Source organism: Streptomyces sp. TRM68416 (assembly GCF_014596915.1).
Taxonomy (GTDB): Bacteria; Actinomycetota; Actinomycetes; order Streptomycetales; family Streptomycetaceae; genus Streptomyces.
This window is the reverse complement of record NZ_JACVWU010000017.1, coordinates 55387-167444: the sequence shown is the minus strand read 5'-3', so window position 1 is coordinate 167444 and position 112058 is coordinate 55387. Positions and strand designations below refer to the sequence as shown.

The following is a 112058-nucleotide window of genomic DNA, read 5'->3' as shown; positions in this document are numbered from 1 at the left end:
CTGCGCGGCGCCCTCCTGGGCGAGGACCTCCCCCACACCGGTGCCCTCGGCTCCCCCGGCCCCGGCTTCGTCGTGGCCGCCTTCGAGCACGCCGAGACGGAGAGCGACGTCAGCGAACCCGAGATGGCCCACATCATCGAACTGATCACCGGGTACGCGCAGGTCCAGCACTTCAGGGCGAGCACCGTTCAACTCGACGGGGTGGTCTACACACTGCTGCCCGCCGACCCGTCCACGGCCGGTGCGGTGGGCGGCGCACTGGCGAGCAGCGTCCTGGAGCGCATCCGGGTCATGCTGGGGGTGCGCCTGCGGGCCGGGATCGGCGGCCATGCGGCCACCCTGTCGGCAGTGCAGCGCTCACGCCAGGAGGCGGACACCGCGCTGGGCGTGCTGGCCCACCGCGGCCAGGACCACGCCGTCGCGGACTTCCAGGAAGTGCGCGCGGAGTCCTTCTTCCTGCGGCTGCGTGCGGATCTGGACGCCTTCGACGAGGTGCGGCCGGTGGGGCTGGAGGCGATGCGGGAGCACGACGCGCTCAACGGCACGGAGTACACGAGCACCGTCTACGCCTACCTGCGCTGCCTGGGCGACAGCGCGCGGGCGGCGGCCGAGATGTACGTGCACCCCAACACCCTGCGCTATCGCATCAAGCGCGCGGGTGAGCTGTTCGGCATCGACCTCAAGGACCCCGACGAGGCACTGCTGCTCTGGCTCCGGCTGCGACTGCAGCACTGACTCCGCGGTCCGTGCCGCGCCCGCAGACGGGTTCGATCACGTGCCGATGCGGCAGCGCAGCGTGGCGTGTGCGTGTGGGGGTGCGTGAACGGCAGCTCGACGGTCGGCGCGCTGTCGCCCCGCCGCGACAGGAGCGGTATTCGCCGTGTACGGGCTCGGCGGGCCGGCCGGTGCCTATGCCGCGCCGCGCGTGGTCCGGCGGATCGGCATCGGCCCGGCCGTCGTGACCGGCTTCCTGGGCCTCAGCCTGCCCATGGTGCTGGTCCCCCTGGCCGACGGCCCGGCACCGTTCGTGATCGCGACGCTGGCCGCTGCGCACTTCGGCGCCGGCTGCGGGGGCGCGGTCCTGGACTCTTCCACCAACAGTTATCTGATCGCCGTCATCCCGCCCACGCTGCGCTCCCGCGTGATGGGCGTGGTGCAGACCGCCAACTTCGGAGTGCGCCCGATCGGCGCGGTACTGGCCGGCGCGCTCGGCACGGTCCTCGGCCTGCGGCCCGCCCTGTGGGTCGGCACGGTCAGCGCGGTCCTGAGTGTCCTGTGGGTTCTCGCGTCCGGAGTGCGGCGCGTCCGGGAACTGCCCGAGAGCGCGGCAGCCACTGCGGAGGAGAGCAAGTGAGCGCTGGTGCGGGTGACAGGTACCCCACGCTGTCGTAGGTCGTTTCCCGCCTCGTGGCGGGTCATCGCAGCGCCGCCGCCACCAGTCCACGGATCTCTGTGTCGGACACGCTTCCGCCGCTCACCAGACGGTCGAAGACCAGTCCGTCCATGCACGTCAGCAGTGTGACGGTACGGGTCTCGGCGTCCGCGACGCCTTGCGCGGTCAGGAAGGCGTGTACGACCCGTCGCCCGACGTTCTCCCGCGGCACGAGGATCTCCCGCAGTTCGGGGTGATGGACGCTCTCGATGGCGCACGCGTAGCGCGCGAGGGAACGTCGCCGCCCCTCCCCCGTGAGCCGTTGCGCGAGGAAGGCGGCGATCCCGGCCACCAGTTCTTCGGCGCTCCGCGGTACCGGTGTCCGGCTCCCGACCTCCTCAAGTTCCGCCTGGTCGAGGGCGACCAGGCGTCGGACGAGTGCGGTGAGCAGCGCCTGGCGGGTGCGGTAGTAGGCGGAGGTGGTGCCGGGCGGCAGGCCCGCCGCCCGGTCCACCGCGCGGTGGGTCAGGCCTCGCATTCCGGTCTCGGCGAGCACTGTGATGGCCGTGTCGGCAAGGACGGTACGTCGGTCGTCGGGCACCCCCCATTTCTACACCTGCAGAAGCCGGGGCTACCCTCCTTCTACATCTGTAGAAACCGTGCGGCGGGGCGGCTGGAGAGGGGCTGGGCATGGGCGGCAGTGCGGTGGTGGTCGGAGGCGGCATCGGCGGGCTGGCCGCGGCGATCGGCCTGCGTCGGATCGGCTGGGAGGTGACGGTCGTCGAGCGTGCTCGGGTCCTGGCTGACGTGGGCGCGGGCATCTCCCTGCACGCCAACGGCATCCGCGCCCTGGACGTCCTGGGCGTCGGCGCAGCGGTACGCGCGGCCGCTCGCCCCCAGTACACCGGGGGCACCCGCACGCCCGGCGGTGGATGGCTGGCCCGGATGAACGGGACCGTACTGGAGCGCAGGTTGGGCACGCCGATCGTCGGCATCCCCCGGGCGGTGCTGCACCGCCTGCTGCGCGAGGCGCTCCCTGCCGAGTGTCTGGTCATCGGGGCCGAGGTGATGTCCGTCGACCGCTCGGAGCCCGGCCGGGTGCGAGTGCCGGTCGGGGAGGGTGTCCTCGACGCCCGACCTGGTCGTGGCGGCCGACGGGGTCGACAGTCGACTGCGCGGCCAGTTGTTCCCCGGCCACCCGGGCCCGGTCCACAGCGGATCGACGGTCCTGCGTGCCGTCACCGAGCGTCCGGTGCCGTTGCGCACCGACTTCGAACTGACCTGGGGCAGGGGCGCCGAGTTCGGCCACATCGCCTTCACCGATGGTCGGGCCGAGTGGCACGCGGTGCTCAACTCGCCGCCCGGTACGCGGTATACGGACGCTCTTGCCGCGATGCGCCGTCGGTTCGGCGGCTGGCACGATCCGATCCCCGCGCTGCTGGACGCGACCCGCCCGGACACGGTCCTGCATCACGACATCCGCGAGTTGGCGACGCACCTGCCCGCCTTCACCGACGGCCGGGTCGCGCTGCTCGGGGACGCGGCACACGCCATGACCCCGAACCTCGGCCAGGGCGCCTGCCAGGCCCTGGAGGATGCGGCCACGCCGGCCGCCGCGCTCGCCACCGGGCCCACGGTCGAGTCAGCGCTGACCCGCTACGACGCCGAACGCCGCCTGCGCAGCCAGGCAGTGGCCCGGGCGGCACGCCGGGCCGGCCGGATGGGCCAGCAACTCTCGCACCCTCTTGCCGTGTCCCTGCGCAATACGGCACTCCGGCTGGCCCCGTCCGGCGTGACCGTCCGGGCCGTCCTGCGGCACGCCGACTGGACTCCGCCGAGCCTGGGCTGACGCCACCCCGGACGGCAACGGGCCTGATGGGTCGGGGGAAGGGTGGTGCAGTCGACGGCAGCCTCCCGGCCAGGACTTCGTGGGCTCGATCGTCCGGCGGTGTCGGCCGAGCCGGGTGCAGGACCCGATGCCCTTGCGGGGGATGCGATGCCGGATGCCTCGCTTGCGCAGCCATCCGCGCAGTTGGTCGTAGGCGTGGCCCTCAGCAGACGCGGCGGCTACCCGCAGGGAGCAGCCCTGCGGATCGCGTGCGCCCGCCGCCGGCTCCTGCCGGTGATCGAGGCGCACGACACCTCCTCCGACGCCACGGCCCTGGAACGCCCCTTGCAGGCCAGTCCGCGTCACCGCCCCGCCAGCACCCGCCCTCCCACCAGCACCTCGGCCGGTGAACGGCGGGGCGCCTGCCATGACTCGGTCGTGCGGCCGAGGCGCAGGATCACCTGCGGGAAGCGGTGGGCGGCCAGGTGGGTGCGCAACTCGGTGCGCAGTTCGGGCAGTTCGAGGGGCTGGGTGTGGAAGGCGGCCATGACCTCGCAGGTGGCCGCGTGCAGCAGCATCCGCTGGAGGGCCTGGCCTGCGCGCAGCCAGTCGGCGCGGTCGTCGCGCAGGGTGGTCAGGACGACGGCGGTGCCCGATGCGCGCCACCTGCGCCGGGCCGGCAGGGAGATCCGCCGGGCGAGGCCCAGGTAGTCGCGGCTGGGCAGGAACGTCCGGTCCGGGTGGTGCCGGCAGGCGTCCACGGGGACCCCGTAGGGGCCCACGGACCGGGCCAGTTCGGCGGTGTGCCCGTAGTCCGCGCGGTGCACGTTCTCCGCGGCGCGGACCATTCCGGCGAGGAAGTCGAGCCCTTCGGGTTCGTCGATGATCTGGAGGTCGGCGCCCTCCGCCCGGGCGTGGCCGCGCAGTTCGGCGAGGAGCGTGTCGGGCAGCGGTTCGGTGCCGAACGGGCCGCGGTGGGTGTGGCGCAGGGGTATCGCGCGGGCCAGACGGGCCTCGTCGGCGGTGGCCGCGGCATGGGCGGCGTAGCCCACCTGGGCCAGGAAGCCGGAGTCGCGGGAGTCCGGCAGGAGCGTGACGGCCGGGCGGAAGCCGAGGTGCCGTACGGCGATCCGTACGTTGAACAGGGCGGCGCCGCAGGCGATGACCGCCTCGCGGCCCGCCGGGTCGGTGAGGATCATCCGCCGGCCCCGGTCCAGATGGATCTCGAAGCCCTGGTCGCGGCCCTCCTCGGCGAAGAACCAGGGCTGGCTGTTGTGCGGCGAGGGCGCGAGCACGGCCGCGCGGGTCAGATGGTGAGCCGCGCGGCCGGCGTTCGCGTACGGCAGGGACATCAGGCATCCACCCTTCGTGACGGCGGGGTCAGTCCTGCTTCCCCGCCACTTCCTCGGCGACCTGGGCCGCCCATTCCTCGATCCGGCCGAAGTCCCGGAAGTCGCCGCCCTTTCCGTTGCGCACGATCATCCGGGCGATCCGGCCCTTCGCGCCCTCCTCCAGGCAGCCGCCGAAGGTCGCGTGCCCGCGTGCGTTCAGCCGGTCCATGGCCCGCCGCAGCCCGGGAACGGGCGGGATGTCCCGTTCCGAGGCCGAGGGGTCGAGCGGGCCGCTGCTGAACACGTACAGCGGACGTCCGGCCAGGGCGGTGCCGTGGCGGCGCAGGAAGCGGCGGGCGTCCCGGTGCCAGCGGCCGGCGTACAGGCCGCCGCCCACCACGACGGCGTCGTAGTCCGTGAGCCGGACGACGGCTGCGGCGGGCAGCGCCTCGGCGGTGCAGCCCTCCTTGCGCAGGACCGCGGCCACGGCCTCGGCGATCTGTGCGGTCGATCCGTTGGTGCTCCCGTAGGCGACCAGTACCTTGGCGGTCATGGCGGACGCCTCCTTTCAGGGGCCTGTCACAGCCTGCGCAGCCAGTCGTCGGCCACGCCGTGCAGGGCCTGCTCGTCGGGCTGGAGCCGGGAGTCGTCCAGCCGGTGGGTGAGCCGGTCGACGACGGCGACCACACCGTCGATCTGCCGGGTCATGGAGACGGCGATCTCCGTCTCGCTCTTGCGTTCCATCTGTCCCGTGAGCGTGACGACGCCCTCGGTGACCGAGACGTCCACCGCGCGCGGGGTCAGCCACAGCGCCCGCACCAGCACCTCGTCGACGACCTCGGCGCGGATCTCCGCGTCGGGCCGCAGGAAGACCTGCAGCAGGTCGCGGCGGGTGACGATGCCGACGAGCCGGTTCTCCTCGTCGAGGACGGGCAGGCGTTCGACGCGGTTCTGCGCCATGATCCGGGCGGCCTCGACGATGGTGTCGTCGGCGTGCACGGTGATGGGCGGTTCGGTCATCAGCTGGCCGGCGGTGCGGGCCCTGACCTTGGCGGCCCGGGTCCGGCCAGCCCGGGTCAGGCCGGCGAACCAGGAGCGCTTGCGCGGCTCGTAGGGGTCGGGGGTAGCGGCCTGCCGCAGCAGCAGGTCCGTCTCGGAGATGACGCCGATGACCTGTTCGTCCTCGTCGACCACCGGCAGTCCGCTGATGTGGTGGTCACCGAGCAGCCGGGCCACTTCCTTGAACGGAGTGCCGTACTCGGCGCGGACGACCTCCGTGGTCATCACGGAGCCCACCTTGTTGTGCTTCATGTCTGTCCCTCCTAGCGGAGCCTGCGCAGATACGGGTCCTGGGGCCTGCGGGGCAGCAGGCGTACGCGCGCATCGAGCACAGTGACTCCGCCCGGTGTCGCGAGAACGGGGTTGAAGTCGGCCTCGGCGAGCTGCGGCAGGTCGCTCGCCATGCGGGACAGCCGCAGCAGCAGGCGTTCGAGGCCGGTGAGGTCGACCGGGCCGCCGCCGTGCGCGCCGAACAGCAGGGGGGCGCAGCGCGGGGCCGTGATCAGGTCGTGTACGTCGTGGTCGGTGAGCGGGGCCAGCCGGGCGGCGTGGTCGGAGAGGACCTCGGTGGCGGTGCCGCCGAGGCCGAAGAGCACCAGCGGTCCGAAGACCTCGTCCTGGACGACACCGGCGAACAGTTCCGTGCCGCGCGGGGCGAGCGGCTGGAGGACCACGCCGGTGAGCAGTCCGGCGAACCGGGTCTCCAGGTCGCGGAAGGCGGCGCGGACCTGGTGGTCGCCCCGCAGGTCGAGGTGGACGGCGTGCTGGGCGCTCTTGTGCAGCAGTCCGGGCCAGTGGCCCTTCATGACGACCCGGCCGTCGGCGCCGCGCAGCCGGTCGGCGGCGAGGACGGCGTCGTCCTCGGTGTCGGCCCAGGCCCAGGGCAGTTGCGGGATGCCGTAGCAGTCGAGGAGCTCGGCGCACACGCGCGGGGCGAGCCAGCCGCCGTCCGGGTTCTCCTCGAGGTAGGTGTCGACCACGGCGTGGGCGCGTGCGGTGTCGACGTCGTCCAGGACGGGGACGGTCCCGGCGGGCCGGGCGAGCCAGGCGGCGCGGCGGGCGGCGTGGGCCAGGGCGCGGGCCGCGGCCTGGGGTTCGGCGTACGCCGGGACGGTGCCGCCGCCCTCCGCGGGCAGCAGTTCGACGGGCAGGCCCTGTTCGAGCCGTACCGCGGCGACCGGCTTGGGGCGCGATCCGGGGGCGGCGTGGGTGAGTGCCCGGATCAGGTCGTCGCCGGTCGCCGCGGCGACCGCGGTGGGCACCAGGGCCACGAGGACGGCGTCGATCCCGCCGTACCTCATGATCCGGTCCACGCAGGCTGTGAGCTGTTCCTCCGTCACCGCGGCGGTCGCGTCGACGGGGTTGCCGACGGCGGCGCCCGCGGGGAGTACGGCGAGCAGGTCGTCGACGAGTTCGGGGGTGGGCGCGGGGAGGGTGAGCCCGGCCTCGGCGCAGGCGTCGGCGGCGAGGACGCCGGCGCCGCCCGCGTTGGTGACCACGGCGACCCGGGATCCGGCGGGCAGCGGCTGGGAGTGCATCAGGGCGGCGGTTTCGAGGAGTTCGCCGCAGGAGTGGGTGGCGGTGATGCCGGCCTGGGTGAACAGCGCTCCGCGGGTCATGGTGCGGGTGGCGGCGGCCGCGGTGTGGGAGGCGGCGGCCCGGCGGCCGGCGTCGGTGCGGCCCGCGTCGACGGTCAGCACCGGCATGCGGCGGGTGACGCGGCGGGCGGTACGGGAGAAGGCGCGCGGGTTGCCGAAGGACTCCAGGTGCAGCAGGGCGAGGTCGGTGCGGCCGTCGCTCTCCCACCACTGGAGCATGTCGTTGCCGCTGACGTCGTACTTGTCGCCGAGGGAGGCGAAGGAGGAGACGCCGATGCCGAGCCGGGACAGGCCGTCGAGCAGGGCGATGCCGACGCCGCCGGACTGGACGGCGATGCCCGCGGTGCCGGGGCGCGGATGGCGGGCGGCGAAGGTGGCGTCGAGGCGCAGGGCCGGGTCGGTGTTGCTGATGCCGAGGCAGTTGGGGCCGACCATGCGCATGCCGTGGGCGCGGCAGGCGGTGAGCAGGGCGTCGGACTGGGCGGCGTCCAGGCCGGAGGAGACGACGAGGAGGGCGCGGACGCCGGCCTTGCCGCACTCCTCGGCGGTGTCCGCGAGCGCGGCCGCGGGCACCGCCAGGACGGCGAGGTCGGGGGTGGCGGGCAGGGCGCTGACCGACGGGTAGGACGGCACTCCGAGGATGGCGTGGGCGCCGGGGTTCACCGCGAACAGGCGGCCGGTGTAGTCGCCGGCGTGCAGTTGGTGCAGGATCGCCCGGCCCACGGAGCCCGCCTTGCGTCCGGCGCCGACGACGGCGACCGTGTCGGGCCGCAGCAGCGGGCGGAGGCTGGCGACGTCGGCGGCGCGGCCGCGTTCCTCCACGGCCGTCAGGTAGGTGTCGCTCTCGTCGAGGGCGATGGTGCAGCGCACCTCGGGGCCGTCGAAGCGGCGGGCGGTGCGCAGGCCGAGGTCGGCGAAGAGCCGCAGCACCTCGTGGTTCTCACTGAGCGCGTCGGCGGTGAAGGCCGTGATGCCCTCGGCGCGGGCGGCCGACACCAGGTGCTCGACGAGGAGGGTGCCGACGCCGCGGTGGTGCAGGCCGTCGGCGACCGCGATGGAGATCTCGGCGGTGTGCTCCGCGTCCGTGACGCCGTACTCGGCGGTGTCCTGCGAGTCGGTGACGCCGTACTCGGCTAGGCCGATGATCCGGTCCGCGATCTCGGCCACCAGCGCCCGGTAGCCGGGACGCGCCGGCCCGCAGGCCCGGTCGGCGGCCAGCGCGGCCGACCGGCGGCTGGCGGCGAAGAACCGCAGCCGCAGGTTCTCCGGCGACATCTCCTCGTACAGACCGTGGAGTTGTTCGTGGTCCGAGCGCCGCGCCGGGCGGATGCACACCATGGTGCCGTCCGCGAGCAGGGCGTGGACCGGGGGCCGGGTGAGCACGTCGTCCGTCATCGCGGATCTCCTTCGCGTCTTCTCGTCACTTCGAGGATCCAGCGGAACGGACGGCGGCCCCATGGGCTGTCCGGGCGGGGCTGGTGGGCCGGTCGGCCCTCAGTGCCGGGACGGCCTGCGCGCGGACGGCACGCCGAAGCGGCGCCGCTCGGTTCCTGCGGCGCCGCTCGGTGGAACGCGTAGGTCTGCCTCTAGTACCAGTGCTGGTCCGTGTACGACCTGGTGCACCGGAAGCCGAAGACCTTGCCGTCGCTGTGTGCCGCGACGCACTTGCCGCGGTGCTGCGCGTTCTCGATCAGGTAGGCGCCGCCTCCGACGCCTGTGAAGATCCAGCGCTGGTCCCGGTAGGAGTTGGTGCAGCGGAAGGTGAACACCCGGCCGTCGGCGTGCATCGCGAGGCAGGCCTGGCTCTTGCGGTTGATCAGCATGTTGCCGTCGCGCAGGCCCCAGTGCTGGTCGGTGTAGGAGCTGACGCAGCGGTGGGCGAAGACGGTGGGGTGGTGGTTGGCCAGGCACTTGCTGATTCCGCGGTTGCGCAGCAGGAACCAGTCCTGCGCGGCCGCGTCCGGCCCGGCCGGGCGGACCGTGGCGGACCTGGCCGTGGCCGGCGCCTCCTGCGCCGCGGACGCCGGGGCCGCCACGAAGGCGATGCCCGGCAGCATGGCGAGCCCCAGTGACAGTCCGACGATCTTCCTGTGTGGCATGTCTGTCCCCCTGACGAGGTGGCGGACGCGTGGTCGGCGCGCCCCGTGCCGGCTCACGTGGGTGAGCCGGTGTCGCAGGGAAGAAGCCTGCCGCGCCGTCGTGGCGCTGTCGTTGGCCCTGCGTGCCCGGCCCTTGGCGCTGCGTGCCACACCCGCGTGACCCTCGTCACCGCGGCCGGACCGAGGTTGACGCAATGACCGCTGGCCGCTCAGCCGAGCGCGAGCCGACACTTCTGTGTGTCCGGCACCGCGACCTCGGGACATGTGATGGAAACGGTCTTCGACAGCGCCGTCCTGCCCGCCCACGAGCGCGCCGAGGCGTTTGAGGACGCGGCGGCTCAGACGCTGGTCACGACGAGAATCAAAGTGGTGGATCCTGCCACGTTCGGCGGGCGCATGGAGGCGCTGCTCCTGGGACCCGCGCAACTGACGCGCCTGTCCTACGGAGCACTGCTGTCCCAGCGCACGCCCAGGATGATCCGGCAGTCGGATCCCGAGCAGTACCAGGTGGGCCTCATCCGCCGGGGCGGGCCCCAGGGCATCAACCAGGCACGCAGGACAGCCCGCCTCGCACCCGGAGACCTCATCTTCTACGACAGCTCACGACCGTTCGACTGCTATGCCGAGGCCGGGCCGTGGACGCGGTCCGAATCGATTCTGTTGCAGTTCCCCAAGCAACTGCTCCCGCTGCCCGACAGCAGGCTCGCCGGGCTCCTGGCCCGCCCCCTGCCCGGGACCCGCGGTGCGGGGCGTCTCCTCGCCGGCTTCCTCACGACCCTGGCCGACGAACACGGCTCCTGCTCCCCGCACGACGCGGCCCGGCTCGGCCATGTGCTGCTCGACCTGGCGGCGGCGACGCTCGCCCACCATCTCGACAGCGACCTGCCCTCCGCCGCCCGGACCTCGCAGGACGTCCTGTACCTGCGCATCACGTCTTTCGTCGAACGGCACCTGCGGGACCGCGAGCTGACGCCCGCCGCCGTGGCGGCGGCCCACCAGATCTCCGTGCGCCATCTGCACCGGCTCTTCCAGCGGCACGGCACCTCCGTCTGCGCCTACATCACGAGCCGCCGCATGGACCTGTGCCGGCGGGACCTGGCCGACCCCCGGCTGCGGAGGGTCCCCATCGGTTCGATCGCGAGCCGATGGGGGTTTCCCGATCCGTCCCAGTTCACCCGCGCCTTCCGCAGGTGCACGGGAATGTCACCCAGCCACTACCGCAGGCTCACGGCGGACCGTCCGCGGACGTGGCGCCCCGCTTGAGCCGGCCGGGGCCGGGGGCATGTGGTCCGCCCGGTCCGCTCAGGCGTTCCAGGTCCACTCCGCGATCTCCGGCAGATCGGTGCCGTACTCCCGGATCCACGCCTGGTGCCGGGTCCGTGCGTCGGCCATCTCCTGCCGTACGCCGGCCGCCCGCACCGCGAGCCCGGGGACCCGGTCGATGACGTCCATGACCAGCCGGTACCGGTCGAGGTCGTTGCGCACGACCATGTCGAACGGTGTCGTCGTGGTCCCCGACTCCTTGTAGCCGCGCACATGGAGGTGGTTGTGGCCGGTGCGCCGGTAGGCGAGGCGGTGGATCAGCCAGGGGTAACCGTGGTAGGCGAAGATCACCGGCTTGTCGGCGGTGAACAGGCCGTCGTACTCGAAGTCGGTCATGCCGTGCGGGTGTTCCTCGCGCGGCATCAGGCGGGCGATGTCGACGACGTTGACCACGCGGACGGCCAGCTCGGGCAGGTGGCGGCGGAGCAACTGGGCGGCGGCCAGGACTTCCTGGGTGGGTACGTCGCCGGCGCAGCCGAGGACCACGTCGGGTTCGCCGCCGTTCTCGTTGCCGGCCCACTCCCAGATGCCGGCGCCGCGGGCGCAGTGGGCGCGGGCGGCGTCGATGGACAGCCAGTCGAAGCAGGGCTGCTTGCCGGCGACGACGACGTTGACGTAGTCGCGGCTGTTCAGGGCGTGTTCGGCCACCGACAGCAGGGTGTTGGCGTCCGGCGGCAGGTAGACGCGGACGACCTCGGGGCTCTTGTTGAGGACGTGGTCGACGAAGCCGGGGTCCTGGTGGGAGAAGCCGTTGTGGTCCTGGCGCCACACGTGCGAGGTGAGCAGGTAGTTGAGGGAGGGGATGGGGGCGCGCCAGGGCAGCTCGCGCGAGGTCTTGAGCCATTTGATGTGCTGGTTGACCATCGAGTCGACGATGTGCACGAACGCCTCGTAGCAGGAGAAGAGGCCGTGCCGGCCGGTCAGCAGGTAGCCCTCCAGCCAGCCCTGGCAGGTGTGTTCGGAGAGGATCTCCAGGACCCGGCCGTGCCGGTCGAGGTGTTCGTCGACGGGGAGGATCTCGGCCTGCCAGGCCTTGCCGCTGCCGTCGAAGACGGCCTGGAGGCGGTTGGAGGCGGTCTCGTCGGGGCCGACGACCCGGAAGTCGCGGCGCTCGGCGGTGTCCTTCATGACCTGGGCGAGGAGGTCGCCGAGGATCCTGGTGGGTTCGTGGAGGGTGGTGCCGGGCTTGTCGACGGGCACCGCGAACCGCTCCAGCGGGTCGATCGGCAGCTCGCGCACGAGCAGGCCGCCGTTGGCGTGCGGGGTGGCCCCCAGCCGGCGGGCGCCCTCGGGCAGGCAGGCGAGGACGTCGGCGACGGGCCGGCCGTCGGCGTCGAAGAGTTCCTCGGGCCGGTAGGAGCGCAGCCACTCCTCCAGCTGGCGCAGGTGCTCGGGGTTCTCGCGGACGCCGGCGAGGGGGACCTGGTGGGCGCGCCAGGTCCCCTCGACGGGCACACCGTCGACCTCCGCGGGGCCGGTCCAGCCCTTGGGGGTGCGCAGCACGATGACGGGCCAGCGGGGGCGCTCGTCCGCGCCCTCCTCGCGGGCGGTGCGCTGCGCCTGGGCGATGCGTTCCAGGGCGGTGTCGAAGGCCTGCGCCATGGCCCGGTGGACGGTGGCCGGGTCGTCGCCGGTGACATGCAGGGGTTCATGGCCGTAGCCGCGCAGCAGCTCGTCGAGTTCGGGCTCGGGCAGCCGGGACAGCACGGTCGGGTTGGCGATCTTGTAGCCGTTGAGGTGCAGGATCGGCAGGACGGCGCCGTCGTGCACCGGGTCGAGGAACTTGTTGGAGTGCCAGGAGGCGGCCAGCGGCCCGGTCTCGGCCTCGCCGTCGCCGATCACGCACGCGACGAGCAGGCCGGGGTTGTCGAAGGCGGCGCCGTACGCGTGGGAGAGGGCGTAGCCGAGTTCGCCGCCCTCGTGGATCGAGCCCGGGGTCTCCGGGGCCACATGGCTCGGGACGCCGCCGGGGAAGGAGAACTGCTTGAACAGCCGCCCCATGCCCGCCGCGTCGCGGCCCACGTCGGGGTAGGTCCGGCTGTAGCTTCCCTCCAGCCAGGAATTGGCCAGAACCGACGGGCCGCCGTGGCCGGGTCCCCAGATGCACAGCGCGTCCAGGTCGCGGGCCTTGATGACCCGGTTGAGGTGGGTGTACACGAGGTTCAGACCGGGCGAGGTGCCCCAGTGGCCGAGCAGCCTCGGCTTGATGTGCTCGGCCCGGAGCGGCTCGCGCAGCAGCGGGTTGGCCAGCAGGTAGATCTGTCCGGCGGCGAGGTAGTTGGCCGCGCGCCAGTGGGCGTCCAGGGTGCGCAGCTCGTCGTCGGTCAGTACGGTGCTGTTCTGGTGTTCGACCTTGGACATGGGGTGAGTCTCCCGGGTCGGTGACAGGGTCGACGGGCGGTGGGAGGCGGCATGGCCGGCAACAAGGCGGAGAAACTGCCGCGCAAGACGTACGAGAAGGAACTTCTGCGTCTTCAGACGGAGTTGGTGAAGCTTCAGGAATGGGTGCGTGCCGAGGGCGCCCGTCTCGTCGTCATCTTCGAGGGGCGGGACGCGGCGGGCAAGGGCGGCACCATCAAACGGGTCACCGAGCATCTCAATCCGCGCGTGGCGCGGATCGCGGCCCTGCCCAAACCGACCGAGCGGCAGCGCAGCCAGTGGTACTTCCAGCGGTACGTGGAGCATCTTCCGGCCGCCGGCGAGATCGTGCTGTTCGACCGCAGTTGGTACAACCGGGCCGGCGTCGAGCATGTGATGGGTTTCTGCACCAAGGCGGAGTACCAACTCTTCCTGCGGCAATGCCCCATCTTCGAACGCATGCTGGTGGAGGACGGGATCCTGCTGCGCAAGTACTGGTTCTCGGTCAGCGACGCGGAGCAGCAGGACCGTTTCCGGCGCCGTCTTGAGGATCCGCTGCGGCGCTGGAAGCTGTCGCCGATGGACCTGGAGTCGATCACCCGGTGGGAGGAGTACTCCCGGGCCAAGGACGAGATGCTGGTGCACACCGACATCACGGAGGCGCCCTGGTACGTCGTCGAGAGCGACGACAAGCGGCGCGCCCGGGTGAACATGATCGCCCACCTGCTGGAGTCGGTGCCGTACCAGGACGTGCCGCCACCGGTGCTTGAACTTCCGGAGCGGCCGCCCTCGACCGGGTACGAACGCCCGCCGCGCGATCTCCAGAGGTACGTCAGGGATCACGCGGCGGGCCTGTAAGGCGCTCACGCCGGCTGCGGCACCACGGCGACCGGGCAGGCGGAGTGGTGCAGGGCCGCGTGGGCGACCCGGCCGAGCTGGAGCCCGAAGTGCCCCTCGCGCCGCCTGGCCCCGACCACCAGCAGATCGGCGCGGGTCGAGAGGTCGACGAGCACCCGGCGGGCATGGCCCTCGACGGTGCGCCGGTGGACCTCCAGGTCCGGCGGCAGACCGTGCAGGGCCTCGTCCAGGGCCTTCTGGGCCTGCTCCTCGTGCAGCAGGGCGGGGGCGTCGGCCAGCAGGGGGTGGTCGCTGCTCTCGTGCGCGGGGCACCGCCAGACGCGTACGGCCTCCAGCGGGACCCCGCGGCGGCGGGCCTCGGCGGCGGCGAAGCCCACGGCGGCGGCGTCCTCGCCGACGCCCACGAGCACCCGGCCGTGGACCGGGGGCGTGGCCCGGTTGTCGTGGCTGCCGCGCAGCACGATCACCGGGCAGTCGGCCTGGGCGGCGACGGCCAGACTGACCGAGCCGAGCAGGAGTTCGGCGATGCCGCTGCGGCCCCTGGTGCCCACGATCAGCGCGGATGCCTGGCGGCCCGCGTGCACGAGGGCGTACTCGGGCTCCTCGAACACCACTTCGGAGGACACCTCGAGACCCGGCTGCCGGGTGCGGGCTCGCTCGGTGGCGGCGCCGACGATGTCCTGCGGGGTGGGCTCTCCGCGCCGGCCGAGGTCCCGGGCGAGGGCGGTGCCCTCGTAGCGCGACCACAGGCAGGCGTGGACCAGCCGGAGCGGGACGCCGCGCACCACGGCCTCGTCGGCGGCCCAGTCCACGGCGCGCAGGCTGGGTTCGGAGCCGTCGACGCCCACGACGAGGGGGCGCCGCTCCACGGCGTTCACCGTCCCGCTCCGAGGTCGAAGACGATCCGGGCCTTGATCCGGCCGTGCAGGACGTCGTCGATGGACTCGTTGACGGAGTCCAGCGGGCGGGTCTCGCAGATGACCTCGGTGCGGCCGGCCGCGTGCAGTTGGAAGACCTCGGCGAGGTCCTGCCGGGTGCCGACGATGGAGCCGATGACGGAAGTGCCGTTGAGCACGGTGTCGAAGATCGGAACCTGGATCGAGCCGTGCGCGGGCAGGGCGACCATGACGAGCTTTCCGCCGCGCCGCAGACCGGAGTTGACGGCGGCGAAGGCGTCCTCGTTGACGGCCAGGGCGATGGCCGCGTGGGCGCCGCCGTGGCCCTTGAGGACCTCGGCGACGTCCTCCTTGCGGGCGTCGATGACGAGGTCGGCGCCGAGTTCGGCGGCGAGTTCGAGCTTGTCGTCGGTGACGTCGATCGCGGCGACGGTCGCCCCGGCGATCTTGGCGTACTGCACGGCCAGATGGCCGAGCCCGCCGACGCCGGAGACCGCCACGAGCTGCGTGGGCTTGACGTCGGCGACCTTCAGGGCCTTGTAGGTGGTGACGCCGGCGCAGGTCAGCGGGGCGGCGTCGACGGCGCTGACGCCCTCGGGGACCGGCTGGGCGAAGTCGGCCCAGGCGAGCATCTTCTCGGCGTAGCCGCCGTCGCAGCCGTAGCCGGAGTTGATCTGCTGCTCGCACAGCGTCTCCCAGCCGGACAGGCAGTGCGCGCAGCGGCCGCAGGCCTTGCCGAGCCAGGGCACGGCGACCCGCTGGCCGACGGTCAGGTGGGTGACGCCGTCCCCGAGCTTCTCGACGAGACCGACGCCCTCGTGGCCGGGGACGAACGGCGGGCTGGGCTTGACGGGCCAGTCGCCGTGGGCGGCGTGGATGTCGGTGTGGCACAGTCCGGAGGCCTCGACGCGGACCCGGACCTGTCCGGGTCCCGGCTCCGGGTCGGGTCGCTCCTCGATGACGAGGGGTTCGCCGAAGGCTCGGACGACCGCTGCCTTCATGGGGGTCAACTCCTTGGTGATGTGGATCAGTTGTGGGCGACGACCGCGACGGGGGCGGTGGCGTGGTGCAGCAGGGCGTGGACGACCGGGCCGATGTGGGTGCCCAGGGTGCTCCGGCGGATGCGGCGGCCGACCACCACGAGGGAGGCCTCGGCGGCCGCGTCGATGAGGCGGACGCCGGGGTTGCCGAACGGGGTCTCCTCGGTGACCTCGACGTCCGGGTACTTCTGCCGCCAGGGCCGCAGCGCCTCTGCCAGGGTGGCGGCCTGCTGGCGGGCGATCTCGTCGTGCAGCCGGGCGTCGGCGGTCAGGCCGTAGACGTAGTACTGCGGCAGGTTCCAGCCGTGCACGACGCGCAGGGAGGTGCGGCGCCGGGCGGCCGCCTCGAAGGCGAACTCGATGACGGTGTCGTCGGGGTGGGCGACGTCCAGGCCGAGCAGGACGGGCCGGTAGGGGGTGGCGGCCGACGGGATGCCGGCGGGGTCGCTCTCGTGCTCGTCGGCGGCCTGCTCGCCGGCCCGGACCAGGACGACGGGCCGGGTGGTGTGCGCCACGACGGAGAGGCCGACGGAGCCGATCATGAAGCCGCCGATGCCGCTCAGTCCGCGGGAGCCGAGGACGAGCAGCTCGGCGTCCTCGGCCGCCTCGGCGAGGGCGTCGGCGGGGCTGCCGCTGAGCTGCTGCGTGGTCACCTCGACGCCGGGGTGGCGCAGTCTCAGTCCCTCGGCGGCCTCGCGTGGGACGCGTTCCGTCCAGTGCTGGTGCGTCTCGGCGCCCAGCAGCGGAGCCTGGGCCATGGGTTCCGGCACCGGCTCCCACACGTGGACGATCTTCAGCGGCCGGTCGAGCAGCTTCGCCTCACGGGCCGCCCACTCGGCGGCCGCCCGGCTCTCGGCCGATCCGTCGAGACCTGTGACAACAGTGCGGACCATGGTGATGCCTCCTGATCAGTGGTTCTGTCTTCAGCTTCGGCCGGGAAAGGGGATCTCACGGAGGGGCCGCAGGTCCCCGGCCGGGACCAATGGGCCCTGCACCGCGCGGCGGGGTCGCGCTGCGCCCTGCAACCGTGCGCGGCGGGCTCGCGATGCGCACCGCAACCGTGCGCGACGGGCCTCGATGCGCCCCCGCACCGCGCGCGGCGGGCCCTCGGTGGGGCCCGCCGTGCCTCCCGCGGTCAGCGGTCAGCGCAGCCAGGGGTTCCGGCTGACGAAGGGGAGCCGGGCCCAGACCTTGCCCAGTCCCCAGACGGCGCCGGCGCCGGTGGCCGCGAGGGCGATCAGGACGACGGCGTAGATCAGGTGGTAGTCGGCGAACGGGTTGGTCGACATGCTGGCCGAGCCGTCCGACAGGTGCTTGGCCGGCGGCCACTCGGCGATCCACATCAGCGCCATCATGGCGGTGCCGGCGACGGCGGCCAGGCGCAGGCCGACGCCCGCGACGAGGGCGAGGCCGATGCCGAGCAGGCCCAGCATGAACAGCCAGTCCGCCCAGGCGTCCCCGGCCCACGCGTGGAAGGTGGACTCCATCGGGCCGACGGCCACCCGGCTCAGGAAGCCCTCGGTCGGCGAGCCGCCGTCGATCCAGCCGTTGCCGGACTGGGTGGCGTAGCCGAAGCCGAAGGTCTTGTCGAGGAACGCCCACAGGAAGACGAACCCGGTCAGCAGCCGCAGCGACGCCAGTGCATAGCCGGCCGCGGTGGCGGTGACGGCGGTGTCCTGCGCGGTGGCGGCGGTGGGGGACGCCGTACGGTTCCTGCGGAGCGAGGGCAGGTGGAACCCGTGGCTCCGGTGAGGGTGTTCGTGCACGGCCATGGTCGTGTCCCTTCCAGCGGATGCGGTCGTGTTTACATGGCCCACTCTCGTGGCGCCGGCGGGGTGGCCGCCGGATGCCGAAGGTCGGCCGCCGTTGGGCTGAACGGCCCCTTCCGCGGGTCCGGTCGGACCGCGCCGGTGGCGGGCGCGGGGGTGGAACCTGAAGGCGGCCAGGCAGCCGGCGAAGGGAATACCGATGCACCACGGCTCGGGCGGGCACGTTCCCCGGGGGTGGCGCCGCCTGGCGCCGGGGCTCGCCGCGCTCGGCGGCTACCGCCGCGGCTGGCTGCGCGGCGACGTCCCGGCGGGGTTCACGGTCGCGGCGTACCTCGTGCCGCAGGTGATGGCGTACGCGGGTGTGGCCGGGCTGTCCCCGGTGGCCGGACTGTGGGCGATCCTGCCCGCGCTCGGGCTGTACGCGCTGCTGGGGTCCTCCCGGCTGCTGTCGGTCGGTCCGGAGTCGACGACGGCGCTGATGACGGCGGCGGTCGTGGCCCCGCTGGCCGCCGGGGACCCGGGCCGCTACGCCGTGCTGGCCGCCACCCTCGCGGTGACGGTCGGCCTGCTGTGTCTGGCGGCCCGGGCGCTGCGCCTGGGATTCGTCGCCGATCTGCTGTCCCGGCCGGTGCTCATCGGCTATCTGGCGGGCGTGGCGGCGATCATGATCGTGGACCAGCTGCCGAAGCTGACGGGGGTGGCCGCGTCGGGCTCGGCGTTCTTCCCCCGGCTGTGGTCGTTCGCGGGGAACCTGGCGGACGCGCACCCGGCGACGACGCTGTTCTCGGCGGGAACGCTGGTGCTGCTGTTCGCGGTGGCGCGGCTGCCGCGGGCGGTTCCGGGGCCGTTGCTGGCCGTGGTGCTGGGCACCGGCGCGGTGGCGGCCTTCGGCCTGGACGAGCGGCACGGCATCGCGGTGGTCGGCGAGGTCCCGGCGGGGCTGCCCGCCTTCGGCGCTCCCGACCTGACCGCGGTGCCCTACCTGGTGCTGCCCGCGCTCGGTGTGCTGCTCGTCGCGTACACGGACTGTGTCCTGACCGGGCGGGCCTTCGCCGGTCGCGACGACGGCCGGGGCCTCGACGCCGACCAGGAGTTCCTCGCCCTGGGCGCGGCCAACCTGGGCGCCGGCCTCCTCCACGGCTTCCCCGTGAGCAGCAGCGCCAGCCGTACCGCGCTCGCCTCCTCGGCGGGCGCACGCGGCCAGGTGTACTCCCTGGTGGCGGGCGCGGCGGTGCTGTCCGTCCTGCTGTTCCTCAGCCCGCTGCTGACCCGGATGCCCTGGGCGGTGCTGGGCGCGCTCGTCGTGTACGCGGCCGTCCGCATGGTCGACCTGACCGGCTTCGCCCGGCTGGCCTCCTTCCGGCGGCGCGAACTCCTGCTGGCGCTGGGCTGCCTCGCCGGTGTCCTCACCCTGGGCCTGCTCTACGGGGTGCTGGTCGCCGTGGGCCTGTCGGTGGCGGAGCTGCTCAGCCGGGTGGCCCGCCCGCACGACGCCGTCGAGGGCCTGGTGCCCGGCGTGGCCGGCATGCACGACGTGGACGACTACCCGCAGGCCCGCACGGTGCCGGGCCTCCTCGTCTACCGCTACGACTCCCCGCTGTTCTTCGCCAACGCCCAGGACTTCCGCCGCCGGGCGCTTGCCGCCGTCGACGAGCAGAGCGGCCCGGTGCGGTGGTTCGTGCTGAACACCGAGGCCAACGTCGAGGTCGACATCACCGCGCTGGACGCGGTGGACGACGTCCGCCGCGAGCTGGCGAGGCGCGGGATTGTGTTCGCCCTGGCCCGGGTCAAGCAGGACCTGCTGAACGACCTGGAGGCCTACGGGCTGGCGGAAGCGGTGGGCCGACACCTGATCTTCCCGACCCTGCCGACGGCGGTGGCGGCGTACCGGACGTGGTGCCGGGGGCGGTGACGGCTGCTCGGGTGGGGTCCCGGGTCCGGGCGGACCAGGGTGCCCGTACGACCGTGGACGACCTCATGGGCCGCGTCCAGGGCATCCTCACGGGCCGCGTCCAGGGCACCGATCACGGCCGAGCCACCGGCGTGCACGACAGCCATGGCGGCGCACCGGACCCGATGCCGGACACAGCAACGACCGCTCAGGAGAACGCCAAGTCCGGGCGGACCAACGTGCCCGAGCGGCCGTGGACGATCTCGTGGGCCGCGTCCAGGGCACCGATCGCGGCGAGGCCGCCGGTGTGTTCGACGAAGCGGGCGGCGGCCTCGGCCTTGGGGCCCATGGAGTCCTCCGCGTAGTGGGCCGCGCGCAGTTCCGAGGGGGTGGCGTCGAGGACGGGCCGTTGGTGCGCGGTGCCGTGATCGGCGTAGACGTTGGGCACGTCGGTGAGGATCAGCAGGAAGTCGGCCTTGACGTCCTCGGCGAGCCGGGCCGCGGCGAGGTCCTTGTCCACGACGGCGTCCACGCCGTGCAGCGCCCCGGTGACCGGATCGGCCACGACGGGGATGCCTCCCCCGCCGCCGCACACGACCAGGGTGCCCACGTCGAGCAGGACGCGGACGGTGTCGACCTCCAGGATCAGCTCGGGGTCGGGCGCGGGCAGCCGGCGCCGGGCAGCGGGCCGGGTGAACGCGGGGTCGTCGGGGGCGACTTGGGTGTGGGTGAGCAGGGAGACGACCCGGCGTCCGGGCAGCACGTCCCGCAGCGCGCGGACCAGCTGCGTGCCGTGCACGCCCTGCGCCTGGGCGCAGCACAGGTCCGGCGGGGTGGGCATGGCCGACCGGGGTCCGTTGCCGTGGGTGATCACGAGGTCGTGCTCGTGGGCGAGGGGCGCGAGAGCGGTCGCCACTCTGAGGGAGCTCCCCCGGCGTGGCAGGGCGTTGCCGCCCAGACTGACGATGATGCGCATGGTCTTCCCGCCTTCCTGCGGCCCGACGCTCTCCTGCGCCCATGGAAGCGCGGGACGGTCCCGGCGCACTGTGTGCCGAAGGGCTGCTCCACAGGGCCGGGTGGCCCATGGTCCGGCCCCGGGCCCCCGCCCACCCTGGAGGTGGTAGCTCCGTACGCCTGAGTGGAGGCCCGCCATGAACGCTCCCGTCACGACGAGCATGCCGAAGGCGCTGCCCGCCGAGGACCGGCAGCGGCTGATGGACATCGCCCGTGAGGTGTCGTTCCCCGCCGGGACGCGGCTGTTCGAGGAGGGCGGTCGCGCCGACCGCTTCTGGATCATCCGCACCGGCACGGTCGACCTCGACATGCGCGTGCCCGGCCGCCGGCCCGCCGTCATCGACTCCCTCGGCCACAACGAACTGGTCGGCTGGTCCTGGCTGTTCACCCCGCACGTGTGGCATCTGGGCGCCGAGGCCGCGACACCGCTGCGGGCCTACGAGTTCGACGCCGACCGCGTGCGCGCGCTGTGCCAGGAGGACGCCGAGTTCGGCCGCGCCCTGGCGCGCTGGGTGGGCGAGGTCGTGGCCCACCGGCTCCAGGCGGCCCGTACCCGGCTGCTGGACCTGTACGCGCCCTACGGCAGCGGCACCCGTTGACCGAAACGCCCCGAGGAGTCACCGTGCACGGAACCCCGCACGTCGTGAGCGACGTGATGACCCGCGATGTCGCGGTCGTCGGCCGCGACACCGCCTTCAAGGACGTGGTGCGCATCCTTCAGGAGCGCAAGGTCAGCGCCCTGCCCGTGGTGGACGGCGGCCGTCGGGTCCTCGGAGTGGTCTCCGAGGCCGACCTGCTGCCCAAGGAGGAGTTCCGGGACAGCGACCCCGACCGGTACACCCAGCTGCGCCGCCTGACCGACCTGGCCAAGGCCGGCTCGATCACCGCCGGCGAGCTGATGACCTCCCCCGCCGTCACCGTCCGGGCGGACGCCACACTCGCCCAGGCCGCCCGGATCATGGCCCGCAGCCGGGTCAAGCGGCTGCCGGTCGTCGGTGACACGGACCGGCTGGAGGGCGTGGTCAGCCGCGCCGACCTGCTGAAGGTGTTCCTGCGCAAGGACGAGGAGATCGCCGAGGAGATCCGCCGGGAGGTCGTGGCCTACCTCTTCCCGGCTCCGGAATCCGCCGTCCGGGTCTCGGTCCACGACGGCGTCGTGACGCTGGGCGGCCGCGTCCGGGACACCTCCCTCGTACCGGTCGCGGCGCGACTGGCCCGCGCGGTCGAGGGAGTCGTGGACGTACGGTTCGAACTGGACGGACGCGTCTGACGGCCGGGCCTGGTGCCGGGGACCGCGAGCGCGCGTCCCGCATGCTGCTGCGGCCCGTGAGGGCCGGGCGTGCGTACGCCGTCCTCTGCCGCTTCGGCGGCGCCGGGCGACCGAAGTCGTCCGCGTGGGGTGCGCCTGCGCAGCGTCCGAGCCCGGAGGGGCCGCGCTCATGGGGTCGAGGGCAACGAGGCACGTATGATTTGGCTCCGAACAATACTCATGCCTCATGCCTGCGCAGGCGGCCCGAAGGAGCGTGCTCGTGCCCGGCCATCGTTCTATCGCCGAAGCCGAGAAACTGGCGGCGGCCAGGCTCGGCGGTATCCCCGTCCGGCATGACCAGATGGCCGTTGTCGCCAACATCTATCGCGCCGCCTCGGCTGTACGGCAGCACCTGGAGAACTCCGTGCTGCGCGGCGTCGACCTGACCTGGACCGCCTTCGTGGTGCTCTGGGTCGTCTGGATCTGGGGCGAGTCGGAGACGCGACACGTTGCCGAGGAGGCCGGGATCTCCAAGGGCACGCTCACGGGGGTTGCCCGGACGCTGGAACGCCGAGGACTCGTGCGGCGAGCGGACCATCCCACCGACGGAAGGCTGGTGCTCCTGAGTCTGACCGACGAAGGGGAGGAGCTGATGCAGCGCCTCTTTCCGGCGTTCAACGAGGAGGAAGCCTTCGTCACCGGGCAGCTCAGCGACGCGGACTGCCGGACTGTCGCCGCAGGACTGCGCCAGGTGGTGCTGCAGGTGGAGGAGAACGGCGAGGAGCGCCGCCGCGACCTGTTGGGCGGCGCCGCCCCGGCGCCGCGCCGCAGCGGCCGCCGTAAGGCCTGAGCCGCAGCAGTCCCGGACGAAAGCACCGGGAGCACTACGGCTCGAATTGCTCGCGGCCCGCCGCCTGTGCGCGATGGGCCGCGAGGAGCCGGCGCAGGGCGTCGACGCTCTCCTTGGTGCGGTCCGGCGCGCCGGACGTGACCTGGTGGAAGACCAGGCCGTCCAGGGCCGCGAAGACGATCTCCGTCATCTCCTGTGACACGTCGAAGCAGGCCAGGGCCTCTCGGACGGCGTCGCGGTACGCGTCGTAGAGCACGTCCACGTGGTGGCGCAGCTCCGGCCGCCGACGGGACTCGAGCTTCAGCTCGTACTGGAAGGCCTGGACGTCCGGGTCTGCCGCGATGAAGTCGGCCAGGGTCGCGGCGAAGTCCTCCAGCCTTCCACTGGCGGGCACCAGCGAGGACGTCTCGATGCTGCGGGTGACACACCACCGCAGCGCCTCTTCGAGCAGGGCGTCACGCGATCCGAAGTGGTGGGCGACCAGCCCGTGCGTGACACCGGCTTCGGCGGCGACGGCACGGTAGGTCAGCTTGCGCAGACCGCCCCGGGCCACCACCCTGACGGCCGCCGTCAGGAGCGCCTCCCGCCCTTCCCCGTAACCGGGCCGGGCCTCCTGGTCGGCCTCGCAGTCCGTCTCCGCCATGGCGGTCGCTCGCCCTCCCTCTGCCTGCACGCCCCGCACAGGCCAATCTATCCCATTGACAAGTTATCCAGATGGATAGATTCTCGCTGCAGCGCACGTCACCTCTCTCCCTTGGAGTCCCCATGGCCGTCCCCGAAGGACTGAGCACCACCCCGTTCGCTCCCCGTTACGCGGACCGGGTCGAGGAGTGGATCGACGTCTACGGCAACGCCGTACCGCTGGCCATCGGTGATCCGGCCGAGGAGTACGAGGCGGTCCGCACCGCCGTCGGCGCCTCCGAGTACTCGATGCTCTACAAGTGGCATGTCGAAGGCGTGGCGGCGGTCGCCGCCGTCGACGCCGTCTTCTCGCGCAGCGTCAAGGGGCTGGGCGCCGGACGCATCGCCTACGGGGTCGTGGTCGACGACGACGGGATGATGCTGGACGACGTGACCGTGGCCGTCCTCGCGCCCGACCACGTCGTCGTCACCGGCGGCAACCCGGCCACCCAGCAGTCGCTGGCCGCGCACGCCCCCGCCGGGACCACGGTCACCGAACGCCGCGACGAGTCCGCCGTCCTGACCCTGCAGGGCCCGCACAGCCGCGACGTCCTGCAGCGCCTCACCCACGTGGATGTGTCCAACGCAGCGCTCCCCTACTACACCTTCCTGCGCGACGCCCTCGTCGCGGGCGTTCCCGCACAGGTCAGCCGGCTCGGGTTCACCGCCGAGCTCGGCTACGAGATCCAGGTCCCGCGGGAGCGCGCGCTGGAGCTGTGGGACGCGGTCTTCGAGGCCGGAGCCGACCTCGGGATCAGGGCCTTCGGTGCCCTCGCCCTGCTGACCTGCCGCACCGAGGCCGGGATGATCATGGGTGAGCTGGAGTACGACCACACGGTCACCCCGTTCGAGTGCCGGATGGGCTGGGCGCTCGACTTCGACAAGGGCCCCTTCCAGGGCCGGGACGCACTGCTGGCGAAGAAAGACGCCGTCACCGGCCGGGTCGTCAGCGTCGTCGTGGACGCGGCGCCGGAGGCCGCCGAGGGCGCCCGGCTGGAGCTGGACGGCCGGGACATCGGCTACGTGACGATGGCGGTGCCCTCCCCCGCCCTCGACGGAGTCACCCTCGGCCTGGCCCGGGTGCACCGCGACGCCGTGAAGTCCGGTACCGCGCTGACCGCCGTCGCCGCCGACGGCTCCAAGGCCGACGCCACGGTCCGGCCCACGCCCGTGTACGACCCCGAGCGCGCCCGCGTGCGGGCCTGACCCGACGGAGATCCTGACGTGCAACGCCACATTCTCACGCTCCGCTGCCCCGACCAGCCGGGCATCGTCCACGCTCTCGCCGCGGGCGTCGCGGAGGCCGGGGGCAACATCCTGGAGAGCGCCCAGTTCTCCGATCCCGCCACCGGCATCTTCACCATCCGTGTGAGCCTGGAGACATCCGAGGCCGGCACCGAGAGCCTGCGGGACGCACTCGCGCTGCGGCTGGCCCGCTTCGACCCGGTGCTGACCGTCCGGCCCGAGGAGCAGCGCCGCCGGGTGCTGCTGATGGTGTCGAAGTTCGACCACTGCCTCGTCGACCTGCTCTACCGCTGGGACCTGGGCGAACTGCCCGTCGACATCCCGCTGATCGTCTCCAACCACCCCGACCTGGCACCGGTCGCGAAACGGTACGGCATCCCCTTCGTCCACCTCCCCGTCACCCGCGACACCAAGCCCGAGGCGGAGGCCGAGCTGCTGCGGCTGGTGGCCGAGCACCAGGTCGACTTCGTGGTGCTCGCCCGCTACATGCAGGTCCTCTCCGACGACCTGTGCCGCAAGCTGTCCGGGAGAGTCATCAACATCCACCACTCGTTCCTGCCGGGCTTCAAGGGCGCCAAGCCCTACCACCAGGCCCACGACCGGGGCGTCAAACTCATCGGCGCCACCGCGCACTTCGTCACCGCCGACCTGGACGAGGGCCCGATCATCGAGCAGGACGTCGTCCGCGTCGGACACCGCCACACCGCGCCCGAGCTGGTCGCGATCGGCCGGGACGTCGAGCGGATCGTGCTGGCCCGGGCGGTCCGGCTGCACGCGGAGGACCGCGTCGTCCTCACCGGCTCCCGCACCGTCGTCTTCGCCTGACGACCGCACCGAGAGGACTCGTACGACATGACCACCGCGACGCTGCTGGACGGGAAGGCCGCGGCAGCCGAGACCAAACGTGAACTCGCCGAGCGGGTGAGGCTGCTCAAGAGCCGGGGCATCGCTCCCGGCCTTGCCACCATCCTGGTCGGCGACGACCCCGCCAGCCGCTCCTACGTCGGCGGCAAGCACCGCGACTGCGCCGAGGTCGGCATCGCGTCGATCCGGGTGGAGCTGCCCGGCACGGCGACCCAGGCCGATGTCGAGGCCGCCGTGCTCAAGCTCAACGCCGACCCGGCCTGCACCGGTTTCATCGTCCAGCTGCCGCTGCCGCCCCACATCGACATGCACGCCGTGCTGGAGCTCATCGACCCGGCCAAGGACGCCGACGGGCTCCACCCGGTCAACCTGGGCCGACTCGTGCTGGGCATGCCGGGGCCGCTGCCCTGCACCCCGCGCGGCATCATCGACCTGCTGCGGCGCCATCACGTGCCCATCACCGGACAGCAGTTCTGCGTCATCGGCTGTGGGCTCACCGTGGGCCGCCCGCTCGGCCTGATGCTGACCCGCAGCACCGAGCACGCCACGGTGACCCTGTGCCACGAGGCCACCCAGGACACCGCCTCCCACGCTCGCGTCGCCGACGTGGTGGTGGCCGCGGCCGGCGTGGCCCATCTGGTCGAGCCCGACTGGATCAAGCCGGGCGCCACCGTCCTGTCCGTGGGCATCACCCGGACCGTCGAGGGCATCCTCGGCGACGTCCACCCGGACGTCGGCCAGGTCGCGGGCTCGCTCGCACCGCCGGTCGGCGGAGTCGGGCCGATGACCCGCGCCATGCTGCTGACCAACATCGTCGAGGCCGCGGAGCGCGGCTGACGCGACGGAGTGCTCGGGGGCCGGGCCGCGCAACGGTCCTGCCCCCACTCCGCATGCGTCGCCGGGCGGCTGGAGGGCCGCCCGCGCGCCTACACCCGGCCGGCGTAGGTGGTCCAGCACTCCACCGGGTCGCCCTCGTAGCTCCAGGGCCAAGGCGTCACCAGCCCGCTGGCCGCGGAGAAGACCGGGCCGGCATCACCGCCGCGGCCCGCCCGGATCAGGGCGTAGGCGAGGGTTCCCAGGTCCGCGACGGCGGCCGCGTGACGCAGGTGGCCGGGTTGCGGCCAGTAGGCGGTGGCCTGGTCCAACAGCCGTGCGGTGTGCGGCTGCGACCAGTACCGGCTCACCCCCAGCGCCTGGACTCCTCCGCCGCTCCGTTCGCGGTGGTACTGCCGCACAGCCGCCGTCAGCGGAAGGCATACCGTCGGCGCGTCCCACGGCATGACCGCGACGGCATCGTCGAGGAAGTCCCGCAGCGCGGTCTGGCTGCCCTGCTCCTCCGGGGAGAGGTAGCCCAGGATCTGCAGGTACGCCTCCCGGTGCCATGGATCACGCGCGCGTATCTCCTGCCAGACGGGGGACAGTTCAGAACTAGGCCGCCCCAGGAGCCGCAGCGCCGCCAGCGCACCCACCCACGGGGTCGGATCAGCGGGGCGGGCATCGGCGGCGACCCGGCAGAGCGCCAGGGTCCCCCGCGGATCGGTCGCCAGTTCCGACCATGCGGCCAGCGCCAGGGCGTCCGGGTCGCGGGGCCGGCGCTCGCGCCAGCCCCGGGCCAGCGCGGGCGCGGCATGCGCGAGGACGCCGACACGGTGGCAGCGGCGGTCCCAGTCGTCGCCGGTCTCCCGCAGGAGCCGCTCCATTTGGGCGATGGCGAGGTCCTGCGGCCCGGGGCCGCGGGCGGCGGCGATGCCTCTCAGCACCCGGCCCAGCGGAACGTCGTCGAGTTCGGGGGCGAGGCGGGGTGCCTGTCGCCTGGGGCCGAAGAGAGCCATGTCCTTTTCAATGTCTGTCGTGTTCGGTGTCTGTCGTGTTCAGTGTCTGTCGTGGGCGGCCCGGACCAGTGCGTCGAACAGGCCCTGCTGGGCCGGGTCCCGGTCCGCGGTGTCCTCGGGGTGCCATTGCACCGCCGTGCACCACCCCGGGTGTCCGGGCAGTTCGAGCCCTTCCACCGTGCCGTCGGCGGCCCGCGCGGTGGCCTTGAGCCCGACGCCGATGCGGTCGACGCGCTGGTGGTGGTAGCAGGAGGCCTCCGTCTTCTCTGCACCGACGGCCTGTTCGAGCAGGGTGCCGCGCTGGATCGCGACCGGGTGCACGATGTGCCGGTGTTCGCGGTCCGCGCCGCCCATGTCCTGTTCCAGGGTGCCGCCGAGGGCGACGTTCACCACCTGCAGCCCGCGGCAGATCGCGAGCAGGGGCAGTCCCGAGTCCAGGACCCGCCGGGCCACTTCGAGGTCGAACACGTCCTGGAGGTCGTCGACGTCATAGACGCTGTCATGGGTGTCGGTGGCGCCGTAGCGGTGCGGTGCCAGGTCCCCGCCGCCCGGGAGGAGCACACCGTCGAAGCGGGCGAGCCGCTCGGCCACGTCGGCTCCGGCCGGGTCGGCGGGGTGGATGCTCACCGGCTCGCCCCCGGCCCGCCACACGGCCTCGACCAGCGCGCGGGCGTTGACCTCGGCGGCGTAGCGGAGCGCGGACGTGGTGGCGGCGAACCGGGCCGGAATCGCGATCAGGGGTCGCGGGTGCGTACGGGTCACAGCTGGATCCAGGTGGTCTTCAGTTCGGTGTACTTCTCGATGGCGTGGGCGGACTTGTCGCGGCCGTTGCCCGACTGCTTCATGCCGCCGAAGGGGACGGTCAGGTCGCCCTCCTCGTAGCAGTTGACCCAGACCGTGCCGGCCTTCAGCGCACGCGAGACCTTGTGGGCGGTGGACAGGTCGGAGGTCCACAGGCCGGCGGCGAGGCCGTACTCGGTGGCGTTGGCGAGCCGTACCGCCTCGTCGAGGTCGTCGAAGGCGAGGACGGACAGGACGGGCCCGAAGATCTCTTCGCGGGCCAGCCGCATGCCGGGGTCGACCCGGTCGAACACGGTGGGCCGCAGGTAGCTGCCGCCTGTCTCGGCCAGGGCCCGGCCCCCGCCCACGCGCAGCCGGGCGCCCTCGTCCAGGCCGGAGGCGACATGCTCCAGGACCCTGCCGAGGTGGCTGTCGCCGACCAGCGCGCCCATCTCGGTGCCCGGATCGAGCGGGTCGCCCACCCGCAGTTCGCGCGCCCGCGCCACCACGGCCTCCGTGACCTGGTCGGCTACGGAGGAGTGGACCAGCAGCCGGGAGGGCGCGGTGCACATCTCGCCCTGGTTGAAGAAGATGCCCCAGGCCGCGGTCGCCGCCGCCTTCTCCAGGTCCGGGGCGTCGGGCAGCACGATGTTCGGTGACTTGCCGCCGAGTTCGAGCCAGACCCGCTTGAGGTTGGAGTCGGCGGCGTAGCGCAGGAAGTGGCGGCCGACGGCGGTGGATCCGGTGAAGGCCAGGACGTCGACGTCGGGGTGGAGGCCGAGTGCCCGGCCGGCCACGGGCCCGTCACCGGTCACGACGTTGAGGACACCCGGGGGCAGTCCGGCGTCGGTGGCGACGCGGCCGAGGAGGAGGGCGGACAGCGGAGAGCACTCCGACGGCTTCAGGACGACCGTGCAGCCGGCGGCGAGCGCGGGAGCGACTTTCCAGCTCGCCAACGTGAGCGGGAAGTTCCACGGCACGACGGCGCCGACGACACCGGTCGGCTCCCGGGTGATCAGGGCGAGTGAGTCCGGGGCGGTGTGGGGGGACTCGTCGGTGAGCTTGTCGGCGAGCTGCCCGTACCAGCGGAAGGTGTTGATCGCGGCGCGCAGCTCGATGGCGTACGCGTCCGTGATGGGTTTGCCCATCTCCAGGCTCACGGTCAGGGCCAGTTCCTCGCGCCGCTCCTCCAGCAACTCGGCGATCCTGAGCAGGACCCGGCCCCGCTCGGCGGGCGCCAGGTGCGGCCACGGCCCCGTGTCGAAGGCGCGGCGCGCCGCCGCGACGGCGAGATCGACCTCCGCCTCCCCCGCGTCGGCGACCCGGACCAGGGTCTGGCCGTCGCGCGGGGAGACCACGGCGAACGATCCACCGTCACCGGCCTCGTCCTTGCCGTCGATGTGGTGCTGCGTGGGCAGATCGAGTCCCTTGGCGCGGCGCAGCAGTTCCTCATGGGTGGCGTTCAGCACGCGCTCTCCCTCTCCGTTTCGTTCGGTCACAAACGGCTCACATGGTTCGACAAGGCCCGATACGGCCGGGGCGCGGCTCCGGCCGTATCGGTGAGGGATCGCGGTGCTCAGTCGGTGGTCGCTGCCCTGGACCGCGTCAGCCGGGCGGCGACGACGCCGAGGACCAGCACCACGGGAACGGTGGCCTGGAGCCACAGGGCGGTGGTCCGGTCGCCGCCGATGAGGGTCGTGAAGTTGGCGATGATGAGCCAGATGGCTCCGGCGATGCCGAGCGCGCCCAGGACGGGGGCGATCAGGGTGTTCCAGGGGCGGGTGTCGGCGCCCGAGCGGCGGAAGAAGACGACGACCGAGACCGAGGTCAGGAAGTACAGCAGCATGATGCCGAGGACGGCGACCCCGCTGAACCAGGAGAAGAGGGTCAGCACCGGGTCCTTGCCCAGGACCGCGAAGGGCATCACGAGCAGCACCGCGATCGCGGTCTGGACGGCGCCTGCCACCCAGGGCGAGTGACGCCGGTTGACGGCGGTCAGTCCGTGTGGCAGAAGCCCTTCGCGGCCGAGCGAGAACAGGTAGCGGTTGGCGGAGTTGTGGAAGGCCAGGAGGCCGGCGAACAGGGAGGTGGCCAGCAGGATCGGCAGCACGTCGTTGACCCAGCCGCCGAACAGGCCGGCGATCGGTGCGAAGACGAACGCCGCGCCGTCACCGCCCTCCAGCGCCCTGCCCGCCTCGACCGTGGCCCGGGAGGCGCCGTGCGCGGAGACCAGCATCCACGAGGTGAAGGCGAAGAAGCCGGTGATCACCGCGACGGACAGGTAGGTGGCCCGGGGGACGGTCTTGTGGGGTGCGCGGGCCTCCTCGCCGTAGATGGCGGTGGCCTCGAAGCCGAACATCGACGCCACGGCGAACATCAGCGCCACGCCGGGCGCGCCCTGGAGCGCGGCGGACGGCGAGAAGCTGTCCGTGAGGCCGAGCCCCTCGGGGCCGCCGCCCTTGAAGAGGGTCACGAGGGCGAAGACGATCAGGATGCTGAACTCGGCCAGCACGAAGACGGCGAGGATCCTGGCGCCCATCTCGATGCCGGAGGCGCCGAGCACCTGCACGATCGCCATGGTGACGAGGGCCCAGACCCACCACGCGACGTGGGCCCCGGTGTGGTACTCGACAAGGCCGCTCATGATGCTTCCGTACAGCCCGTACATGCACGCCTGGACGGCGCAGTAGGCGAAGAGTGCGACGGCGGCGCTGCCGGAGCCGGTCGAGCGGCCGAGCCCTTTGCCGATGTACGTGTAGAAGGCGCCGGCGTCCACGACGTGGCGGCCCATGGCGACGAAGCCCACGGAGAACAGCAGGACGATGACGCCGGCCGCGAGATAGGCGGCCGGAGCGCCGGCGCCATTGCCGATGGCGATGGCGATGGGCACGGCACCGGCGATGCCGGTCAGCGGCGCCTGGGCGGAGAGGACGAAGAAGAGGATGCCGAGGACACCGAGGGAGTTGGGCTTGAGTCTGCCTGCCATGGATGCGTCATGAGCGGTCTGCGTGGCGACCGCGGTCCGACTGTCCACTCGAATCACCTGCCGGGGAACGGGGAGGGGCGGAGTTTTGTTTTAGGCCAAACGAGTTGCCTCATCGTGGGCTTGAACTATCCGTTTGGCAAGGGGTTGCAGTGAGATCCTTTGCGGACGCGGAGGTCTTTACAGGACCGTGATTCAGGCGGCGGACGGGGTTCCCGTCTCTACTCGTGCACCGTGATGGCCTGCAGTGGACAGACCTCGGCGGCCTCGTGCAGTTCCTCGGCGCTCTCCTCGTCCACGTCGGCCACGTAGACGTCGGTCGCCCGCGACCGCAGGGACAGGCGCCCCTCGTCGTCCAGGGCGAACAGGTCGGGGGCCGCGTACACGCACTGGCCGTGGTCCTGGCACTTGTTGAGATCGACTTCGACCTTCATGACGGGTCCTGCCTCTCGAAAGGGGTCGGGGGATCAGAGGAAACGGACGGGGAGGCGCGTGATCGTGCGCAGGAACTCGGTATGGGCGTAGGCGGGCTCGCCCGCCAACTCGACACCGGAGAACCGGTTGACGATCGAGCCGAAGACGGTGTCGGCCTCGGCGCGGGCCAGGACCTGGCCGGCGCAGCCGTGCATGCCGGAGCCGAACGCCAGGTGCTGGCCGGCGGCGACCGGGCGGGTGTGGTCGAAGGTGTCGGGGTCGACGAAGACCTCGGGGTCGCGGTTGGCGGAGGCGATGAGCAGGGCCAGCGCCTCACCGGCCGGCACGGTGGTGTCGCCGATGACCGTGTCCTGCGTGGTCAGGCGCACCACCATCGACTCGGGCGTGTCGATGCGCAGGATCTCGTTGATGATGCCCGGCCGCGCCTCCGGCTCGTCGCGATAGGCGGCGAAGATCTCGGGCCGCCGCGCCATCAGCCAGATGCCGTGGTTGATCAGGTGCTTGACGTCGAGGTGGCCCACGGCGAAGAACAGGAAGATCGTGTAGACGACTTCTTCCTCGGTCATCCTGCCCTCGTCCTGCGCGGCGATGAAGGCGTCGATCAGCCCCTCACCGGGGTGGGCGCGCTTGTCGGCCACCAGCCGGCGGATGTGCTCGGCGAACCAGGCGAACGCCTCCGTGGTGGCGCGGGCCTCCTCGTCGTTGCCGCCGGGGCCGAGGCTCAGCCCGATCTCGTAGGTCTTGTGCTGGATGGTGTCCATCTCGGTCGGCTCGATGCCGAAGATGTGGCAGGTCGTCTCGAAGGTGCACTTCAGGGAGAGGCCCTCGGCAGCGTCCAGGGTGCCGTCCCCCTTCTCGACCTCGTCGAGCACGGCCTCCACGGAGGCGCGCATCACCTTGGACCACTCCTCGACGGCCCTGGGCGTGAACCAGCGGTTGGTGATCCGCCGCAGCCGTGTGTGGTCGGGGGCGTCCTTGCCGAGCATGGTGTGGTGGATCGGGGCGGCCGGACCGAAGTCGAGCTGCTGCACGCTCAGGGTGGGGTTGCGGATCAGCCGGGCGACGTCCTCGTAGCGGGAGACGACGTACAGGCCGAGCGGATGCCGGTAGACCGGGTGCTCCTGCCGCAGCCGCGCATAGTACGGGTACGGGTCCGCACGGAAGCCGGGGTCACGGAAGGGCAGCAGGTCCTCGGCGGCGGACGCGGGTCCGGCGGTGGTGACGGTCATGGCGAGGCACTCCTCGTATCGGGCGCGAGGCGGAGGGAAGCCGGGAGTGGCGAAGGGGAGGCGGCCAGTGGGCCTACACCGCGAGAATTATCCACTCGGATAATTTCGTCAATACTTCGCGGGCGGGTAATCAACTCTTTACGCCGCCGGAAACAGGCGAGTCCCCGTCGCCGGGCGACGGGGACTCGTCCTGATCTGCTGTTACGGCAGGGACAACGACATGGGCGGCTACTCGGCCGCTCCGGGCTTCCGGGTCAGCAATGACCGCAGCTCCTTCAGCGCGGCCTCGGTGACGTCCGGCTCGTCGAGGACCAGCTGATGCAGTACGAGGCCTTCCAGGGCGGCGAACACAAGCCGGGTCAGGGCAGGGCTGGTGCCTTCGGGCAGGCTGCGGGACAGCTCCCTTTCCGTGGCCTGGAAGTACTCGTCGTACAGCGCGCGGATCTGCGGCAGCAGCTCGGGCCTGCGCCGGGACTCGAGCATGAGCTCGTACTGGAACGTCTGCAGGGCCGGCTCGCGGGTGACCATGTCCGCCAGCCCCGCCGCGAAGTCGGCGATGTCGCCCGTGCCCGGTTCCAGGGAACTCGTACTCGCGCTGGTGCGCACCGCGTGTTCGAGGGCTGCCTCGATGAGTGCGTCCCGGGAACCGAAGTGGTGCACCACGAGCCCGTGCGTGACACCCGCCTCCTCCGCGACGGCGCGATAGGTGAGCTTGCGCAGCCCGCCCCGGGCCACCACGCGCACGGCCGCGTTGAGCAGGGCCTCACGGCCGGTCCCGTAGTCCACCCGCTTGCGGGGCCTGGCCGGGGGCTTCTCGGAGGAATCGCTCATGAGCGCGACCCTACCCGTACGCCGGGACCGGCAGGCCGCCGCAGGGCGTCACCTCTTCGGCGGGCGGATGCCGCGGAACTCCCAGTCGCCGCCGAGCGCGGTGGACAGCACCTCCTCCGACTCGGTGGGCTGGGCGCCGACGTCGGCACGGACGGGGGTCGGGCCGGTGACGATGTGGTTGGTGAGCCGCCCGAGGCCCTCCACCTCGACCTCGACGACGTCACCGGGCCGGACGGGGCGGGAGTTGGCGGGGGTACCGGACAGGAGTACGTCGCCGGGGTGGAGGGTGATGGTGCGGGCGATGTCGGCGACGAGGTAGTGCATGTCCCACTTCATCTCGTCGGTCGAACCGTCCTGGACGACCTCGCCGTTGACGTAGGTGCGCAGACTCTTGCCGTGGAAGTCCCAGTCGGTGACCAGGCCGGGGCCGAGCGGGCAGAGGGTGTCGGAGCCCTTGACGCGGAGCATGGAGCCGGCGTCGGTGTCGCGGAAGTCGTGCAGTCCGTAGTCGTTGGCGACGGTGTAGCCGGCGATGTACTCGCCCGCTTCGGCCGGGGAGATGTTGCGCGCGGTCCTCCCGATGACGATGGCGACCTCGCCCTCGTAGTTGAGCCACTTGCAGCCCTCGGGGCGGACGACGGCGCCCTGGTGGGAGTTGAGGGCCGAGGTCGGCTTGTGGAAGTAGGTGGGGGTGTCGGGGAGGTCGATCCGGAACTCCTCGACACGGCTGCGGTGGTTGAGGTGGACGGCGATCACCTTGGAGGGGACGACCGGAGGCAGGTGCCGGGCGTCCTCGGTCCTGACGCGGCGCCCGTCCCCGGCGACCAGCTCGTCGCCGTCGACGGTGACCTGGACTGCGGCGCCGTCGAGCAGGATGCGGCGGTACTCAGGCATGGGCGGACTCCTGTACGGGGGTGGGGGATGCGGTCCAGCCGCCCTCGGGGCGGTCGAACCAGAGGTGGACCTGGCCGGTGCCGATCGAGTTCTCGTACTCGCCGTACTGACGGGCCCTGGCGACGCAGGCACGCTCGCCGAGGGCGCCGGCCATCATCAGGTAGTGGAAGAACTTCGCCTCCGGCCTGTACTTCCAGAACTCGTCCATGGTGTCCAGGACCCGATCGTGGCGGCCCTCCTTGAACCAGGCGATCCGCTCGTGGTCGGCCTCGCGCGCCTCGGGTGTGAAGATGTGCACCGGGTCGCTGGCCTCGTGCTCGCGCAGTTCCCTGAGCGGCCAGAACGTGTGCGACAGGGCTCCGGAGGCGATCAGCAGCACGCGCCGCCCCGGGGTGGCGGCGATACCGTCCGCCAGGGCGCGGCCGAGCCGCAGGTGGTCCTCCATGTCGCCGGTCTGGCAGACCCCGATGGTCACCCACCGCTTGTCGGGCAGGCCCTCGCCGAGGAACTTCCAGAGGTTGACGGTGGCGTAGTAGATCGGCAGGTACTCGTCGTCGATCGCGGTGATCCAGGTGGCGTGCTTGTCCGCGAAGTTCTCGATGTTGCGGGCCAGTTCGGGATCTCCGGGGAAGTCGTACGGCATCCGGCACATCCCGCGCGGCAGCTCCTCGGAGGTGAACAGGCCCGCCCGCCGCGTCTGTGCGGTGACCACGAACTCGACCGTGGTCGCCCAGTGCGAGTCGAGGACCACGACGGTGTCGTAGTCGTCCCGCTCGAAGACGTCCTTCCGGAGCTGGTTCAGGCCCGTGACGAGGGTGATCTCCTTGCCCTCGTTGAGTTCCAGCCGGGTCTCCTCGGGCAGCACGATGGTGGGGACGTGGGCGAGGAGGCCCGCCCCGACGATCTCACCCATGGTGGGTCCATCCGTTCGGTGCGGTCACGGTGTTCTTGAGGTCGCAGTAGAAGTCGAAGCTCCAGGTGCCGCCCTCGCGGCCCACCCCGGACTGGCGGGAGCCACCGAAGGGGGCCTGGAGGTCGCGGACGAAGAAGCAGTTGACCCAGACCGTGCCCGCGACGAGCCGTGCGGTGACGCGTTCGGCGCGCTCGGGGTCGCCGGTGGCGACGGTGGCGGCCAGAGCGAAGCGGGTGCCGTTGGCCAGCCGGACGGCCTCGTCCTCGTCGGCGAAGGTCTGCAGCGTCAGGACCGGGCCGAAGACCTCCTCCTGCACGATCTCCGCATCCTGGTCGACATCGGTGAGCAGGGTGGGCGCGTAGTACTGGCCGTCCCCCCGGTGCCCGCCGATCACCGCGCGGGCCCCGGCCGCCACGGCCCGCTGCACGAAGCCGTCGATCTTCTCCAGCTGGCGGGGGTGGATGTTGGGCCCGATGTCGGTGGCCTCGTCGCGCGGGTCGCCCTGCTTCAGCGCGCTCGCCTTCTCGACGAACCGGCGCGTGAACTCCTCGGCAACCGACTCTTCGACCAGCAGCCGGGTGCCCGCCAGGCACACCTGGCCGGCGTTGTCGTACTGCTCCACCGCCAGGTCGACGGCGAGGTCCAGGTCCGCGTCGGCGAACACCAACAGCGGTGAATTGCCGCCCAGTTCGAGACTCAGGGGCGTGAGGTTCGCGGCCGCCGATTCCGCGATGCGCCTGGCCGTGGGCACCGAGCCGGTGAAGCTGATGCGGCGCACGTCCGGGTGCGAGGTCAGCGCGTCGCCGATCTCGGAGCCGTGGCCCTGGACGACGTTGAGGACACCGGCCGGGAGCCCGGCCTCGGCGGCGATGTCGGCCAGCAGGGAGGCGGTCAGCGGCGACCACTCGGCGGGCTTCAGCACCACCGTGTTCCCGGCGGCCAGCGCCGGGGCGACCTTCCAGGTGGCCAGCATCAGCGGGGCGTTCCACGGCGTGATCAGGAGGCAGGGGCCGGCCGGGTCCCAGGTGACGTGGTTGGTGTGGCCGCGCGTCTCGAAGTCCTCGTGCTCCAGCGTCAGCAGCCAGTCGGCGAAGAAGCGGAAGTTGTGGGCGACCCGCGGCATCACGCCGCGGCGGTGGGAGCGCAGCAGGGCGCCGTTGTCGGTGGTCTCGACGATGGCGAGTTCTTCGATCCGCTTCTCGACCCCGTCGGCGATCGCGTGCAGGATGCGGGCGCGTTCCGCGCGGGAGGTGGCCGCCCAGGCGGGGAAGGCGGCCTTCGCGGCGGCCACGGCGGCGGCCGCCTCCATGGCCGTGCCCCGGGAGATGTGGCCGATCGTGTCGCCGTCGATGGGCGAGACGTCCTCGAACGTCTGGGTGGAGGCGACGCGCTCGCCGCCGATCCAGTGCCGGGTGTCGACGGCGACCCCGGCCACGGTGATGGTGTGTTCGCTCATGCTCTGTTCCTCCGGTCTCACGACGTGGTGGGGTCTACTCGGCGCCGGAGGTGCCGGATTCCAGCAGTCGGCCGCCGTCCCAGACGACGCCGACCTGGCGGTAGTAGGCGGCGATCGGCTCACGGATCTCCAGGCGGGCCAGTTCTTCGGTGGGCGCCTCGAACAGCTCCAGCTCGGCGTCGCCGCGCCAGGCCTGTCCCGCCTCGAAGGACGCGGCGCCCGACTCGATCAGCTCGTCCAGGGCGAGGCCCTTGCCCTTCTCGATGGAGGGCAGCCAGCGGTGATGGGCCATCGGGTGGGCGTTGACGAAGCCGTTCGTCTCCGACGGCTCGCGCAGGGTGACCACGGTGTGGGCCAGGCGCCGGTCGGCGGCGGCGAGCGTGGCACCGAAACGGGCCCCCGCCTCGATGCGCGGCGAGGGGCCGTACGGGTGCGGGCGGGTCTGGTGGATCGAGCCGAGCTTCTTCGGGTAGCCCTGGTGCAGGCCGCGCGCGACGGCGAAGTCCTTGTCGACCCAGATGTAGACGCAGCGCGAGTAGGTCTGTCCCCGGTACTTGCAGCGGACGACCGCGAAGGCCTCCTTGTACTGGGAGAGGACCGGGTCGAGCAGCTCGGCGCCGGACGCCGAGCAGGACTGCCAGTCGGCCCAGATCAGCGCGACCGCGCCGGGGTCCTCGTCCGCCAACTCCAGCGGTTCGGGCAGCAGTTCCCGCACCCGTGCCGGGTCGGTGCGGTACTCGACGGTGAGCAGGTCACCGGAGTACCGCCAGGGCGGTGAGGGGACCAGCGACGAGGCTCCGCTCGCCGTCTTGGGGAAGAAGAATCCACGGACGGTGGTCATGTCAGCAAAGTCCTTGGGTGGTGAGGGCGGGCTGCTGGAGCAGTTCGGCGCGGTAGCGGGAGGCGGCGGCCGCCGCGGCCTGACCGCCCAGGGCGACGACACCGGCCAGCCGGCCGCCGGCGTGGTAGCCGACGACGACGTCACCGTCCAGGTCGCCTTCGAGTACGCGCACGTCCTCCTTGCCGAGTACCGGTGCCCCGAAGGACTGCAGACGGAAGTCGTGCTGGTCGCTCCAGAAGGTGGGCAGCGGCGCGAACGGGGACAGGTCGTGGTCGGCGCCGGTCAGGTGGGCTACGAGGGTCTTCGCGGCGTGCTTGGCGGTGTCCGTGGGGATGCACCAGTGCTCCACACGGCGCGGTACGCCGTCGTAGCGGGCGTTGGGGAAGCGGGCGACGTCGCCGACGGCCACCACGTCGGGCCGTCCGCCGGCGCGCAGGTGCTCGTCGGTGAGCACGCCGTCGCTCAGGTCGAGGCCGTTGCCGGCCAGCCATTCGGTGTTGGCGACCGAGCCGACCGACTCGACCACCACGTCGGCGGGCAGGACGGTGCCGTCGGCGAGGGCGACGCCGGTGACGTGGTCGTCGCCGGTGAAGCCGGTCACGCCCGTGCCGAGGGCGAAGCGCACACCGCGCTCTTCGTGGCGCCTCAGCAAGGCCTTGGCGAGGAGTTCGCCGAGGGGGCCGACCATCGGCAGGGGCAGCGGGTCGACGACGGTCACCTCGCGGGCGCCCAGGGCTACGGCGGTGGCCGCGACCTCGCAGCCGATGAAGCCGCCTCCGACGACGACCACCCGGGTTCCGGGCCGGGTCAGGGCCTGCCGCAGGCCCTGCGCGTCGTCGATGGTGCGGACCGTGTGCCGGCCGGCGGGCGGGCCGGGGCAGCGCAGGCGCCGGGGCCGCATTCCGGTGGCGACGACCAGACCGTCGTACGAGAGTGCCTCGCCGTCGTCGAGCTCGACGATGTTCTCCGCGAGCCGCGCGGCGACGACCTTGGTGCCCAGCCGCCACTGCGCGTCGGCCACGCTCGCCCGCGGGCGGAAGGAGAGCGACTCGAAGGCGGCCTTGCCGGCCAGGACCTCCTTGGACAGGGGCGGGCGGTTGTAGGGCATGTGCGGCTCGTCACCGACGAGTGTGATGGCTCCGGTCCAGCCGGCGGCCCGCAGTTGCTCGGCCGCGCGCAGGCCGGCCATGGAGGCTCCGGCCACGACGATGCGTGCGTTCATCGTCAGCCCTCGAGACGGATGGCCTGGAGCGGACACACGTCGGCGGCTTCCTCGACCTCGTCGCGCAGCGCGTCGTCGGGGTCGGGGACGTAGGCCAGGTGGCCGCTGTCGTCCATGGAGAAGACTTCGGGGGTGGCGAAGACGCACTGGCCGTGGTCCTGGCACTTGTTCATGTCGACGACGACCTTCATGGCCGGTCCTCCTGAAGTGAGGGCGTCGGGGCGGGGGTGAGGGGAGGAAGAGGGGCCCGGCCGTGGTCGACCGGGCCCCGGCCAAGGGTCCGGCGGCTGACCGGACCCGTACTCATTTGGCTTCAAACAACATAGGAAGCCGCCTGCCCCTGGTCAATACCTATCCATGCGGATAATTTTTTCTCCTACCCCTCTTGCGGGGCGCCCCCAGCGCTCATACCGTTTGGCCTCAAACAAGCCGCCGTACGCCGCGCCCCCACCCGTACCGGCCCTCTGCCTCCCCTCACGTTCCACACCCCTAGCGCCCGAGGAGACATCGGTGAGCGCAGCCCCAACCCCCAGCCTCCGTCAGCACATGCAGCGGCTCGCCGCCGAGGGCATCGACATGGTGCGCGTGACCTATCCCGACCTCATCGGCACCGACCGTGCACGCGACATCCTGCTGGAGCACCTGCCGTCGGCGTGCGACCACGGCCTGGCCTTCTGCCGGGCCGTCTACCACACCAGCCCGCAGGGCGACGTGGTCCCCGTCTCCGGCGGTCTCGACGCCGGCCTGCCCGACATCACCGTGCGACCGGACCTGGACACCCTGGTCCCCCTCCCCTGGGAACCGGGCGTCGCCTCCTGCCTCGCCGACGTCACCGACCCGGCCACCGGCCTGCCCGCACCGGAGTCACCCCGCGATCTGCTGCGCACCGTCCTCGCCCGGTGTGCCGAACACGGCCTGCGACCGGTGGTCGGCCCCGAGCTCGAATACTTCCTCTGCGACGAGGACCCGGCCTCCCCGAGCGGATGGAAGCGCTACTCGGGCGCCTCCGGCGTCGTCTACACGGCAGGTCTGCGCGCCGACGGCGACAACCACCTGCTGCGCACGCTGCGTCTGCTGCGGGACATGAACATCGGCGTGTCCAGCGGAAACCACGAGTTCGACGGCGGCCAGTTCGAGATCAACCTCACCCACTCCGACGCCCTGTCCGCCGCGGACCGCGCCTTCCGCTTCAAGGCCGCGATCAAGGAGCTGGCCCGGAAGGAGGGGAGACTCGCCAGCTTCATGGCCAAGCCGTTCAACGACGCCGGCGGCTCCGGTTTCCACCTCCACCTGTCATGCGACAGCGCCGACGAGGAAGGCGCCGGCAACGCCTTCGACGATCCCGCCGGGCCGTACGGGCTGTCCGCCACTGCCCGCCACGCCGTCGCCGGCATCCTTGCCCACGCCCCGGCCCTGGCCGCACTGGCCAACCCGACGGTGAACTCCTACAAGCGTTTCGGCCCGGACACCCTCGCGCCCTGGCTGATCGACTGGGGCCTGGACAACCGCAGCGCCATGGTCCGCATCCCGCCCGAGCGCGGCTCCGCAGCCCGGTTCGAACTGCGCCTCGGTGACGCCAGTGCCAACCCGTACCTGCTGATCGCGGGCACGGTCGCCGCCGCGCTGCTCGGGGTTCTGACCGGCGAGGAGCCCCCCGCCCCCTTGGAGGGGTACGGCTACGACACCGCCAGGGCGGCCGTGCTGCCCATGAGCCTGCCGGCCGCGCTGGACGCTCTGGAAGCGGACACGGAACTGACCGACGTCCTCGGCAAGGACTTCACCGACTCCTTCATCTCCTACAAGCGCAACGAGATCGAACGCTTCCAACGGCACGTCACCGACTGGGAGTTCACCGAGTACGCCTACCACCTGTGACGACTGGGAGCCATGCGATGACGACCGAGACCCCGACCGCCGCCGTGCACGAGCCGATGCCGCTGGCGGACGTCAACCTCGCCGACCTGGACAACTTCACAGACGGCATCACCCCGTGGCGGATGTTCCACACCCTGCGCCACCAGGACCCGGTGCACTGGCAGCCCGAGGAGGCCCCCAACTCCGGCTTCTGGGCGGTGACCCGGCATGCCGACATCGCCCGCGTCGACCGCGACGCCGAGACCTTCACCTCGATGAAGTTCGTCAACCTCGAAGAAGTCGACGACGACCAGATCAAGACACGTGCCTCCATCCTCGAACTGGACGGCATACGACACCGCGCCCTGCGCAGTCTGCTCCAGCGCCAGTTCGGCGCGAGCGTCATCGGCAGCTACACCGACTTCCTGCGCGGCCTGACCGCCACCACGCTGGACGCGGCCCTCGCCAAGGGGACCTTCGACTTCGTCAAGGAGGTCTCCGCCGACTTCCCCATCAACGTCCTCGCCCGCCTCCTCGACGTACCGCCGGAGGACAACCAGCAGCTCATCGACTGGGGCAACCGCATCATCGGCAACACCGACCCCGACTACGCCGACGTCCTGCTGCACAGCGCGGAGAGCGAGCAGTACCGCCACCTGCCCTTCCGCTCCCCCGCCTCGCTGGAGGTCTTCGAGTACGGCCGTGAGCTGGCCCGACAGCGGCGCGGCGGCGACGGCACCGACCTGGTCTCCAGGCTGGTGAACACCGTCCCGAAGGACGGCGTGCCGCTCTCGCCGCAGGACTTCGACAACTACTTCCTGCTCCTCGTCGTGGCCGGCAACGAGACCACCCGCCACACCATCACCCACTCCATGCTGGCCCTGCTCCAGCACCCCGAGCAGCTGGCCCGGCTTCAGGAGGACCCGTCCCTGATCCCGGCGGCGGTGGAGGAGTTCCTGCGCTGGGCCTCCCCCGTCTACCACTTCCGCCGCACGGCGACCCGTGACGTCGAACTCGGCGGCAAACGCATCAAGGAGGGCGACAAGGTCGTCATGTGGTACGCCTCCGGCAACCGCGACGAGGAGGTCTTCGGCAACCCGTACGACTTCGACGTCACCCGCACCGACAACGACCACGTGACCTTCGGCAAGGGCAGCCCGCACCTGTGCCTGGGCAACCTGCTCGCCCGCACCGAGATCCGCATCATGTTCGAGGAGCTCATCCCGAGGATCGCCGACATCCGTCTGACCGGCGAAGTCCCGCGCGTACGCTCCAACTTCGTCAACGGCATCAAGAGGCTGCCGGTCGAGGTCACCCCCGCCTGACCGCCTGCCCCGATCTGCCGGCCGTGATCCGCTGGGCCCGGGAGGCCGAGGAGGACGGGGCCATGGCAGAGGCCGCCGTCCCGCAGTGCCGAGCGGGCTGTCCACGGTGAGCAGCCTCTGGCTGCAGCAGTTCCGATGATGTGTCCGCGCGCATCATCGGAACTCGCCCACCAGATGTGCGGCGAGGTGGCGGACGTGCCGGCCTGCGGTGCCTGCTCGGCCTGTTCACGGGTCAGCGAGCCCGAGCAGGCCGGCAGAGCACCGTGGTCAGTGCTTCCCGCAGCAGCCGGGTCGCCTCGGTGGTGTCGGCGGCTCCGCTCGGCCGGCGCCAGGCCACGTACCCGTCGGGGCGGATCAGCAGCACACCCTCCTCCTCGATCTGCGCGCGGCGGCTCCACTCGCCGTACGCGTCGTGCGCGTCGCGGTCGATGACGACGCCGCGCAGGTCCAGGGCCAGTTCCTTGGCCAGGGTGTCGGCGGCGTCGGCCCATGGGGTGCCGGCCAGGCCGGTCAGGACGGAGAACCTGCCTTTGCCGACGAGGTCGAGCGTCGAGATCCGCCTGCCGTTCGGATCGACGAGCCAGGCGTGCGGCAGCTTCGCGCCGGGGCGGGAGGTCGGGTGTCCGAAGAGTTCGCCGTCGCGGGACATCGTCTCCGTGGTGCCGTCGGGGATGACGGCGGCCGACTGATAGCGCTGGTTGTGCTCGACGCCGTGGGCGTTGAACTCGTAGTGCTTCAGCTCGATCGCCTCGCGGATGGCCCGCCGCTTCTGCGCCCCCTCGACGTCCGGTTGCCGTGCCGCGTGCAGGGCCTTGGTGATGCCCTCCTCGTCTCCGCCGACGACGCCGAGCGCCTCGAACAGGGGCAGGAACTGGTCCCGGGAGAGGTTCGCGCGTTCGACGATCTGCTTCGCGACCGGGGCACGCTCGTCGGAGTAGGTGTCCAGCAGCTCGGGCCCGGCATGTCCCTGGAGAACGGCCGCCAGCTTCCATGCCAGGTTGTAGGAGTCCTGGACGGATGTGTTGGAGCCGAGGCCGTTGGACGGCGGGTGCCGGTGGACGGCGTCCCCCGCGCAGAAGACGCGTCCGGCGTGCAGCCGGGTCGCATACGCGTGGTTGACCGTCCACAGGGAGGCGCTGTCGATCTGTACGTCGAGTTCGTCGTCGCCCACGAGGTCACGGACGATCGCTGCCGCCGCTTCGTCGGTGACCTTCGGCGGGGGGTTGTCGATGTCGTAGCCCCAGACGATGAGCCACTCGTTCCAGGGCCGCACCATCCGCAGCAGGCCCATCCCGATCCCGCCGACATCGGCGCCCGGGCGCATGATCCAGTACAGGACGCTGGGCCGGTGCTCGACATACTGCGTGAGGTCGGCCCGGAAGACGATGTTCATGCTGCCGGCCTTGCCCATCTGCCCTTCCATCGGCAGACCGAGCTTGTCCGCGACGATGCTGCGACCGCCGTCGGCGCCGATCATGTAACGGGCGCGGACGGTGTGTTCAGTGCCGCTCGGCCGGTCGCGCAGGCGCGCGGTCACTCCGTCCGCGTCCTGCTCGAAGTCGACGAGCTCGGTGTTGAGCCGGACCACGGCTCCGCGCTTGGCGGCGTTGGCCAGAAGGATGGGCTCCAGGTAGGTCTGCGGGAGGTCGATCATCCCGCAGGGGCTCTGCGAGGCGTACTCGGTGAGGCTTTCGTCGCCGGTGCCCCAGGTGCGGATGCGGCCGATCTCGTCGCCCAGGAGTGAGGTGGCGAAGACGGTGTCGCCCATCAGGCGGCTCGGTGTGCCCTTGTCCAGTGCCTCCTGCTCGATCCCGAGATCACGGAAGACCTCCATGGCACGCTGGTTGGTGATGTGGGCGCGTGGTGTGTCGGCCAGCCATCCGTACTTGGTGACCAGGTGGGTGCGCACACCGTAGGTCGCCAGCAGCAGGGCCGCGGTGCCGCCGGCGGGTCCGCTGCCGATGACCAGGACGTCGGTGTCGTACTTCTCAGGCGTGCTCATGCTGGCTGACTCCGGGAAGCTGTGTGAAACACGTCAGGGGGACTGCGTGCTGTGCGGCGTCCGAGGCGTGCTCAGTCGCCGAGGCGCGCGATGCGGAAGGTGAACTCGAGCAGGCGCCACTCACCGTCGACGGGCCGGCCGTCGGGCGTCGGGCCGGTTCGCCGGACGAAGTCGGTGATCAGGTCGTCCTTGACGCCGAAGACCGCATCCCGCCGCCCGGGGGCTCCGTCGAGGTAGGCCCCGCCCCGGACGAACAACTGGGTGATCAGCGGCTGGTGGCCGGTGGCGTTGATCAGGAAGTGCACGTGCGGGGCGCGGTAGGGGTGGCGGCCCACGGCGGAGAGCATCCTGCCGACCGGTCCGTCGTCCGGGATCGGGTATTCCGAGGGGAGGATCGACCAGAACGTGAACCGTCCGTCGGCATCCGTGGTGAACCGGGCGCGCAGCACCGGCCCGTCCAGGTCGGGCAGTTGGACGTCGTAGAAGCCGTCCTCGTTGGACTGCCACACGTCCACCACGGCACCGGCGACCGGCTGCCCTTCCTGGTCGGTCACCTGGATGTCCGCCCACATCGGTGTGCCCGTGAACTCTCCGGCGATGTCGCTGCCGTGTCCGGCGGAGGGCGGCCCTGCCACGTAGAAGGGGCCGAGGATGGCGGAGGAAGTGGTGTCAGGGTTACGGGAGTTGGCGAGGGCGTCGACCACGCTGGACACACCGAGGGTGTCGGAGAGCAGGATGAACTCCTGCCGGGTGTCGGTGGTGATGTGGCCGGCCGCGGTGAGGAAGTCGATGGCCCGCTGCCACTCCCGCGGGGTGAGGTCGTTGCGGATGGTGTAGGCGTGCAGGGTGCGCGCGAGATCGGTGAGCAGCTGTTTCAGGCGCGGGTTCGTGCAGCCGCCGAAGCTCGCCACGACCTCGTCGGTCAGCGGGCGCAGGTCGGGTGCGGAGGCGGCCGCTGCCTGCGGGCGGTGGCCGTGCCAGGCGTCTCCCAGCAGGTCCGCGAGACCGCCGCGGGTAAGCTCGCGCGGGTTCGGATACGGCTGTGCGGTGGCCAGTTCCGCCGCGCGGTCCAGATCGGCCGCCGCCATGCCGAGATCGCGTAGCGACGTCGGGCCGCCGACCCTGCGGATCAGGTCGAAGACACCGGTGGGCGCATCGGGGGCGCCCAAGGCGCGCGCGATACGGTCCATCGCCTCCGGTACGGCGGGCGCGTTGTACGCCATGGCGTGCGGAAGGACCACGGTGTGGGTCTCGGCGTGCGGCAGACCGAAGGTGCCGCCCAGGGTGTGGCAGAGCTTGTGGTGCAGCCCCATGCCGACGGCACCGAGGCAGGTGCCCGCCAGCCAGGCCGCCTGCAGCAGTTCCGCCCGGGCCTCGATGTCGGAGGGGTCGTCGTGGAGGGCGGGGAGGGCACGGGCTATGGCCGCGACGGCCTCCAGGGCCATGGCGTCGGTGACCGGAGTGGCGTCCGGTGAGTAGAGGGCTTCCACGGCGTGGGCCAGTGCGTTGACGCCGCTGGTCACCGACATCGGGAGCGGCAGCCCGAGGGTGAGCTCCACGTCGTACACGACCGTTTCCGGCAGGATCGCCGGCGAGGACCGGGTGACCTTCCGGCCGTCCGCCGTCTCCCCGAGCACGGGGGTGACCTCGGAGCCGGCGTAGGTGGTCGGCACGATGACCTGGGGCAGGTCAGTGCGTACGGCCAGCGCCTTCGCGAGGCCGGTCGTCGAGCCTCCACCGATGGCCACCAGGCAGTCCACGTCCCGGTCGCGCAGCAGGCGCAGGGCCCGCTCGGTCACCTCGACGGGGGTGTGCATGGCCGCGCCGTCGAACTCGGCCACCGCCACGTCGCCCAGCGCTGCGCGGAGCCGTTCGACGTCCTTGCGCAGGGCCGGGGATCCGCCGGAGAGGAGCAGTACCCGGGTCCCGCCGAGACGCTCGACCTCCTCGCTGACCCGCGGAACCGTGCCCGCGCCGAACACCACCCGGCTGGGGCCGGTGGTGTGCACGAAACTCCTCATGAAGCCGCTCTCCATGCTGCGAGGCCTGTGGGTCTACCGCAGTATTCGGGCCCGTGCGCCCGCCGTTCCTGCATAATCTCGGCATCGCCTTGCACAAAAGCGGCGTCGGGCCGCGGCCCGTGCCGTGCTTGCCCGGCCGTGCCGGAGGGCAGCACGACTGTGCCCCGAAGGAGGGCCTCATGAGCGAGCTGGGCCTCGGTGACACCCACGGCATCCTGACGCGCCCCGGGGTGCGTCCGGTCCGCACCAGCACGGGACTTGGCTGGGAGCAGTTGTACGTATCGACGCAACGGGAACTGCCGTACCGGGACGCTTTTCAGGGCGCCGACAGCCACCTGGTGATCCTGCATCTGGACGGCCCGGTCAGGGTCCGGAGGGGACGCCGGGGGTTGACGGCCGCACGGCAGGTTCCGCCCGGTGGGCTGTTCCTGCATCCGGCCGCCACGGAGCTGGACGTGGAACTCGGCGGTCATCTGAACACGGTGCACGTCTATCTGGCGGACGCGGCCCTCCAGGCGACGGCAGAGACGGCGGAGGACGGTCGGCCGGTGCGGCTGAAGGAGGAGTTCGGCACCACGGATCCGCTGCTGGAGCAGCTCGTTCTGGCGCTCGATGGTGTGGTACGGCGCTGGGAGCCCAGCGCGAGCACCTATGCGGATCAGCTCGCGCTCATGACCGCGGCCCAACTGGCCCGCCGCCACAGCGTTCGGCACTCCGTCGCCGAGCCGAAACAGCGGCAAGCAGGCCTGAGCGACCGGCAGTTCGCGGCCGTTCGGGAACTCATGGACGCCGGGCTCTCCGAGCCGCTGTCGCTGGAGGACCTCGCCTCGGCCGCGGGGCTCGGTGTCAGCCAGTTCGCCCGGCGTTTCAGGGCCCGCACGGGGTGCCCTCCGCACCGGTACCTCGTGCGGCTGCGCGTGGAGCGGGCCGCCCGCCTCCTGCGCGCCGGATCCATGCCCATCGCCCAGGTGGCGGCCGCCTGCGGCTTCTCCCACCAGGAACACCTGACCCGAGTGATCCGCTCCCACCTCGGCACGACACCGGCCGCACTGCGCCGCGAGGGCTGACACAGCTCAGAGCCAGTTCGAGGAGTGCCGGATCGGCGGCAGGCGGAAGTACGGGACGGCTGTTGCCTCGCGCTGCGCGTGGAGGGCGTTTTCGTTCATGGTTCGTTCCAACTTCCGTGTTGCCGATGCTCAGTCCACAGGGGCCCTGAAGTCCCTCCGCTCAGCCGGCGTCGAACGCCTCGGCGACGGCCAGCGTGTCCTCGTACACGTGCAGGCGGGTGATCCGGCCGTCCTCGATCGCCAGGTGCAGGGCCACCGGTGTGGTGAACTCCTTGCCGGTGGGTGCGGCGGTGTGCGTGAAGACCGCCAGCAGCACCACGTCACCACCGTCGACGATGAAGCGCTCCAGCACAACCTTGCTCCGGCCTTCCGCCAAGTGCGACCACATCGTGGTGAAGTACGGCGCGACCTGCTCCCGGCGTGTCCGGCGCCCGGTCCAGGGCAGCGCGGTGCTGTCGGGGACATACCAGTCGATCTCCTCGGAGAACAGTTCCTGGATGCCGTCGCGGTCCTGCCGGCCGAGGCGCTCCACGAACTTCTCGGCCACGGTCCGCGAGATCTGAGTGTCTGTTGCCATCGCCCTTGTCTTCTCCATCTCTTCGTCGTAACGAATTTGGTTACATCAATGGGTGTGGACTGCGGCTCCCCTCGGCCAGGGAAAGCGTGCGGTCCGAGGTCAGGCGGCTTTCAAGATGTCCCGCAGTACGTCCTCCAGCGTGGTCTTGGCCAGCTCCCCGCACAGGGCGGCCTCCACACCGTCGTACACGGCGGTCATCACCGGCCCGATGCCGTGGCCCACCACGCACTCGGGGTCCGGCGTCGCGCGATACAGGGCGAAGACCGGCCCCGCTTCGATCGCCCGATAGACGTCGAGCAGAGTAATCGCCGCCAGGTCCCGCGCGAGCATCCAGCCCGCCCCCGCACCTCGCCGTGAATCGGCCAGGCCGGCCTTGCGCAGCTCACCCAGCAGGCGGCGAATCACCACGGGGTTGGTGTTGACGCTCGTCGCGATCTGCTCGGAGGTGGCGACCTCGTGGCCACGCCGCTGATACAACCCGATCCATGTCAGGGCGTGCGCCGCGATGGTCAGTCTGCTGTTGGCACTCATGCCGGACCCCACCTCCCATGACACTCGACCCCAATCGTAACCACATTTGTTACAACTGCATGCGGCAAGCCCTGCGGGGCCGGCCGGACCCGCCTCGTCGCGGAGGGCAAGCACAACCGCTCCGCCGCATATGGTCCGTGCGCCGGGACGGAGTCTCGCCGTAGCGACCCGGGCCGGTCGGCCCTGGTACCTTCGGCCCCGGCGGGTGACGATCGGCTGTGGGCGGCCCGCAGTCCGTCCACGTCACCGGGGACGAAGGGGTCGAGATGACCGAGTCACGCACATTCACGGCGCAGGATCCGATCCGCGTCTTCCTGCTGGACGATCACGAGGTGGTCCGGCGCGGCCTGTCCGACCTGCTGGACGCCGAGCCGGACATCTCGGTGGTCGGCGACGCCGAGAACGTCGCGCACGCCCTTGTCCGCGCCCCCGCCGTACGGCCGCACGTGGCCGTCCTCGACGTGCGCCTGCCCGACGGGGACGGGATCTCCGTCTGCCGGGAGCTGCGCAGCCGGATGCCGGAGCTGGCGGTGCTGATGCTGACCTCGTTCGACGACGACGATGCCCTGCTGGACGCCATCATGGCCGGGGCGTCGGGGTATGTCCTGAAGCAGATCCGCGGCTCGGACCTGGTCTCGGCGGTGCGCACGGTCGCCTCCGGCCAGTCGATGCTGGACCCCGCGACGACCGCCCGCCTGATGAAGTCCCTGCGCACGGAGCCCGCCGAGCAGCCTGCCGAGGCCCCCGAGCTGGCCGGCCTGTCGCCGCGCGAGCGGGAGATCCTCGCGCTGATCGGCGACGGGCTGACCAACCGGGAGATCGGCAAGCGGCTGTACCTGTCGGAGAAGACGGTCAAGAACCACATCTCCCGGCTGCTGTCCAAGCTCGGTGTGCAACGCCGGGTGCAGGCGGCCGTGCTCGCGACCCATCTGGAACAGCCGGAGCAGCAGCCCGACACCGGCGGCCGCACCGCCCGCTGAGCGGTACGGCACCCGCCGCCGGGCGGGGCCACACCTGCCGCCGGGCGGGGTGGCACCCGCCGGGGTGGGTCCGCCTCGCCACCAGGCAGGGTCCGCAGCCCGACTCCGGTGCCGCACCGCCCGCTGAGCGGTACGGCACCGGCCGCCGGGCGGGTTCGGCCTCACCGCCGGGCCGGGTCGCCCTCACCGGCGCCCCCGGACCGCCCGGACCACCAGCTCCGCCACCAGCACCAGCGAGGCCGTGCCCACGCACAGCGCCCACTGGGCCGCGTCGAGCGGGACCGTGCCGAAGACGCTGCGCGCCCAGGGCAGGTGGACGGCGACGACCTGGATGGCCAGGACGCCGGCCAGGCACAGCCACAGGGTGCGGTTGCGCAGCTGGTGGCGGCCGAGCAGGGGGCCGTCGTCGGCGCGGGCGCACAGCGAGTTGAAGAGCTGGAACAGCACGAACGTGGTGAACGCCATGGTCAGCGCGGTGTCCGTGTCGATGCGCTCGCGGGCCAGGGCCAGCAGACCCACGGTGCCCAGGGCCATGACCGCGCCGGCCCGGGTGATGGCCAGCAGGCGGCGCATGCTCAGGATGCGTTCCCGGGGGTCGCGCGGCGGGTGCCGCATCACGTCGTCGCGGGCGGGGTCGACGGCCAGGGCCATCGCGGGCGGCCCGTCCATGATGATGTTGATCCAGAGGAGCTGGGCCGCCGTCAGGGGGGCGGGCAGGCCGACCAGGGAGGCGCCCAGCAGGGTCAGGATCGCGCCGACGTTGGTGGACAGCTGGAAGCGCACGAACTTGACGATGTTGTCGTAGATGGCCCGTCCCTCGCGGACGGCCCGCACGATCGTGGAGAAGTCGTCGTCGGTGAGCACCACGTCGGCGGCCTCCTTGGCCACGTCCGTGCCGGTGCGTCCCATGGCCACGCCGATGTGGGCGGCCCGCAGCGCGGCGGCGTCGTTCACGCCGTCGCCGGTCATGGCGACGATGTGGCCGCGGCGGTTGAGCGCCTGCACGATGGTGACCTTGTGCTCGGGGGCGACCCGGGCGAAGACGCCGATGCCGTCGATGCGCCCGGCGAGTTCCTCCTCGGTCATCGCCTCCAGTTCGGCGCCCGTCACCACCTCGCCGGTGATGTCCAGCTCGTGCGCGATGGCGGCGGCGGTGGCGGCATGGTCCCCGGTGATCATCTTCACGGCGATGCCGGCGGACCGGCACAGCGCCATCGCGTCCCGGGCCTGCGGACGCGGCGGATCGGCGATCCCGGCCACCGACACGAGGGTGAGCCCGGGCAGCTCGGCCGGGTCGGGCGGCCCGTCGAGTACGGCGGTGGCGGCGCCCAGGACCCGCAGTCCCGCCCCGCCCAGCTGCCCGGTCACGGCGAGGACCTCGTCCCGCAGCCCGGCGTCGAACTCCCGCACACCGTCCTCGGTGAGCACCTCGGTGCAGCGGTCGAGCAGGACGTCGACCGCGCCCTTGACGTGGACGCGGGTGCGGCCGTCGGGCTCGGTGTGGAAGGTGGCCATGTACTTCGTGGTGGCGTCGAAGGGCAGTTCGGCGGTGCGCGGCAGCTCGGCGCGCAGCCCGTCGGCGTCCATGCCTGTCTTCGCGGCCAGCACGACCAGGGCCGCCTCCGTCGGGTCGCCGACGAAGCCGTCGTCGGTCAGGTGCGCGTCGTTGCACAGGGCGAACGGCAGGACGGCGTCGCGCAGTTCGTCGGCGCGGTCGGTGCCCATGGCGTCGCGGACGGCGCCCTGGACGCCGTAGCCCTCGCCGGTGACGTCGTAGCGGCGGCCGGCGGTCCACAGGGAGCGGACGGTCATCTCGTTCAGGGTCAGGGTGCCGGTCTTGTCGCTGCACACGACGGTGGCCGAGCCCAGTGACTCGACGGAGGCCAGGCGCTTGACGATGGCGCCGCGGCGGGCCATTCGGTAGACGCCGAGCGCGAGGGTGAGGGCCAGGACGGCGGGCAGGCCCTCGGGAATGGCGGCGACCGCGAGGGCGACGGCGCGCAGCGCGAGGTCTCCGAGGCCCTCGCCGCGCAGCAGGGCGATCAGCGCGTACGCGACGATGGCGACGCCGCTGAGCAGGGCCAGTCGGCGGCCGAGGCTGTCCAGCTGGACCTGGAGGGGGCTGGGCGGTTCCGCGCCGGTGCGCAACGCCTCGGCGATGGCGCCGAGTTCGGTGCGCATGCCGGTGGCCGTGACGACCATCTCGGCGCGGCCCCGGGTCAGGGCGGTGTTCATGTACAGCATGCCGGTGCGCTCGGCGAGCGGCACCGGGCCGGTGGGCGCGGTGCTCTTGGCGACCGGCTGGGACTCGCCGGTCAGGGCGGCCTCGGCGACCTCCACCGACTCCGCGACGACGAGACGCCCGTCGGCCGGCACCCGGTCGCCCGCCTCCAGCAGCACCACGTCCCCCGGGACCAGGGCGGACGCCTCGACCTCGCGTTCCGTGCCGTCGCGGCGGACCCGGGCGGTGGGCACCAGCATCCGGCGCAGCGCCTCAAGGCTGCGTTCGGCGCGCCGCTCCTGGAGGTAGCCGAGCACGGCGTTGATCTGCAGGACGACGGTGATGACCAGCGCGTCCTTGAGGTCGCCGATCGCCGCTGCGACCACCGCGGCGAGCAGCAGGATGCCGATCAGCCAGTTGCGGAACTGGTCGAGGAACTTCAGCCACTCCGGGCGGCGGGCCGGTTCGGCCAGCCGGTTGGGCCCGTGTTCGGCCGCCCGTTCGACGCTCTCGTGGGTGCTGAGCCCGGCCGCCGGGTCGACGCCGAGCCGGTCCGCCACCTGGGCGGGGGTCAGCTGGTGGACGTCCTCCCCCGCGACTTGTGTGGTCGCCAGTGCGTCCATGGTCACTCGCCTCCGGCGCGTACGACGGCGACCGGGCAGTGCGCGTGGTGCAGGACGGCCTGGCTGACCGAGCCGAGCAGCAGCCCGGTGAAGCCGCCCCGGCCGCGGGCCCCGACCACGACGAGCCCGGCGTCGGCGGTGGCCTCGATCAGCGTGTGCCGGATCCGGCCGCGCGCCAGCTCGCGCCGCACCACGACGTCCGGGTACTTCTCCCGCAGCCCGCCGAGCGCCTCGGCGAGCACCCGCTCCTCCTCGTCGCGCAGCCGGTCCTCGTCGTAGGTGACGAAGGGCGGATCGCCGGGCGCCTGGTAGGCGCGTTCGGTGCGGGTGTTCCAGGCGTGCAGTGCGACCAGGTCGGTGCCGTGCAGGGAGGCCTGCGCGAAGGCGAACTCGACGGCCGGTGCGGCCTGCGGCGATCCGTCCACGGCCAGCAGGACCGGTCCGGCCGGCTCGGGCCTGCCACGCACGACCAGGACCGGACAGCGGGCGTGGGCGGCCAGGTGCGCGGCGGTGGAGCCGAGCAGCAGGCTGCCGAAGCGGCTCAGGCCCCGGCTGCCGACGACGGCCAGGGACGCGGTCCGTGTCTCCAGTTCCAGCACCATCACCGGCTCGCCCACGACGACCTCGCGGGCGATCTCCACATGGGGTGCGACCGTGCGCGCCCGGCGTTCGGCCTCCGTGAGCGTGCCGTCGATCAGCTCGCGCACGCCCGCGCGGGCCGGACTCCAGGGTGGCACCCCGGGCGGCACGTGTACCGACGGCCAGCCGAAGGCGTGCACCAGGCGGAGCCCCACTCCGCGCAGCGCGGCCTCGCGCGCCGCGGTCTCCACGGCGGTCAGGCTGGACTCGGAGCCGTCCACTCCCACGACAACAGGACCGTTCATCGCCGGTCTCCCTTCTGCGGGCTCTGTCGGGCACACGGGTTTCCGCAGGGCCCGGCTTCCACCCTCTCCCCGTCCGGCGAGTCCCGCACAGGGCCGTCCGGCCCGGGGGACGCCCCGTCCGGCCCTCGCCCCCGGGGGTGGCGCGCGCCGAGTCTTGAAGCAGGGGAGCACTCGCGCGGCAGTCCGCCGCGCCGTTACCGGAGGTGTGTCATGACCGGACCCGTCGTCGTCGGGCTCGACGGTTCGCCCGCGAGCGTGACCGCCGCATGGTGGGCCGCCCGCGAGGCCGTGGAGCGGCATCTGCCGCTCCTGATGCTGCACTCCTGGACCACGCAGCCGCTGGACGTGCCGATCGCCCAGGAGGCGCACAACAAGCAGCGCTACGGGCAGGAGGTCCTGACCCGCGTCTCGGCCGAGCTGCTGCACCGGCACGCCGACCTCGACCTGAGCACCGAGCTGGTCTCGGCACCCGCCGGGCAGGCGCTGCTGGACCGGGCCGAGGGCGCCTCGCTGCTCGTCCTGGGCTCGCGCGGACACGGCTCGGTGGCGAGCTTCCTGCTCGGTTCCATCAGTCTGCACGTGCTGGGGCTCGCGCCGTGCCCGGCCGTCGCCGTGCGGGCCGGTGATCCGGCCGTCGAGGCGGGCTGGGAGCACCCCGCGACGGCGGACAAGAACGAGGTCGTCGTCGGCCTGCAGCACACCGGCCCGGACGCCGATCCGTTGCTGGAGTTCGCCTTCACCACGGCCGCGGCCCACGGACACCGGCTGCGGGCGGTGACGGCGGTGCCCCTGTCCACGCTGGTCACGTCGACGGCGGAGGACATCGAGGGCCAGGCCCGCGCCCGGCTCGCCGAGACCCTGGCCCCGTGGCGGGAGAAGTTCCCGGACGTGCCCGTCATCAAGCACACCGCCGCAGGACCCGCCGCGCAGGTCCTGCTGACCGCCTCCGCCCACGCCTGCCTCGCCGTCGTGGGCCGCAGGCGTCAGCCGTCCCGCCTGACCTGGAAGCTCGGCCCGGTCGCCCACGCGGCCCTGCACCACGTGCCGTGCCCGGTCGCCGTCGTCCCGAACGGCTGAGCCCGCCGTGTCCACGGACCGCGTGCGGCCGAGGAGACCGCTGCGGCAGTGCGCCGCGGTGTTCTCCAGGCTGCCGCCGCCGGAGTCGCTGCTGCTGGCCGGCACCGTCGTCGCCCTGGCGGCCGGCGGTGCCTTCCGGCTGGCCGGCGCCCCCGGGGCCGCCGATCTGTGCTGGGCGCTGGGGACCGTCGCCGCCGTAGGGCCCGCCGTGGGCTGGGTGCTGGGCGCGCTGCGGCACGGCCGGGCGGGCGTGGACCTGATCGCGGTCCTGGCGCTCGGCGGCACGCTCGCCGTGGGCGAGTACCTGGCCGGTTCGCTGATCGCGCTCATGCTCGCCACCGGCCGCACCCTGGAGGCGGCCGCACAGCGGCGTGCCTCGCGCGACCTGCGTGCCCTGCTGGAGCACGCGCCCCGTACCGCCCGGCGCCGCGCCGGCGACGACGTGCGCGTGGTGCCCCTGGCCGAGGTGGCCGTCGGCGACCTGCTCGTCGTCGGGCCCGGCGAGGTCGTCCCGGTCGACGGAACCGTGGCCGAGGACCCGGCCGTGCTCGACGAGTCGGTGCTGACCGGGGAGCCGCTGACCGTGCACCGCGCGCCGGGCGAGGGCGTGCGCAGCGGGGTGGTCAACGCGGGCGGCGCGTTCGCCCTGCGCGCCTCGGCGACCGAGCAGGACAGCACGTACGCGGGGATCGTCCGGCTGGCCCGGGAGGCGGGCGCACAGTCCGCGCCGGTGGTGCGGCTGGCCGACCGGTACGCGGCCTGGTTCCTGCCGCTCGCCGTGGCCGCCGCGGGACTCGCCTGGCTGGTCACCGGTTCCGCCGTACGGGCGGTGGCGGTGCTGGTCGTCGCCACGCCCTGTCCGCTGCTGCTGGCGGCCCCGGTGGCCGTCGTCTCCGGTCTGTCGCGGGCCTCGCGGCGCGGTGTGGTGGTCCGGGACGGCGGCGCGCTGGAGAACCTCGGGCGGGCCCGCACGCTGCTGCTGGACAAGACCGGCACGCTCACCGTGGGCCGCCCCCGGGTGCTCGACGTGATCGCGGCCCCCGGCTGGCAGCCGACGCAGGTGCTGCGGCTGGCCGCCTCGCTCGACCGGTACTCGCCGCACGTGCTGGCGCGGGCCCTCCTCGACGCGGCCCGCGAGCGGGGCCTGCGCCTGTCGCTGCCCACGGACGTGTCCGAGGAGCCCGGCCGCGGTGCCGCGGGCACCGTCGCGGGCCGCCGGATGACCGTGGGCCGCCTGGCACCCGGCGTCGAGCTGCCCGCCTGGGCGCGCGCGGCGGACAACCGGGCTGCGCTGGACGGAGCGGCGATCGCCTGGCTCGGCGTGGACGGCCGCCCGGTCGGGGCCGTGCTGCTGCGCGATCCGCTGCGCCACGACGCGCCGCGCACGCTGCGGCGGCTGCGCGCGGCGGGCATCGAGCGGATCGTGATGCTCACCGGCGACCGCGCGGCACCGGCCCGCGAAGCCGGGGCCGTGCTCGGCCTGGACGAGGTACGGGCGGGTCTCTCCCCGGCGGACAAGGTCGCCGCGGTCCGCGCCGAACGCGACCGTGCGGTCACCGTGATGGTGGGCGACGGCGTCAACGACGCGCCCGCGCTGGCCGCCGCCGACGTCGGGGTGGCGATGGGCGCCCGCGGCTCCACCGCCTCCTCCGAGGCCGCCGACATCGTGCTGACCTGCGACCGGGTGGACCGTCTGGCCGACGCCGTCGCCATCGCCGTACGGTCCCGGCGCATCGCGGTGCAGAGCGCGCTGGGCGGCATGCTGATGTCGCTGGCGGCGATGGCGGCCGCCGCGTTCGGTCTGCTGCCGCCGGCCGCCGGCGCCCTGCTCCAGGAGGGCATCGACGTCGTGGTGATCCTCAACGCCCTGCGCGCACTGGGCGGCGACCGGTCCGCACGACCGGTGCTCCCGCAGTCCACCGAGGCCCTCATCCGCCGGTTCGCCGCGGAGCACGACGATCTGCAGGAGGTGCTGGAGGCGGTGCGCTCGGCCGCCGACCGGCTGTCGGCGGACCCCGGGCCCGAGGCGCTGGCGTCGGTGCGCGAGGTGCACCGCCTGCTCGCCGAGCGTCTGCTGCCGCACGAGCACGCCGAGGAGCACCAGCTCTACCCTGCGCTGGCCCCCACGCTCGGCGGCCCCGAGGCCACGGCCACGATGAGCCGCGCCCACGTCGAGATCGACCGCCTCGCCCGCCGCGTCGAGACCCACCTCGCGCTGGCCGGGCCCGACGGGAACCTGGCCCCCGAGCAGCTCGACGACCTGCGGGCCTGCCTCTACGGGCTGCACACCGTGCTGCGCCTGCATTTCACGCAAGAAGAGGAGAGCTACTTCTCCCTGGCACCGTGAGGTGACGCCATGAACGAACCCGTGCTCGCGTGCGACCGTCTGGTCCGGCGGTTCGGCGAGCGCACCGCCGTCGACGAGGTCAGTCTGCGCATCGCGCCGGGAGAGACGTACGGGCTGCTCGGGCCGAACGGCGCGGGGAAGACGACGACGATCCGGATGGTGTGCGGACTGCTGCGCCCCGACGCCGGGACCGTGCGCGTGGCGGGCCGCCCGGTGGGCACCTCCGCCGGGCCGGCCAAGCAGCTGATCGGCTTCGTCCCGCAGGACGTGGCGCTGTATCCGGATCTGAGCGTGCGCGAGAACCTCCGCTTCTTCGGCCGCCTGTACCGGCTGCCGCGCCGCAGGCTGGAGCGCCGCGTCGACGAGGTCCTGGACCTGATCGACCTGGGCTCCCGGGCCGGTGACCGCGTGGAGTCCTTGTCGGGCGGCATGCGCCGGCGGCTGAACATCGGTGCCGGACTCGTCCACGCGCCGACGCTGCTGGTGCTGGACGAGCCGACCGTCGGCGTCGATCCGCAGAGCCGGCACGCGATCCTGGAGAGCGTCACCCGGTTCGGCGAGGAGGGCATGGCCGTCCTCTACACCACGCACTACATGGAGGAGGCCGAGCGGCTGTGCGACCGGGTCGGCATCATCGACCGGGGCCGGCTGGTCGCCGAGGGCACCCCGCGCGAGCTGGTGCGGCTGGTCGCCGAACGCGACCGGATCCGGCTGACCGCCGTCGGCGGCCTCGCCGCCTACACGGAGGCCTGCCGCCGGCTGGCCCGGGTCGAGGGCGCCGCCCGCGGCGGTGACGACGGCGACGTGGTCGAACTGGTCGTCAAGGACGCCCGCAGCCTGCTGCCGGACCTGCTGGACCTCGCCCACGACCTGGACGTCGACATCCGCAGCGTGGAGATCGACGAACCCGACCTGGAGGCGGTGTTCCTGCATCTGACCGGCACCGCGCTGAGGGAGTGAGCGGCCGTGCGTGTCGTACTCGCCATCGCCGCCAAGGACCTGCGGCAGCGGCTGCGCGACCGGTCGGCCTGGGTGATCGTGTTCCTCGCGCCCGTGCTGATCTCCGCCCTGATGGCCCTGGCGTTCAACAACAACGACGAGTTCCGCGCGAACCTCGGCGTCGTCGACCTGGACGGCGGCCCGGCCGCCACCGGGCTCGTCCAGGTCCTCACCGGCCCGGAGCTCGACGACACCGTCCAGGTGCGCTCCTACGACACCGAGGCCGCGGCGCGGCGGGCGGTGGACGCGGGCGACGTGCACGCCGCGATCGTGGTGCCCCAGGGGTTCACCCGGTCGCTGCACGGCGGTGCCGCGAACGCCGTCACCGTCCTGGACAGCGTCGACTACGGCCTCCAGGCGCAGCTGGCCCGCGCGGTCACCGAGTCCTACGTCGCGCAGGTCAACGCCGACCGGCTGTCGGTCGCCACCGCGGTCGCCGCGGGGGCCGCGGAGACGGACGTCCCCGAACTGGCCGCCAGGGCCGCCCTGTTGCGGCTGCCCGAAGAGGTACGGGCCGAGGGGCTGCCGGACGACCCGCTGAAGGTGATCAGCTACTTCGGGCCCAGCATGGGCATGTTCTTCGTGCTGTTCAGCGTCGGATTCGGCGCCCGCAGCTACTTCGTCGAACAGCAGCAGGGCACCCTCGACCGGATCGCCGCGGCGCCGGTCGCACGGAGCGCGCTGCTGATCGGCAAGTCGGTGTCGACGTTCGTCTACAGCCTGGCGGGCCTCGCCACGGTGACGGTCGTGTCGTGGCTGGCCTTCGACGCCGACTGGGCCGACCCGTTCGGGGTGGCGGCGCTCAGCGTGGCGATGGCGGTGTGCGTGGTGTGTCTGACGGCGCTGGTCATCGCGCTGGTACGGACCGAGCAGCAGGCGCAGGGGCTCGCCTCGATCCTGGTCTTCGCGCTCGTCCTGCTCGGCGGGAACTTCGTGTTCGCCTCCGGTACCACGCCGGCGATCCGCACGCTCGCCCTGTTCACCCCCAACGGCTGGGCGCTGCGCGGGTTCACCGATCTGGGCACCGGGGTGCGCGGCTGGGACGCCGTGGGCGCCCCGCTGCTCGGCATCGCCGCGTTCTCGGTCGTCGTGGCCGCGGTGACCGCCCTGCTGATTCGGCTGAGGAGGACGCCATGACCGCGCTCGCCGTGACCCGGGCGACCCTCGCGCGGATGCTGCGCGACCGCACCGCGCTGTTCTTCATGGTGCTGCTGCCGGTCGCCATCATCGTCGTCATCGGGGTGACCGTGAGCGGTTTCGACCAGTTCCGGATCGGCCTCGTGCCAGCCGCCCGATCCGGCCCGGTGGCACAGGAGTTGACGTCGGAGCTGAGGGAGGCGCCCGGGCTGCGGGCCCGTACCTACGCCACGGAGGACGACGCGCGCACCGCGCTGCGCCGCGCCGAACTGGACGCGGTCGTCGTGGTGCCGGACGGTCTCGACACCGACGTACGGGACGGCCGTACGGTGACCGTGCGGGTGCTGGTGGAGCCCTCGGGCAGCGCCGGGCACTCCGCCGTGACCTCGGTGTCGGCCGTCGTGGCCGACCACGCGGCGGGCATCCAGGCCGCCCGCTTCGCCGGTGACGTCACCGGCGGTTCCTTCGACGACAACCTGGCGCTCGCCCGCGGCGCCGAGCGGGCCGCCGCCCCGATCGCCGTGCGCGCCGAGACCGTCAACGGCCAGAGCGACTTCCTGCCGCTCGGCTACAGCTACAGCACGCCCACCATGCTGGTGCTGTTCGTGTTCATCAACGCCCTCGCGGGCGGCGCCGCCATCGTGCAGACCCGCCGGACGGGCGTGTACGCGCGGGCGCTCGCGGCGATGGTCGGCGCGCGCACGCTGGTGTTCGGCGAGACGGTCGCCTATCTGCTGCTGGCCGTGCTGCAGTCCCTGCTGATCGTCGGCATCGGCGCGCTGGCCTTCGACGTGGCGTGGGGCGACCCGCTGGCCGCCGGGGTCCTGGTCGCCGTGTGGGCGCTGGTCGGCACCGGTGCCGGGGTACTGGCCGGGGCCCTGTTCCGTACGCCGGAGCAGGTGCACGCGGCGGGCCCGGCCCTCGGCATCGGGCTCGGCATGCTGGGCGGCTGCATGTGGCCGCTGGCCCTGGTCCCCGACTGGCTGCGCACGGTCGGCCACGCGGTGCCCCAGGCCTGGGCGGTCGACGCCTGGACGACGCTGCTCTCCCGGGACGGGGACGTGACCGCGATCCTGCGCGAGCTGACGGTCCTCGCCGCCTTCGCCGCCGTACTGCTGACCGTGGCGTCCCTGTCGCTGCGGCGCCGGCTGGTCACCGGCTCCCGGGGCTGACGGGGCCGGTCGCACCGCGTCCGGCGAGCACACTCCCGCACACCCCTCGGCCGACTCGCTGCACAGCCATCGCCTCACACGGCAGACGGCCTGCGACGACAACGACAGGAGGCCTGGCAGACCATCGGCACGCCCGCCCGGCGGTGCACCGAGGACGGGCCCCCACCAGGTCCGGTCGGCCGTGCGCAGGACCGATCGGCCCCTGTCGGGGCGGGCGGCCGGGCGGGCAGCCTGGCAGTCACATCGCTGCCGCGCGGGGCCGCAGTCCCCGGCAGGACTTCCGGAGGTGGTCATCATGGGCGCGCTCCCTTCGCGTCGTTCGTCCCGACGTTCCCCGAGCGTGCTGCATCTGCCGTGCGCGGAGCGGACGGTGGGGGTGGAGGCCGCGCTGCGGCTGCCGGACGTGATGGTGCTGGTCGTCGAGGACACGTGCGCGGTGATCGCGCTGCGGAACTGGGCGCGCCGTGAACCGCCGATCTGGCGGCGGCGGGCGCGTCGTTGCTGGCACGCCGAGGGGCGGCGGCTGCGGGCCGAGAAGGCCCGGGTGAAGGATCTGGCCGCCCGCTGCCTGGACGAGCCCGCCTGACGCGCGTCCCGCGGCCGGACGCTTCCCGGACTCCCGTCCCCGTCATGGCGCCGGGCTGTACGGGGTGCTCGCGCCGCTCAGGGCGCTCGTGTGCCGCACTTCCCTGCTGGCGCACGCGATCACGGCCCGGCGCAGCGGCGTGACGGTGGACGGCATCGCGCTGTGGCTGCCCGGCGGCGTCGCCCCGGCGGCACAGCGAGCTGCGGATCGCAGGCGTGGTACCGGTGACCTGCGCGGCGGCCGGGGTGGCGCTCGGAAACCGGCACTTCCGCGTTCGCGGTCGAGGCGCCCCCCTGACCGGCCCTGATCCACCTCGTGCCGGCTGTCCTCACCGCCGTACCCGCCGCCCTGCTGGACGGCGGGCGGCTGCTGCGCGCCGTTCTGTGACAGCGCCCCCGGGGGGGCCGGGCGCCGGCCGCGTGCTCGGGTGGTTCATGGTGGCCGCCGGGTTCTTCCCGGTGCTGTTCGCCGGGGACCTGTCCGGTCTGTGGCCCGCCCTGATCGGCTGGTTCCTGATCGCCACCGCGCCCAGGGAGGCTCGCCAGGCCGAGCTGCGCGGCGCCCTGGCCGATCTGCCGGTGCGCCGGGGGACGGACGGCTTGCTCAGGGAGGGCGCGTGGGACAGTCACCGCCGGACTGCTGACGCTGACCACAGTCAGCCGTGTCCAGGTGCCCGTCTGCGGGAGGACCACCCCGAGGCCAGGACGGGCCCGGCCCCGGCGAACCGATCGCGGACTTGCCGCCCTCCGGGCGAGCCGTGACCGGCGGGCCGACCGGAGTCGTGCCGGGTCAGGAGCGGACGCAGTCGTTCAGCTCCGGGCGGGTGCCGAACATGCATACGATCATGCGGCGGCCCTGGGAGACACCCGTGTGGCCGTCGAGGAGGGGGTCACCTTGTCCAGCATTTCGAGACGTTCCCTGATCGGTTACTCGGGGACGACGGCCGCGGGAGCGGTGCTCGGCAGCGCGGCGTCGGCGCAGCCGGCCCAGGCCGCGGAGGCGCAGACGGAGGCGGAGGCCGCGTCGGCCGTCTTCCCTCCGGACACGCTGTTCAGCGGGATGTCCCGGATCTCGCACACCGACACGGGCACCGAGCTGTACGTCAAGTTCAGTGTCGAGGTAGCCGAGACACCGCCGGCCGGCGCCGGGATCACCCCGCAGGAGATCGCCGAGCTGCTCAGTGATTTCGCGGTGTCCCGGGGCTGGCCGCCGATCACGTTCTACGGCAGGCCCGCCCCCACCGCGCTGAACTGACTCACACGATCTCCAGTACCTCCCGGACGGGGCGGCGGGGTGTCGCCGTCCCCATGGGGCCGTAGCCGAGGCGCAGGACCATCTGGACGAAGCCCATCGACGACCCCGGGTCGCGGACGGTCTCCCGTAGGTCCTGTTCCTCCAGGGCATGGGAGGTGAGGGAGGTGGCCAGGCCGGCGAGGGTGGCCGTGAGCAGGACGCGTTCCATCGCCTGGCCGGCGCGCAGCCAGTCGGCCGGGTGGTCGTGGGCGGTGCCCAGCAGGGCCAGGTTCGGGGTGGTCTCGAACACGGCCGAGGGTCGGCCGGGCATCGGGCGCCGGCCCGCGAAGTCCCGTACGGGGGCGCGGCCGCCGCGCTTGCGGGGGCCGAAGGCGTACTCCGGGATCCCTTCGACGGCCGTGGCGGCCTCGGCCGGTCCGACCAGGGTCCAGCGGTGGATGTCCTGGAGTCGTTCGGGGTCCAGGCTGTCGCGGCCCTCGGCGTCGAGGATGTCGCCGAGCAGGGACTCCAGGTGCCACCGGTCGGGGAACCACAGCTCGGCGCCCTCGGCGCGGGCGGCCTCGCCCAGCTTGTCCTGGAGGCCGGCCGGAAGCTCCCGCTCCTCGAACGGATGGCGGCTGGTGTGCCGTCGGGCGACGGCCGGGAACAGCCGGGCCGGCTCGGTGTCCGCCCGGGCGGCGCCGGTCAGCCGCACGACGGCGAGCAGGCCGGGGTCGGCCGGGTCGGGCAGCAGCGCGGCCTCGGCGTGCAGGCCGTGGTGGGCGGCGGCGACCCGCAGGTTCAGCAGGGCGGCGCCGCAGCCGATGTGGAGCCCGCGGTTGTCGGGGTCGGTGCGGGGCATGGCCCGGCCGAGGTCGGCGCGCAGGGCGAGGGTGTCGCTGCCGGAGCGGTGGCGGAACCGCCAGGGCTGCGCGTTGTGCAGGGACGGGGCGGCCGTGGCCGCGGTCACCAGGTCGACGACGGTGCTGGAGTCGAGCGGTTGCGCCGGCATGGGGCGCACCTCCCCTCGGGGGCAGGACGAGCGCGGTCCCTCGGAACCGTTCCGGAAGGCCAGCTTCGCGCCCCGCCCGGGCTGCCGGGAGGGGCCTTGGGGTCACCGCCGGGGGCCATACGTCCCTGGCTCAGTCCGCGAGCTTCAGGCGCACCGTCTCCCCCGGCTGGACGGAGACGGCGCGGTCCGGCAGCCGTATGTCGATCGGGGAGGCGTCGGAGGAGGGGACCGCGAGCTCCAGCCGGCCGCGCTCCAGGCGCAGCTCCACGCCCCAGTGGCCCTGGTAGCGCACGGCGAAGCCGTAGGAGGAGAGTTCCGGCAGCGGCACCGGGTCGAGCCACAGGGCGCCGTCGCGGGTCTCCAGTCCGGTCAGTCCGCGCTGGACCAGGTCGAGGGTGCCGGCCATGGCGCCGAGGTGGATGCCCTCGCCGGTGGTGCCGCCCTGGACGTCCGCGATGTCGCCCTGGAGGGCCTCCTGGCAGAACTTCCACGCCTCGGCCCGGCGGGCGCGGGCCAGCACCCAGCCGTGGACCAGGCCGCTGAGGGTGGAGCCGTGGCTGGTGCGGTGCAGGTAGTAGTCGACCGTGCGGTGCCAGGTGTCCTCGTCGAGCTTGAGGCCCAGCCGGCGGAAGATGCCTTGGAGTTCGGCCGGGGCGAAGAGGTAGCCGAGCATCAGGACGTCGGCCTGTTTGGAGGCCTGGTAGCGGTTGACGGTGTCGCCCTCGGCCTCCAGGATCCGGTCCAGGCGGCGGATGTCGCCGTAGCGCTGGCGGTACTCCTCCCAGGGGAGTTCGGCGAGTTCTTCGTAGCCCTCGAACTGGCTGATGACGCCGGCGTGGAAGGGCACGTACAGGGTGCGGGAGACGTCCTCCCACTGCTCCAGTTCGCCGCCGTCGAGGCCGGTGCGCTCGACGAGTTCGCGGCGCCGGGGCTCGGGCAGCGCGCGGATCAGGTCCAGGGTGCGGGTGAGCACCCAGGCGGCGGTGACGTTGGTGTAGGCGTTGTCGTCGAGGCCGGGGCTGCTCGCGCCCGGGTAGGCGTCGTGGTACTCGTCGGGGCCGACCACGCCCTTGATGCGGTGCCGTTCGAGGGTGTCGTCGTAGACGGCGGCGTCGGCCCAGAAGCGGGCGATCTGGAGCAGCATCTCGGCGCCCTTGGTGTGCAGGAACTCCGCGTCGCCGCTGGCCTCGTAGTACTGCCACACGTTGTAGGCGATCGCCGAGCCCACGTGGTACTGGAGGTGGGAGTGGTCGGGCAGCCAGCGGCCCGAGTTGGGGTTGAGGTGCAGCTGCTGGGTCTCCTCGCGGCCGTCGCTGCCGCTCTGCCAGGGGTAGAGGGCGCCCTTGCGGCCGGAGGCCAGGGCCGAGGTGCAGGCCTGTTCCAGGCGGCGGTGGCGGTAGCGCAGCAGGGCCCGGGAGACCTCGGGGAAGTGCAGGTTGAGGTAGGGCAGCACGAACAGTTCGTCCCAGAAGACGTGGCCGCGGTAGGCCTCGCCGTGCAGGCCGCGGGCGGGCACGCCGACGTCGAGGTCGGCGGTGTGCGGGGAGAGGGTCTGCAGCACGTGGAACAGGTGCAGGCGCAGGATGCGGCCCGCCTCCCCGGCGACGTCGAGGGCGGCCCGCCGCCAGAGCTGGTCCCAGGCCGTGAGGTGGGATTCGAGCAGCTCCTCGAAGCCGGGGGCGCGGCCGACGCGGTCGATCGCGGCGTACAGCGGGTCGCTGATGGCCGGGTCGCGGGAGGTGTGCAGGGCGACGATCTTGTCGACGGTGCGGGTGCGGCCCTCGGCCAGGGCGAGCACGGTGTGCTGGGTGGTGCGCGGGTTCTTGTTGCGTACGGTGACCGGCGCGTCGGAGGTGAGCCGGGCGGCCATGCCGATCCGGATGTCGGAGGTGCGGGTGCGGCAGCGCAGCCAGACGGTCTCCGGGGTGGCGGTGCCGGCGTGCACGTGGGTCAGGTGGCAGCCGTCCAGGTCGCGGTAGCGGGGGACGCCGGAGTTGGTGACGCCGCCGTCGAGGCAGGCCTCCACCTCCAGGTCGCCGGAGAAGCCCTCGGCGGTGAACTCGGTGCGCAGCGCGGCCAGATGGGGGTCGGCCATGTGCACGATCCGCTGCTGACGTACGGTCAGGGACCGTCCCTCGCCCAGGTCGTAGCGGGTGCGGCGCTCCAGCATGCCGGAGGCCAGGCGCAGTTCCAGGCGGTGGCCGAGCACCGGCACGCCGTCGGGGGTGAGCCAGGGCCCGCCGCGCAGGCGGAAGCGCAGCGGCAGCCAGTTCGGAACGTTGACCATGTCCTCGTTCTCGACCTGCCGCCCCGACACGTCGGAGGTGAGCCGGTTGTAGCAGCCCGCGACGTAGGTGCCCGGGTAGTGGATGTCGTCGGCGGCGCACTCCGGGATCGCCCCGCGGGTGGCGAAGTAGCCGTTGCCCAAGGTGCACAGGGACTCGCGCAGCCGTTCGTCCGCGGGCTCGTAGCCCTCGTACTCCCAGGTCCATCCCGTCACGTCGACTCCCCACTCAGCAGTTCGGCGAGATCTGTCACCACGAGGTCGGCACCGTGCCGGCGCAGCCTGCCGGCCGAGTCCCCCGCGGCGGTGCGGTCCACTCCCACGACGAGGGCGAAGCCGCCGTTGCGGCCCGCTTCCACGCCCGCCACGGCGTCCTCCACGACGGCGGCGCGGTCGGCGGGGACGCCGAGCCGGTCGGCCGCGGTGAGGAACAGGTCGGGCTTCGGTTTGCCCGGCAGCCCGAGCCGGGCCGCCTCGCCGCCGTCCACGAGGACGTCGAACAGGTCGCGCACCCCGGCCCGGGTGAGCAGTTCACCGGCGTGCCGGGAGGCGGAGGCCGCCGCGACGGGGATGCCCGCCCGGCGCAGCGCCCGCACCAGGCGCACCGTGCCGGGGTACGCCTCGATGCCGTGCGCGCGCAGCCGTTCGGTGAACAGCCGCTCCTTGTCGGCGGCGACCTCGCGCACGGTCTCGTCCGGGGCGTCGATGCGGCGCGAGGCGAGGAAGGCGGCGGCGCCGTCGAGGCGGGACTTGCCGTCCACGTGGCGCAGGTAGTCGTCCCTCGCGTCGAACGGCCGGCGCTGCTCGGGATCCGCCGGCGGATGCGCGCGCAGGTAGGCGTCGAACGCCTCCTTCCAGGCCGCCGCGTGCACCTTGGCCGAGTCGGTGATCACTCCGTCCGTGTCGAAGACGACGGCTCGGACGTCGTTCCACTGCGGGGCAAGGGCGGAAGGGTGTTCCATGGTCACTCCGGCTGGGGGACGACGGCGACGGGACATTGCGCGTGGTGCAGCAGGGTGTGGCCCACCCGGCCCAGGTGGAGGCCGAAGTGGCCGGACCGGTGCCGCGCCCCGATGATCACGAGGTCCGCGGCCGCCGACCGGTTCAGCAGCACCCTGCGGGCCGGCCCCTCCACGGTGGCACGGCGCACCCGCACCCCCGGGTGGTCGGCCGCGGGGTCGTGCAGGACGGCGTCGAGCAGGGCGGAGGCCTGCTCCTCGTGGGCGAGCGCGGGGTCCCCGGTCAGCAGGGGGTGCTCGGGGGTCGCGTGCGCGGGACGGCGCCAGGCGCGTACGACGTCCAGGACGCAGTCGCGTGCCTCGGCCTCGCGGAAGGCGAACCGGGTCGCCTCCCCGGCGACGGCCGGGTCGGCGGCGCCGAGCAGGATCCGCTCGTGGGTGCCCGCCAGGCCGGCCTTGTCACCGCGGACGACGATCACCGGTCCGTGGGCGCGGGCGGCGACGGTCAGTCCGACGGAGCCGAGGAGCAGTCCGGCGAGCTCGCCCCGGCCGCGTGATCCCGTGACCACGGCGAAGGCGTGGTGGGCCTCGCCGAGCAGCGCGTGGGTCGCCTCGTCGGGGATCACGTCGACGGAGACCTTGGCCTCGGGGTCGCGGCGGCGGGCACGGTCCGCGGCCGTCGCGACGATCTCCTCCGGCGTCAGCTCGTCGGACGCGCCGTCCGGGGTGGAGGCCTCGTAGCGCTCCCACAGCGACGCGTAGACCAGGCGCAGGGCCACACCGTGCCGGGCTGCCTCGTCCACGGCCCAGTCGACCGCCTGGAGGCTGCCGGGTGATCCGTCGACGCCCACGACCAGGGGCAGCTCCATCCCACCCACCGCCTTCCGTCGGGCTGCGCCGCGGTCGTCGCGGCGCGGTGCTCCCTTCCACCGTCGCACGGCCGGGCGGGCGACCGCAGGGGGTGGATCGGCCGGGGTCGGGGGCCGTTCGGCCCCTACGGGCGCCCGCGCGCGGGCGGGACGCTGGAGGTGAGCCCGGGGATCGGCCGTGGCGGTTGCCACGACCTGCCCGGCTCCCCGTTTCGACAAGGCCCGGCGCGGGGCCGGGCGGACCCTGGAGGTCTGCAATGCCTCCTCTCATCCTCATCGGTGCGGTTGTCGTGGGCGCGAGCCTGGTGTTCGGCTACGACTCGATCATCGTCGGCCTGGTCCTGATGATCGTCGGCATCCTCGGCCTGATGGCCTTCATGTCCACGCCGGGCACCATCCGGCGTCCCGGCGAGCGCGAAGTGGTCATCGAGAAGCGGTACATGGGCGGCCACGACGACCACCGCACCTTCCGCTGAGCGCGCTGGAAGTGCCGCGTCGGGGTGTGGTTCGTCTGCGGCGCCGTCGTGGCCGGTGGCGCAGTTCCCCGCACCCCTTCAGCACCGGAGTCGACTTCACCCGGCCTGCTCAGAGAGCAGCGGCCGGATCCGGAAGGAGCGATCCATGGCTACGGAAGCAATGCACCCGACCCGTCCCGCAGCACGGCCCCCTGCCCATCCCGCGCGGCTGACCGCGCGCCTCGACACGGGGCTGTCGCGCTGGCTGTGGCTGGTGAAGTGGCTGCTCGCCCTGCCCCACTTCGTCGTCCTCGCCTTCCTGTGGGTGGGGTTCGTCGTGGTGAGCGTGGTGGCGTTCTTCGCCATCCTGTTCACCGGCCGGTACCCGCGTGCGCTGTTCGACTACAACGCCGGCGTGATGCGCTGGAGTTGGCGAGTGGCGTACTACGCGTACGGCGCGCTCGGCACCGACCGCTATCCGCCCTTCACTCTGGCGGACGTGCCCGACTACCCGACGCGCTGGGACATCGCGTACCCCGAGGAGCTCTCCCGGGGGCTGGTCCTGGTGAAGTGGTGGCTGCTGGCGATCCCCCACTACCTGGTCCTGGCCTTCCTGCTCGGCGGCGGACGCGTGGCCTGGTTCTCCGGCGGGCTGATCGGGCTGCTCACCCTGTTCGCCGGCATCGCCCTGGCCTTCACCGGGCGCTACCCGCGTGACATCTTCGACCTGGTGATCGGCCTCAACCGGTGGGCGCTGCGCGCGATCGCCTACGCCGCCCTCCTCACCGACGTGTATCCACCATTCCGGCTCGACCAGGGCGGCGCCGAACCGGAGTCCCTGCCATGACCGTCGCCCTGGTCTCCGCCTTCCTGTTCGTGCACGGACTGGTCCATCTCACGGTCTGGCTCCCCCACGACACCACCGAACAGCCCTTCAACCCGCGCCACTCGTGGGCCCTCGCCGCAGCCGGCGTGCCCCGCGCGCGTGTCGTCGACCGCGCCGCCATCGGCATGGCCGCCGTCACCGCCATGCTCTACGTCATCGCCGGCTCGGCCGCCGCCGTGCAGAGCAGCGGCTGGGCGGCCGCGGCACTCATCGCGGCCTCTGCCGGTCTGCTGCTGAAGGCCCTGTGGTTCAACCCGTGGCTCACCCTCGGCGTACTGCTGGACGTGGGTGTCATCACCGCGGTCTGGGCGAGCTGGCCGGGGGCGCTGTTCTGAGGGCGGGGTGGTGTCGGGGGCGCTGCACCGTCCGCGGGGCGGCCTGGTGGGATGCGAGGGGGCGCCGTACCGACCACGCGGCGCGGCGGGGGTGGGGCCGGGCATCCCCCCCCCGGGAGCGCGGCAGACCACCGGGCGGGCCCGGAACCGGGCGATCCCGGCACTCTCGGGCGGGCCCGGCACTCTCGGGCGGGCTCCGTAGCCGGGGCGACGAACCAACCACCACGCGAAGCCGCGGGTCGTGGCCACGAGGTGCCACCGCCGACAGCACCGGCAGCGCCCGCAGCGCCCACAGCGCCCACAGCGCCCACAGCGCCCACAGCGCCCACAGCGCCCAGGACCATCACACACCCCCGGCGACACCATCCACGGGCTCCGCAGCCGAGGCACGACACGCCGCCGAAGGCCTCTCGGGCCGCGAGCGCCACACCGGGGAGCGCGGCAGGACGCGAAGCGGGCCCGGCGGCACAGGCGCGAGCCCCGGGCGAGGCGCCACGTCGGCCACGACGCCATGCCGAAGGCCTCACGCTGCGGGCACCACATGCGGCAGCGCTCCACGGACCACGAAGCCGACCCGAGCAGCACCGGCTACGGGCCCGACAGCCGAGGAACCGAACCCACCGTGACGCGACGCTGAAGGTCCCGGGCGTGAGTGGCGCACAAAGGCGTGCTCCACGGGCCCCCTGGTGCACCGACGGTGTGAGGCGCGCACGTGGCAGCCGGCCGGGCGGGGTGCCGGTGACCGGCCGGAGGCGTCGTCGGCGGGCCGGGGCCGGAGACGGTGGCTCGGTGCCGTAGGGCGGGCCGGAGTGCTGGCGGGCCGGGGTTGCTCGGTGGCTGTCGCGTGGCAGGGGCCGAACGGCACGGGCACGGAGCCGCTCGGCCCACGCCCCGCGCGCCCGGTCCCCGGGAGCCTGGAAGGAGAGGCCGTCAGGGGAGGAAACCATGACCGACCACGCCGACGGGATTGTCGTGGGCGTCGACGGGTCCGAGGCGTCCGTGGCCGCGCTGCGCTGGGCGGCCGGGCAGGCACGCACCTTGGGGACGCCGGTCGTCGCCGTGCACGCATGGCAGCCGTCCGCCGCCGGGCTGGCGCCCTACGCGCCGGCGTCCGGTCGGCCGACGGTCGCCGAGGAGCGGCTGCGGGCCGCGGGGCTCTTGGCGTCCGCCGTCGCGGAGGCCATCGGTCCGCGTACCGGCGCCGACGTGCGCGCGGTCGTGGCGGAGGGGCCGCCCGCGCGCGTGCTGCTCCAGCACGCGCGCGGTGCGCTGCTGCTCGCCCTGGGGCGCACACCCCACGACCAGGGAGTGGTGCCCGCCGTCGGCTCGGTGAGCCGCGCCTGTCTGCGGCACGCCACGGTGCCCGTGGTGACGGTGCCCGCCCCCGAACGCACAACCGCCGGGCACGCGTTGGCGAGGTGAGTGTCATGCAGGTGCTGGTCGGCTACGCGACCGCGCACGGCTCCACCCGGGGCGTCGCCGAACGACTCGCCGCGGCCCTGGAGCGGGCCGGGACAAAGGCCGAGGTACGGCCGTTGGAGGCCGTCGCCGACGCGGGCGCCTACGACGCGTTCGTGCTCGGCAGCGCCGTCCACGGTCAGCGCTGGCTCGACCCGGCGCAGGAGTTCCTGCGGGACAACACGGAGCTGCTGCGCTCCCGGCCCGTATGGATCTTCAGTGTGGGCATGCCCGCCGCCCTGCGCGGACCGTGGAAGCGGATGGGCCCGCTGGAGGCCCCGGTCATCCTCCGCAGCCTGCCGCCCGGACTGTCGTACCGGGACCACCGGCTGTTCTCCGGCGTCATCCGCGCGTCCCACCTGCCGCTCGGCGGCCGCATCAGGTTCCGTCTGCTGGGCGGCCGCTACGGCGACCACCGCGACTGGGACGCCATCGACACCTGGGCGGCCGAGATCGCCGGGGAACTGCGGAGGATGTGAGGACACGGCGGCCCACAACCAACGACATGAAGGCTCCCCCAACGACATGAAGGCCCCCCGCCGCGCCGACGGCGGGGAGCCACGAGGAGGCCGTCCGGGGCGACGTGCGACCCGGCCGGGTGCGGTGCCTCAGCAGTTGACGGACGTACGGTGGTCCACGGTCTCGGGCCGGTGCGGGGCCCGTGCCGGCACGGCCGGAGTCCGCTGCGCGCGACGGACCTGGTGGCGCAGCGCGAGCGCGTCGAACAGTGCGGCGAGGGCGAAGGTCACCCCCATCGCCGCGAACAGCAGGAGCGCGAACCGCTCCCAGAACTCCGGTGTGAGACTCGTACCCACGGTCCTCTCCCCCTCCGGTCGGTGGCTGTTCCTCCTCACCTCCAGCGAACCCCGTCGGGGCTTCGGCCGCATGAGCCGTGCGGCCCGAACGCAGGGCCGGCCCGGCCCTTGCCCGGGCGGGGTGGGCCGGTCGGCCCCCCTCGGCCGGTACGGCCCGGCCCATGATCGGGGGTCGATGGCCTCATGGCACGGCGGCCGGGCGAGGACAAGGCTTGCCGGTACGCGCGGGACGAACCGCGGACGACGTGCCGGGAGGCGACGGTCATGAAGCGCATTCAGGAGACCAGGCAGCCCCGGCCCGTCCGTCGTCCCGAGCCCCAGGACCTGCGCACGCCCTCCGGGCGGCCCATGCCCTACTGAGGTCCTACTGAGGCACTACTGAGGCTCAGCGCACCAGCACCCGCTCCCCGGAGCGCGGCACCACCGCCGTCCAGCCCAGGGTCCGGTCGATGCGGTCGCGCAGTGCCTCGGCCGCTTCGGGCTCGCCGTGCACGAGGTAGGTGGTGTGCGGCGGCGGTGCCCCGCGCAGCCACTCGATGACCTGACCGGCGTCGGCGTGTGCCGAGAAGTGCGGTACGTCGGCGACCCGGGCGCGCACCGGTACGTACTCTCCGAACATCTTGAGCGCCTTGGCGCCGTCGACGAGGTCGCGGGCGCGCGTGCCCTGCGCCGCGAAGCCCACCACGACGACGGCGTTGCGCGGGTCGGGCAGCAGCCGCCGCAGGTGGTGCAGGACGCGGCCGCCGGTGGCCATGCCGGAGGCCGAGACGATGACGGCGGGCCCGCCGGTACGGCTGAGGTCCACGGACTCCTGGATCGACCGGATCAGGCGGAACGGTTCGGGGCTCAGCGCGTCGGTGCCGGCCAGCGCGATCTCGGGCCGCAGCTCGGGCGCCCGGGTGAGCAGGGCGTCCCGGTACACGTCGAGGGCGGCGAGCGCCATCGGGCTGTCCACGTAGACCGGCACCGCCGCCGGGAGCCGGCCGGTACGGCGCAGTTCGGCGAGTTCGTGCAGGACGACCTCGGTGCGGTCGAGGGCGAACGCGGGGATGACGACGGTGCCTCCGCGGGCGAGGGTGCGGGTCACCGCGTCGGCGAAGTGCGCGCGGCCCGCCGCCTCCTCGTGCCGCCGGTTGCCGTAGGTCGACTCCATCAGCAGCACGTCCGCCCCGGAGAACGGCTCCGGAGGGCTCAGCAGGGGGTGCCCGGGGCGGCCGAGGTCCCCGCTGACGGCGAGGGTGTGGCCGTCCTCCAGGGTGAGGTGCACCCAGGAGGAGCCGAGGATGTGTCCGGCGGGGTGCAGGGTGAGCCGGGTGCCGGTGGCGATGTCCACCGGGGTGCCGGTAGGCACGGGCTGCAGGAGCTTCAGGGTGCGGTCCACGTCCGAGTCGTCGTACAGCGGCAGCGCGGGGCGGTGCTTGGACCAGCCGTGCTCGTTGGCGTGCCGGGCCGCCTCCGTCTGGAGCTTGGCGCTGTCCAGCAGCACGATCTCCATCAGCCGTGCGGTGTACTCGGTGGTGACGATCCTGCCGCGGAAGCCGTGGCGGGTGAGCCGCGGCAGATAGCCGCAGTGGTCGAGGTGGGCATGGGTGATGACCACCGTCTCGATGTCCTCGGCGTCGCAGGGCAGTTTGCGCCAGTTGCGCCGGCGCAGGTCGGCCAGGCCCTGGAAGAGGCCGCAGTCGACGAGTACGCGCGCGTGGTCGCTCTCGACGAGGAACTTGCTGCCGGTGACCGTTCCCACGCCGCCGAGGAAGGTCAGCAGTGCGGGACGGGACCGCGTCGGTGTGCCGCCCTCCGGGTCGCTCGCCACGGTGGTCATGACATTGCCCTCCTCCGAGGTCGGGCCGATCGGCCCTGGTGGCCGCGCGGTGGGTGTGGTGTGCTGGAGGTGACGGGAAGGACCCCCACTCCGGACGCGGAGAAGCGGCTTCGGGCCGCGCACCGCGCAATCAGGATCCGCGAGAAGCGGGTGGGTCCTTCCCGCCTTTGCGTGCCGCCTTCCGCCAACGCCCTTTCCGTCCCTCCAGCGTGCGGGGTCGTGGCGTCCCTGCCATGGGCCGAAGGGCCCCGCTCACGGGCCTGAACAGCCCCCCGGAGGGCCCTGCCGCGCCGCCCCGTGAAGCGGTGCAATGGAAGGAGAGACGTTCCGCCGTCACGGCGGTGCGATGCGCGCGCGAGGAGGCGGCCATGCGCTTCGAGAACCGTGCGGACGCGGGGCGCCGGCTGGCCCGGCGCCTGCACCACCTGCGGTCCGGGGACGTGGTGGTGCTGGGCCTGCCGCGGGGCGGGGTGCCCGTGGCGCACGAGGTGGCCCGCGCCCTCGGCGCTCCCCTGGACGTGCTCGTGGTGCGCAAGCTGGGACTGCCCTGGCAGCCGGAGCTGGGCTTCGGCGCCGTCGGGGAGGGCGGGGTACGCGTCCTCAACGACGACGTGCTCGCCGGCGTCCGGCTGGGCGCGGGCGAGCAGGCGGCCGTGGAGGAGGCCCAGCGGGCCGAGCTCGACCGGCGCCTGCGCCGCTACCGCTCCGGTCGCGAGCCGCTGCCGCTGACCGGCCGTACGGCGGTGGTGGTGGACGACGGCCTGGCCACCGGCGCCACCGCGGAGGCCGCCTGCCGGATCGTGCGGGACCGGGGCGCGGCCCGGGTCGTGCTGGCCGTCCCGGTCGGTCCGCACAGCACCGTCGACCGGCTGCGCGCGGTCGCCGACCAGGTGGTCTGTCTGCTGCCGGTGCGTCTTCTGGGCGCGGTCGGCGCCTGGTACGACGACTTCGAGCAGGTCGGCGACGGGGAGGTGACCGCGCTCCTGGCGCGGGCGGCCCGGACCGCGGGAACGTCGGAGTCCGCGACGCGCAACGAGCACACCACGGTGCCCGTCGGCCACGTCCGGCTCGCCGCGCGGCTCGTGCTGCCCGAGGGGGCACCGGCGGTGGTCGCCTTCGCGCACGGCAGCGGCAGCAGCCGGCACAGTCCGCGCAACCGCCGGGTCGCCGACGTCCTCAACCGGGCCGGTCTCGGCACGCTGCTGCTCGATCTGCTCACCGAGGCCGAGGAGAGCGACCGGGCGAACGTCTTCGACATCGGCCTGCTCGCCCGGCGGCTGCACACCGCCGCCCTCTGGCTGGGCCGGGAGACCGGCCTGCCGGTCGCCTACTTCGGGGCCAGCACGGGCGCGGCCGCCGCCCTGGAGGCCGCCGCCTTCCCGGGCGCCGACATCCGCGCCGTAGTCTCCCGCGGCGGTCGCCCCGACCTCGCGGCACCGGCCGCCCTGTCGCAGGTGCGGGCCCCGACCCTGCTCGTCGTCGGCTCGCGCGACACGCAGGTCCTCAGCCTCAACCGGCTGGCGGCCGACCGCCTGCGCTGCCCGCACCGGATCGCCGTCGTCCCCGGCGCGACCCACCTCTTCGAGGAGCCCGGCGCCCTGACCACGGTCGCCGAACTGGCCCGCGACTGGTTCACCGCCCACCTCTCCCGCACGCCGGCGGGCGCCGGGCACTGACCCCTGTGCCCCGTGTCAGGTGCCGTCGATGCGTTCGAGCAGCGTGCGGGCTTCGGCGGTACGGCGGTGGCGGGGGCCGAAGGAGGCCAGGCAGGCGTCGTGAGCGGCCGCGGCCCGGCGACGGGCGTCGGGAGTGCGGCCCAACCCCAACAGGGCGGTGGCAAGGGCCACTTCGACGGCGCCCGTATCCGGACGGCGCTGGTGTTCGGGCAGGGCGCGGTACAGCTCGTCGGCGCCCTGCGCCTCGGTGAGGGCGTCCTCGTGGCGGGCTTGGCCGTTGAGGCTGCGCGCCAGGCCGAGCCGCAGCACGAGGGACGTCCGGTCCTCGGCGCGATGGGCGGCCAGGGCCTCGCGGGCGAGTGCTTCCGCCTCCCGGTGGCGCCCCTGCCCGTTGAGGGCGAAGACCAGCCCATTGCGGGCGGCCGCGGCCAGGAGCGCCATCTCCGGGCCGGTACCGCGGCCCGCGGCCTCGGCGACGGCCGCACACTCCGCCTCGCACTCGGCGTACCGGCCGAGCGAGACCATCTGCTGGGCGCGGTCCGAGCGCAGCTTCAGGGTCAGCCAGTGTCCGGCGCCGAATATCCGCCCGAAGGCGGGCAGCGCTTCGTCGTAGGTGGCGAGCGACTCGGCGTGGCGGCCCTGGGCGCCCGCGGCGAGCGCGGCGATGTTCAGGGCGACGGCCGCGTACTCGTCGTCGCGTGACCGTGACCGGGCCACGGCCCGCGCCTCGGCCTCCGCCTCGGCGTAACGCCCGGCTTCGTAGAGGGCTTTGGCCTCGGCCAGCGGCGTTCCCGCCATCCGTCGGGCGTCGCTTCGGCCGCGGGTCCGGAAGAATCTCATGGCCGGGAGCATACGGATGGCGCTCAGAGGGCCTCGCGGCCCGGTGTGGCCGGGGCTCCGCGCGGTGGAGCGCAGTGGCACGTTCGGACGGGCGCCCCCGGGTCGTCAGTCGTGGGTCCGCGCGGCCCACCGCCTGCGTACGGCGTCCTCGTGCTCGCTCTGTTCCAGGGCGGCGTCCGCGCGGGCCAGGGCCGTCTCCAGGCGCGGTACCCAGTGGCGGCGCAGTGCCCGTACCCGCTGCCGGGTGCGCAGGACCTCGTCGCCCACGGCGTGGGCCGCGGCCCGGGCCGCTGCGTACTCGGCGGCGGCGCACAGGGCGGTGGCGTAGGCGGCCTCGGCGTGGACCAGGGCGGTGTTCGCGGGGGCCGGGTCGCCCGACTCCCGTCCCGGTACCCGGCAGGTGGCGGTGGCGGGGTGGCGTACGCCCATCGTGGCCGTCCACTCGATGTCCAGCTCGGCCGGGCGGCTGGAGTTCGGTGGGTCCAGGGCGTCCTCGCCGCCGAGCAGCAGCCCGCGCCGCAGCCAGGTCTCGGCCTCCCGCAGCCGCTCGTGCCAGTGGTCCCGGGCGACGGCCTCGGCGTGCCGGACTTCCTCGTGGCGCGCGCGCAGGACGGCCAGTTTCTGGTCGAGCAGGTCGGCGCCGCGGCGGGCGACGTCGAGGCTGCGGCGCAGTCGCATCCGTCCGGCCCGGCCGGGCGGTACCCGGAGTTCCGCCATGGGATCACCTGCCGTCCGGTGACGGGCGGGCGTCGAGGAAGCGGGCGGGCAGCATGGACAGTTGGCTGCGCGGCAGGGTGAGCAGCACCTGCCAGGCCCGCTCCAGTGTCTGTTCCAGCGTGCGCGTCTCGTCGCGCCGCTGGTCCACCAGTCCGCGACTGAACGCCTCCTCGAAGTCCAGGTAGGCGCGGTCGGCGGGGCTGAGCGCCGCCCGGCCGACGAGGTCGGCGAGTTCGCCGACCTGGCGGGCGCGGGCCAGGGCGGAGAGCAGCTGGGCCGCGACGTCGAGGTGGTCCTCGCGGGTGCGGCCGGGTCCCGCGCCCTTGCGCATCAGGCGGGACAGCGAGGACAGCGCGTCGACCGGCGGGTAGACGCCCTGGGCGTGCGTCCGGCGGGAGAGCACGATCTGGCCCTCGGTGATGTATCCGGTGAGGTCCGGCACGGGGTGGGTGACGTCACCGGCGGGCATGGTGAGCACCGGCAGCACGGTGACGGACCCCGGCAGGCCGCGGATGCGGCCGCAGCGCTCGTACAGGGACGCCAGGTCGCTGTAGAGGTAGCCGGGGTAGGCGCGGCGGGCCGGGATCTCGCCGCGGGCGGCGGACACCTCGCGCAGCGCCTCGGCGTAGCTGGTCATGTCGGTCATCACCACGAGGACGTGCCGGCCCTCGGCGAAGGCGAGCCGCTCGGCGACGGTCAGGGCGATGCGCGGGGTCAGGATGCGCTCGATCACGGGGTCGTCGGCGGTGTTGAGCAGCAGCACCAGTTCCCCGGCCGCGGAGCGCTCCTCCAGGGCGTCGCGGACGAAGGCCGCGTCGGCGTGGGTCACTCCCATCGCGGCGAAGACCACGCAGAACGGCTCTCCGCCGGCCGTCGACTGGGCGGCGATCTGTGCGGCGAGTTCCAGGTGCGGCAGGCCCGCCGCGGAGAACACGGGCAGTTTCTGGCCGCGTACGAGGGTGGTGAGGGCGTCGACGGCGCTGACGCCGGTGAGGACCGGATCGGCGGGCGGCTCGCGGCGTACCGGGTTGACGGGGTTGCCGCCGACCGCGGAGGTGGTCGTGCCGAAGACGGGCGGGCCTCCGTCGAGGGGCTCGCCGCGCCCGTTGCACACCCGGCCCAGCCAGCCGGACCCCACGGGAATGTGCAGGGGGGTCCCGGTGAAGGCGGCGCGCAGGCGGGCCGGGTCCAGGCCGGCGGTGTCCTCCAGCACCTGTACGACGGCCGTGTCGCGGTCGACCTCCAGGACGAGTCCGTGGCGCGGCTCGCCCTCGTCGGGGGTGAGCCGGACGAACTCGTCCCAGCCGACGCCCTCGACCTTGTCGACGACGGCCAGCGGGCCGCGCAGTTCGCGCACCGAGGTGTACTCCACGCCTGTGTTCATGTCACCTCCCGGAGCCGGGCGAGCAAGGTCTCGCGCAGTGTGTCCACCGTCGCCGCGTCGTGCGGGCCCGCCTCCTCGCGAGCGCGCAGGACGGGTGAGAAGTCCACCTCCTCGATGCGGGCCGCCGGCACGCCCGTACCGGCCAGTTCGCGGCAGCGGTCGACGACCGCCAGCACCGCCTCGGCCAGCGCGGCGGTCTTCTCCGTGCCGCTGTAGGCGTCCCGTGCGGACAGGGCGCTCTGCTGGAGTACTCCTTCGCGTACGAGCCGGCCGCCGAGGACGCTGATGCGTTCCTGGTCGGGCAGCGCGGTGATGCCGAGCAGGTCGACCAGGTCCGCGAGCCGGTCGGCCTCGGCGAGCAGACCGGCCACCCGGGCCCGGCGGGCGGGCAGGCCGGGGTCGTCGGTGGCGGCGAGGTGGGCGCCGAGCGCCTCGGCGTCGCGGGAGAACGACTCGGCCCAGGAGACGGCCGGGTAGTGGCGGGCGTAGGCGAGGTCCCGGTCGAGGGTCCACAGGCAGCGCACGAAGCGCTGGGTGTGGGCGGTGACCGGTTCGGCCATGTCACCGCCGGGTGGCGACACCGCGCCGATGACCGTGACGGAGCCGCTGCGTCCGCCGAGGGTGGTGACCGTGCCGGCGCGTTCGTAGAACGCGGCGACGGCGGAGGCCAGCCCGGCGGGGTAGCCCTCCTCGGCGGGCAGGGCGCCGGTGCGGGAGGCGAACTCCCGCAGCGCCTCGGCCCAGCGGGAGGTGGAGTCGGCGATGACGACGACGTCCAGGCCCATGTCGCGGAAGTACTCGGCGACGGTGATGCCGGTGTAGATGCTGGCCTCGCGGGCCATCATCGGCATGTTGGAGGTGTTGGCGACGATCACGGTCCGCTCGGCGAGGCGGCCGCCGGTGCGCGGGTCGGTCAGGGCGCCGAACTCGTCGATGACGTCGGCCATCTCGTTGCCGCGTTCGCCGCAGCCGACGTAGACGATGACGTCGGCGTCGCACCACTTGGCGATCTGCTGGAGCAGCATCGTCTTGCCGGTGCCGAAGCCGCCGGGTACGGCGACGGTGCTGCCGCGGGCGACGGGGAAGAGCAGGTCGATGGCGCGCTGGCCGGTGTGCAGGGGCCGCACGGTGTCCTGGCGTTCGCGGACCGGGCGGGGGGTGCGTACGGGCCAGTGGGTGGTCATCCGGACCGGGGTGCCGGCCACGGTCGCGAGGACGGCGTCCTCCGGATGGCGGCCGGGCGGGGCGAGGTCCCGCACAGGTCCCGTGCAGCCGGGCGGCACCAGTACCCGCAGCGGGAGCGGTCCCGCGTCGCGGATCTCACCGAGAGCGTCTCCGGGCTGGACGCGGTCTCCTTCCGTGACGTGGGGCGCGAATTCCCGTGCGGGCCGCGGTCCGTGGGCCCGTTCGTCCAGCGCGCCGGGCGACAGCCACTCCCCCGCGGCGTCCAGCGGGCGCAGCAGGCCGTCGTAGATCCCGCCCAGCAGGCCGGGGCCGAGGGCCGCGGACAGGGGCCTGCCCAGGGGGCGGGCCGGCATGCCCGGTGCGAGACCGCCGGTGTATTCGTACGCCTGGACGGTGACGACGCCGTCCCGGATCGCGACGATCTCCCCCGGCAGCCCGGCCGCGCCGAGCGCGACAAGGTCGTACATGGCCGCGCCACGCACCTGCGCGGCCTCGACGAGCGGACCGGCGACCCGCAGAATGCGTCCGGCACCGGGCGGCGTGCGTGTCAGCGTGCCCACAGCTCCCCCACCTCCGAACCAAGGCCCTCCAACCCGCCGAGGGCGAACCCGACCACGCCCCGGCCGCCCGCAGCCCCCACCAGCGGACCGGCGACCCACAGGACACGGCCGGCGCCGGGCGGGGTACGAGTCAGGGTGTCCATAGCTCCTCCGCCTCCGAACCGAGGTCGTCCAGGGCGCCGAGGGCGAGGCTGGTGAGGCTGAGGTCGGCCCTGCGGCCGGGGGCCTCGCCACGTACGCCTCCGCCGGGGGCGGTGGTGATCCGGGCGTCGGGCCCGAGCAGGTGTCGTGCGTGTGTGGTCAGCCGTGCTTCCAGGGCCGGGTAGGCGTCGGTGTCGTGCAGGGCCTCGACGCCGTGCACGACCTGGCGGCGCAGTTCCTGCCAGCACTCCCGGCGGGCGGCGAGCTCCCGGGCGCGGGCGGCCCGGCGGGCGCGGGTGCGCAGGGCACGGCGTACGGCCTCGGCGTCGGCGGCGCCCTGGCTGCGGGCCTCGGCGAAGATGTCGGCGGCCTGGGTCTCGGCGTTCCGGAGCAGGGTGGCGGCGTCCTCGTCGGCAGCGGCCAGCAGGGCGCGGGCGTCGGCCTCGGCGTCCTTCAGCAGCCGGGCCCGTACGGGAGCGAGTTCGGTCGGTGAGGTGGTCATGGCGGCATCACCGCCACCAGGGGTTCCTGTCCGTCGAGCGTGTCCGGGCCGAGCGCGGCGGCGGCCGCCGGGGTGAGGACGACCAGGCCCACGTCCGCCGGGAGCCGGTCGAAGGCCGCACGCACCGCCCCCTCGTCCTCCGCGGGGAACACCCGCACGCCGGCCGAGGCGAGCCCGATGACGCGGGGCCGTTCCCCGATCGCCGCGACGCGGGCCATGGCTAGGCCTCTCCGATCAGGATGATGGCGACGACGAGGCCGTAGATGGCGATGCCCTCGGCGAGGCCGACGATGACCATGGCCCGGCCGAACAGTTCGGGGCGTTCGCTCAGTGCGGCCAGCGCCGCGGCGCCGGTGTAGGCGACGGCGATCGCCGCGCCGAGGGAGGCCCCGGCGACGGCGATGGCGGCGCCGATGAGGGCCGCCCCGTTGGATCCGGAGCTCTCCGCCGCCGCGGTGGCCGCCTGCGCGGACGCCGATCCGCCGCTCAGCGCGACGATCAGGAGGGCGAGGGCGGCCGCGAACAGGGCCGCGTTGGCGGCGCACACCGTCCGCAGCACGGCCCGGCCCCGGCGGCGCAAGAGCCGGTGGGTGGCGGCGAAGCCGGCGATCAGCAGGGGCAGCGCGATCAGCCAAGCGATCATGATGTCACCTCCGTGCTGTGGGGTGTCAGCACACATTCGAGAGGGTTCTGCGTGGGCACGTGCCAGGGGGTGAACGGCCGCCCTTCGGCGTCGAAGACGCGGGAGAACAGCTCGTAGAACTCAAGTCGCAGGGCCTGTACGCCGGCCACCAGCGCCTCCAGGGCGAAGGTGAGGGCGTTGCCGAGGACGAAGACGAGGACGGCGCCGGTCAGTGCCACCGGGCCGCCGCCGCCCAGGGCCGTGGTGCCCTGCCAGACGATGCCGCCCAGCGCGGCGTGGGTGAGCCCGAACGCGGCGAGGCGGGTGAAGGAGATGGCGTTGGAGCCGATGCGGACCAGCACGTCGAAGAGCTGGACCCCGGTCTGGAGGACGCCCGAGGCGCCGCCCCCGGACGCCGTGTACATGCCGGTGCCGGCCAGTGCGAGCCCGGCGGCGGCGATCAGTGCGCCGGTCGCCGCCGCGGCGGGCGTGTGCAGGGCGAGGCCGGCCGCGAGTACGGCGAGGCCGAGGAAGACGGCGGCTCCGGCGACCCCGGAGGCCGCGTACAGCGCCCGTCCCGGGCCGCCCTCGCGCCAGCGGTTGACGATGCCGGCCGTGTAGGCGGCGGCGAGCAGGACCGCGCCGAGGGCGATCGCGCTGCCCAGCAGCCGCATGGGCTGGTCGAGGGGGTCCAGCCAGAGGACGGGGAGCACGCCGGTGGGGCCGAAGAACTCCCCGTAGGCGATCCCGGCGAGCGTGCTCGTTGCGCCCGCTCCGGCCAGGAAGGGCCACAGGGGGCGCAGTGCGGCCAGGCGGGCGGGGCGGCCGGAGCGCAGCAGCAGGGCGGCGAGGAGGAGCAGCAGGCCGTGGCCGGCGTCGCCGAACATCATCCCGAACATGACGACGTAGGCGATGCCCGCGGGCACGCTGGGGTCGAGGTCGGGGTAGGGCACGGTGCCGTAGGTACGGACCAGCGGTACCGCGGAGCGCCGTACGGTGCCGGTGTCGTACAGCTGGGTCGGCGGGTCGGTGCCCCGCGGTTTGCGCAGCGGCACGAGGGCGCCTCCGACGTCCGTCAGGCGGGCGCGGAGCCGGACGACGTCGGTGGCGGGGCACCAGCCGGCGAGCGCGGCCACGGTTCCGTGGCGTACCGCCGCCTCCCGGTAGGTCTCCAGTTGGGCCTCGCCGGCCAGGAGGTCGGCCCGGCCCGCCCGGCACAGGGCGTCGAGGTCGGGTGGCGTGGCGGACAGCAGGGGGTGGTCGGGGGCCGGGCCCAGCGACTGAAGCCGCCGGGCGGCCGGTCCGGGCGTGGCGCGGCCCGTGCCGTCGGGGCGGTCGAGTTCGACGCAGCCCGTGTCGGCGACGCGTACCAGGGTGTCCCTGAGCGCGTCGCGCGGGGCGACGACGGCGACCCGTTGCATGCGTACGGGTGCCAGGGTGTCAGCCCAGGAGTTCATCGAAGGCCTCCCGTGCCCGGCCGCCGTGGGCGGCGCATCCGAGTGCGGCCCGCACCCGCCAGGCGTCGACGCTCAGCGCCGCGACCGCGCCGACGACGGCGGGCAGCGCGAACCGGGCGCCGGACAGCAGGGACTGCGCGTCCCGGTCGACCGCCGGCCACCAGCGGGCCTCCGCGCGCCACAGGTCCTCGGGCCCTTCGACGTCCGCCAGCGCCCAGCGGGCCGCCGGCGCCAGGTGCTCGCGGTACTGCGCGAAGGTCGCCGCCCGCACGGCGGCCCTGCCGAGCAGCCGGGCGGCGTCCCGCGCGGCCGGGGCGGTGAGCCGGCGGCCGGTCAGGTGGACCTCGCGGGCCACCAGCAGCGCGGCCTCCCCGGCCGCCCAGCGGGCCGCGGGCGGCAGGTGCGCGGCGGTGCGGGCCGCGGCCGACAGGCGCATGGCGGTGATCACCTCGCCGCAGGTGTCGCCGCCGGGATCGCCCCACACGGACGTGGCGAGCACGGCCCGTACGTCGGCCGCGCTCCCGGCCGCGGAGAGGCGGGGCCAGACGGTGGCGAGCGCTCCCAGCCGGTACGGCGCGGGCGGCGGCCCGCCGGTCGGGGAACGCAGCAGGTCCCGGGTGTTCTCGATCTCGAACCCGGCCGCGAGGAGCCGTACGGCGCGTGCCCCGCTCTGCGGCTGCCAGCCGGCGAGGACCCGCAGCTGCCACACCAGGGCGTCGGCGACGGACCGCTGGGCCTCGGCCGCCCCGGCCCGTGTGTCGAGTCCGCGCCGGTAGGGGGTGCCCGTCAGGGCGCGCAGCGCCTCGGGCAGGTTCGGTGCGCTCGCCAGGGCTCGCGCCGTGTCCGTCCCGGCGCGGCCGGCGGCCATGGCCTTGGCCCGGGTCACTCCGGCGACCCATCCCGCGCCCATGGTGCCTCCCTGTGCGGTCCGGCCGGTGGCGTGTCCGGGAGCGCGGCCAGTTCGCGGGCCACCCGGTCCACCAGGCGCGCCGCCAGCTCGGGGGTGCGCGCACGGGCCCGCGCGCGCAGATCCCGTACGGCAGCCTCGGCGGCGGCGTCGGTGCGGGCCGTCTCGGCCTCGGCCTCGGCGCGGAGCCGGGCCGCGGTCTCGTGCCTGACCTGCAGGGCGCGCGCCCGCGCGGTGCGCACGGTCTGTTCGGCCCGCTCCGCGGCGGCCCGGCGGCGCTCGGCGGCCTCGTGGGCGGCGGTGCGGCGGATCTCCTCCGCCTGCGCCGCGGTGTCGTCCAGGGCGGTGAGCGGGGGTTCCAGCTCGGCCGCGAGTTCGGCCGAGCGGTCGGCGGGGACGGCTCCGCCGACCGCGGGACCGGGTGAACCGGCCGGCCGGAAGCGCGTGAGGAACTCGCGGAACCCGGGCATGGGGGCCTCCTGGACCGACTGCGGCGTCCCTCGTGGGCGCCCGTCGTGCGTGTCCGTAGCGGTCTCACTTCACGCTATGCGGCGGCCCCCCGGCCCCACAGGGGCCGTTCCGACCTGCGGAAGGGGCCGGGCGGCCCTGTGTCGGTGGGGCGCGTCGGCGCGATGGTGAAGGTAGGACCCCTGTCCGCGCACACCGTGGGAGGTTGCCATGGACGACCGATTCGCGCGGGAAGCCGCCACATCGGCGACGGAGGCACGCCGTGCGGTGCCGGCCTACGCCCAAAAGCCGGCCGAGGAGTTCCGCCAGACCCTGATGGTGCGCTATCTGCAGGCCATGGCCTCCCAGTCGGTACGGGCGGCGGCGGAACAGCCCTCCGGTGCCGAGGCGGTCGGACACACCCATTCAGCGAAGACCCACACCCGCGTCCGGACGGCCGCGTCCGCCGAACTGCGGGTGCGGGACGTCATGAAGCGGTCCGTCGCCGGGCTCTCCGCCGACACGCCGTTCCTGGACATCGCCCGGATGCTGGCCCGCCGGCAGACCGGAGCGGTGCCCGTGGTGGACGACTCGCAGCGGGTCGTCGGTGTCGTCGCGGAGTCCGACCTGCTGGCCCGGGCCGCCTCGCTCGCCGCCCCGGCAGACCGTCCCGGCCTGTTCGCCAAGGTGCACGGCCGTCACCGGCACGCCGCGGACGCGGGCGATACCGCGGCCACCCTGATGTCGGCGCCGGCGCTCACCGTCCACCCGTGGACCGCCGTGGTCGACGCGGCGCGTGCTTCGCGGTCCAGGATCCGGCAGATCTTCGTGACCGACCACCACGACAGGCTCGTGGGCGTCGTCAGCCGCAGCGAGCTGCTGCAGGCGCTCGTCCGGGACGACGAGGCCATCCGGACCGAGATCGTCGAGCACGTGGTGCGGGAGGAGTTGGGTGTCGACCCGGCGCAGGTCCGTGTGGAGGTCCGCAACGGCACCGTGACCCTGGCCGGCTCGCTCGACGCGGAGCTGGTTCCCCGGCTGACCGAGGCGGTGGCCCGGATCCCGGACGTGGTCCAGGTCGAGGACCGGCTGACGACGCTGTGAGCACCATTGGCGGCGGCCCCGTGAAGAGGGGCCGCCGCGGTGCTGTCCGGTCCGGCTAGCCGGACCGGTCGACCAGGAACTCCACGGTGTCGGCAAAGGTGGTGAGCCGGGGGTAGTCGTCCTCGTCGATGGGGATGCCGGTGCGTTCCACCAGCAGCTCCACCAGGCTGAGGAAATCGAGCGAGTCGAGTTCCAGGACGTCGCGGAACTTGTCGTGCGGTCCGACCCGGGTGAAGTCGGCGTCGGGGATGATCTTGAGGATGGACTCCTCGATCGCGGTCCGCGCCTCGGCGCTGGTGAGGGGCTTCATCTGGTTCACAACTCCTCCGGTTTCTGCAGCAGTCGGTCGATCGCCGTGAGGTAGCGCGCCCCGACGGCGCCGTCGGTGGCCCGGTGGTCGGCGGACAGGGTGGCGGTCACCACCGGGCGTACGCCGAGCAAGCCGCCCACGGCCCAGGGCCGTTCGACGACGGCGCCGAAGCCGACGAGGGCCACCTGGGGCGGATGGATGACGCCCAGGACGGATTCCACGCCCTGGTCGCCCAGGTTGGTCACGGTGAGAGTGGCGCCGGCCAGTTCGCTGCCGCGCAGCCGGCCGAGGCGGGCGCGCCGGACCAGGTCCTTGAGGGCGGCCATCAGTTCCACGGGGGCGAGGGTGTCGGCGTCGTGGATCACCGGCATCAGCAGCCCGCCGTCCCGCAGCGACACGGCGACGCCGAGGTGCACGCCGGTGCCGGGCGTGAAGGCGCCCTTCTCCCAGAAGCCGTTGAGCTGCGGCACGTCCCGCGCCGCCGTGGCCGCCGCCTTGAGCAACAGGGCGGCCGGCACGAGCCGTTCGGCGAGCGGCAGACCGCGGTTGCGCCGGTGCAGCGACTCCATGGCCGCGGTGAGGTCGATGGTGGTGGACAGGTAGTAGTGCGGGATCTCCTTCTTGGAGCGGCTCATGAGCTCGGCGATGGCACGGCGCATGGCGGCGGCCCGCGTGTCCTTGCGGGGCTCACGCGACAGGGGTGTCCGTGTCCGGTCCTGCGGTTCCTGCGGTGCCTCGATGCCGTCCGGCAAGGGCGCACGCTCGACCGGCGGGGACGCCTGCTCGACCGGCGGTGGCTCGGGCGCGGAGCGGGCACGCGCCGCGGCCCGCACGTCGGCCGCCCGGACGGCGCCGCCGTCCCCGCTGCCGCGCAAGGCCGCGGTGTCGACGCCGAGTTCACGCGCGAGCCGCCGTGCGTACGGGGTGACCCGCACCCTCGGCCGCCCGGGCGCCGCTACGGCGTGCTCGATGTCGGCGCGGGTGATCCGGCCGCCGCGTCCGGTGCCGTTCACCGACGTCAGGTCGATGCCACGTTCCGCCGCCAGGTGCCGTACCAGCGGACCGGCGCCCGCGACCGGCTTCTCCGCGGCGCTGCGCTTCGCGCGCGGTGCCCTCGCGGGGGTCGCGACGAGCTCGGGGGCCTCCATGCGTGCGGGCTCGGGAACGGGAGCGCCTTCGTGCTCGGGGCGCGGCTCGAACTCCGGTTGTGGTTCGGGGGCGGCTTGCGGTTCGTGTGCGGGCTCGGGCCGGTTCCGGGGCTTGCGTCGCGGTTCGGGTGCGGCTTCGGGTTCGTGCGCGGGCTCGGGCCGGTTCCGGGGCTTGCGCCGCGGTTCGGGTGCGGCTTCAGGTTCGTGCGCGGGCTGGGTGCGGGGCTGGGGCCAGGTACCTGTCCCCGGCTCAGCCACGACCGGCTCAGCCGCCACCGGCGCAGCCGCAATCCGCTCAGCCACGACCGGCTCAGCCGTGACCGGCGCCGTCGCCGTCCCGGAGGCCACGCCCCCGTGCGTCACGGCCACCCCCGCGGCCCCCGCCGCCTCGATCACCGCGAGCGGCGTCCCCACCGGCACCCGTGTCCCGGGCTCGACGAGCAGGTCCCCCACGGTGCCCGACTCGAAGCACTCGACCTCGATGGCCGCCTTGTCGGTCTCCACGACCGCGACCACGTCACCCTTGCTCACCTGGTCGCCGGGGTGGACGAGCCACTCCACCAGGAGCCCTTCGTCCATGTCGGCGCCGAGGGACGGCATCGTGAACTCGGCCATCTCAGCCCGCCTCTCCGACCGCGGGCAGCGCGCCGACCGTGCGCCGGGCGGCCGCGACGATCCCGGCGACCTGCGGCAGCGCGGCCTCCTCCAGCCGCCGCGCGTACGGCATCGGCACCTCGGCGCTGCACACGCGCTCGACGGGGGCGTCGAGGTCGTAGAAGTGCTGCTCGGTCAGGCGGGCGGAGATCTCCGCGGCCAGGCTGCCGCTGCGCCAGCCCTCGTCGACGACGACGGCGCGGTGCGTGCGGGCGACCGAGCCGCCGATGGTGGCGTCGTCGAGGGGGCGCAGGGTGCGCAGGTCGACGACTTCGGCGCTGATGCCGCCGCTGCCCAGTTCGTCGGCGGCGGCCATCGCCTTGGGCAGCGAACCGCCGTAGGCGATCAGCGTGACGTCCGTGCCGGGGCGGCGGATCGCGGCGTGGTCGAGGTCGACCGGGCCCGCGTCGGCTGCCAGGTCGCCGGAGGCGTTGTACAGGCCGCCGTGCTCGAAGATCAGCACCGGGTCGGGGTCGGCGAGCGCCGGGGCCAGCATGTGGCGGGCGTCGGCGATGGTCGCCGGGGCCACCACCCGGACGCCGGGGATGTGCGCGTACCAGCCCTCCAGGCTGTGGGAGTGCTGGGCGGCGAGCTGTCGTCCGGCGCCGGTGGTCATCCGGATGACGATCGGGACCGCCAGCTGTCCGCCCGACATGTGCAGCAGGGTGGCGGCGTTGTTGAGGATCTGGTCGAGGGCGAGCAGGCTGAAGTTGACCGTCATGATCTCGACGATCGGCCGCATGCCCGCCAGGGCGGCGCCGATGCCGGCGCCCACGAACGCGGACTCCGACAGCGGCGCGTCACGGATCCGCTCGGGGCCGAACTCCTCCAGCAGGCCGAGGCTGACGCCGAAGCAGCCGCCGTAGCGGCCCACGTCCTCGCCCATCAGGAAGACCCGCCCGTCGGCGGCGAGCGCCTCGCGCAGGGCGTCGCGCAGGGCTTCCCGGTAGGTCGTCTTGCGTTCTGCGGGATCTCCGGTGGTGGCCATGGTCAGCTCGCCTCCCCCACGGGGCTCGTGACGAATCGCAGCAGGTCGGCGACGGGCTCCTCGGGAGCCTGTTCGGCGGTCTCGACGGCCGCGTCGATCTCGGCGCCGACCCGCTTCTCCAGCTCGGCGAGGGCCTTGTCGGTCAGTGAGGCGTGCTCGCGCAGCCGCTGGGCGAACCGGTCGATCGGGTCGCGTTCCTTCCACCGCTCGATCTCGGCCTTCTCGCGGTAGCGGTCGGAGTCGTACATGGAGTGGGCGCGGAAGCGGTAGGTGCGCATCTCCAGGAAGTGCGGTCCGGTGCCGGCGCGGATGCCCTCGGCGGCGCGCCGGGCGGCGTCCTCGACGGCCAGGACGTCCATGCCGTCGACGGCCCAGGAGACCATGCCGTAGGAGGCGGCGCGCATCGCCAGGTCGGTCTGGGCCTGGTGGCGCTCCAGGGCGGTGCCCATCGCGTACAGGTTGTTCTCGCAGACGAACAGCAGGGGCAGCCTCCACAGGGCGGCCAGGTTGGCCGTCTCGTGGAACTCGCCCTCGGCGAAGGCCCCGTCGCCGAAGAAGCAGCAGGTGACACGGTCTTTGCCGGTCATGCGGTCGGCGAGGGCGAGTCCCGCGGCGAGTGGGAGGCCGCCGCCGACGATGGCGTTGCCGCCGTAGAAGCGTCGGCTCGCGTCGAACAGGTGCATGGAGCCGCCCCGGCCGCGGCTGCAGCCGGTCTCCTTGCCGAACATCTCCGCCATGATCGCGTCGGCGGGGACGCCGCGGGCGAGTGCGTGCCCGTGTTCGCGGTACGTCGAGACGACCGCGTCGTCGTCGGTGAGCGCCTCGTTGACGCCGACGGCGACGGCCTCCTCGCCGATGTAGAGGTGCATGAAGCCGCGGATGCGGGCGGCGCTGTACAGCTCCACGCAGCGCTCCTCGAAGCGGCGGATGCGCAGCATGGCGCCGAACAGGGCGAGTTCGTGCACCGCTTGCCGGCCGGCGGCGGACTTGCGTGCGGCGCGGGTGGCGCTCATGCGGATCCCTCCGTTCCCTCCAGGGTGGAGATGTCGCCCTCGGGCAGGCCGAGTTCGCGGGCCCGCAGCAGGCGGCGCATGACCTTGCCGCTGCGGGTGTGCGGCAGGTGCTGGTCGAACGCGATCTCGCGGGGCGCGACGGCCGGGCCGAGCCGGCGACGGGCGAAGGCCAGCAGCTCCTGCCGGGTGGCGGTGGTCGGCTCGAAGCCGGGCCGCAGGGACACGAACGCCTTGACGATGTTCCCGGCGACGGGGTCGGGCCGTCCGATCACGCCGGCCTCGGCGACGGCCGGGTGTTCCATCAGGGCGCTCTCCACCTCGAAGGGCCCGATGAGGTGTCCGGCGGACTTGATGACGTCGTCCGCGCGTCCGACGAACCAGTACCAGCCGTCCGCGTCGCGCCGCACCAGGTCACCGGTGAGGTACCAGCCCCCGGCGAACGCCGCCCGGGAGCGCTCCTCGTCGTTCAGATAGCCGCGGAACATGGACGGCCAGCCCGGCCGCAGCGCCAGCTCGCCCTCGGCGTCCGGCTCCTGGAGGAGGGTCACCCGGCCGTCGACGACCTCGGCGCGGCCGTCCTCGCCCCGCCGCAGCACGGCGGCCTCCACCCCGGGCAGCGGGCGCCCCATCGAGCCGGGGCGAATGTCGCAGGCCGCGAAGTTGGCGATCATGATGGCGCCGGTCTCGGTCTGCCACCAGTTGTCGTGCACGGGCAGCCCCAGGACGTCACGGCCCCACAGGACGGCTTCCGGGTTGAGCGGCTCGCCGACGGAGGCGATGAAGCGCAGCGCGCTCAGGTCGAAGGAGGCGGGCAGGTCGTACGGTCCGGTCCGCGGTGTGGTCCGCATCAGCATCCGCAGCGCCGTCGGCGCCGTGTACCAGACGCTGACCCGCTGCTCGGCGAGGATCCGGTACCAGCGGCGGGCGTCGTAGTCGCCCTCGTCAACGACGAGCGTGATGCCGTGCATGAGCGGGGCGACGATCCCGTAGGACATGCCGGTGACCCAGCCGGGGTCGGCGGTGCACCAGTACACGTCGTCCGGGTGCAGGTCGAGGGCGTAGTGCGCGGTCGCGTAGTGGGCGACGGCCGCTCCGTGGACGTGGACGGCGCCCTTGGGGGTGCCCGTGGTGCCGCTGGTGAAGTGCAGCAGGGCCATGTCGTCCGGGGAGGTCGGCGGGATGGTGAAGGTGTCGGACGCATACGCCGTGAGCGCGTCGAGGGCGACCGTGCCGGGGAGCTCCTCGGCGCCTTCCCCGACGATCAGCACGTGTTCGAGGTCGTCGAACTCCGCCCGCCGGGCCGCGACCTTCCTGCGGTACAGCTCGGCGGTGGTGACCAGGACCCGGGCGTTGCTGAGCCGCAGCCGCTGGGCGACGGGGTCCGGTCCGAAGGCGGAGAACAGCGGGCACAGGACGCTGGTGTTCTTCAGCGTGCCCAGGACCACGGTGTACAGCTCGGGGCAGCGTCCCAGCAGGGTGACGACGCGATCACCGCGTCCGACCCCGAGGGTGCGCAGCACGTGGGCGAACCGGGCGGTGGAGCGGGCCAGTTCGCGGTACGTCACGGTGGTCACCGAGTCGTCGCGGCCCACGCAGCGCAGGGCGACGGCCTCTCCGTGGCCGGACGCGACGTGCCGGTCGACGGCCTCGTACGCGATGTTCAGTCCCCGTCCGCCGGGCAGCCCGTAGAGCTTGGTGCGGGCCCGGGCCCAGGAGAAGGCCTCGTACGTCTTGTCGTAGTCGTCCAGGTTGGGCGGTACCCGAGGCGGAGTCTGCTTGCGGACGGTCTCGCCGGACATGGCATCCCCTTCCCGTGGGGTCCCGTGGGTCCTGTTCCGACCGTCCGCCCGGGGCGCGCGGCGGGCACTGGGCCGAACGTCCCCGTCGGGGGGGCCGGGGGTCACGAACCGCCGGCGCCGCGGTACCGGACGATCAGGTCCAGCTCGGCGGAGAGGGCCTCGGTCAGTTCGGCGAGCTCGGGGAAGTGGTCGGGGTCGGCCGTGGCGGCGAGAGTGAGGGTGCCGGCGTAGGAGAGGACCTCGAAGTGCACGGGGATGTTGCCGCCGTCGCCGACGGTGACCGGGACGGCGGAGACGACCGGGACGCCGCCGAAGGCGACCTGCTCGGCGGGGCCGTGCACATGGGTGACCAGGGTGTGGAACCGGTGCTGGTGGTTCATGTACCAGCGGTAGCCGCCCAGCCGTGCCAGCGGCCGGAACAGCCAGCCCAGCAGCGCGATGGGGGCCGGCCCGGTGGCGGCCGCCCGGTGCGCGCGGACCTGCGCCGACACCCGGCGCAGCCGGTCGGGGACGGTGCCGACGGCCGGCACGGAGACCAGCATCGGGCTGACCATGTTGCCCAGGGCACTCTCCGCTTCCGGCCGGCGGCCGGACACGGGCACGGTGACGACGAACGCGTCGGGGAACTCGCCCCTGCCCCGGAGCACTCGGCGCAGGGCGGCCGCGACGGCGACCAGGACGGCGTCGTTGACGCTGGCGCCGTGCGAGTGGGCGGCGTTTCGCAGCGCGGCGAGGTCGGTGTGGACCGCGCCGAGGCGGCGGCGCGGTCCCGTGCGCCGGTTCAGGGAGGTCGGGGCGGCCCGTGGGGGGCGCAGTCCTCCGCCGGCGCCCGTCGAGGCGCGCAGCAGACGCCACGCGGCCCGGGCGCGGCGCGGCGCCGTGAGACGGCTGTGCAGCGCGTCGCGGGCCAGTGCGGCCCTGCCGGGTGCCGGGCGGGGGAAGGCGGCCTCGGGTGCCTGCCGCGGCGCGTCGACGAGTCGGGTCAGTACGGCGAGGCCGCCGACTCCGTCGGCGAGGGCGTGGTGCAGGACGAGCACCAGGGCGCCCGCGCTTCCGGCAACGTCCGTGACCAGGGTCGCCGACCACATCGGCGCGGTGCGGGGCATCGGGTGCATGATCACCGACAGGGCCGTGTCCAGCAGTGCCTGTGCGTCGCCCGGCGGGGTGCAGCGCACCGTGCGGACGTGCTGGCGGACGTCGAACGAGGGATCGTCGGCCCAGACCGGCCCGCCGCAGCCGAAGGGCGCGGCCACCAGCCGCCGGCGCAGGCGCGGCACCGCCGGTACGCGCTCGGCGATCAGCTTGAGGACGTGTTCGAGGGTGACCGGGCCGTCCGCGCCCTCGCCGAGCAGCAGCACGACACCGAACTGCTCGGGCACCTCCCCGGTGTCCATCGCCAAGAAGGCCCGGTCCGCCGGGCTCGCGCGCTCGATCATGTCTTCCACCGTCCTGCCGCCGACGGGGCCGCGCCAGGGGCCGAACGGTCCCGTCGTAGCCGGGTGGGCCGGTCCGCCCGGCCCCCCGGGCCCGGGGGGCCGTGGCCGGCCCGCTCACCGCCGCCGAGCCTGGGAGGACGAGGCGTCGTACGGCCTGGGGGTCCCGTGCCAGGCCACCTCGTCGCCGACGCCCCGACGGACTCCGCCCGTGCGGCGGCGGTTGCGCCGGGTGCCCCGTCCGTGCCGGTCCAGCGGCTGCGCCCGGACGAGGTGTTCGGCGCGTTCGGCACCGGAGCGCGCGGACTGTCCGCCCGGGAGGCGGCCTGCCCCCGCGCCCGATCTCGGCCTGCGCGAGGGCGACGAGATCCTCGTCGCCCCCCACGCCGCGCCGGAGTGCGCGATCCATGCCGTCTTCCAGTGAGGGCCCGCGCCGTCGTCCGTGAAAGCGGGCAGAGAGAAACGTGTGCGTGACCGGGAGCCGACCCCGGTCGCGCACACGGCGTGCGGCGCGGCGCGCGACGGCGCTCAGACGGACCGCACGGGGACGGTCCGGGTGCCCGCCTTCTTCTCCGGCACCGGAACCGTGATCGTCAGGACACCGTCCTTGTACTCCGCGGTGGCCTCCTCGCCCGTGGCGCCGGCGGGCAGCCGGACCGAGCGGGCGAAGGTGCCGTAGCGGAACTCGGTGTGGTGCCTCTCCTTGGTCTCCTCGGTGCGCTCGGCGCGCAGTGTGAGCAGACCTTCCGTGATCGTGATCTCGACATCCTTCGCGGGGTCGATGCCGGGCAGCTCGGCCCGCAGCACGTACGCTCCGTCCGCCAGGCGTTCCTCGGTGCGGATGCCGTGTATCCCCGGGGCGGTGTGGGCGGCCGGGAACCCGCCCTCGACCCAGCCGAACAGGTCGGGGAGCATCGGCCAGCCGGGCAACCGCTCGATCATGCCGCTCATGTCACCCTCCTCTTCGTTCTTCCCGCTTCCAGCGTCGCGCCGCGGGGCGGGGGCGCGCCTGGGCCGACCGGTCCCGCGCGGGACCCGACAGGCCCCTGCCGCGCACGCCCCCGGACCCCGACAGACCCCTGCCGCATACCTGGGGCCCGACAGGCGCCTGCCGCATGCCCGTGACCCGACAGGCGCGGCGCCTGCCACACGCCCGGGACCCGACAGGCCCCTGCCGCATGCTCCGGACCTTTTGCCCCGTCAGCCGTACATCCGCTTGCGCCACTGCGGGCCGACCCGGGCCCACTCCGTCTCCCATGCGTGCAGTCGCCGCCGGTCCAGGCCGAACCGTGCGAGCCGGCCGCAGCCGACCAGGGTGCCGGCGGCGGTCAGCCCGGCCAGGGTGCCCGCGAGGACCGACTGGAACTCCGCCTCCATGGCGGTGGGGGGCGGGGCGACCAGAGTGCCCGTGGTGCCGGTCCAGACCGTGACCGAGGTGCCCGCCTCGCTGCCGGGATCGACCTGCGCCCGGCCCGTGTGCGGGGCGCCGTCGGCGTCCGTCCAGCGCACCTTCGCCCAGACCGTGCTGTTGCTGAAGCCCTCCCCCGTCGTGACCGGGACCGTCGGCGCGTCCTCGACGAGCACGGCGGAGACCGGCTGGGCCCGGTCACGTCGCTCGGCGAGGCCGTCGGCCACCCGGTCACCGGTCAGCTGGGCCGTGCCCAGGCCGCCCACCAGGGCCAGGATCCAGGTGGCCAGGACGATCCAGGCCTCAGCGCGGTCGCTGGGGCGGCGCAGGGTGTTGTGCCGCCAGCGCCAGCCGCGCACCGTCGTCCTCCTCATCGCCGGCACCCCCTGTCGGTCCGGATCGGGTCCGGGTCAACGGCCCGCGCCGTCGTCGGCGAGGTCCGGGTCCAGGACGGGACGGCGGCGTGGGCCCAGCAGTTCGCAGTCCACGCCCACCACGCCTTCCACGGCCCGCGTCAGGCGGGCGGCGACGGGGACGAGGGCCGTGCTGGGCACGCGCCCGGTGAGTCGTACGACCCCGTCGCGGACCTGCACCCGGACGGCGTCCGGCGCTTCGGGGAAGAGGAACGCGACGACCTCGTCGCGCACTTCGCGGGCGATGGAGTCGTCGTCGCGCAGGAAGACGTTGAGCAGGTCGGCCCGGCTGACGATGCCGGCCAGGACGCCGTGCTCGTCGACCACGGGCAGCCGCTTGACCCCGTGGCGGGCCATGGCCCGGGCGGCCGCCGCCAGCGTGTCGTGCGGGTGGGCGGTGACGGCCGGTGCCGTCATCAGGTCCGCGGCCCTGCGGGCGGCGGCCTTGGCCACGTCCTCGGGGCGGACGGGCCGGGACGAGCGGTCGGGGCCGGCGTCGTGGACCTCCTCCTTCAGCAGCAGATCGGCCTGGGAGACCACGCCCACCACGCGGTTGTCGTCGTCCACCACGGGGACGCCGCTGACGTGCCACCGCCGCATGGTCTTGACGATGTCCTTGAACGCGGCTGCGCGCCGGACGGCCACGACCCTGCGGGTCATCACGTCGTCCACGGTGCTGGGGGTGCCGTCCATGGTGTCCTCCGGCGGGGTTCCGGTCCGGTCGACGCCCGGGGCGGGGGGTCAGCCCCGCGCCCCGCCGCCGTAGGGGGTGTCCAGGTCCAGGAGGCGGTCGCGGGCGGCCGTCAGGCGCCGGGCCTCGGCCTCGGCGACCCACAGCGCGATCGCGTGGCCCATCGCGGGGTCCTCCGCGCACATCCGGCGTACGGCCGCGGCGTGGAACTCGTGGGCGTGCACCGGTCCCACCGTCTGCGCGCCGAACTGCCACCGGTACGAGGGGGACAGCCAGGACCAGCCGAGCAGTTCACCGCGGCCCAGCGTCTCCAGGGCGACCGGCCGGCGGCCGGGGACGCGCACGTCGAGGGCCACGCCCCCGGACCGGACGATCCAGAAGAGCCCGGCCCGGCCGCCCTCGTCGAACAGGCGGGTGCCCGCCGGGTAGCGCGCCTCGTGCGCCAGGCTCATCAGGCGCCCGCGGTACTCCGCGGACAGCGTCCTGGTGGGCCGGGGGATGGTGGCGGTGGTCATGGTGCGTCTCCTCGCGTGCCGGCGGGCGCGGCCGTCGTGGCGGGCGTACGTCTCCTGTCCTCAGCGTGGGCGACGGGTGCGCGCGAGGCATGAGCCGAGTGGCCCTGTTCCCGGGGCCCACTGGGCATACCGCGGGGGCGGGCTTTCGCATACCGTCCCCGGAACGCTGCGATCCGCCCAGACCGCGATCTGACAACGGTCAGTTTTGAGCAGCATACGGAGAGTAAATGACAATCACTCGCGAAGGCGGCGCGAAGACGCTGATATGACCCCACCACCGTGGGGGGTTGAGCCTATGACCGAGATCGTCGCGACGCAGCCGATGCGGACCGCGGACGCGACCGGCGAGGAACGATTCCGCAGCCTCCTGGAGGCCGCGCCGGACGCCATGGTCATCGTCGACGATGCCGGCATCATCAAACTCGTCAACGCGCAGACCGAGGCCCTGTTCGGCTACCGGCGCGAGGAACTGCTCGACCATCCGGTCGAGTTGCTCGTCCCGCAGCGCTTCCAGGGCCACCACACCCGCCACCGCGCCGGCTACGCCGCCAACCGCCAGGTGCGCCCGATGGGTGCCGGACTGGAGCTGCACGGCCTGCGCAAGGACGGCACCGAGTTCCCCGTCGAGATCAGCCTCAGCCCCCTGCAGACCCCGAACGGCCTGCTCGTCTCGGCCGCCGTCCGGGACGTCAGCGACCGCAAGGCCGCCGAGCGGCGCATCAACGAACTCGCCGCGCTCGTCGAGTCCTCCCAGGACGCGATCCTCGCCAAGACCCTCGACGGACGCATCACCTACTGGAACGCGGCGGCCCAGCGGTTCTACGGCTACACCGCCGAGGAGGCCATCGGCAGACACGTGTCACTCCTCGCCCCCGAGCAGTGCAAGGACGAGATCATGGCGCTGCTGCGCCGACTGCGGCTGGGCGAGAAGGTCGAGCGCTTCGAGACACTGCGCCTGACCAAGTCGGGTGCGCTGCTGGACGTCGACGTCACGCTGTGGCCGACCCGGGACACGGACGGCACGGTCGTCGGGGCGTGCGCCATCGTGCGGGACATCAGCGAGCGCAAGCGGGCGGAGGCCGAACTCACCGCCCTGTACGAGCAGCAGCGGCGCATCGCCCTCACCCTGCAGCGCAGTCTGATGGGTACCCCGCCGGCCATTCCCGGCCTGGCCACCGCCAGCCGGTACCGGCCCGCGACGCAGGGCGCCGGGGTGGGCGGCGACTGGTTCGACCTCGTTCCGCTCGGCGCCGGACGGGTGGGGGTGCTGATCGGTGACGTGATGGGGCGCGGCCTGGAAGCGGCCGCCGTCATGGGCCAGTTGCGCTCGGCGGCGCACGCGCTCGCCAAGACGGGCATCCAGCCGCGCCGGCTCATGCAGGCCCTGGACGCCTGCGTGGCCGACCTCGACGTCCCCGACCAACTGGTCACCTGCTGCTATCTCGTCATAGCGCCGGACGCCGGTACGGTCACCGTCTGCTCCGCCGGGCACCTGCCGACGCTGGTCGCCGTGCCCGGCGAGGGGGTGCGGCAACTGCCCGTCCCGGTCAACGCTCCGCTCGGTGTCGGCGGCATCGTCTACCAGCAGTCCTGCACGTCCGTCCCGCCCGGCGCGAGTCTGGTGCTGTACACCGACGGCCTGATCGAGACGCCGGACAGCGACATCGAGAGCCGACTGCACCAGCTCACCTCACTCCTGGGGGATTTCTTCACCGAGGGGACCTGTCTGGAATCGGCAGCCGACCATCTGCTGGCCGGTCTGGTGCCCGATCCCGAGAGTCACAACGACGACGTCACCCTGCTCCTGGCCCGGCTCCCCGCGCCGCCGCTGGACACCTTCGCCGCCGAGTTCCCCGCCGTTCCGTCGGCCGTGCCCGAGGGCCGGGTGCTGCTCGGCAAGGCCCTCGCCGACTGGGACTGCACCGCGCTGGCCGACGACGCGCTGCTGCTGGTCTCCGAGATCCTGACCAACGCCGTCCAGCACGCGGAGGGCCCCCTCGGTCTGCACGCCCGCCGCACCGCCGACGACCTCACGGTCGAGGTCAGCGACCGCAGTCCGCATCTCCCCCAGCCCCGGCAGGCCACCCAGAACGAGGAGTCCGGCCGCGGCCTGTGCCTCGTCCGCACGCTGGCCCACAGCTGGGGGGTGCAGCCCACGGACGAGGGCAAGACGACGTGGTTCACCCTCAAGCTGGACGCGTGACGTCGGCCCACCGCTGGTCCTTCCGGGGCTCGCCTCTGGTCCTGGCGGGAGCTCACCTCTGCTCCTGCCGGGGCTCATCGCTCGACGTTCAGGGGTACGACGTCCTCGACGACCTTCCGTCCGTCCTCGGGCGAGTCCCACCACGCCGTGAGCGTGCCGGGCCCCGAGCGGGTCGCCTTGTAGGGGATGGTCACGTCGAACGTGCCGCGCGTGCCGGTTCCGGAGGTCGCCGTGGCGTACACGCTCGCGGCCGTGCGCCCGGCGGCGTCGGTGATCTTCAGCCGGAGCGTCGCCTCGAAGGTGTTGGCGCTCCCCCACACCCGCACGGGCGTGCGGATCGTGTCGCCGATCAGCGGCGACTCGACCAGGACGAGGGGTGAGAGATCCTCGAAGTCGGCGCGGCCCACGGGCCGGTCGAGGACGATGCCCTCGCCGCCGAAGGACGTCACCGGCTTGCCGTCCAGCTCGAACCGCACCTTCTCGATGCTGGGGAAGCGGGTCGCGGTGAACACCACCTGGGCGAGCCGGGCCCGCATCGACAGGCTTCCGCCGCCGTCGTCGTAGCGTCCGGACAGGTCCACGGTGGCCACCTTGTTCCGCACGTCGACGGAGTTCAGCGTCGTGCCCGAAGGAATGGCGGTGGTGCGCTTGAAGCCGCGCTCGTAGCTGTTCGGCCCGGCCAGCAGGGCGCGCAGCGCGCCGGCCGCGGTGCCGGGCGCCGTCACCGTGCGCGGAGCGGGTGAGACCTTCTCCCCGCGCAGGAAGTACACCGCCGTACGGACCTGGCGGGGTCCGCCACCGGGTCCGGGCCCGCTCGGCTCGGCCGACGGGGCGGGGGTGCCGGGTGCGGTGGTGCCGCCCTGGCCGGGTGCGGTCGTGTCGCCCTGGCCCGGTGCCGTGGAGCCGCCTCCGGTCGTGCCGCCGTTGGTGCCGTCGGGGCTCGACGGACTCGACGGGCTCGGCCTGCCGGTTCCAGGAGTCGTGCCGGGGGTACCACCCGAGCCGCTGCCGCACGCGGTCGCCACGGACGACACGAGCAGCACGGCGGCGGCCATCGCGACGGGGCGCCGCAGCCGGCGGGACGCAGGCCTGGTGGAGATCTCGGATTGCATGGCAGCCTCCTCCGACCCTTCCAGACAACACCACCGGCCCGCACAACCCAAGTGCCGTACGGCCCTCTAGCATGGGCCGTACGGCATCGGTTCCGCCTGTTCAGGCCCTGGTTCACGCCCCTTCAGGTGCCGGACGGGGACCACCGTGCGGCGGCGCTCGGGGACTTTCGGCCCCTGCACGCACCGTGCCGGTGTGCGACAGCGTCGTAGGAAAGCCGAGACGGGAGTGGCTGATGCACCCGGATTCAGTGCCCGAGGCGCCACCGCGCCGTGCCGGGACCGGCGGCGACGGACCTGCCGCCGTGCTGGTGTCCCAGCTGGTGAAGACCTTCGGCCGCACGCGTGCGCTCGACGGCCTCGACCTGACCGTGGCCCGGGGAGAGGTGCACGGCTTCCTCGGACCCAACGGGGCGGGCAAGACCACGACCGTCCGGGTCCTGCTCGGGCTGCTGCGGCCCGACGCGGGCGAGGTCCGGCTGCTGGGCGGTGATCCCTGGCGGGACGCCGTCGCCCTGCACCGGCGTATCGCCTACGTGCCGGGGGACGTCAGCCTGTGGCCCAAGCTCACCGGCGGCGAGATCATCGACGTCTTCGGGCGGCTGCGCGGCGACCTCGACCCGGTCCGGCGCGACGAGCTGCTCGAGCGGTTCGAGCTGGACCCGACGAAGAAGGCGCGCACCTACTCCAAGGGCAACCGGCAGAAGGTGGGCCTGGTCGCGGCGCTGGCGTCCCGGGCCGACCTGCTGCTCCTGGACGAGCCGACCTCGGGGCTCGACCCGCTGATGGAGAACGTCTTCCAGGACTGCATCGGCGAGGCGAAGGCGCAGGGCCGCACGGTGCTGCTGTCCAGCCACATCCTGGCCGAGGTGGAGGCCCTGTGCGACCGGGTGAGCATCATCCGCGCGGGCCGCACGGTGGAGAGCGGCACGCTCGCCGGGCTACGGCATCTGACGCGCACCTCGATCGACGTGGAGACCGTGCAGACGCCGAGCGGGCTCGGTGACCTCCCCGGCGTGCACGATCTGCGCGTCGAGAACCACCGGGCCCGCTTCGACGTGGACACCGACCGCCTGGACGAGGCCGTCCGCCGACTGAGCGACTTCGGCATCCGCACCCTCACCAGCCAACCCCCCACGCTGGAGGAGCTGTTCCTGCGCCACTACGGCAACGAGGCCGAGGGAGCGCGGCGATGATCCGTTCGGCCGAGCTGACCGGCACCGCCACGCTCGTCCGGCTCATCCTGCGCCGGGACCGGCTCCGCGTGCTGATCTGGACCACCGCCGTCCCGCTGCTGGTGCTGCTGACGGCGGCGAGCGTGAAGGGGCTCTACCCCACCCAGCACGATCTGGACGTGGCGGCCGAGGCCAGTGCGGACAACGCGGCGGCCATCGCCTTCAACGGTCCGGCCCAGGGACTCGACACCCTGGGCGGCCAGGTGGCCTTCCAGGTGGGCACGCTCGGCCTCGTCGTGGTCGCGCTGATGAGCACGTTCATGACCGGCCGGCAGACCCGCGCCGAGGAGGAGGCCGGCCGCGCCGAGCTGATCGGCGCCCTCCCGGTCGGCCGGCACGCGAACGCCTCGGCCACCCTGCTGGTCGTGTCCGGCATGAACGTCCTCGTCGGCGCCGCCGTCTCGCTCGGCCTCCTGGCCCTGGACCTGCCCGTCGAGGGTTCGGTCCTCCTCGGCGTCTCCTTCTGCGCCCTCGGGCTGGTCTTCGCCGCGATCACCCTGGTCGCCGCCCAGATCTCGGAGAACACCCGGGTCGTGCACGGCTGCACCGGTGCCGTGCTGGGCACGGCCTTCGTGCTGCGGGCCGTCGGGGACATCGGAGACGGGACGGCGTCCTGGCTCTCCCCCATCGGCTGGGTCCAGAAGACGCGGCCCTTCGCGGGCGAACGCTGGTGGCCTCTGCTCGTGCCGGCCGTGTTCACCGTCGCTGCCGTCGCCGTCGCCCACGCGCTGTCGGACCGGCGGGACGTCGGCGCGGGCCTGGTGCCGCCCGGGGCGGGCCCGCCCCGGGCGGCACCACGCCTCGGCCGGCCCCTCGGACTGGCCCTGCGCCTGCAGCGCGGCAGCCTGATCGGCTGGAGCTGCGGCGTGTTCCTGACCGGTCTCGCCTACGGCTGGGTCGCCGACGACGTCGAGGACTTCGTCGCCGACAACGAGGCCCTGGAGGACCTCATGACGGGATACGGCGGCGCCGGCCTCACCGACTCCTACCTCGCCCAGTCGCTGCTCGTCGTGGCCCTCATCAGCGCCGGCTACACGGTCCAGTCCGCGCTGCGACTGCGCGGCGAGGAGACCGGCCTGCGCGCCGAACCCCTGCTCGCCACACCGCTCTCCCGAACCCGCTGGGTGGCCTCCCACCTGACCGTGACCCTGGCCGGCAGCGTCGTGGTCCTCACCGCCGCGGGCCTCGGCACAGGACTCGCCTACGGCATCAGCAGCGGCGATCCGACCCAGGTGCCCCGCCTCGTCGGCGCCGCGCTCGTCCACACACCGGCGCTCTGGCTGCTCGCGGGAGTCACGACCACCCTGTTCGGCCTCGTCCCGCGCGGGGCGGCCGCCGCCTGGGCCGCCCTCACCGCCTGCTTCGTCATCGGCCTGCTGGGCCAGGCCCTCGACCTGCCCCACTGGCTACGGAACCTCTCCCCCTACGAACACCTCCCCCACCTACCCGCAGCCGACCTGACCCTCACCGCACCAACCCTGCTCACCCTGCTCGCCGCCACCCTGACAGCAACCGGCCTGGCGAGCTTCCGACACCGGGACGTCGGCTAGAAGGCTGCTACTCGCCTGCACGGTTCCCTCTCACCAGCGCGGCGAGTTCTCTCGATCGGGCGGCCCCGACACGCAGCTCCTTCCGCAGGATCTCGGCTGACGCAGGGCGCTGATGTTGTTCTCGGTGCAGGGCATCGAGCATCCGCGCCCTGCCCTGCAAGGAATCGTCACCGGTTTTCCTGTGCCCCTGACCGGCCAGGTCCTCCGCCTTCGGCTGCCCGTCCCGTCTCCGGCTTTCCGTCGTCTCCCGACTGCCGCGGTTACGCCGGTCCTCCGGACCGGCCAGTGCCCTTGGACGAGCCGCGGCGCCGTCTGCTGCAGGGCAGCTGCCCGCTCGCGACCAGGGACGCCAGATGGGCGACTCTGGTGCGGCGCTCTCGGGAACAGGGGGCCACCTGGACGCTCGCGTGCGCCGGGATGGCACTGCCGACGCTCGCGGGCGTGTGCCGCTGGCTGACGGTGCGCTACCCCGGCGACCCCCTGTGACGTCCACGCCGAAGTGCTGTCCGGTTTCCCGGAAGCGCCGGCCACGGTCGACCTGTCTCGGCCGCGTGTCCTCGTACGGCTCAAATGGGCCACCCAGCGCCGCGGTTTGGCCGCGCTGTCCGAAGCTCTTGACGCGCCCAAGCCGGTCGTACACGAGTTCCGGTCCGCTCCACCGCGGCCTCCCTGGGGTCACCCGGACCTTGTCCTCGCCTGGGCGGTCCGGGCGGGGGTCCTGACGCGGACCGAGGCGGACCTGATCGGCAGAACCCGACTGGACGAAGAGTCCGTGGCGGACTGGGCGGCTGGAGTGACCAGTGCTGGACGCTGGCGAGGATCGCCGAGATCGTGCACCGCCGGTTCGGCGACCGCGACGCAGTCATCGCCGGCCTGACTCTGCCCTGGAACTCGGGCGTCGTGGAAGGGCACGTCAACCGGATCAAGATGCTCAAGCGCCAGATGCTCGGCCGCGCAGGCTTCGCCCTCCTGCGGAAGCGCGTCCTCATGTCCTGATCAACGACGACGGGAGGATCTCGATGGCAGCGGCGTCGGCGGATGTGCAAGCCTTCCCCTTCAAGATGCCGACGGAGAAGACCGTGATGACCAGCGACGACGCCCTCGATCAGTTCAGACACATCGCGCGTGAGAGGGCATTTGGCAGGCATGTCGGGTCGGACAGGCTCATTCAGGCAGGTCTGGACGCGCTGATGGCTGGGGTCGAGAGCCCATCCCTGGCCATGCTGGCTGGACTCCTCCGGAGCGAAGAGCCCGAAGCGCCAGAGCTCTTCGACCAAGTACTTGAGGAGCTGGGACTGCTCTTCCACCCACCTGCGGACCCCCGGGCCTCAAAGTGGGCGATGGCCTACTGGATCGCCGGTCAGATCGCCGACGGATCCCTGGATCCCGCCGCCGGCACTCACCTCATCTGGGCAGACATCGCCTATGACCTCGGCTACCCCGAAGAGCTAGAACCCCTTGTGCACTGCGCGCACAACCTAGACGGCTGGGAGGAGAGCTGGGGAGTCTCCGTCGAGGAACTCAACGGAGAAGCGGTTGAGGCAGCGAAGCAGTTCCTCAGCAAGAGGTCTGTAGCCGAGGCGGGAGACTGACCCGGGGTTCGTTCTCGCCATCGGGAACGGTCAACCGCGAGGTCATCCGCTCACTCAACGTGGCCGCGTCACAGAACCTGAGCCAGAGCCGCTACCCGTGAACAAAGCCAACCACCGCCAAGAACGTCATAGCCAGGGTCTACCAGATGTCCGTGACATGGCGCTGATCGACTGTCACCTGAAGTTGGAAGCGCGCCTACTTGGGCAGCTGCTTCACAACGCTGGTCCGCGCGTGCTCATCCCGCAGTTCGCGCGGCCAACGCTCGTCGATGACGAGCGCGGCTTTCCTGCAGCCACTGCAGGAGCTCGGACGGTCCGGCAGCCAGATGTAGTCGGACGGGGACATGCCTGGGAACTCGATTCCGCACAGCGTCGTCTCGAACGAGCCGAAGGCGTGAACAGAGTCGGGAGCCAACCCCTCTGCGATCGCAGCCTCCCAACGTCTGTCTGGAGGCGCGTACGGCGGGCGGGACAGTTCGAACCACTCCCCGCCCACGTGGGTCGCTGCAAAGCACCAGCAGCAGGACCAGGTCTCCTCCGCCCACCGGTGCGGCTCCAACGGCCACCGCAGCATCGAACGCCCACACACGTCGCACTCCACCGCGCGATTCTCACACGACGCGGCTCCTGCTCCGTGTGCTGCACAAGGCGTCCCTATGACCAATCACCGGAGTCGCAGAACGCCAGGTGCGCGATCGTTGAAAATCTCGATCGGCCAATCGAAGACAGTGGTCCCGCGCTCTTTCCTTGCTGCGGCAAGATCGGTGCTGGCCGAGGGCCGGTTCGTGGGGTGACAGCGTGACAACCGGATCTCAAGCTGGCGAGCTGTCTCCGGATAGCCGAGATGCCGGCGAGACACCTGGTGGTCGCGCCACTCAACCACGTAGTCATCGTCGTCGGGCGCCCCGAAGCCACCGCTGAGGCAATCAGCGAAGGCGTCGTGGTTTCGACCGAAGTAGCCCCCGGACCGTTGATCGCTTCGCCGATGACTCGCCAGAAGTCCCCCAGCATTCTGATCTGTCTGCCGTCCAGCACGTATGTCGGGTGTCACGGCTCGGAAGACACGTGCAGCTCCGCGGCTGTGTCCCCTCGATTCTGGCCGCCTCCGCTTAATCCGGAAAGGAGACCAGAGCCTCAGCCCGTGCCTCAAGTTCTCTCTTGCCCAAGACGGTTCCACGCAGGGGAACCCCCGCCAGGCGAGACATCGCCACCACAGGCCTCCGATATCTGAAGTCTCACCCCCTGCCAAAACGGCGGCGTTTCGCGGCCTTGCTCCAGCCAGGTTTGGGGGTGTTGTTGGCGGGCTTTGTGCTGGGGTTCGGGCGGCGGATGAGGGTCAGGCCCTCGTGGTCGATGGGGTGCCAGCCGTGGTCGTGGGTGCGGAAGGTGAAGCCCTGTTCATTGTTGGTGGTGTGGGCCAGGAGCGCGCGGCCCTGTCCTGCGTATTGCTGGACTTCGTTCCAGAGGGTGTCCCGGATGCGGGCCGAGGGGTTGCCGATGAAGACGCCCGCGGAGATTTCCAGGAGCCAACGGGTGAGAAACCCGCGAAGTCCGGGCGGGCAGTTGGTGAGGACGATCACGGTCACCAGGGCACCGCTTCCTCGTCGTCCGCATCCGCGTAGTTGTGTCCGGAGGCAACCTGCTGGCCGCGGTCGGTGTGGAGCGTTACTCGGTCGACTTCGTCGACTGGGGAGGTGGCCGTGTCCGTAGCGCCGGGGGTGAGGAGGTTCTTGATGTCGTCGACGCAGCGGTCCAGCAAGGATGTTGCGTTGATGTGGTCGCGCAGGGCGCGGCGGGTGCGGGCGCCGACGTCCTCTTCGTCTTCCGCGGCGATGTCGAAGGCCAGGGGGATTCCGACCTCGGTCTTGTAGAGGTCGGCGATGTCCAGAACGAAGGAGAGCTCGTGGCCCGAGTGGACGAAGCCGAGTGCGGGGCTGCAGCCGAGGGAGGCTACGACCGCGTGGGCGATGCCGTACATGCACTGTGCTGCGGCGGTGACGGCCTGGTTGACAGGATCGCCACTGGCGAAGTCGCCTGGGGTGTATTTGCGGCCCCGCCAGGTGATGCCGGTGCGGGCTGCGTGTTCGCGGTAGCAGTCCTTGACACGGCGGCCTTCGCGGCCGAGGAGTTCTTGCCGGGTGAGTCCGGCGGGGTCCTCGTCGGGAAAGCGCAGGCGGTACATGGCGCGTGCGACGGCGAGGCGAGTGCGGGGGTTGGCCCATTTCAGGGCTTGGGCCTCGGCGAGGGCAGAGGAACGGCTCAGGGCGCGGCCGGCAGCGTAATAGCGCACTCCGTGTTCCCCGACCCAGGCGACAGCTGCCCCGCTCTCGCCAAGGACGCTCATCGCCTGGTGGGTGATGCGCGTGCCGGGGCCCAGAAGGAGGGTGCCGATGGTGGCGGAGGGGATATGGGTGGTGCCGTCCGCGTCCTCGGCGGTGATGGCGTTGGCGTCCCGGTGGACGGTGCAGCGTTCGAGGTAGACGAAGGAGAGGCGCTCGCCGGTGCGGGTGAGCTGGCGTGGCGTGAGCGCGGCGCGTCGGCCGAGGGTCGTCACGGGGTGCGCTCACTGCCGCTGGGGAGCGGGGCGAGAGTCATCAGCCCGCAGCCGTAGGCCTTCGCCTTGCCCAGACCCTGGACGAGCGTGCGGCGCAGCAGGTCGGGGTCGGTGATCTGGAGGCGGCCGTCAAAGGTGACGGCGACCAGGGTGACCGGTCGCCGCCGTCCTGGCGCGTTGTCCTGGCGGGGCTTGGCGAAGGACAGGTTGCGCTGATCGCGGACGATGAGTTCGTAGCGGTCGCCGTGGTGGGCGGACTTCTTGTGCGTGGTGCCGCTGGGCAGGAGTCGCTTGCTGTCGGGCTTTTCGCAGACGCGGAATCCGCAGCGTTCCTGCCGTTCGAGGAGCCACGCCATCTGGTGCACCGGGGTGAGGTGCGCGGTCCGTTTGATCGGTTCGTCGTCCTTGCGGCGGATGTGGTGCACCGGGTTGGCGGTGAGCCGGAACGCCCAGGTGCTGCCTTGCTCGAGCCGGTCGAGGAAGGGGGCGTAGGGCCGGGTCTGCCAGCCGGGGTTGTCCGGGTCGGCCGCCGCGGCAGCCGGCCAGCCGGCTTGCTCGACGAGGTGGGTCAGGTCGGGACGGTCGGGGCTGACCACGTACAGGAAGACCTCGGCGGACGCGTTGTGATCCAGGCGCCACAACACCCGTGGGCCCTCGGCCGGTGTGCCGGGACCGGCGGTGGCTGTGGGGAGCAGGCGGGGAAAGGACACCATGACGGCCGCATGCAGGGACTGAGGGGAGGAGAGCAGACGCCGGGCGCCGGGGCGCGCGGTGTTGATACGGAAGCGGGACAGGTACATCAGACGCTCTCCTCCTCCAAGGCTGCGAACGGATCGTGCGTGGGCACGGGCTTGGGCGTCGAGGCGGTCCTGGCACTGGGGTTCGGCACTCCTACGGTGGTGGTGACGACGGTGCGCAGGGCGTGGCGGCGGTGTGCGGCGGCGAAGCTGAGGGGCTGGTCACGCTGCAGGTTGGCAACGGGTTCGTCGGGACGGGCCTCGCGCAGCACGGTCAAGGACACGGTCGTGTCGCCGCGGCCCTGCCTGCGGTACCAGGCGCCGGCCTGCCAGGGCTCCGCCTGGAGCACCTCGGCGAGACCGGCCCCGCGGTGCAGGCCGAGCCGGATGGGGTGGGCCGGCGGGCAGGATCGTCGGCCGAGATAGGGCGCATGGACGGGGTTGCGCAGGGCTGCGTCGAGTTCGTCGAGGAGAGCGTCCTCGCCCTCGACCGCGGCGACGAAGACCGCGTCGGCGAGGTAGTAGCGCTCGGACAAGGGCATCGACTTGCCGGTTTCGGCGTGGTGGGCGGTCTGGAAATCGCGTACCCGGGTGCCGGGTTGGTCGATGCGGACCCCGAAACGGAGCACGGCAAGGCGGGCCAGTGCGTCATCGTCGCCGCGGTCCATGCCCCGGGCCGCGGCGAGCATGCCGATCACGCCGCTCTTGGTCGGAGCGGACTCGGTGGTGCGACGGGCGAACCGGGCCGAGGCCCCCCACGCTTGCAAGGGGCCCGCCAGCCGCAGGGTCAGCACGCTCATGCGGGCTTGTCCATGCGCTCGGCCACGGCCTGGCCGACCGTCTTGACAAGCGCGGACAGGCTGAGCGCCTCCTGGCCGACGCCGGCGAGCTTGTCGGTGGCGGCTCCCACACGCAGTACCCAGGTCAGGGTGGACTGTTCATCGCCGTAGGCGCGTTCGACTTCCGGGATGTACTCGGCCAGGCGGGCGGAGGCCGCGCGCAGATGGCCACCGCCCGACTCGGCGCTCACCGGCTCCTCGAACGCCGCGACAAAGCTGATGGGGCGAGTGGTGCGGAGCTTGACGACGACGACCTCCGGCAGAGTGTGGTGCCCAAACGTGTTGATCTTTCCCTTGGGCAGTGACGCGACGAAGGCATGCACGAATGCCTCGACGGCGCGGCGCACGGGGGTGTTGACGGCCTCGTCCTCACGCAGTCCTTCGCCGAGATTGGCGGCGAGCTGGTGCACGCTGACGGCGGCGTAGCGGTAGAGGGTCGCGGAGTTGAAGTCGACCGTTCCGATCATTCCCGCGCCGCTCTCCGCGTCGGTGTTCTCGTCGTCGACGGCCGTGTAGTAGTCGGACTCGTTGTCCACCCGGTGCACGCTGATGGCGTGGGCGACCTGGGCAGCGGCATCGACGTTGAAGTCGGTGGAGTCGGCAACCATGCGCCCGAACAAGGCGATGTCGACGGAGTGGCGGGTGTCTGCGATCTGCTTGGCGCGCGCCTTGACGTCCTTGTCCTTCAAGTACGCCGTGATGTCGGCGGCCCCTTCGACGGCGAGCGCGGCGAGGCCGTCGAGCTGCCGGGCGCTCAGGAACATCAGGTACTTGGACTGGGGCGCCGCCTCCTCCTCCGTCTCACCCGCATCGGCCTTCGCCTTACGCGTCTTACGCTCCGGAACCTCTATCCTCGAGCCGGTCGCCGTCTCGATCACCTCGGCCGCAAGCCGCAGCGCCTCGGCCTTCCCCACCGACGTATCGAGATCCGTGATGCGGGCAGCGAGGAGTTCGGCAACCTTCTTGGTCCTGACGCCCAGTTCGCTCGGGTCGAGCAACTTCTCTTTGCCGAAGTACTCACGGGTGACGCGCTTCCATGCCTGGCTGGAGACCCGGGCCCGGGGAACCCCGCCGTAGACGGCCGACTTCGGGGCGCCGGTGTCATCGCGGTTGAGGTTGCTGGGCGGCACCGTCTGCAGGGCGTGCACGTCGAGGAAGATGCGGTTCACGAGGCGTCCTTGGTCGTGTCGGAGTCGGAGGACAGGTCGGCGTCGGGGGCGGATCCGGCCCGGTCACCGGCATCGGGGACGGGGTCCTTGGGCGGGCGGTAGGCGTGGAATGAGCGACCCCACGCTCGGCGTACGTCATCGCGGCCGCCGGGCTGCTGCCAGTGGCACAACTGCCGGGCGAGCAGGCCGTAGTCGAGGGCGATGTCCTCGCGGCGCAGCAGCAGCACGATCTCCCGCAGCCGCTGAGCGAGTGCGGGAAGATCCGGCGCATGGCCCGCCCGGACGAGCCGTTTGAGGATCGTCTCGTCGATGTCGCCCCTGGGCATGAGCCGACGGACGGCGGCACCGAGACCGGCGGGTGCGTCCATGTGGTCGGGGCGGTGCATCTCGGTTCCGCGCGACTGCTGGTGCAGGGCCCACAAGGTCAGAGCGACGTGTACGGCATCCTCGGCACGCGTCAGGTCCTCTTCGCGCGGAGGTCGGCCGCCGTCGTGCGACGGGTTGTGCAGCGGGCCGGTGTCGATCAGGCCCCACAGGTCGGGGAGCTGCTGGATCTCCTTGCCAGCGCCGCGGCGCAGCCGGGCCAGTGCCGCCACCGCGCGCGGCTGGTCGGCCAGGTAGCCCCGCTGCAGGTCGTTGATGTTCTCCGCGGTGATCTCCCGGACGCGTTCGGAGAGAGAGACGGCGGTGAAGGTGGTCACGCGTGTGCCCTTTCTGCGGGTACGTCTGCGGTGGCTACGACGCAGGAGTCGGCGGCAAGAGCCGGCTTCGCGTCGGACTCGGTGCCGGAAGAGTCCGGGAGAGCGAGCGCGTCGCCGAGTCGACGCCGGAACCATCCTTCGGCGTAGGCGGAGTTGAACCACACCTTGCCCTTGGCCGTGTCCACGACCCGGCCCTCCCACGCAGCCTCCCCGGCCTCGGCCAGCAATGCGTCACCGAGCCGGTCGATGATGCGGTAGGTCTGGCGTCGCCAGAGCGTGCGCTGCTCGTCGGGGTCCGCGGCGTCGGTCAGCGTGCACAGCCAGATGCGGTACGGGTCGTCCAGTGCGGCGAAGCCGCGTTCTCGGGCCCGGGCACGGGGCCCTTCCGTCGGCATGCCGGCCGCCCGCGCCAGGTCGGTGGCCAGGTCTCCCAGAGCAGTGACGGCGTGCTCCGCGTCCCCCACCGCGTCCATCGCCTGCTGCGCGCACTCACGGTCCTGACGGTGCAGCAGCAGGACGGCCATGGCGAGGTGGTCGTCAACGATCTCGTCGATCACGGACTGCTGGGTGCCGTACACCGCGCCGACCACCCGCGTACGGATCAGGAACCCGCGGGGCAGCCAGCCCTCGGTGACCAGCCGGGCCACCCACTCCAGGATCCCGGGGCGCAGCACAGGCGCGGCCTCGGCGCCCTGGCCGCCCGCCTCCCGTTCGGCGATCAGCGAGGACAGCCCTCGCCACACGGCACGCGAGGGGTCGTGCTCCCGGGGCAGGTAGACCAGGGCCTCGCCGCGCTTCTTCTCCTGTGCCTTGCTGCGCCGCCACGCGGTCATGGGCTCACGTGTGTGCAGGTTGTGCGCGGCGAGCGGATCGCCGTAGCCGAGAACGACACCGTGCGCCCCTGCCGCGTCGCAGTGGAGACGCAGCCGCCGGGTCTGCCAGGTGTAGAGGTCTCGTACGCCCGAGGGGTGCCTGTTCGCGGTGGCTGTGGGCCCGCACGGCTCGCGGCGCCAGGCGGGCCGGTCGTCGCCGTCGATGCGCAGCCCAGTGGTGTCCGCGGCGACAAGATTGAGCAGCAACGTCTCGCGCAGGGTGTCGCCCTCGACGAAGACCCCGCCCAGGGTGCCCGCCCAGCCCACTCCGAGTGGGTACACCTTGTTGTTCTTGGCTCGGCCGTCGCCGACGGCACCGGTTTTGATGCCGGAGGTGTCATAGGCGTGGGCATGCACCACCCAGCGGGCGGCCTCGGCGAAGCCGAGCCGGTCGACGGCAGGCATCCGGGAGGTGAAGAACGGCTCCCCGTTGGGGACGTCGGCGACGATCCGGTTCAGGGAGAACACCTCGTCGCGCGCAGTGTGCAGGTCCGCCACCTGGAAGAACGGTGTACGCGGGTGCAGCAGGTCGAATCGCTCACTGTGCGTATCGAGGTACACCGGCACCGGCGCGAAGCAGTCGTCGTCCGCCCACAGTTCCGCCCAGTCCTCAGTGTTGCGCGGCCCGTCCAGGGCATCGTGCGCCACTGCCAGCAGCAGCCGCAGCAGGGCGAACTCCTGGGTGGGCACGTCGCCGACGATGCGGCGCAGGCTGTCGGCCCGGGCGAACACGTCCCGCAGGGACAGCTCGTCCGGCGTGCCGTCCTGCCGCAGGACCGGGATCCACGGCTGCGCCGTCAGGTCGAACGATAAGGAGCTTGTCGCAGGGCTTTCACCGGCGTCAGACACGCGACACCTCCAGTCCGTCGGAGGGGCTGTACCGGAGTGAGAACCCTGCCAGACGGGTCTGACAATCGGCGTCCAGTGCGAGAATCAGCTGCCCGGCCAGCCAATGACTGTCCTTCACCTGCCAGGCCGGAACGTAGAGTTCCTCCAGCTCGGCGATGGCGCGGTCCATCACGTCCGCGTAGGAGAACTGGCTCGGCAGCCGCAGCCCGCAGGCGGCGGCAGCTCTGGCCGCCGCGGGGGCGGGAGGCCGTTCCTGGGGCAGGTCCAAGCCCGCCTTGTCCGGCGCGATCCAGTCCACGGTGGCCAGCGAACCGTCGGCCCGCCGCTGCACGACCACGACCTCCAAGCTCTCTTCGCTGTCGCGGACCTGGGCCCGGCCCGTGCGGGTGTCGTCCGCGTCCCCCACGCCGGCCGCCACCCAGCCGATGAGCGGGCGCCCCGGCCGGCCCACCTCGTCCAGGCGGAACGCACCGGCCCGTTCGGCCTGGTCCTTGCGGTGCTCCTCATGCCGCTGCAGAGCCGCCTCCATCGCCTCGGCCCAGTCGGCGGGACCGGCCGGCCCCTCCGCGTACGCGCCCTGCACCAGCGGGCTGATGTCCTGCGGCAGCCGCACCGGCCGACGAGGACCGTCGAGGTGCTCCATCAGGACGGCGGCCGAGCGCAGCAGCCCATAGGCGCCGTACACGGCGACCGAACCCCGCACCGGCACTGGCACCCGGCCCGCCCAGTCGACACCGGTCACCAGGCAACGCGCCGTCCGCAGCCGCCGCGGACGATCCGACTGCCCCTCGCCCCGCCGATGCCGGTGCAGACGCCCCATACGCTGCAGCAACAAGTCGACCGGACACAGATCGCTCACCAGCAGATCGAAGTCGACGTCCAAGGACTGCTCCGCCACCTGGCTGGCCACCACGACATGGGGCCCGCGCGGACGCTCCTCCGCGCTCTTGCCCGGCGGTCCGAACCGGGCGAGCAGCCCGGCGTCCTTCGCCGCCCGGTCCACGTCGATGAAGCGGGAATGCGCGACCGTCACGGCAGCGTCGCCGAACCGCTCGCGCAGGACCCGCGCCGTCTCCAGAACCCGGTTGACGGTGTTCCGCACCACCAGCGCGCACCCCCCGCCCTCCAGCTCGGTGACCAGCCGGTCCGCCAGGACACCGAAGTCGTCATCGAGGCGCTCGAGATGAACCGACGTTCCGCGCGCCGACGCCTGCGGGCACTCGATGACGGGCGTACCGCCCGGTGGCACAGCGGTCAGCAGCGGATAGGCATCGGCCCGGGCCACCACCTCGAACTCCCCGGCGCCGTCGCCGCCTCGGGCTCCCGCGTAGGCCTCGGCCAGCTGCTTCCTCCGCCCGGCGGGCAGCGTCGCCGACAGCACCACCACCGGCACCCGGTACGCCCCCAGCCACGACAGCACCCGGTCCAGATAGGCACTCATGTAGGTGTCGTAGGCGTGCGCTTCGTCGATCACCACGACCTTGCCCGCGACCGCCAGGTGCCTCAGCGCAAGATGCCGGCTCTTCAGCCCGGCGAACAGCAACTGGTCGACCGTGCCCGCGACGAACGACGACAGCATCGCCTTCTTACGCCCCCGCAGCCACGCATGTGCCACGAGTTCGGCCGGTGCGATGCGCTGGTCATCCGCAGGCCGCCAAGGGCGTTCTTCCTCATCCACCTCGACGGCGGCAATCCGCTGCGCGCTGTGGCGCATCAGATCCGCGTATTCGTCGTTGAGCGCTGCTTTGGAATGCGCCAGCAGCGCCGACAGCCGCGTGCCCTCCTCGGCAGGAAGTCGCTTCAGCCAGTGCAGCAGCCGCGGAAACATCGCATTGCCCGTGGCCATGGTCGGCAGCGCGAAGAACACCCCGCCGGCGCCCGACCGCGCGGCCAGGACCTCGGCCACCGCCAGCGCGGCCTCCGTCTTCCCCTCGCCCATCGGCGCCTCGATCACCACCAGCCCCGGGGCGGACATCGTGCGCCCCAATCGCACCGCAGCCTCCTGCACCGGCCGTACGACGGCCCCCGGCGGCAGGTCGAACCGCGCACCGAACAACTCCTGCACATCCTCGGACGGCTCCTGTGCCCTCCAAGGCTCGGGCAGACGAAGCCCTTGCCACGCGGCTGCCACTCGTTCGGCACCCGTGCGATGCGCCGCCTGCGGGAAATACGGAAACAGGTCGGGGTTGCTGGCAATCCAGTCGGAGACAATCACCAGCGCCGACAGCAGCACCTGCACCGACTGCGGCAGCTTCACCGCCCGCCACACGGCGAGTCGATCCCGTACGCCGAACTCGGCGGCGCACGCCTCCAACAGCTCCGCCTGCACCTGCCGCCACAGCCCCCGACTCGCCCCGGCAGTGCGCAACAACTGCGGGCGGTCGTCCAGGCTCTTGAGCTGCCCGTGATCCGGCGGCACACCGTGATGCCCGCCCACCACCACCGCGAACTGGGCCGACTGC

At 73.0% G+C, this 112058-nt stretch carries 102 protein-coding genes and 3 pseudogenes (2 of these 105 only partly in view); 36 read left to right on the top strand and 69 right to left on the bottom strand.

The window, feature by feature from the left end:
• Positions 1–735, top strand: partial view of a PucR family transcriptional regulator gene (locus ICC28_RS26125; protein ID WP_188291154.1) — the end only. Its footprint begins 849 nt before the window's first position; 735 of the gene's 1584 nt are visible here — the last part of the coding sequence; its start codon lies beyond the left edge, outside the window; it ends in the stop codon at positions 733–735.
• Positions 736–865: 130 nt separating this feature from the next.
• Positions 866–1354, top strand: a pseudogene (locus ICC28_RS26120) (MFS transporter); the annotation flags it as partial.
• Between the two features lie 61 nt (positions 1355–1415).
• Here the strand turns inward: ICC28_RS26120 and ICC28_RS26115 are convergent.
• Positions 1416–1973 carry a TetR/AcrR family transcriptional regulator gene (locus ICC28_RS26115; RefSeq protein ID WP_188291152.1) on the bottom strand — a complete coding sequence of 186 codons (558 nt, stop codon included), beginning with the start codon at positions 1971–1973 and terminating at the stop codon, positions 1416–1418.
• A gap of 89 nt (positions 1974–2062) precedes the next feature.
• Between ICC28_RS26115 and ICC28_RS26110 the strand changes: the two are divergent.
• Positions 2063–3221 (top strand): annotated as a pseudogene (locus ICC28_RS26110) (FAD-dependent monooxygenase).
• Positions 3222–3562: 341 nt separating this feature from the next.
• On the opposite strand, the gene ICC28_RS26105 reads toward ICC28_RS26110, so the two are convergent.
• The 5 genes from ICC28_RS26105 to ICC28_RS26085 form a co-directional block, all read right to left on the bottom strand.
• Positions 3563–4552 carry an Acg family FMN-binding oxidoreductase gene (locus tag ICC28_RS26105; protein WP_188291151.1) on the bottom strand — a complete coding sequence of 330 codons (990 nt, stop codon included), beginning with the start codon at positions 4550–4552 and terminating at the stop codon, positions 3563–3565.
• A 28-nt stretch (positions 4553–4580) separates the two neighbouring features.
• The gene (locus ICC28_RS26100) at positions 4581–5084 is read right to left on the bottom strand and encodes a flavodoxin domain-containing protein (protein ID WP_188291150.1); all 504 of its coding nucleotides are present in this window, start codon (positions 5082–5084) and stop codon (positions 4581–4583) included.
• A gap of 26 nt (positions 5085–5110) precedes the next feature.
• A complete protein-coding gene (locus ICC28_RS26095; RefSeq protein WP_188291149.1) occupies positions 5111–5842 on the bottom strand; it encodes a CBS domain-containing protein in 732 nt (243 codons plus the stop codon).
• A gap of 11 nt (positions 5843–5853) precedes the next feature.
• Entirely contained in the window at positions 5854–8583 is a 2730-nt protein-coding gene (locus tag ICC28_RS26090; protein ID WP_188291148.1) for a GNAT family N-acetyltransferase, read from the bottom strand.
• 191 nt (positions 8584–8774) lie between these two features.
• Positions 8775–9287 carry an RICIN domain-containing protein gene (locus tag ICC28_RS26085; protein WP_188291147.1) on the bottom strand — a complete coding sequence of 171 codons (513 nt, stop codon included), beginning with the start codon at positions 9285–9287 and terminating at the stop codon, positions 8775–8777.
• Positions 9288–9554: 267 nt separating this feature from the next.
• Between ICC28_RS26085 and ICC28_RS26080 the strand changes: the two genes are divergently transcribed.
• Positions 9555–10550 (top strand): helix-turn-helix domain-containing protein, encoded by a 996-nt coding sequence (locus tag ICC28_RS26080; protein WP_188291146.1) that lies wholly within the window; start codon positions 9555–9557, stop codon positions 10548–10550.
• Positions 10551–10589: 39 nt separating this feature from the next.
• Here ICC28_RS26080 and ICC28_RS26075 read toward each other — a convergent pair whose 3' ends face one another.
• Positions 10590–12971, bottom strand: a complete 2382-nt coding sequence (locus tag ICC28_RS26075; protein ID WP_188291145.1) for a phosphoketolase — start codon at positions 12969–12971, stop codon at positions 10590–10592.
• Between the two features lie 51 nt (positions 12972–13022).
• Between ICC28_RS26075 and ppk2 the strand changes: the two genes are divergently transcribed.
• Complete coding sequence (gene ppk2, locus ICC28_RS26070; protein ID WP_188291144.1) at positions 13023–13826, top strand: polyphosphate kinase 2; 804 nt, start codon at positions 13023–13025, stop codon at positions 13824–13826.
• A 5-nt stretch (positions 13827–13831) separates the two neighbouring features.
• Here ppk2 and ICC28_RS26065 read toward each other — a convergent pair whose 3' ends face one another.
• The 4 genes from ICC28_RS26065 to ICC28_RS26050 all read right to left on the bottom strand — a co-directional run bounded on the left by ICC28_RS26065 (position 13832) and on the right by ICC28_RS26050 (position 17534).
• Positions 13832–14704 carry a universal stress protein gene (locus ICC28_RS26065; RefSeq protein WP_188291143.1) on the bottom strand — a complete coding sequence of 291 codons (873 nt, stop codon included), beginning with the start codon at positions 14702–14704 and terminating at the stop codon, positions 13832–13834.
• Positions 14701–15723 carry an alcohol dehydrogenase AdhP gene (adhP, locus tag ICC28_RS26060; RefSeq protein WP_188291142.1) on the bottom strand — a complete coding sequence of 341 codons (1023 nt, stop codon included), beginning with the start codon at positions 15721–15723 and terminating at the stop codon, positions 14701–14703. Before adhP ends, ICC28_RS26065 begins: the two co-directional genes overlap by 4 nt.
• A gap of 26 nt (positions 15724–15749) precedes the next feature.
• Positions 15750–16655, bottom strand: a complete 906-nt coding sequence (locus tag ICC28_RS26055) for a universal stress protein (protein WP_188291141.1) — start codon at positions 16653–16655, stop codon at positions 15750–15752.
• Positions 16656–16904: 249 nt separating this feature from the next.
• Positions 16905–17534 carry a DoxX family membrane protein gene (locus ICC28_RS26050; RefSeq protein WP_188291140.1) on the bottom strand — a complete coding sequence of 210 codons (630 nt, stop codon included), beginning with the start codon at positions 17532–17534 and terminating at the stop codon, positions 16905–16907.
• A gap of 196 nt (positions 17535–17730) precedes the next feature.
• Here ICC28_RS26050 and ICC28_RS26045 point away from each other — a divergent pair, with 196 nt between their 5' ends.
• Positions 17731–19443 carry a SulP family inorganic anion transporter gene (locus ICC28_RS26045; protein WP_188291139.1) on the top strand — a complete coding sequence of 571 codons (1713 nt, stop codon included), beginning with the start codon at positions 17731–17733 and terminating at the stop codon, positions 19441–19443.
• Positions 19444–19630: 187 nt separating this feature from the next.
• Here the strand turns inward: ICC28_RS26045 and ICC28_RS26040 are convergent, their stop codons facing one another.
• Positions 19631–20398 (bottom strand): carbamate kinase, encoded by a 768-nt coding sequence (locus tag ICC28_RS26040; RefSeq protein WP_188291138.1) that lies wholly within the window; start codon positions 20396–20398, stop codon positions 19631–19633.
• A 175-nt stretch (positions 20399–20573) separates the two neighbouring features.
• On the opposite strand from ICC28_RS26040, the gene ICC28_RS26035 reads away from it, so the two are divergent.
• From ICC28_RS26035 to ICC28_RS26025, 3 genes are all read left to right on the top strand, one after another.
• Positions 20574–21035: a cyclic nucleotide-binding domain-containing protein gene (locus ICC28_RS26035; protein WP_188291137.1), complete on the top strand. Its 462-nt coding sequence runs from the start codon at positions 20574–20576 to the stop codon at positions 21033–21035.
• 23 nt (positions 21036–21058) lie between these two features.
• Entirely contained in the window at positions 21059–21706 is a 648-nt protein-coding gene (locus ICC28_RS26030) for a CBS domain-containing protein (RefSeq protein WP_188291136.1), read from the top strand.
• 259 nt (positions 21707–21965) lie between these two features.
• Positions 21966–22535 carry a MarR family winged helix-turn-helix transcriptional regulator gene (locus tag ICC28_RS26025; protein ID WP_188291135.1) on the top strand — a complete coding sequence of 190 codons (570 nt, stop codon included), beginning with the start codon at positions 21966–21968 and terminating at the stop codon, positions 22533–22535.
• A gap of 34 nt (positions 22536–22569) precedes the next feature.
• Here ICC28_RS26025 and ICC28_RS26020 read toward each other — a convergent pair whose 3' ends face one another.
• Positions 22570–23178: a TetR/AcrR family transcriptional regulator gene (locus tag ICC28_RS26020; protein ID WP_188291134.1), complete on the bottom strand. Its 609-nt coding sequence runs from the start codon at positions 23176–23178 to the stop codon at positions 22570–22572.
• Positions 23179–23300: 122 nt separating this feature from the next.
• Between ICC28_RS26020 and ICC28_RS26015 the strand changes: the two genes are divergently transcribed.
• The 3 genes from ICC28_RS26015 to ICC28_RS26005 are packed head-to-tail and all read left to right on the top strand — an operon-like array spanning position 23301 to position 26162.
• Positions 23301–24422 (top strand): aminomethyltransferase family protein, encoded by a 1122-nt coding sequence (locus ICC28_RS26015; RefSeq protein WP_188291133.1) that lies wholly within the window; start codon positions 23301–23303, stop codon positions 24420–24422.
• Positions 24423–24440: 18 nt separating this feature from the next.
• Entirely contained in the window at positions 24441–25286 is an 846-nt protein-coding gene (gene purU / locus ICC28_RS26010; RefSeq protein WP_188291132.1) for a formyltetrahydrofolate deformylase, read from the top strand.
• Positions 25287–25313: 27 nt separating this feature from the next.
• Positions 25314–26162, top strand: a complete 849-nt coding sequence (locus ICC28_RS26005; RefSeq protein WP_188291131.1) for a bifunctional methylenetetrahydrofolate dehydrogenase/methenyltetrahydrofolate cyclohydrolase — start codon at positions 25314–25316, stop codon at positions 26160–26162.
• Positions 26163–26251: 89 nt separating this feature from the next.
• Here ICC28_RS26005 and ICC28_RS26000 read toward each other — a convergent pair whose 3' ends face one another.
• The 13 genes from ICC28_RS26000 to ICC28_RS25940 form a co-directional block, all read right to left on the bottom strand.
• A complete protein-coding gene (locus ICC28_RS26000; RefSeq protein ID WP_188291130.1) occupies positions 26252–27157 on the bottom strand; it encodes a hypothetical protein in 906 nt (301 codons plus the stop codon).
• A 39-nt stretch (positions 27158–27196) separates the two neighbouring features.
• Positions 27197–27919, bottom strand: a complete 723-nt coding sequence (locus ICC28_RS25995; RefSeq protein WP_317454100.1) for a gamma-glutamyl-gamma-aminobutyrate hydrolase family protein — start codon at positions 27917–27919, stop codon at positions 27197–27199.
• A complete protein-coding gene (locus ICC28_RS25990) occupies positions 27916–29406 on the bottom strand; it encodes an aldehyde dehydrogenase (RefSeq protein WP_188291129.1) in 1491 nt (496 codons plus the stop codon). The genes ICC28_RS25995 and ICC28_RS25990 overlap by 4 nt, the downstream gene beginning before the upstream one ends.
• A 107-nt stretch (positions 29407–29513) precedes the next feature.
• Positions 29514–30971: an APC family permease gene (locus ICC28_RS25985; protein ID WP_188291128.1), complete on the bottom strand. Its 1458-nt coding sequence runs from the start codon at positions 30969–30971 to the stop codon at positions 29514–29516.
• Positions 30972–31141: 170 nt separating this feature from the next.
• Positions 31142–31354: a ferredoxin gene (locus ICC28_RS25980; protein ID WP_188291127.1), complete on the bottom strand. Its 213-nt coding sequence runs from the start codon at positions 31352–31354 to the stop codon at positions 31142–31144.
• A gap of 33 nt (positions 31355–31387) precedes the next feature.
• Positions 31388–32584: a cytochrome P450 gene (locus tag ICC28_RS25975; protein ID WP_188291126.1), complete on the bottom strand. Its 1197-nt coding sequence runs from the start codon at positions 32582–32584 to the stop codon at positions 31388–31390.
• A gap of 228 nt (positions 32585–32812) precedes the next feature.
• Positions 32813–33415 carry a TetR/AcrR family transcriptional regulator gene (locus ICC28_RS25970; RefSeq protein ID WP_188291125.1) on the bottom strand — a complete coding sequence of 201 codons (603 nt, stop codon included), beginning with the start codon at positions 33413–33415 and terminating at the stop codon, positions 32813–32815.
• Positions 33416–33463: 48 nt separating this feature from the next.
• The gene (locus ICC28_RS25965) at positions 33464–34309 is read right to left on the bottom strand and encodes a fumarylacetoacetate hydrolase family protein (protein ID WP_188291124.1); all 846 of its coding nucleotides are present in this window, start codon (positions 34307–34309) and stop codon (positions 33464–33466) included.
• On the bottom strand, positions 34302–35222 hold the full coding sequence (locus tag ICC28_RS25960) for a 3,4-dihydroxyphenylacetate 2,3-dioxygenase (RefSeq protein WP_188291123.1): 921 nt from the start codon (positions 35220–35222) through the stop codon (positions 34302–34304). Before ICC28_RS25960 ends, ICC28_RS25965 begins: the two co-directional genes overlap by 8 nt.
• Positions 35215–36678, bottom strand: coding sequence for an aldehyde dehydrogenase (locus ICC28_RS25955; protein ID WP_188291122.1), 1464 nt, complete (start codon positions 36676–36678; stop codon positions 35215–35217). The genes ICC28_RS25960 and ICC28_RS25955 overlap by 8 nt, the downstream gene beginning before the upstream one ends.
• Before the next feature lie 34 nt (positions 36679–36712).
• Positions 36713–37519, bottom strand: coding sequence for an acetoacetate decarboxylase family protein (locus tag ICC28_RS25950; RefSeq protein WP_188291121.1), 807 nt, complete (start codon positions 37517–37519; stop codon positions 36713–36715).
• 1 nt (position 37520) lies between these two features.
• Positions 37521–38741 (bottom strand): NAD(P)/FAD-dependent oxidoreductase, encoded by a 1221-nt coding sequence (locus tag ICC28_RS25945; protein ID WP_188291120.1) that lies wholly within the window; start codon positions 38739–38741, stop codon positions 37521–37523.
• A 2-nt stretch (positions 38742–38743) separates the two neighbouring features.
• On the bottom strand, positions 38744–38932 hold the full coding sequence (locus tag ICC28_RS25940) for a ferredoxin (protein WP_188291119.1): 189 nt from the start codon (positions 38930–38932) through the stop codon (positions 38744–38746).
• A 355-nt stretch (positions 38933–39287) separates the two neighbouring features.
• Between ICC28_RS25940 and ICC28_RS25935 the strand changes: the two genes are divergently transcribed.
• Positions 39288–40616 carry a glutamine synthetase family protein gene (locus ICC28_RS25935; protein WP_223189503.1) on the top strand — a complete coding sequence of 443 codons (1329 nt, stop codon included), beginning with the start codon at positions 39288–39290 and terminating at the stop codon, positions 40614–40616.
• Positions 40617–40633: 17 nt separating this feature from the next.
• The gene (locus ICC28_RS25930) at positions 40634–41920 is read left to right on the top strand and encodes a cytochrome P450 (RefSeq protein WP_188291117.1); all 1287 of its coding nucleotides are present in this window, start codon (positions 40634–40636) and stop codon (positions 41918–41920) included.
• A 232-nt stretch (positions 41921–42152) separates the two neighbouring features.
• On the opposite strand, the gene ICC28_RS25925 is transcribed toward ICC28_RS25930, so the two are convergent.
• Positions 42153–43922 carry an FAD-dependent oxidoreductase gene (locus ICC28_RS25925; protein WP_188291116.1) on the bottom strand — a complete coding sequence of 590 codons (1770 nt, stop codon included), beginning with the start codon at positions 43920–43922 and terminating at the stop codon, positions 42153–42155.
• A gap of 71 nt (positions 43923–43993) precedes the next feature.
• The gene (locus ICC28_RS25920; RefSeq protein WP_188291115.1) at positions 43994–45943 is read right to left on the bottom strand and encodes a maleylacetate reductase and hydroxyquinol 1,2-dioxygenase domain-containing protein; all 1950 of its coding nucleotides are present in this window, start codon (positions 45941–45943) and stop codon (positions 43994–43996) included.
• A gap of 179 nt (positions 45944–46122) precedes the next feature.
• On the opposite strand from ICC28_RS25920, the gene ICC28_RS25915 reads away from it, so the two are divergent.
• Complete coding sequence (locus ICC28_RS25915; protein ID WP_188291114.1) at positions 46123–47010, top strand: helix-turn-helix domain-containing protein; 888 nt, start codon at positions 46123–46125, stop codon at positions 47008–47010.
• 160 nt (positions 47011–47170) lie between these two features.
• On the opposite strand, the gene ICC28_RS25910 is transcribed toward ICC28_RS25915, so the two are convergent.
• Together ICC28_RS25910 and ICC28_RS25905 are read right to left on the bottom strand one after the other, a co-directional pair.
• The gene (locus tag ICC28_RS25910; protein ID WP_188291113.1) at positions 47171–47587 is read right to left on the bottom strand and encodes a nuclear transport factor 2 family protein; all 417 of its coding nucleotides are present in this window, start codon (positions 47585–47587) and stop codon (positions 47171–47173) included.
• Between the two features lie 99 nt (positions 47588–47686).
• Positions 47687–48118, bottom strand: coding sequence for an Rrf2 family transcriptional regulator (locus ICC28_RS25905; protein WP_188291112.1), 432 nt, complete (start codon positions 48116–48118; stop codon positions 47687–47689).
• Between the two features lie 266 nt (positions 48119–48384).
• Between ICC28_RS25905 and ICC28_RS25900 the strand changes: the two genes are divergently transcribed.
• Positions 48385–49098, top strand: a complete 714-nt coding sequence (locus ICC28_RS25900; protein WP_188291111.1) for a response regulator — start codon at positions 48385–48387, stop codon at positions 49096–49098.
• 183 nt (positions 49099–49281) lie between these two features.
• Here the strand turns inward: ICC28_RS25900 and ICC28_RS25895 are convergent, their stop codons facing one another.
• Together ICC28_RS25895 and ICC28_RS25890 are read right to left on the bottom strand one after the other, a co-directional pair.
• Entirely contained in the window at positions 49282–51942 is a 2661-nt protein-coding gene (locus tag ICC28_RS25895; protein ID WP_188291110.1) for a cation-translocating P-type ATPase, read from the bottom strand.
• A gap of 2 nt (positions 51943–51944) precedes the next feature.
• A complete protein-coding gene (locus tag ICC28_RS25890) occupies positions 51945–52826 on the bottom strand; it encodes a universal stress protein (protein WP_188291109.1) in 882 nt (293 codons plus the stop codon).
• Positions 52827–53036: 210 nt separating this feature from the next.
• Between ICC28_RS25890 and ICC28_RS25885 the strand changes: the two genes are divergently transcribed.
• From ICC28_RS25885 to ICC28_RS25850, 8 genes are all read left to right on the top strand, one after another.
• Positions 53037–53903, top strand: a complete 867-nt coding sequence (locus tag ICC28_RS25885) for a universal stress protein (protein WP_188291108.1) — start codon at positions 53037–53039, stop codon at positions 53901–53903.
• Positions 53904–53910: 7 nt separating this feature from the next.
• Positions 53911–56250 carry a heavy metal translocating P-type ATPase gene (locus ICC28_RS25880; RefSeq protein WP_411158626.1) on the top strand — a complete coding sequence of 780 codons (2340 nt, stop codon included), beginning with the start codon at positions 53911–53913 and terminating at the stop codon, positions 56248–56250.
• A 9-nt stretch (positions 56251–56259) separates the two neighbouring features.
• The gene (locus tag ICC28_RS25875; RefSeq protein WP_188291107.1) at positions 56260–57210 is read left to right on the top strand and encodes an ABC transporter ATP-binding protein; all 951 of its coding nucleotides are present in this window, start codon (positions 56260–56262) and stop codon (positions 57208–57210) included.
• A 6-nt stretch (positions 57211–57216) separates the two neighbouring features.
• On the top strand, positions 57217–58386 hold the full coding sequence (locus ICC28_RS25870) for an ABC transporter permease (protein WP_188291106.1): 1170 nt from the start codon (positions 57217–57219) through the stop codon (positions 58384–58386).
• Entirely contained in the window at positions 58383–59558 is a 1176-nt protein-coding gene (locus tag ICC28_RS25865; RefSeq protein ID WP_188291105.1) for an ABC transporter permease, read from the top strand. Before ICC28_RS25870 ends, ICC28_RS25865 begins: the two co-directional genes overlap by 4 nt.
• Before the next feature lie 340 nt (positions 59559–59898).
• Positions 59899–60144 (top strand): hypothetical protein, encoded by a 246-nt coding sequence (locus ICC28_RS25860; RefSeq protein WP_188291104.1) that lies wholly within the window; start codon positions 59899–59901, stop codon positions 60142–60144.
• 419 nt (positions 60145–60563) lie between these two features.
• Complete coding sequence (locus tag ICC28_RS25855; RefSeq protein ID WP_188291103.1) at positions 60564–60905, top strand: hypothetical protein; 342 nt, start codon at positions 60564–60566, stop codon at positions 60903–60905.
• Between the two features lie 133 nt (positions 60906–61038).
• A complete protein-coding gene (locus tag ICC28_RS25850; RefSeq protein WP_188291102.1) occupies positions 61039–61398 on the top strand; it encodes a twin-arginine translocation signal domain-containing protein in 360 nt (119 codons plus the stop codon).
• A gap of 1 nt (position 61399) precedes the next feature.
• On the opposite strand, the gene ICC28_RS25845 is transcribed toward ICC28_RS25850, so the two are convergent.
• The 4 genes from ICC28_RS25845 to ICC28_RS25830 form a co-directional block, all read right to left on the bottom strand.
• Complete coding sequence (locus ICC28_RS25845; protein WP_188291101.1) at positions 61400–62389, bottom strand: Acg family FMN-binding oxidoreductase; 990 nt, start codon at positions 62387–62389, stop codon at positions 61400–61402.
• A 130-nt stretch (positions 62390–62519) separates the two neighbouring features.
• On the bottom strand, positions 62520–64889 hold the full coding sequence (locus ICC28_RS25840; protein ID WP_188291100.1) for a glycoside hydrolase family 65 protein: 2370 nt from the start codon (positions 64887–64889) through the stop codon (positions 62520–62522).
• The gene (locus ICC28_RS25835) at positions 64886–65635 is read right to left on the bottom strand and encodes an HAD family hydrolase (protein ID WP_188291099.1); all 750 of its coding nucleotides are present in this window, start codon (positions 65633–65635) and stop codon (positions 64886–64888) included. The genes ICC28_RS25840 and ICC28_RS25835 overlap by 4 nt, the downstream gene beginning before the upstream one ends.
• 2 nt (positions 65636–65637) lie before the next feature.
• On the bottom strand, positions 65638–66501 hold the full coding sequence (locus ICC28_RS25830; RefSeq protein WP_188291098.1) for a universal stress protein: 864 nt from the start codon (positions 66499–66501) through the stop codon (positions 65638–65640).
• 257 nt (positions 66502–66758) lie between these two features.
• Here ICC28_RS25830 and ICC28_RS25825 point away from each other — a divergent pair, with 257 nt between their 5' ends.
• The 5 genes from ICC28_RS25825 to ICC28_RS25805 all read left to right on the top strand — a co-directional run bounded on the left by ICC28_RS25825 (position 66759) and on the right by ICC28_RS25805 (position 70114).
• Positions 66759–66977 (top strand): hypothetical protein, encoded by a 219-nt coding sequence (locus tag ICC28_RS25825; protein ID WP_188291097.1) that lies wholly within the window; start codon positions 66759–66761, stop codon positions 66975–66977.
• A 145-nt stretch (positions 66978–67122) separates the two neighbouring features.
• Positions 67123–67803, top strand: coding sequence for a DUF4389 domain-containing protein (locus tag ICC28_RS25820; RefSeq protein ID WP_188291096.1), 681 nt, complete (start codon positions 67123–67125; stop codon positions 67801–67803).
• On the top strand, positions 67800–68177 hold the full coding sequence (locus tag ICC28_RS25815) for a hypothetical protein (RefSeq protein WP_188291095.1): 378 nt from the start codon (positions 67800–67802) through the stop codon (positions 68175–68177). The genes ICC28_RS25820 and ICC28_RS25815 overlap by 4 nt, the downstream gene beginning before the upstream one ends.
• 945 nt (positions 68178–69122) lie before the next feature.
• A complete protein-coding gene (locus ICC28_RS25810) occupies positions 69123–69599 on the top strand; it encodes a universal stress protein (protein WP_188291094.1) in 477 nt (158 codons plus the stop codon).
• Between the two features lie 5 nt (positions 69600–69604).
• On the top strand, positions 69605–70114 hold the full coding sequence (locus tag ICC28_RS25805) for a flavodoxin domain-containing protein (protein WP_188291093.1): 510 nt from the start codon (positions 69605–69607) through the stop codon (positions 70112–70114).
• Between the two features lie 129 nt (positions 70115–70243).
• Here ICC28_RS25805 and ICC28_RS25800 read toward each other — a convergent pair whose 3' ends face one another.
• Complete coding sequence (locus tag ICC28_RS25800; protein WP_188291092.1) at positions 70244–70450, bottom strand: hypothetical protein; 207 nt, start codon at positions 70448–70450, stop codon at positions 70244–70246.
• Between the two features lie 385 nt (positions 70451–70835).
• Positions 70836–72272 (bottom strand): MBL fold metallo-hydrolase RNA specificity domain-containing protein, encoded by a 1437-nt coding sequence (locus ICC28_RS25795; RefSeq protein WP_188291091.1) that lies wholly within the window; start codon positions 72270–72272, stop codon positions 70836–70838.
• A 368-nt stretch (positions 72273–72640) separates the two neighbouring features.
• Between ICC28_RS25795 and ICC28_RS25790 the strand changes: the two genes are divergently transcribed.
• Positions 72641–73948 carry a phosphoribosyltransferase family protein gene (locus ICC28_RS25790; protein WP_188291090.1) on the top strand — a complete coding sequence of 436 codons (1308 nt, stop codon included), beginning with the start codon at positions 72641–72643 and terminating at the stop codon, positions 73946–73948.
• Positions 73949–73963: 15 nt separating this feature from the next.
• Here the strand turns inward: ICC28_RS25790 and ICC28_RS25785 are convergent, their stop codons facing one another.
• From ICC28_RS25785 to ICC28_RS25735, 11 genes are all read right to left on the bottom strand, one after another.
• The gene (locus ICC28_RS25785) at positions 73964–74788 is read right to left on the bottom strand and encodes a tetratricopeptide repeat protein (protein ID WP_223189463.1); all 825 of its coding nucleotides are present in this window, start codon (positions 74786–74788) and stop codon (positions 73964–73966) included.
• A 105-nt stretch (positions 74789–74893) separates the two neighbouring features.
• A complete protein-coding gene (locus ICC28_RS25780; protein ID WP_188291089.1) occupies positions 74894–75505 on the bottom strand; it encodes a V-type ATP synthase subunit D in 612 nt (203 codons plus the stop codon).
• A gap of 4 nt (positions 75506–75509) precedes the next feature.
• Positions 75510–76889 (bottom strand): V-type ATP synthase subunit B, encoded by a 1380-nt coding sequence (locus tag ICC28_RS25775; protein WP_188291088.1) that lies wholly within the window; start codon positions 76887–76889, stop codon positions 75510–75512.
• Positions 76886–78634 (bottom strand): V-type ATP synthase subunit A, encoded by a 1749-nt coding sequence (locus ICC28_RS25770; RefSeq protein WP_317454099.1) that lies wholly within the window; start codon positions 78632–78634, stop codon positions 76886–76888. The genes ICC28_RS25775 and ICC28_RS25770 overlap by 4 nt, the downstream gene beginning before the upstream one ends.
• Positions 78622–78777, bottom strand: coding sequence for a hypothetical protein (locus ICC28_RS25765; protein WP_188291087.1), 156 nt, complete (start codon positions 78775–78777; stop codon positions 78622–78624). Before ICC28_RS25765 ends, ICC28_RS25770 begins: the two co-directional genes overlap by 13 nt.
• A complete protein-coding gene (locus tag ICC28_RS25760) occupies positions 78765–79277 on the bottom strand; it encodes a V-type ATP synthase subunit E family protein (protein ID WP_188291086.1) in 513 nt (170 codons plus the stop codon). Before ICC28_RS25760 ends, ICC28_RS25765 begins: the two co-directional genes overlap by 13 nt.
• Positions 79274–79495, bottom strand: a complete 222-nt coding sequence (locus ICC28_RS25755) for a V-type ATP synthase subunit F (protein WP_188291085.1) — start codon at positions 79493–79495, stop codon at positions 79274–79276. The genes ICC28_RS25760 and ICC28_RS25755 overlap by 4 nt, the downstream gene beginning before the upstream one ends.
• Positions 79496–79497: 2 nt before the next feature.
• Positions 79498–79920 (bottom strand): ATP synthase subunit C, encoded by a 423-nt coding sequence (locus ICC28_RS25750; RefSeq protein WP_188291084.1) that lies wholly within the window; start codon positions 79918–79920, stop codon positions 79498–79500.
• Positions 79917–81356 carry a V-type ATPase 116kDa subunit family protein gene (locus ICC28_RS25745; protein ID WP_188291083.1) on the bottom strand — a complete coding sequence of 480 codons (1440 nt, stop codon included), beginning with the start codon at positions 81354–81356 and terminating at the stop codon, positions 79917–79919. Before ICC28_RS25745 ends, ICC28_RS25750 begins: the two co-directional genes overlap by 4 nt.
• Positions 81340–82266 (bottom strand): V-type ATPase subunit, encoded by a 927-nt coding sequence (locus tag ICC28_RS25740; RefSeq protein ID WP_188291082.1) that lies wholly within the window; start codon positions 82264–82266, stop codon positions 81340–81342. The genes ICC28_RS25745 and ICC28_RS25740 overlap by 17 nt, the downstream gene beginning before the upstream one ends.
• On the bottom strand, positions 82239–82733 hold the full coding sequence (locus ICC28_RS25735) for a hypothetical protein (protein WP_188291081.1): 495 nt from the start codon (positions 82731–82733) through the stop codon (positions 82239–82241). Before ICC28_RS25735 ends, ICC28_RS25740 begins: the two co-directional genes overlap by 28 nt.
• A 208-nt stretch (positions 82734–82941) precedes the next feature.
• Between ICC28_RS25735 and ICC28_RS25730 the strand changes: the two genes are divergently transcribed.
• Complete coding sequence (locus ICC28_RS25730; RefSeq protein ID WP_188291080.1) at positions 82942–83814, top strand: CBS domain-containing protein; 873 nt, start codon at positions 82942–82944, stop codon at positions 83812–83814.
• 55 nt (positions 83815–83869) lie between these two features.
• Here ICC28_RS25730 and ICC28_RS25725 read toward each other — a convergent pair whose 3' ends face one another.
• The 10 genes from ICC28_RS25725 to ICC28_RS25680 form a co-directional block, all read right to left on the bottom strand.
• A complete protein-coding gene (locus tag ICC28_RS25725) occupies positions 83870–84124 on the bottom strand; it encodes an acyl carrier protein (RefSeq protein WP_188291079.1) in 255 nt (84 codons plus the stop codon).
• 5 nt (positions 84125–84129) lie between these two features.
• Positions 84130–85887, bottom strand: a complete 1758-nt coding sequence (locus ICC28_RS25720) for a 2-oxo acid dehydrogenase subunit E2 (protein WP_188291078.1) — start codon at positions 85885–85887, stop codon at positions 84130–84132.
• Position 85888: 1 nt separating this feature from the next.
• Positions 85889–86914 (bottom strand): alpha-ketoacid dehydrogenase subunit beta, encoded by a 1026-nt coding sequence (locus tag ICC28_RS25715; protein WP_188291077.1) that lies wholly within the window; start codon positions 86912–86914, stop codon positions 85889–85891.
• 2 nt (positions 86915–86916) lie between these two features.
• A complete protein-coding gene (pdhA, locus tag ICC28_RS25710) occupies positions 86917–87927 on the bottom strand; it encodes a pyruvate dehydrogenase (acetyl-transferring) E1 component subunit alpha (protein WP_188291076.1) in 1011 nt (336 codons plus the stop codon).
• The gene (gene acsA / locus ICC28_RS25705; protein ID WP_188291075.1) at positions 87924–89726 is read right to left on the bottom strand and encodes an acetate--CoA ligase; all 1803 of its coding nucleotides are present in this window, start codon (positions 89724–89726) and stop codon (positions 87924–87926) included. Before acsA ends, pdhA begins: the two co-directional genes overlap by 4 nt.
• 101 nt (positions 89727–89827) lie before the next feature.
• The gene (locus ICC28_RS25700; protein WP_188291074.1) at positions 89828–91162 is read right to left on the bottom strand and encodes a wax ester/triacylglycerol synthase domain-containing protein; all 1335 of its coding nucleotides are present in this window, start codon (positions 91160–91162) and stop codon (positions 89828–89830) included.
• Positions 91163–91687: 525 nt separating this feature from the next.
• Positions 91688–92110 carry an Hsp20/alpha crystallin family protein gene (locus ICC28_RS25695; protein WP_188291073.1) on the bottom strand — a complete coding sequence of 141 codons (423 nt, stop codon included), beginning with the start codon at positions 92108–92110 and terminating at the stop codon, positions 91688–91690.
• 249 nt (positions 92111–92359) lie between these two features.
• On the bottom strand, positions 92360–92941 hold the full coding sequence (locus ICC28_RS25690; protein WP_188291072.1) for a hypothetical protein: 582 nt from the start codon (positions 92939–92941) through the stop codon (positions 92360–92362).
• 36 nt (positions 92942–92977) lie between these two features.
• Entirely contained in the window at positions 92978–93673 is a 696-nt protein-coding gene (locus ICC28_RS25685; RefSeq protein WP_188291071.1) for a CBS domain-containing protein, read from the bottom strand.
• A 48-nt stretch (positions 93674–93721) separates the two neighbouring features.
• On the bottom strand, positions 93722–94186 hold the full coding sequence (locus ICC28_RS25680; RefSeq protein WP_188291070.1) for a cyclic nucleotide-binding domain-containing protein: 465 nt from the start codon (positions 94184–94186) through the stop codon (positions 93722–93724).
• 295 nt (positions 94187–94481) lie between these two features.
• On the opposite strand from ICC28_RS25680, the gene ICC28_RS25675 reads away from it, so the two are divergent.
• A complete protein-coding gene (locus ICC28_RS25675; RefSeq protein WP_223189462.1) occupies positions 94482–96389 on the top strand; it encodes a PAS domain S-box protein in 1908 nt (635 codons plus the stop codon).
• A 74-nt stretch (positions 96390–96463) separates the two neighbouring features.
• Here the strand turns inward: ICC28_RS25675 and ICC28_RS25670 are convergent, their stop codons facing one another.
• Positions 96464–97501 (bottom strand): GerMN domain-containing protein, encoded by a 1038-nt coding sequence (locus ICC28_RS25670; protein ID WP_223189461.1) that lies wholly within the window; start codon positions 97499–97501, stop codon positions 96464–96466.
• Between the two features lie 233 nt (positions 97502–97734).
• Between ICC28_RS25670 and ICC28_RS25665 the strand changes: the two genes are divergently transcribed.
• The 4 genes from ICC28_RS25665 (at position 97735) to ICC28_RS25650 (ending at position 101875) form a co-directional block, all read left to right on the top strand.
• Positions 97735–98694, top strand: coding sequence for an ATP-binding cassette domain-containing protein (locus tag ICC28_RS25665; RefSeq protein ID WP_188291068.1), 960 nt, complete (start codon positions 97735–97737; stop codon positions 98692–98694).
• Positions 98691–100283 (top strand): ABC transporter permease, encoded by a 1593-nt coding sequence (locus ICC28_RS25660; protein WP_188291067.1) that lies wholly within the window; start codon positions 98691–98693, stop codon positions 100281–100283. The genes ICC28_RS25665 and ICC28_RS25660 overlap by 4 nt, the downstream gene beginning before the upstream one ends.
• Positions 100284–101114: 831 nt before the next feature.
• On the top strand, positions 101115–101279 hold the full coding sequence (locus ICC28_RS25655) for a hypothetical protein (protein ID WP_223189532.1): 165 nt from the start codon (positions 101115–101117) through the stop codon (positions 101277–101279).
• Positions 101280–101302: 23 nt separating this feature from the next.
• Positions 101303–101875 (top strand): hypothetical protein, encoded by a 573-nt coding sequence (locus tag ICC28_RS25650; protein ID WP_223189460.1) that lies wholly within the window; start codon positions 101303–101305, stop codon positions 101873–101875.
• Positions 101876–102539: 664 nt separating this feature from the next.
• Here ICC28_RS25650 and ICC28_RS25645 read toward each other — a convergent pair.
• From ICC28_RS25645 to cas3, 9 genes and pseudogenes are all read right to left on the bottom strand, one after another.
• Positions 102540–102886, bottom strand: a pseudogene (locus ICC28_RS25645) (barstar family protein).
• A gap of 224 nt (positions 102887–103110) precedes the next feature.
• A complete protein-coding gene (gene cas2e, locus ICC28_RS25640; RefSeq protein ID WP_188291066.1) occupies positions 103111–103461 on the bottom strand; it encodes a type I-E CRISPR-associated endoribonuclease Cas2e in 351 nt (116 codons plus the stop codon).
• On the bottom strand, positions 103458–104429 hold the full coding sequence (gene cas1e / locus ICC28_RS25635; RefSeq protein ID WP_188291065.1) for a type I-E CRISPR-associated endonuclease Cas1e: 972 nt from the start codon (positions 104427–104429) through the stop codon (positions 103458–103460). The genes cas2e and cas1e overlap by 4 nt, the downstream gene beginning before the upstream one ends.
• The gene (gene cas6e, locus ICC28_RS25630) at positions 104426–105229 is read right to left on the bottom strand and encodes a type I-E CRISPR-associated protein Cas6/Cse3/CasE (RefSeq protein WP_188291064.1); all 804 of its coding nucleotides are present in this window, start codon (positions 105227–105229) and stop codon (positions 104426–104428) included. Before cas6e ends, cas1e begins: the two co-directional genes overlap by 4 nt.
• On the bottom strand, positions 105229–105966 hold the full coding sequence (gene cas5e / locus ICC28_RS25625) for a type I-E CRISPR-associated protein Cas5/CasD (RefSeq protein WP_188291063.1): 738 nt from the start codon (positions 105964–105966) through the stop codon (positions 105229–105231). Before cas5e ends, cas6e begins: the two co-directional genes overlap by 1 nt.
• Complete coding sequence (cas7e, locus tag ICC28_RS25620) at positions 105963–107174, bottom strand: type I-E CRISPR-associated protein Cas7/Cse4/CasC (RefSeq protein WP_188291062.1); 1212 nt, start codon at positions 107172–107174, stop codon at positions 105963–105965. The genes cas5e and cas7e overlap by 4 nt, the downstream gene beginning before the upstream one ends.
• The gene (gene casB, locus ICC28_RS25615; protein WP_282699695.1) at positions 107171–107875 is read right to left on the bottom strand and encodes a type I-E CRISPR-associated protein Cse2/CasB; all 705 of its coding nucleotides are present in this window, start codon (positions 107873–107875) and stop codon (positions 107171–107173) included. Before casB ends, cas7e begins: the two co-directional genes overlap by 4 nt.
• Positions 107872–109596, bottom strand: coding sequence for a type I-E CRISPR-associated protein Cse1/CasA (gene casA, locus ICC28_RS25610; protein WP_188291061.1), 1725 nt, complete (start codon positions 109594–109596; stop codon positions 107872–107874). Before casA ends, casB begins: the two co-directional genes overlap by 4 nt.
• Positions 109589–112058, bottom strand: partial view of a CRISPR-associated helicase Cas3' gene (gene cas3 / locus ICC28_RS25605; protein WP_262928497.1) — the 3' portion only. 326 nt of this gene lie beyond the right edge of the window; the window shows 2470 of its 2796 coding nt (coding positions 327–2796); its start codon lies beyond the right edge, outside the window; the stop codon is at positions 109589–109591. Before cas3 ends, casA begins: the two co-directional genes overlap by 8 nt.

What these genes read in the sequence shown, in the direction of transcription:
- acsA (WP_188291075.1), bottom strand. Translation starts at nt 89,726, where the DNA reads ATGTCCGGCGAGACCGTCCGCAAGCAGACTCCGCCTCGGGTACCGCCC.
- ICC28_RS26095 (WP_188291149.1), bottom strand. Translation starts at nt 5,842, where the DNA reads ATGAAGCACAACAAGGTGGGCTCCGTGATGACCACGGAGGTCGTCCGC.
- cas6e (WP_188291064.1), bottom strand. Translation starts at nt 105,229, where the DNA reads ATGTACCTGTCCCGCTTCCGTATCAACACCGCGCGCCCCGGCGCCCGG.
- adhP (WP_188291142.1), bottom strand. Translation starts at nt 15,723, where the DNA reads ATGAAGGCAGCGGTCGTCCGAGCCTTCGGCGAACCCCTCGTCATCGAG.
- ICC28_RS26035 (WP_188291137.1), top strand. Translation starts at nt 20,574, where the DNA reads ATGAACGCTCCCGTCACGACGAGCATGCCGAAGGCGCTGCCCGCCGAG.
- ICC28_RS25950 (WP_188291121.1), bottom strand. Translation starts at nt 37,519, where the DNA reads ATGACCACCGTCCGTGGATTCTTCTTCCCCAAGACGGCGAGCGGAGCC.
- ICC28_RS25965 (WP_188291124.1), bottom strand. Translation starts at nt 34,309, where the DNA reads ATGCCTGAGTACCGCCGCATCCTGCTCGACGGCGCCGCAGTCCAGGTC.
- ICC28_RS26045 (WP_188291139.1), top strand. Translation starts at nt 17,731, where the DNA reads ATGCACCACGGCTCGGGCGGGCACGTTCCCCGGGGGTGGCGCCGCCTG.
- ICC28_RS26055 (WP_188291141.1), bottom strand. Translation starts at nt 16,655, where the DNA reads ATGGTCCGCACTGTTGTCACAGGTCTCGACGGATCGGCCGAGAGCCGG.
- ICC28_RS25790 (WP_188291090.1), top strand. Translation starts at nt 72,641, where the DNA reads ATGCGCTTCGAGAACCGTGCGGACGCGGGGCGCCGGCTGGCCCGGCGC.
- ICC28_RS25905 (WP_188291112.1), bottom strand. Translation starts at nt 48,118, where the DNA reads ATGAGTGCCAACAGCAGACTGACCATCGCGGCGCACGCCCTGACATGG.
- ICC28_RS25650 (WP_223189460.1), top strand. Translation starts at nt 101,303, where the DNA reads ATGGCAGCGGCGTCGGCGGATGTGCAAGCCTTCCCCTTCAAGATGCCG.
- ICC28_RS25980 (WP_188291127.1), bottom strand. Translation starts at nt 31,354, where the DNA reads ATGAAGGTCGAAGTCGATCTCAACAAGTGCCAGGACCACGGCCAGTGC.
- ICC28_RS25665 (WP_188291068.1), top strand. Translation starts at nt 97,735, where the DNA reads ATGCACCCGGATTCAGTGCCCGAGGCGCCACCGCGCCGTGCCGGGACC.
- ICC28_RS25715 (WP_188291077.1), bottom strand. Translation starts at nt 86,914, where the DNA reads ATGGCCACCACCGGAGATCCCGCAGAACGCAAGACGACCTACCGGGAA.
- ICC28_RS25775 (WP_188291088.1), bottom strand. Translation starts at nt 76,889, where the DNA reads ATGAACACAGGCGTGGAGTACACCTCGGTGCGCGAACTGCGCGGCCCG.
- ICC28_RS25835 (WP_188291099.1), bottom strand. Translation starts at nt 65,635, where the DNA reads ATGGAACACCCTTCCGCCCTTGCCCCGCAGTGGAACGACGTCCGAGCC.
- ICC28_RS26085 (WP_188291147.1), bottom strand. Translation starts at nt 9,287, where the DNA reads ATGCCACACAGGAAGATCGTCGGACTGTCACTGGGGCTCGCCATGCTG.
- ICC28_RS26080 (WP_188291146.1), top strand. Translation starts at nt 9,555, where the DNA reads ATGGAAACGGTCTTCGACAGCGCCGTCCTGCCCGCCCACGAGCGCGCC.
- ICC28_RS25680 (WP_188291070.1), bottom strand. Translation starts at nt 94,186, where the DNA reads ATGACCACCGCCACCATCCCCCGGCCCACCAGGACGCTGTCCGCGGAG.
- ICC28_RS25925 (WP_188291116.1), bottom strand. Translation starts at nt 43,922, where the DNA reads ATGAGCACGCCTGAGAAGTACGACACCGACGTCCTGGTCATCGGCAGC.
- ppk2 (WP_188291144.1), top strand. Translation starts at nt 13,023, where the DNA reads ATGGCCGGCAACAAGGCGGAGAAACTGCCGCGCAAGACGTACGAGAAG.
- ICC28_RS25910 (WP_188291113.1), bottom strand. Translation starts at nt 47,587, where the DNA reads ATGGCAACAGACACTCAGATCTCGCGGACCGTGGCCGAGAAGTTCGTG.
- cas5e (WP_188291063.1), bottom strand. Translation starts at nt 105,966, where the DNA reads ATGAGCGTGCTGACCCTGCGGCTGGCGGGCCCCTTGCAAGCGTGGGGG.
- ICC28_RS25690 (WP_188291072.1), bottom strand. Translation starts at nt 92,941, where the DNA reads ATGAGGAGGACGACGGTGCGCGGCTGGCGCTGGCGGCACAACACCCTG.
- ICC28_RS25755 (WP_188291085.1), bottom strand. Translation starts at nt 79,495, where the DNA reads ATGGCCCGCGTCGCGGCGATCGGGGAACGGCCCCGCGTCATCGGGCTC.
- ICC28_RS26090 (WP_188291148.1), bottom strand. Translation starts at nt 8,583, where the DNA reads ATGACGGACGACGTGCTCACCCGGCCCCCGGTCCACGCCCTGCTCGCG.
- ICC28_RS25955 (WP_188291122.1), bottom strand. Translation starts at nt 36,678, where the DNA reads ATGAGCGAACACACCATCACCGTGGCCGGGGTCGCCGTCGACACCCGG.
- ICC28_RS25785 (WP_223189463.1), bottom strand. Translation starts at nt 74,788, where the DNA reads ATGAGATTCTTCCGGACCCGCGGCCGAAGCGACGCCCGACGGATGGCG.
- ICC28_RS25810 (WP_188291094.1), top strand. Translation starts at nt 69,123, where the DNA reads ATGACCGACCACGCCGACGGGATTGTCGTGGGCGTCGACGGGTCCGAG.
- ICC28_RS26000 (WP_188291130.1), bottom strand. Translation starts at nt 27,157, where the DNA reads ATGGCTCTCTTCGGCCCCAGGCGACAGGCACCCCGCCTCGCCCCCGAA.
- ICC28_RS25900 (WP_188291111.1), top strand. Translation starts at nt 48,385, where the DNA reads ATGACCGAGTCACGCACATTCACGGCGCAGGATCCGATCCGCGTCTTC.
- ICC28_RS26050 (WP_188291140.1), bottom strand. Translation starts at nt 17,534, where the DNA reads ATGGCCGTGCACGAACACCCTCACCGGAGCCACGGGTTCCACCTGCCC.
- ICC28_RS25780 (WP_188291089.1), bottom strand. Translation starts at nt 75,505, where the DNA reads ATGGCGGAACTCCGGGTACCGCCCGGCCGGGCCGGACGGATGCGACTG.
- ICC28_RS25820 (WP_188291096.1), top strand. Translation starts at nt 67,123, where the DNA reads ATGGCTACGGAAGCAATGCACCCGACCCGTCCCGCAGCACGGCCCCCT.
- ICC28_RS25845 (WP_188291101.1), bottom strand. Translation starts at nt 62,389, where the DNA reads ATGCCGGCGCAACCGCTCGACTCCAGCACCGTCGTCGACCTGGTGACC.
- ICC28_RS25825 (WP_188291097.1), top strand. Translation starts at nt 66,759, where the DNA reads ATGCCTCCTCTCATCCTCATCGGTGCGGTTGTCGTGGGCGCGAGCCTG.
- ICC28_RS25730 (WP_188291080.1), top strand. Translation starts at nt 82,942, where the DNA reads ATGGACGACCGATTCGCGCGGGAAGCCGCCACATCGGCGACGGAGGCA.
- ICC28_RS25945 (WP_188291120.1), bottom strand. Translation starts at nt 38,741, where the DNA reads ATGAACGCACGCATCGTCGTGGCCGGAGCCTCCATGGCCGGCCTGCGC.
- ICC28_RS25975 (WP_188291126.1), bottom strand. Translation starts at nt 32,584, where the DNA reads ATGACCGTCACCACCGCCGGACCCGCGTCCGCCGCCGAGGACCTGCTG.
- ICC28_RS25670 (WP_223189461.1), bottom strand. Translation starts at nt 97,501, where the DNA reads ATGCAATCCGAGATCTCCACCAGGCCTGCGTCCCGCCGGCTGCGGCGC.
- ICC28_RS25695 (WP_188291073.1), bottom strand. Translation starts at nt 92,110, where the DNA reads ATGAGCGGCATGATCGAGCGGTTGCCCGGCTGGCCGATGCTCCCCGAC.
- ICC28_RS25745 (WP_188291083.1), bottom strand. Translation starts at nt 81,356, where the DNA reads ATGAACTCCTGGGCTGACACCCTGGCACCCGTACGCATGCAACGGGTC.
- ICC28_RS25765 (WP_188291087.1), bottom strand. Translation starts at nt 78,777, where the DNA reads ATGGACACCCTGACTCGTACCCCGCCCGGCGCCGGCCGTGTCCTGTGG.
- ICC28_RS25920 (WP_188291115.1), bottom strand. Translation starts at nt 45,943, where the DNA reads ATGAGGAGTTTCGTGCACACCACCGGCCCCAGCCGGGTGGTGTTCGGC.
- ICC28_RS25940 (WP_188291119.1), bottom strand. Translation starts at nt 38,932, where the DNA reads ATGAAGGTCGTCGTCGACATGAACAAGTGCCAGGACCACGGCCAGTGC.
- ICC28_RS25725 (WP_188291079.1), bottom strand. Translation starts at nt 84,124, where the DNA reads ATGAAGCCCCTCACCAGCGCCGAGGCGCGGACCGCGATCGAGGAGTCC.
- ICC28_RS25685 (WP_188291071.1), bottom strand. Translation starts at nt 93,673, where the DNA reads ATGGACGGCACCCCCAGCACCGTGGACGACGTGATGACCCGCAGGGTC.
- ICC28_RS26100 (WP_188291150.1), bottom strand. Translation starts at nt 5,084, where the DNA reads ATGACCGCCAAGGTACTGGTCGCCTACGGGAGCACCAACGGATCGACC.
- ICC28_RS25750 (WP_188291084.1), bottom strand. Translation starts at nt 79,920, where the DNA reads ATGATCGCTTGGCTGATCGCGCTGCCCCTGCTGATCGCCGGCTTCGCC.
- ICC28_RS25875 (WP_188291107.1), top strand. Translation starts at nt 56,260, where the DNA reads ATGAACGAACCCGTGCTCGCGTGCGACCGTCTGGTCCGGCGGTTCGGC.
- ICC28_RS25915 (WP_188291114.1), top strand. Translation starts at nt 46,123, where the DNA reads ATGAGCGAGCTGGGCCTCGGTGACACCCACGGCATCCTGACGCGCCCC.
- ICC28_RS25735 (WP_188291081.1), bottom strand. Translation starts at nt 82,733, where the DNA reads ATGCCCGGGTTCCGCGAGTTCCTCACGCGCTTCCGGCCGGCCGGTTCA.
- ICC28_RS26005 (WP_188291131.1), top strand. Translation starts at nt 25,314, where the DNA reads ATGACCACCGCGACGCTGCTGGACGGGAAGGCCGCGGCAGCCGAGACC.
- ICC28_RS25815 (WP_188291095.1), top strand. Translation starts at nt 67,800, where the DNA reads ATGACCGTCGCCCTGGTCTCCGCCTTCCTGTTCGTGCACGGACTGGTC.
- ICC28_RS26075 (WP_188291145.1), bottom strand. Translation starts at nt 12,971, where the DNA reads ATGTCCAAGGTCGAACACCAGAACAGCACCGTACTGACCGACGACGAG.
- ICC28_RS25865 (WP_188291105.1), top strand. Translation starts at nt 58,383, where the DNA reads ATGACCGCGCTCGCCGTGACCCGGGCGACCCTCGCGCGGATGCTGCGC.
- ICC28_RS25935 (WP_223189503.1), top strand. Translation starts at nt 39,288, where the DNA reads ATGCAGCGGCTCGCCGCCGAGGGCATCGACATGGTGCGCGTGACCTAT.
- ICC28_RS25830 (WP_188291098.1), bottom strand. Translation starts at nt 66,501, where the DNA reads ATGGAGCTGCCCCTGGTCGTGGGCGTCGACGGATCACCCGGCAGCCTC.
- ICC28_RS25895 (WP_188291110.1), bottom strand. Translation starts at nt 51,942, where the DNA reads ATGGACGCACTGGCGACCACACAAGTCGCGGGGGAGGACGTCCACCAG.
- ICC28_RS25805 (WP_188291093.1), top strand. Translation starts at nt 69,605, where the DNA reads ATGCAGGTGCTGGTCGGCTACGCGACCGCGCACGGCTCCACCCGGGGC.
- ICC28_RS25720 (WP_188291078.1), bottom strand. Translation starts at nt 85,887, where the DNA reads ATGGCCGAGTTCACGATGCCGTCCCTCGGCGCCGACATGGACGAAGGG.
- ICC28_RS25960 (WP_188291123.1), bottom strand. Translation starts at nt 35,222, where the DNA reads ATGGGTGAGATCGTCGGGGCGGGCCTCCTCGCCCACGTCCCCACCATC.
- ICC28_RS26015 (WP_188291133.1), top strand. Translation starts at nt 23,301, where the DNA reads ATGGCCGTCCCCGAAGGACTGAGCACCACCCCGTTCGCTCCCCGTTAC.
- ICC28_RS25970 (WP_188291125.1), bottom strand. Translation starts at nt 33,415, where the DNA reads ATGAGCGATTCCTCCGAGAAGCCCCCGGCCAGGCCCCGCAAGCGGGTG.
- ICC28_RS25675 (WP_223189462.1), top strand. Translation starts at nt 94,482, where the DNA reads ATGACCGAGATCGTCGCGACGCAGCCGATGCGGACCGCGGACGCGACC.
- ICC28_RS25890 (WP_188291109.1), bottom strand. Translation starts at nt 52,826, where the DNA reads ATGAACGGTCCTGTTGTCGTGGGAGTGGACGGCTCCGAGTCCAGCCTG.
- ICC28_RS25660 (WP_188291067.1), top strand. Translation starts at nt 98,691, where the DNA reads ATGATCCGTTCGGCCGAGCTGACCGGCACCGCCACGCTCGTCCGGCTC.
- pdhA (WP_188291076.1), bottom strand. Translation starts at nt 87,927, where the DNA reads ATGAGCGCCACCCGCGCCGCACGCAAGTCCGCCGCCGGCCGGCAAGCG.
- ICC28_RS25740 (WP_188291082.1), bottom strand. Translation starts at nt 82,266, where the DNA reads ATGGGCGCGGGATGGGTCGCCGGAGTGACCCGGGCCAAGGCCATGGCC.
- ICC28_RS26105 (WP_188291151.1), bottom strand. Translation starts at nt 4,552, where the DNA reads ATGTCCCTGCCGTACGCGAACGCCGGCCGCGCGGCTCACCATCTGACC.
- ICC28_RS25930 (WP_188291117.1), top strand. Translation starts at nt 40,634, where the DNA reads ATGACGACCGAGACCCCGACCGCCGCCGTGCACGAGCCGATGCCGCTG.
- ICC28_RS25885 (WP_188291108.1), top strand. Translation starts at nt 53,037, where the DNA reads ATGACCGGACCCGTCGTCGTCGGGCTCGACGGTTCGCCCGCGAGCGTG.
- ICC28_RS25700 (WP_188291074.1), bottom strand. Translation starts at nt 91,162, where the DNA reads ATGATCGAGCGCGCGAGCCCGGCGGACCGGGCCTTCTTGGCGATGGAC.
- ICC28_RS26020 (WP_188291134.1), bottom strand. Translation starts at nt 23,178, where the DNA reads ATGGCGGAGACGGACTGCGAGGCCGACCAGGAGGCCCGGCCCGGTTAC.
- ICC28_RS26040 (WP_188291138.1), bottom strand. Translation starts at nt 20,398, where the DNA reads ATGCGCATCATCGTCAGTCTGGGCGGCAACGCCCTGCCACGCCGGGGG.
- ICC28_RS25795 (WP_188291091.1), bottom strand. Translation starts at nt 72,272, where the DNA reads ATGACCACCGTGGCGAGCGACCCGGAGGGCGGCACACCGACGCGGTCC.
- ICC28_RS25760 (WP_188291086.1), bottom strand. Translation starts at nt 79,277, where the DNA reads ATGACCACCTCACCGACCGAACTCGCTCCCGTACGGGCCCGGCTGCTG.